Annotated in this window: 135 protein-coding genes and 1 tRNA gene (2 of these 136 only partly in view); 55 read left to right on the top strand and 81 right to left on the bottom strand. The window is 61.0% G+C overall.

Annotated features, from left to right (window positions below):
- Window positions 1–2232 carry the 5' portion of a hypothetical protein gene (locus FHW96_RS01490; RefSeq protein ID WP_172338781.1) on the bottom strand. The gene continues 732 nt to the left of window position 1, outside the view, so the window shows 2232 of its 2964 coding nt (coding positions 1–2232); its start codon is at window positions 2230–2232; its stop codon lies beyond the left edge, outside the window.
- A 511-nt stretch (window positions 2233–2743) separates the two neighbouring features.
- Here FHW96_RS01490 and FHW96_RS01485 point away from each other — a divergent pair.
- Window positions 2744–4666: an AAA family ATPase gene (locus FHW96_RS01485; RefSeq protein WP_172338780.1), complete on the top strand. Its 1923-nt coding sequence runs from the start codon at window positions 2744–2746 to the stop codon at window positions 4664–4666.
- Between the two features lie 176 nt (window positions 4667–4842).
- Here FHW96_RS01485 and FHW96_RS01480 read toward each other — a convergent pair whose 3' ends face one another.
- On the bottom strand, window positions 4843–11712 hold the full coding sequence (locus FHW96_RS01480; protein WP_172338779.1) for a hypothetical protein: 6870 nt from the start codon (window positions 11710–11712) through the stop codon (window positions 4843–4845).
- Window positions 11713–11835: 123 nt separating this feature from the next.
- Between FHW96_RS01480 and FHW96_RS01475 the strand changes: the two genes are divergently transcribed.
- Both FHW96_RS01475 and FHW96_RS01470 read left to right on the top strand, forming a co-directional pair.
- Window positions 11836–12372, top strand: coding sequence for an NADAR family protein (locus FHW96_RS01475; RefSeq protein ID WP_216650727.1), 537 nt, complete (start codon window positions 11836–11838; stop codon window positions 12370–12372).
- 112 nt (window positions 12373–12484) lie between these two features.
- The gene (locus FHW96_RS01470; protein WP_172338778.1) at window positions 12485–12811 is read left to right on the top strand and encodes an NTF2 fold immunity protein; all 327 of its coding nucleotides are present in this window, start codon (window positions 12485–12487) and stop codon (window positions 12809–12811) included.
- A 92-nt stretch (window positions 12812–12903) separates the two neighbouring features.
- On the opposite strand, the gene FHW96_RS01465 is transcribed toward FHW96_RS01470, so the two are convergent.
- From FHW96_RS01465 to FHW96_RS01405, 13 genes are all read right to left on the bottom strand, one after another.
- Complete coding sequence (locus tag FHW96_RS01465) at window positions 12904–13191, bottom strand: HigA family addiction module antitoxin (RefSeq protein WP_172338777.1); 288 nt, start codon at window positions 13189–13191, stop codon at window positions 12904–12906.
- A 12-nt stretch (window positions 13192–13203) separates the two neighbouring features.
- Entirely contained in the window at window positions 13204–13521 is a 318-nt protein-coding gene (locus FHW96_RS01460; protein ID WP_305849666.1) for a type II toxin-antitoxin system RelE/ParE family toxin, read from the bottom strand.
- A 31-nt stretch (window positions 13522–13552) separates the two neighbouring features.
- A complete protein-coding gene (locus FHW96_RS26630; protein WP_172338776.1) occupies window positions 13553–15679 on the bottom strand; it encodes a M23 family metallopeptidase in 2127 nt (708 codons plus the stop codon).
- 1 nt (window position 15680) lies between these two features.
- Window positions 15681–16253 carry a hypothetical protein gene (locus tag FHW96_RS01450; RefSeq protein ID WP_216650726.1) on the bottom strand — a complete coding sequence of 191 codons (573 nt, stop codon included), beginning with the start codon at window positions 16251–16253 and terminating at the stop codon, window positions 15681–15683.
- Window positions 16253–16714, bottom strand: coding sequence for a hypothetical protein (locus FHW96_RS01445; RefSeq protein WP_172338775.1), 462 nt, complete (start codon window positions 16712–16714; stop codon window positions 16253–16255). Before FHW96_RS01445 ends, FHW96_RS01450 begins: the two co-directional genes overlap by 1 nt.
- Window positions 16707–18794 (bottom strand): hypothetical protein, encoded by a 2088-nt coding sequence (locus FHW96_RS01440; RefSeq protein WP_253950672.1) that lies wholly within the window; start codon window positions 18792–18794, stop codon window positions 16707–16709. Before FHW96_RS01440 ends, FHW96_RS01445 begins: the two co-directional genes overlap by 8 nt.
- A 9-nt stretch (window positions 18795–18803) precedes the next feature.
- Window positions 18804–19439 (bottom strand): hypothetical protein, encoded by a 636-nt coding sequence (locus tag FHW96_RS01435; RefSeq protein WP_172338774.1) that lies wholly within the window; start codon window positions 19437–19439, stop codon window positions 18804–18806.
- 510 nt (window positions 19440–19949) lie between these two features.
- Window positions 19950–20168 carry a hypothetical protein gene (locus FHW96_RS01430; RefSeq protein WP_172338773.1) on the bottom strand — a complete coding sequence of 73 codons (219 nt, stop codon included), beginning with the start codon at window positions 20166–20168 and terminating at the stop codon, window positions 19950–19952.
- A 12-nt stretch (window positions 20169–20180) separates the two neighbouring features.
- Window positions 20181–20624 carry a Bbp16 family capsid cement protein gene (locus tag FHW96_RS01425; RefSeq protein WP_172338772.1) on the bottom strand — a complete coding sequence of 148 codons (444 nt, stop codon included), beginning with the start codon at window positions 20622–20624 and terminating at the stop codon, window positions 20181–20183.
- A 12-nt stretch (window positions 20625–20636) separates the two neighbouring features.
- On the bottom strand, window positions 20637–21653 hold the full coding sequence (locus FHW96_RS01420) for a major capsid protein (RefSeq protein WP_172338771.1): 1017 nt from the start codon (window positions 21651–21653) through the stop codon (window positions 20637–20639).
- A gap of 14 nt (window positions 21654–21667) precedes the next feature.
- Window positions 21668–22408, bottom strand: coding sequence for a hypothetical protein (locus FHW96_RS01415; RefSeq protein ID WP_172338770.1), 741 nt, complete (start codon window positions 22406–22408; stop codon window positions 21668–21670).
- A complete protein-coding gene (locus FHW96_RS01410) occupies window positions 22347–22703 on the bottom strand; it encodes a hypothetical protein (RefSeq protein ID WP_216650725.1) in 357 nt (118 codons plus the stop codon). The genes FHW96_RS01415 and FHW96_RS01410 overlap by 62 nt, the downstream gene beginning before the upstream one ends.
- Complete coding sequence (locus FHW96_RS01405; protein WP_253950671.1) at window positions 22700–24373, bottom strand: portal protein; 1674 nt, start codon at window positions 24371–24373, stop codon at window positions 22700–22702. Before FHW96_RS01405 ends, FHW96_RS01410 begins: the two co-directional genes overlap by 4 nt.
- Window positions 24374–24733: 360 nt before the next feature.
- Between FHW96_RS01405 and FHW96_RS01400 the strand changes: the two genes are divergently transcribed.
- The gene (locus tag FHW96_RS01400) at window positions 24734–25618 is read left to right on the top strand and encodes a hypothetical protein (RefSeq protein WP_172338769.1); all 885 of its coding nucleotides are present in this window, start codon (window positions 24734–24736) and stop codon (window positions 25616–25618) included.
- A gap of 314 nt (window positions 25619–25932) precedes the next feature.
- On the opposite strand, the gene FHW96_RS01395 is transcribed toward FHW96_RS01400, so the two are convergent.
- The 9 genes from FHW96_RS01395 to FHW96_RS01355 are packed head-to-tail and all read right to left on the bottom strand — an operon-like array spanning window position 25933 to window position 30768.
- Window positions 25933–27435, bottom strand: a complete 1503-nt coding sequence (locus FHW96_RS01395) for a terminase (RefSeq protein ID WP_172338768.1) — start codon at window positions 27433–27435, stop codon at window positions 25933–25935.
- Window positions 27435–27974 (bottom strand): terminase small subunit, encoded by a 540-nt coding sequence (locus FHW96_RS01390; protein ID WP_172338767.1) that lies wholly within the window; start codon window positions 27972–27974, stop codon window positions 27435–27437. The genes FHW96_RS01395 and FHW96_RS01390 overlap by 1 nt, the downstream gene beginning before the upstream one ends.
- A gap of 2 nt (window positions 27975–27976) precedes the next feature.
- Window positions 27977–28360 carry a hypothetical protein gene (locus FHW96_RS01385; protein ID WP_172338766.1) on the bottom strand — a complete coding sequence of 128 codons (384 nt, stop codon included), beginning with the start codon at window positions 28358–28360 and terminating at the stop codon, window positions 27977–27979.
- Window positions 28360–28599: a hypothetical protein gene (locus FHW96_RS01380; RefSeq protein ID WP_172338765.1), complete on the bottom strand. Its 240-nt coding sequence runs from the start codon at window positions 28597–28599 to the stop codon at window positions 28360–28362. The genes FHW96_RS01385 and FHW96_RS01380 overlap by 1 nt, the downstream gene beginning before the upstream one ends.
- On the bottom strand, window positions 28596–29123 hold the full coding sequence (locus FHW96_RS01375; RefSeq protein WP_172338764.1) for a hypothetical protein: 528 nt from the start codon (window positions 29121–29123) through the stop codon (window positions 28596–28598). Before FHW96_RS01375 ends, FHW96_RS01380 begins: the two co-directional genes overlap by 4 nt.
- Window positions 29113–29775 carry a hypothetical protein gene (locus FHW96_RS01370; RefSeq protein ID WP_172338763.1) on the bottom strand — a complete coding sequence of 221 codons (663 nt, stop codon included), beginning with the start codon at window positions 29773–29775 and terminating at the stop codon, window positions 29113–29115. Before FHW96_RS01370 ends, FHW96_RS01375 begins: the two co-directional genes overlap by 11 nt.
- Window positions 29772–30107 carry a hypothetical protein gene (locus tag FHW96_RS01365; RefSeq protein ID WP_172338762.1) on the bottom strand — a complete coding sequence of 112 codons (336 nt, stop codon included), beginning with the start codon at window positions 30105–30107 and terminating at the stop codon, window positions 29772–29774. Before FHW96_RS01365 ends, FHW96_RS01370 begins: the two co-directional genes overlap by 4 nt.
- Entirely contained in the window at window positions 30104–30319 is a 216-nt protein-coding gene (locus FHW96_RS01360; protein WP_172338761.1) for a hypothetical protein, read from the bottom strand. Before FHW96_RS01360 ends, FHW96_RS01365 begins: the two co-directional genes overlap by 4 nt.
- Window positions 30316–30768: a hypothetical protein gene (locus FHW96_RS01355; protein WP_172338760.1), complete on the bottom strand. Its 453-nt coding sequence runs from the start codon at window positions 30766–30768 to the stop codon at window positions 30316–30318. The genes FHW96_RS01360 and FHW96_RS01355 overlap by 4 nt, the downstream gene beginning before the upstream one ends.
- Window positions 30769–30974: 206 nt before the next feature.
- Between FHW96_RS01355 and FHW96_RS01350 the strand changes: the two genes are divergently transcribed.
- Window positions 30975–31745 (top strand): hypothetical protein, encoded by a 771-nt coding sequence (locus tag FHW96_RS01350; protein ID WP_172338759.1) that lies wholly within the window; start codon window positions 30975–30977, stop codon window positions 31743–31745.
- Window positions 31746–31753: 8 nt separating this feature from the next.
- Here FHW96_RS01350 and FHW96_RS26625 read toward each other — a convergent pair whose 3' ends face one another.
- Window positions 31754–31936, bottom strand: a complete 183-nt coding sequence (locus FHW96_RS26625) for a hypothetical protein (RefSeq protein ID WP_371815610.1) — start codon at window positions 31934–31936, stop codon at window positions 31754–31756.
- Between FHW96_RS26625 and FHW96_RS01345 the strand changes: the two genes are divergently transcribed.
- Window positions 31850–32527, top strand: a complete 678-nt coding sequence (locus FHW96_RS01345) for a helix-turn-helix transcriptional regulator (RefSeq protein WP_172338758.1) — start codon at window positions 31850–31852, stop codon at window positions 32525–32527. The genes FHW96_RS26625 and FHW96_RS01345 overlap by 87 nt on opposite strands.
- A 293-nt stretch (window positions 32528–32820) precedes the next feature.
- Here FHW96_RS01345 and FHW96_RS01340 read toward each other — a convergent pair whose 3' ends face one another.
- Window positions 32821–32991, bottom strand: a complete 171-nt coding sequence (locus FHW96_RS01340; protein WP_172338757.1) for a hypothetical protein — start codon at window positions 32989–32991, stop codon at window positions 32821–32823.
- A 51-nt stretch (window positions 32992–33042) separates the two neighbouring features.
- On the opposite strand from FHW96_RS01340, the gene FHW96_RS01335 reads away from it, so the two are divergent.
- The 4 genes from FHW96_RS01335 (at window position 33043) to FHW96_RS26620 (ending at window position 34582) form a co-directional block, all read left to right on the top strand.
- On the top strand, window positions 33043–33441 hold the full coding sequence (locus FHW96_RS01335; RefSeq protein WP_172338756.1) for a hypothetical protein: 399 nt from the start codon (window positions 33043–33045) through the stop codon (window positions 33439–33441).
- On the top strand, window positions 33416–33877 hold the full coding sequence (locus FHW96_RS01330; RefSeq protein ID WP_172338755.1) for a helix-turn-helix transcriptional regulator: 462 nt from the start codon (window positions 33416–33418) through the stop codon (window positions 33875–33877). The genes FHW96_RS01335 and FHW96_RS01330 overlap by 26 nt, the downstream gene beginning before the upstream one ends.
- On the top strand, window positions 33864–34286 hold the full coding sequence (locus tag FHW96_RS01325; protein ID WP_172338754.1) for a hypothetical protein: 423 nt from the start codon (window positions 33864–33866) through the stop codon (window positions 34284–34286). The genes FHW96_RS01330 and FHW96_RS01325 overlap by 14 nt, the downstream gene beginning before the upstream one ends.
- A gap of 101 nt (window positions 34287–34387) precedes the next feature.
- On the top strand, window positions 34388–34582 hold the full coding sequence (locus FHW96_RS26620) for a KTSC domain-containing protein (protein ID WP_172338753.1): 195 nt from the start codon (window positions 34388–34390) through the stop codon (window positions 34580–34582).
- On the opposite strand, the gene FHW96_RS01315 is transcribed toward FHW96_RS26620, so the two are convergent.
- The gene (locus FHW96_RS01315; RefSeq protein ID WP_172338752.1) at window positions 34579–34752 is read right to left on the bottom strand and encodes a hypothetical protein; all 174 of its coding nucleotides are present in this window, start codon (window positions 34750–34752) and stop codon (window positions 34579–34581) included. The genes FHW96_RS26620 and FHW96_RS01315 overlap by 4 nt on opposite strands.
- Window positions 34753–34930: 178 nt before the next feature.
- On the opposite strand from FHW96_RS01315, the gene FHW96_RS01310 reads away from it, so the two are divergent.
- From FHW96_RS01310 to FHW96_RS01265, 11 genes are all read left to right on the top strand, one after another.
- Entirely contained in the window at window positions 34931–35170 is a 240-nt protein-coding gene (locus FHW96_RS01310; protein ID WP_172338751.1) for a hypothetical protein, read from the top strand.
- Entirely contained in the window at window positions 35170–35352 is a 183-nt protein-coding gene (locus FHW96_RS01305; protein ID WP_172338750.1) for a hypothetical protein, read from the top strand. The genes FHW96_RS01310 and FHW96_RS01305 overlap by 1 nt, the downstream gene beginning before the upstream one ends.
- Window positions 35349–35633 (top strand): hypothetical protein, encoded by a 285-nt coding sequence (locus FHW96_RS01300; protein ID WP_172338749.1) that lies wholly within the window; start codon window positions 35349–35351, stop codon window positions 35631–35633. Before FHW96_RS01305 ends, FHW96_RS01300 begins: the two co-directional genes overlap by 4 nt.
- Window positions 35630–35854: a hypothetical protein gene (locus tag FHW96_RS01295; protein ID WP_172338748.1), complete on the top strand. Its 225-nt coding sequence runs from the start codon at window positions 35630–35632 to the stop codon at window positions 35852–35854. The genes FHW96_RS01300 and FHW96_RS01295 overlap by 4 nt, the downstream gene beginning before the upstream one ends.
- Window positions 35847–35978, top strand: coding sequence for a hypothetical protein (locus tag FHW96_RS26455; RefSeq protein WP_256432790.1), 132 nt, complete (start codon window positions 35847–35849; stop codon window positions 35976–35978). The genes FHW96_RS01295 and FHW96_RS26455 overlap by 8 nt, the downstream gene beginning before the upstream one ends.
- Before the next feature lie 81 nt (window positions 35979–36059).
- The gene (locus tag FHW96_RS01290) at window positions 36060–36989 is read left to right on the top strand and encodes a PD-(D/E)XK nuclease-like domain-containing protein (protein WP_172338747.1); all 930 of its coding nucleotides are present in this window, start codon (window positions 36060–36062) and stop codon (window positions 36987–36989) included.
- An 11-nt stretch (window positions 36990–37000) separates the two neighbouring features.
- Window positions 37001–37936 (top strand): hypothetical protein, encoded by a 936-nt coding sequence (locus FHW96_RS01285; RefSeq protein WP_172338746.1) that lies wholly within the window; start codon window positions 37001–37003, stop codon window positions 37934–37936.
- A gap of 78 nt (window positions 37937–38014) precedes the next feature.
- Window positions 38015–38341: a hypothetical protein gene (locus FHW96_RS01280; protein ID WP_172338745.1), complete on the top strand. Its 327-nt coding sequence runs from the start codon at window positions 38015–38017 to the stop codon at window positions 38339–38341.
- A complete protein-coding gene (locus tag FHW96_RS01275) occupies window positions 38338–38616 on the top strand; it encodes a helix-turn-helix domain-containing protein (protein WP_172338744.1) in 279 nt (92 codons plus the stop codon). Before FHW96_RS01280 ends, FHW96_RS01275 begins: the two co-directional genes overlap by 4 nt.
- Window positions 38617–38619: 3 nt before the next feature.
- Entirely contained in the window at window positions 38620–39801 is a 1182-nt protein-coding gene (locus FHW96_RS01270; RefSeq protein WP_172338743.1) for a site-specific integrase, read from the top strand.
- Between the two features lie 343 nt (window positions 39802–40144).
- Window positions 40145–40432 carry a hypothetical protein gene (locus tag FHW96_RS01265; RefSeq protein WP_172338742.1) on the top strand — a complete coding sequence of 96 codons (288 nt, stop codon included), beginning with the start codon at window positions 40145–40147 and terminating at the stop codon, window positions 40430–40432.
- On the opposite strand, the gene FHW96_RS01260 is transcribed toward FHW96_RS01265, so the two are convergent.
- The 6 genes from FHW96_RS01260 to FHW96_RS01235 all read right to left on the bottom strand — a co-directional run bounded on the left by FHW96_RS01260 (window position 40429) and on the right by FHW96_RS01235 (window position 44997).
- Window positions 40429–40977, bottom strand: a complete 549-nt coding sequence (locus FHW96_RS01260) for a hypothetical protein (protein ID WP_172338741.1) — start codon at window positions 40975–40977, stop codon at window positions 40429–40431. The genes FHW96_RS01265 and FHW96_RS01260 overlap by 4 nt on opposite strands.
- Window positions 40977–41234, bottom strand: a complete 258-nt coding sequence (locus tag FHW96_RS01255) for a hypothetical protein (RefSeq protein WP_172338740.1) — start codon at window positions 41232–41234, stop codon at window positions 40977–40979. Before FHW96_RS01255 ends, FHW96_RS01260 begins: the two co-directional genes overlap by 1 nt.
- Entirely contained in the window at window positions 41231–41875 is a 645-nt protein-coding gene (locus tag FHW96_RS01250) for a glycosyl hydrolase 108 family protein (protein ID WP_172338739.1), read from the bottom strand. The genes FHW96_RS01255 and FHW96_RS01250 overlap by 4 nt, the downstream gene beginning before the upstream one ends.
- 89 nt (window positions 41876–41964) lie before the next feature.
- A complete protein-coding gene (locus FHW96_RS01245) occupies window positions 41965–42156 on the bottom strand; it encodes a hypothetical protein (RefSeq protein WP_172338738.1) in 192 nt (63 codons plus the stop codon).
- A complete protein-coding gene (locus FHW96_RS01240; RefSeq protein WP_172338737.1) occupies window positions 42153–42461 on the bottom strand; it encodes a phage holin family protein in 309 nt (102 codons plus the stop codon). Before FHW96_RS01240 ends, FHW96_RS01245 begins: the two co-directional genes overlap by 4 nt.
- A 79-nt stretch (window positions 42462–42540) precedes the next feature.
- Entirely contained in the window at window positions 42541–44997 is a 2457-nt protein-coding gene (locus FHW96_RS01235; protein ID WP_172338736.1) for a hypothetical protein, read from the bottom strand.
- Here FHW96_RS01235 and FHW96_RS01230 point away from each other — a divergent pair.
- Complete coding sequence (locus FHW96_RS01230) at window positions 44978–45436, top strand: hypothetical protein (protein ID WP_172338735.1); 459 nt, start codon at window positions 44978–44980, stop codon at window positions 45434–45436. The genes FHW96_RS01235 and FHW96_RS01230 overlap by 20 nt on opposite strands.
- Before the next feature lie 28 nt (window positions 45437–45464).
- Here FHW96_RS01230 and FHW96_RS01225 read toward each other — a convergent pair whose 3' ends face one another.
- From FHW96_RS01225 to FHW96_RS01195, 7 genes are read right to left on the bottom strand one after another with little or no spacing between them, the layout of a single operon-like run.
- Window positions 45465–45893, bottom strand: a complete 429-nt coding sequence (locus FHW96_RS01225) for a hypothetical protein (RefSeq protein ID WP_172338734.1) — start codon at window positions 45891–45893, stop codon at window positions 45465–45467.
- Window positions 45894–45903: 10 nt separating this feature from the next.
- On the bottom strand, window positions 45904–46068 hold the full coding sequence (locus tag FHW96_RS01220) for a hypothetical protein (RefSeq protein ID WP_172338733.1): 165 nt from the start codon (window positions 46066–46068) through the stop codon (window positions 45904–45906).
- Window positions 46065–48386, bottom strand: a complete 2322-nt coding sequence (locus tag FHW96_RS01215) for a hypothetical protein (protein WP_172338732.1) — start codon at window positions 48384–48386, stop codon at window positions 46065–46067. The genes FHW96_RS01220 and FHW96_RS01215 overlap by 4 nt, the downstream gene beginning before the upstream one ends.
- Complete coding sequence (locus FHW96_RS01210) at window positions 48383–48850, bottom strand: hypothetical protein (RefSeq protein ID WP_172338731.1); 468 nt, start codon at window positions 48848–48850, stop codon at window positions 48383–48385. The genes FHW96_RS01215 and FHW96_RS01210 overlap by 4 nt, the downstream gene beginning before the upstream one ends.
- A complete protein-coding gene (locus FHW96_RS01205; RefSeq protein WP_172338730.1) occupies window positions 48847–49485 on the bottom strand; it encodes a hypothetical protein in 639 nt (212 codons plus the stop codon). Before FHW96_RS01205 ends, FHW96_RS01210 begins: the two co-directional genes overlap by 4 nt.
- Before the next feature lie 3 nt (window positions 49486–49488).
- Window positions 49489–50094 carry a hypothetical protein gene (locus FHW96_RS01200; protein WP_172338729.1) on the bottom strand — a complete coding sequence of 202 codons (606 nt, stop codon included), beginning with the start codon at window positions 50092–50094 and terminating at the stop codon, window positions 49489–49491.
- On the bottom strand, window positions 50094–52814 hold the full coding sequence (locus FHW96_RS01195; RefSeq protein ID WP_172338728.1) for a phage tail length tape measure family protein: 2721 nt from the start codon (window positions 52812–52814) through the stop codon (window positions 50094–50096). Before FHW96_RS01195 ends, FHW96_RS01200 begins: the two co-directional genes overlap by 1 nt.
- Between FHW96_RS01195 and FHW96_RS01190 the strand changes: the two genes are divergently transcribed.
- Window positions 52804–53487: a hypothetical protein gene (locus tag FHW96_RS01190; protein ID WP_172338727.1), complete on the top strand. Its 684-nt coding sequence runs from the start codon at window positions 52804–52806 to the stop codon at window positions 53485–53487. The genes FHW96_RS01195 and FHW96_RS01190 overlap by 11 nt on opposite strands.
- 5 nt (window positions 53488–53492) lie before the next feature.
- On the opposite strand, the gene FHW96_RS01185 is transcribed toward FHW96_RS01190, so the two are convergent.
- Both FHW96_RS01185 and FHW96_RS01180 read right to left on the bottom strand, forming a co-directional pair.
- A complete protein-coding gene (locus tag FHW96_RS01185) occupies window positions 53493–54266 on the bottom strand; it encodes a Rha family transcriptional regulator (RefSeq protein WP_172338726.1) in 774 nt (257 codons plus the stop codon).
- Window positions 54263–54706 carry a hypothetical protein gene (locus tag FHW96_RS01180; RefSeq protein ID WP_172338725.1) on the bottom strand — a complete coding sequence of 148 codons (444 nt, stop codon included), beginning with the start codon at window positions 54704–54706 and terminating at the stop codon, window positions 54263–54265. The genes FHW96_RS01185 and FHW96_RS01180 overlap by 4 nt, the downstream gene beginning before the upstream one ends.
- Before the next feature lie 319 nt (window positions 54707–55025).
- Here FHW96_RS01180 and FHW96_RS01175 point away from each other — a divergent pair, with 319 nt between their 5' ends.
- The gene (locus FHW96_RS01175) at window positions 55026–55379 is read left to right on the top strand and encodes a hypothetical protein (protein WP_172338724.1); all 354 of its coding nucleotides are present in this window, start codon (window positions 55026–55028) and stop codon (window positions 55377–55379) included.
- A 3-nt stretch (window positions 55380–55382) separates the two neighbouring features.
- Here the strand turns inward: FHW96_RS01175 and FHW96_RS01170 are convergent, their stop codons facing one another.
- The 24 genes from FHW96_RS01170 to FHW96_RS01055 all read right to left on the bottom strand — a co-directional run bounded on the left by FHW96_RS01170 (window position 55383) and on the right by FHW96_RS01055 (window position 71790).
- A complete protein-coding gene (locus FHW96_RS01170; RefSeq protein WP_172338723.1) occupies window positions 55383–55511 on the bottom strand; it encodes a phage tail assembly chaperone in 129 nt (42 codons plus the stop codon).
- Between the two features lie 20 nt (window positions 55512–55531).
- Window positions 55532–55948, bottom strand: coding sequence for a GTA-gp10 family protein (locus FHW96_RS01165; RefSeq protein WP_172338722.1), 417 nt, complete (start codon window positions 55946–55948; stop codon window positions 55532–55534).
- Entirely contained in the window at window positions 55948–56388 is a 441-nt protein-coding gene (locus tag FHW96_RS01160) for a phage tail tube protein (RefSeq protein WP_172338721.1), read from the bottom strand. The genes FHW96_RS01165 and FHW96_RS01160 overlap by 1 nt, the downstream gene beginning before the upstream one ends.
- Before the next feature lie 10 nt (window positions 56389–56398).
- Window positions 56399–56839, bottom strand: a complete 441-nt coding sequence (locus FHW96_RS01155; protein WP_172338720.1) for a hypothetical protein — start codon at window positions 56837–56839, stop codon at window positions 56399–56401.
- A 2-nt stretch (window positions 56840–56841) separates the two neighbouring features.
- A complete protein-coding gene (locus tag FHW96_RS01150; protein WP_172338719.1) occupies window positions 56842–57330 on the bottom strand; it encodes a hypothetical protein in 489 nt (162 codons plus the stop codon).
- Entirely contained in the window at window positions 57327–57680 is a 354-nt protein-coding gene (locus tag FHW96_RS01145; protein ID WP_172338718.1) for a phage head closure protein, read from the bottom strand. Before FHW96_RS01145 ends, FHW96_RS01150 begins: the two co-directional genes overlap by 4 nt.
- Window positions 57680–58231 carry a hypothetical protein gene (locus FHW96_RS01140; protein ID WP_172338717.1) on the bottom strand — a complete coding sequence of 184 codons (552 nt, stop codon included), beginning with the start codon at window positions 58229–58231 and terminating at the stop codon, window positions 57680–57682. Before FHW96_RS01140 ends, FHW96_RS01145 begins: the two co-directional genes overlap by 1 nt.
- A 70-nt stretch (window positions 58232–58301) precedes the next feature.
- Window positions 58302–58739 carry a hypothetical protein gene (locus FHW96_RS01135; RefSeq protein ID WP_172338716.1) on the bottom strand — a complete coding sequence of 146 codons (438 nt, stop codon included), beginning with the start codon at window positions 58737–58739 and terminating at the stop codon, window positions 58302–58304.
- An 89-nt stretch (window positions 58740–58828) separates the two neighbouring features.
- On the bottom strand, window positions 58829–60106 hold the full coding sequence (locus FHW96_RS01130) for a phage major capsid protein (RefSeq protein WP_172338715.1): 1278 nt from the start codon (window positions 60104–60106) through the stop codon (window positions 58829–58831).
- A gap of 12 nt (window positions 60107–60118) precedes the next feature.
- Window positions 60119–60979 (bottom strand): head maturation protease, ClpP-related, encoded by an 861-nt coding sequence (locus FHW96_RS01125; protein ID WP_172338714.1) that lies wholly within the window; start codon window positions 60977–60979, stop codon window positions 60119–60121.
- On the bottom strand, window positions 60966–62264 hold the full coding sequence (locus tag FHW96_RS01120; RefSeq protein ID WP_172338713.1) for a phage portal protein: 1299 nt from the start codon (window positions 62262–62264) through the stop codon (window positions 60966–60968). The genes FHW96_RS01125 and FHW96_RS01120 overlap by 14 nt, the downstream gene beginning before the upstream one ends.
- A 3-nt stretch (window positions 62265–62267) precedes the next feature.
- A complete protein-coding gene (locus FHW96_RS01115; RefSeq protein ID WP_253950670.1) occupies window positions 62268–64094 on the bottom strand; it encodes a terminase large subunit domain-containing protein in 1827 nt (608 codons plus the stop codon).
- Between the two features lie 2 nt (window positions 64095–64096).
- Window positions 64097–64603 carry a hypothetical protein gene (locus FHW96_RS01110; protein ID WP_172338712.1) on the bottom strand — a complete coding sequence of 169 codons (507 nt, stop codon included), beginning with the start codon at window positions 64601–64603 and terminating at the stop codon, window positions 64097–64099.
- A gap of 204 nt (window positions 64604–64807) precedes the next feature.
- Complete coding sequence (locus FHW96_RS01105; protein WP_172338711.1) at window positions 64808–65125, bottom strand: HNH endonuclease; 318 nt, start codon at window positions 65123–65125, stop codon at window positions 64808–64810.
- A 174-nt stretch (window positions 65126–65299) separates the two neighbouring features.
- The gene (locus FHW96_RS01100) at window positions 65300–65764 is read right to left on the bottom strand and encodes a hypothetical protein (protein WP_172338710.1); all 465 of its coding nucleotides are present in this window, start codon (window positions 65762–65764) and stop codon (window positions 65300–65302) included.
- Between the two features lie 279 nt (window positions 65765–66043).
- The gene (locus FHW96_RS01095; RefSeq protein ID WP_172338709.1) at window positions 66044–67702 is read right to left on the bottom strand and encodes a phage/plasmid primase, P4 family; all 1659 of its coding nucleotides are present in this window, start codon (window positions 67700–67702) and stop codon (window positions 66044–66046) included.
- Complete coding sequence (gene dnaG, locus FHW96_RS01090; RefSeq protein ID WP_172338708.1) at window positions 67699–69417, bottom strand: DNA primase; 1719 nt, start codon at window positions 69415–69417, stop codon at window positions 67699–67701. Before dnaG ends, FHW96_RS01095 begins: the two co-directional genes overlap by 4 nt.
- Window positions 69417–69617 (bottom strand): hypothetical protein, encoded by a 201-nt coding sequence (locus FHW96_RS01085; protein ID WP_172338707.1) that lies wholly within the window; start codon window positions 69615–69617, stop codon window positions 69417–69419. The genes dnaG and FHW96_RS01085 overlap by 1 nt, the downstream gene beginning before the upstream one ends.
- Window positions 69614–69796, bottom strand: a complete 183-nt coding sequence (locus FHW96_RS01080) for a hypothetical protein (RefSeq protein WP_172338706.1) — start codon at window positions 69794–69796, stop codon at window positions 69614–69616. Before FHW96_RS01080 ends, FHW96_RS01085 begins: the two co-directional genes overlap by 4 nt.
- 27 nt (window positions 69797–69823) lie before the next feature.
- Window positions 69824–70198, bottom strand: a complete 375-nt coding sequence (locus FHW96_RS01075; RefSeq protein ID WP_172338705.1) for a hypothetical protein — start codon at window positions 70196–70198, stop codon at window positions 69824–69826.
- Entirely contained in the window at window positions 70195–70698 is a 504-nt protein-coding gene (locus FHW96_RS01070) for a winged helix-turn-helix domain-containing protein (RefSeq protein ID WP_172338704.1), read from the bottom strand. The genes FHW96_RS01075 and FHW96_RS01070 overlap by 4 nt, the downstream gene beginning before the upstream one ends.
- The gene (locus FHW96_RS01065; RefSeq protein WP_172338703.1) at window positions 70695–71165 is read right to left on the bottom strand and encodes a phage regulatory CII family protein; all 471 of its coding nucleotides are present in this window, start codon (window positions 71163–71165) and stop codon (window positions 70695–70697) included. Before FHW96_RS01065 ends, FHW96_RS01070 begins: the two co-directional genes overlap by 4 nt.
- A complete protein-coding gene (locus tag FHW96_RS01060) occupies window positions 71162–71446 on the bottom strand; it encodes a hypothetical protein (protein ID WP_172338702.1) in 285 nt (94 codons plus the stop codon). Before FHW96_RS01060 ends, FHW96_RS01065 begins: the two co-directional genes overlap by 4 nt.
- Window positions 71443–71790, bottom strand: coding sequence for a hypothetical protein (locus FHW96_RS01055; RefSeq protein ID WP_172338529.1), 348 nt, complete (start codon window positions 71788–71790; stop codon window positions 71443–71445). The genes FHW96_RS01060 and FHW96_RS01055 overlap by 4 nt, the downstream gene beginning before the upstream one ends.
- Before the next feature lie 90 nt (window positions 71791–71880).
- Here FHW96_RS01055 and FHW96_RS01050 point away from each other — a divergent pair, with 90 nt between their 5' ends.
- The 13 genes from FHW96_RS01050 (at window position 71881) to FHW96_RS00995 (ending at window position 78540) form a co-directional block, all read left to right on the top strand.
- Window positions 71881–72249 (top strand): helix-turn-helix transcriptional regulator, encoded by a 369-nt coding sequence (locus FHW96_RS01050; RefSeq protein ID WP_172338701.1) that lies wholly within the window; start codon window positions 71881–71883, stop codon window positions 72247–72249.
- 214 nt (window positions 72250–72463) lie between these two features.
- Window positions 72464–72928: a hypothetical protein gene (locus tag FHW96_RS01045; RefSeq protein ID WP_172338700.1), complete on the top strand. Its 465-nt coding sequence runs from the start codon at window positions 72464–72466 to the stop codon at window positions 72926–72928.
- A complete protein-coding gene (locus FHW96_RS01040; protein ID WP_172338699.1) occupies window positions 72928–73902 on the top strand; it encodes a hypothetical protein in 975 nt (324 codons plus the stop codon). The genes FHW96_RS01045 and FHW96_RS01040 overlap by 1 nt, the downstream gene beginning before the upstream one ends.
- Window positions 73902–74093, top strand: coding sequence for a hypothetical protein (locus tag FHW96_RS01035; RefSeq protein ID WP_172338698.1), 192 nt, complete (start codon window positions 73902–73904; stop codon window positions 74091–74093). Before FHW96_RS01040 ends, FHW96_RS01035 begins: the two co-directional genes overlap by 1 nt.
- Window positions 74090–74347, top strand: coding sequence for a hypothetical protein (locus FHW96_RS01030; RefSeq protein WP_172338697.1), 258 nt, complete (start codon window positions 74090–74092; stop codon window positions 74345–74347). Before FHW96_RS01035 ends, FHW96_RS01030 begins: the two co-directional genes overlap by 4 nt.
- The gene (locus tag FHW96_RS26450; RefSeq protein WP_256432789.1) at window positions 74344–74478 is read left to right on the top strand and encodes a hypothetical protein; all 135 of its coding nucleotides are present in this window, start codon (window positions 74344–74346) and stop codon (window positions 74476–74478) included. Before FHW96_RS01030 ends, FHW96_RS26450 begins: the two co-directional genes overlap by 4 nt.
- On the top strand, window positions 74475–75176 hold the full coding sequence (locus FHW96_RS01025) for a hypothetical protein (protein WP_172338696.1): 702 nt from the start codon (window positions 74475–74477) through the stop codon (window positions 75174–75176). The genes FHW96_RS26450 and FHW96_RS01025 overlap by 4 nt, the downstream gene beginning before the upstream one ends.
- 1 nt (window position 75177) lies before the next feature.
- A complete protein-coding gene (locus tag FHW96_RS01020) occupies window positions 75178–75405 on the top strand; it encodes a hypothetical protein (RefSeq protein WP_172338695.1) in 228 nt (75 codons plus the stop codon).
- Window positions 75398–76435, top strand: coding sequence for a DUF6551 family protein (locus tag FHW96_RS01015; protein ID WP_172338694.1), 1038 nt, complete (start codon window positions 75398–75400; stop codon window positions 76433–76435). The genes FHW96_RS01020 and FHW96_RS01015 overlap by 8 nt, the downstream gene beginning before the upstream one ends.
- Window positions 76436–76453: 18 nt before the next feature.
- Entirely contained in the window at window positions 76454–77038 is a 585-nt protein-coding gene (locus tag FHW96_RS01010) for a hypothetical protein (RefSeq protein ID WP_172338693.1), read from the top strand.
- The gene (locus FHW96_RS01005) at window positions 77035–77340 is read left to right on the top strand and encodes a hypothetical protein (RefSeq protein WP_172338692.1); all 306 of its coding nucleotides are present in this window, start codon (window positions 77035–77037) and stop codon (window positions 77338–77340) included. Before FHW96_RS01010 ends, FHW96_RS01005 begins: the two co-directional genes overlap by 4 nt.
- Before the next feature lie 268 nt (window positions 77341–77608).
- A complete protein-coding gene (locus tag FHW96_RS01000; RefSeq protein WP_172338691.1) occupies window positions 77609–78130 on the top strand; it encodes an MmcB family DNA repair protein in 522 nt (173 codons plus the stop codon).
- Complete coding sequence (locus FHW96_RS00995) at window positions 78127–78540, top strand: hypothetical protein (RefSeq protein ID WP_172338690.1); 414 nt, start codon at window positions 78127–78129, stop codon at window positions 78538–78540. Before FHW96_RS01000 ends, FHW96_RS00995 begins: the two co-directional genes overlap by 4 nt.
- A gap of 28 nt (window positions 78541–78568) precedes the next feature.
- Here FHW96_RS00995 and FHW96_RS00990 read toward each other — a convergent pair whose 3' ends face one another.
- Window positions 78569–78943 carry a hypothetical protein gene (locus FHW96_RS00990; RefSeq protein ID WP_172338689.1) on the bottom strand — a complete coding sequence of 125 codons (375 nt, stop codon included), beginning with the start codon at window positions 78941–78943 and terminating at the stop codon, window positions 78569–78571.
- Window positions 78944–79134: 191 nt separating this feature from the next.
- Here FHW96_RS00990 and FHW96_RS00985 point away from each other — a divergent pair, with 191 nt between their 5' ends.
- The 4 genes from FHW96_RS00985 to FHW96_RS00970 are packed head-to-tail and all read left to right on the top strand — an operon-like array spanning window position 79135 to window position 81444.
- Window positions 79135–79869, top strand: coding sequence for a hypothetical protein (locus FHW96_RS00985; protein WP_172338688.1), 735 nt, complete (start codon window positions 79135–79137; stop codon window positions 79867–79869).
- Window positions 79866–80186, top strand: coding sequence for a hypothetical protein (locus FHW96_RS00980; RefSeq protein ID WP_172338687.1), 321 nt, complete (start codon window positions 79866–79868; stop codon window positions 80184–80186). The genes FHW96_RS00985 and FHW96_RS00980 overlap by 4 nt, the downstream gene beginning before the upstream one ends.
- Window positions 80183–80374: a hypothetical protein gene (locus FHW96_RS00975; protein WP_172338686.1), complete on the top strand. Its 192-nt coding sequence runs from the start codon at window positions 80183–80185 to the stop codon at window positions 80372–80374. The genes FHW96_RS00980 and FHW96_RS00975 overlap by 4 nt, the downstream gene beginning before the upstream one ends.
- Window positions 80371–81444 carry a tyrosine-type recombinase/integrase gene (locus FHW96_RS00970; RefSeq protein WP_172338685.1) on the top strand — a complete coding sequence of 358 codons (1074 nt, stop codon included), beginning with the start codon at window positions 80371–80373 and terminating at the stop codon, window positions 81442–81444. The genes FHW96_RS00975 and FHW96_RS00970 overlap by 4 nt, the downstream gene beginning before the upstream one ends.
- Before the next feature lie 64 nt (window positions 81445–81508).
- On the opposite strand, the gene FHW96_RS00965 is transcribed toward FHW96_RS00970, so the two are convergent.
- The 3 genes from FHW96_RS00965 to FHW96_RS00955 form a co-directional block, all read right to left on the bottom strand.
- Window positions 81509–81584 (bottom strand) — tRNA-Ile (locus FHW96_RS00965).
- A 91-nt stretch (window positions 81585–81675) separates the two neighbouring features.
- Window positions 81676–82680 (bottom strand): polysaccharide deacetylase family protein, encoded by a 1005-nt coding sequence (locus FHW96_RS00960; RefSeq protein WP_216650724.1) that lies wholly within the window; start codon window positions 82678–82680, stop codon window positions 81676–81678.
- A gap of 26 nt (window positions 82681–82706) precedes the next feature.
- Window positions 82707–84428, bottom strand: coding sequence for a HAMP domain-containing sensor histidine kinase (locus FHW96_RS00955; protein ID WP_172338684.1), 1722 nt, complete (start codon window positions 84426–84428; stop codon window positions 82707–82709).
- 309 nt (window positions 84429–84737) lie between these two features.
- Here FHW96_RS00955 and FHW96_RS00950 point away from each other — a divergent pair, with 309 nt between their 5' ends.
- Window positions 84738–85205: an Lrp/AsnC family transcriptional regulator gene (locus FHW96_RS00950; RefSeq protein ID WP_172338683.1), complete on the top strand. Its 468-nt coding sequence runs from the start codon at window positions 84738–84740 to the stop codon at window positions 85203–85205.
- 277 nt (window positions 85206–85482) lie between these two features.
- Here FHW96_RS00950 and FHW96_RS00945 read toward each other — a convergent pair whose 3' ends face one another.
- Together FHW96_RS00945 and FHW96_RS26060 are read right to left on the bottom strand one after the other, a co-directional pair.
- Entirely contained in the window at window positions 85483–86994 is a 1512-nt protein-coding gene (locus tag FHW96_RS00945) for an acetyl-CoA hydrolase/transferase family protein (protein ID WP_172338682.1), read from the bottom strand.
- A 302-nt stretch (window positions 86995–87296) separates the two neighbouring features.
- Window positions 87297–87476, bottom strand: coding sequence for a hypothetical protein (locus FHW96_RS26060; protein WP_253950669.1), 180 nt, complete (start codon window positions 87474–87476; stop codon window positions 87297–87299).
- A gap of 48 nt (window positions 87477–87524) precedes the next feature.
- Between FHW96_RS26060 and FHW96_RS00940 the strand changes: the two genes are divergently transcribed.
- The 3 genes from FHW96_RS00940 (at window position 87525) to FHW96_RS00930 (ending at window position 92260) form a co-directional block, all read left to right on the top strand.
- Complete coding sequence (locus tag FHW96_RS00940; protein ID WP_253950668.1) at window positions 87525–88373, top strand: GGDEF domain-containing protein; 849 nt, start codon at window positions 87525–87527, stop codon at window positions 88371–88373.
- A 178-nt stretch (window positions 88374–88551) separates the two neighbouring features.
- Complete coding sequence (locus FHW96_RS00935; RefSeq protein ID WP_172338680.1) at window positions 88552–90789, top strand: bifunctional diguanylate cyclase/phosphodiesterase; 2238 nt, start codon at window positions 88552–88554, stop codon at window positions 90787–90789.
- 346 nt (window positions 90790–91135) lie between these two features.
- Entirely contained in the window at window positions 91136–92260 is a 1125-nt protein-coding gene (locus tag FHW96_RS00930) for an acyltransferase (protein WP_172338679.1), read from the top strand.
- 420 nt (window positions 92261–92680) lie between these two features.
- Here the strand turns inward: FHW96_RS00930 and FHW96_RS00925 are convergent, their stop codons facing one another.
- Window positions 92681–93049, bottom strand: coding sequence for a hypothetical protein (locus FHW96_RS00925; protein WP_172338678.1), 369 nt, complete (start codon window positions 93047–93049; stop codon window positions 92681–92683).
- Between the two features lie 320 nt (window positions 93050–93369).
- Here FHW96_RS00925 and FHW96_RS00920 point away from each other — a divergent pair, with 320 nt between their 5' ends.
- Complete coding sequence (locus FHW96_RS00920; RefSeq protein WP_172338677.1) at window positions 93370–93555, top strand: hypothetical protein; 186 nt, start codon at window positions 93370–93372, stop codon at window positions 93553–93555.
- On the top strand, window positions 93552–93773 hold the full coding sequence (locus tag FHW96_RS00915; RefSeq protein ID WP_172338676.1) for a hypothetical protein: 222 nt from the start codon (window positions 93552–93554) through the stop codon (window positions 93771–93773). The genes FHW96_RS00920 and FHW96_RS00915 overlap by 4 nt, the downstream gene beginning before the upstream one ends.
- Before the next feature lie 63 nt (window positions 93774–93836).
- On the opposite strand, the gene FHW96_RS00910 is transcribed toward FHW96_RS00915, so the two are convergent.
- Complete coding sequence (locus FHW96_RS00910) at window positions 93837–94529, bottom strand: spermidine synthase (protein ID WP_172338969.1); 693 nt, start codon at window positions 94527–94529, stop codon at window positions 93837–93839.
- Window positions 94529–95029, bottom strand: a complete 501-nt coding sequence (locus tag FHW96_RS00905) for a YaiI/YqxD family protein (protein ID WP_172338675.1) — start codon at window positions 95027–95029, stop codon at window positions 94529–94531. Before FHW96_RS00905 ends, FHW96_RS00910 begins: the two co-directional genes overlap by 1 nt.
- A gap of 340 nt (window positions 95030–95369) precedes the next feature.
- Here FHW96_RS00905 and FHW96_RS00900 point away from each other — a divergent pair, with 340 nt between their 5' ends.
- Both FHW96_RS00900 and FHW96_RS00895 read left to right on the top strand, forming a co-directional pair.
- Entirely contained in the window at window positions 95370–95576 is a 207-nt protein-coding gene (locus tag FHW96_RS00900; protein ID WP_172338674.1) for a cold-shock protein, read from the top strand.
- Window positions 95577–95986: 410 nt separating this feature from the next.
- Window positions 95987–96205, top strand: a complete 219-nt coding sequence (locus FHW96_RS00895) for a hypothetical protein (RefSeq protein WP_172338673.1) — start codon at window positions 95987–95989, stop codon at window positions 96203–96205.
- 437 nt (window positions 96206–96642) lie between these two features.
- Here the strand turns inward: FHW96_RS00895 and FHW96_RS00890 are convergent, their stop codons facing one another.
- Window positions 96643–96795: a hypothetical protein gene (locus tag FHW96_RS00890; protein WP_172338672.1), complete on the bottom strand. Its 153-nt coding sequence runs from the start codon at window positions 96793–96795 to the stop codon at window positions 96643–96645.
- A gap of 353 nt (window positions 96796–97148) precedes the next feature.
- On the bottom strand, window positions 97149–97559 hold the full coding sequence (locus FHW96_RS00885) for a VOC family protein (RefSeq protein WP_172338671.1): 411 nt from the start codon (window positions 97557–97559) through the stop codon (window positions 97149–97151).
- A 212-nt stretch (window positions 97560–97771) separates the two neighbouring features.
- Here FHW96_RS00885 and FHW96_RS00880 point away from each other — a divergent pair, with 212 nt between their 5' ends.
- The 3 genes from FHW96_RS00880 (at window position 97772) to FHW96_RS00870 (ending at window position 99737) form a co-directional block, all read left to right on the top strand.
- Window positions 97772–98077, top strand: a complete 306-nt coding sequence (locus FHW96_RS00880) for a metalloregulator ArsR/SmtB family transcription factor (RefSeq protein WP_172338670.1) — start codon at window positions 97772–97774, stop codon at window positions 98075–98077.
- Complete coding sequence (locus FHW96_RS00875) at window positions 98074–98733, top strand: SdpI family protein (RefSeq protein ID WP_172338669.1); 660 nt, start codon at window positions 98074–98076, stop codon at window positions 98731–98733. The genes FHW96_RS00880 and FHW96_RS00875 overlap by 4 nt, the downstream gene beginning before the upstream one ends.
- A gap of 116 nt (window positions 98734–98849) precedes the next feature.
- Window positions 98850–99737 (top strand): GyrI-like domain-containing protein, encoded by an 888-nt coding sequence (locus FHW96_RS00870; protein ID WP_216650722.1) that lies wholly within the window; start codon window positions 98850–98852, stop codon window positions 99735–99737.
- A gap of 39 nt (window positions 99738–99776) precedes the next feature.
- On the opposite strand, the gene FHW96_RS00865 is transcribed toward FHW96_RS00870, so the two are convergent.
- Together FHW96_RS00865 and FHW96_RS00860 are read right to left on the bottom strand one after the other, a co-directional pair.
- The gene (locus FHW96_RS00865; RefSeq protein ID WP_172338668.1) at window positions 99777–100940 is read right to left on the bottom strand and encodes a winged helix-turn-helix domain-containing protein; all 1164 of its coding nucleotides are present in this window, start codon (window positions 100938–100940) and stop codon (window positions 99777–99779) included.
- Between the two features lie 92 nt (window positions 100941–101032).
- The gene (locus FHW96_RS00860) at window positions 101033–101311 is read right to left on the bottom strand and encodes a metal/formaldehyde-sensitive transcriptional repressor (RefSeq protein WP_168604782.1); all 279 of its coding nucleotides are present in this window, start codon (window positions 101309–101311) and stop codon (window positions 101033–101035) included.
- Window positions 101312–101586: 275 nt separating this feature from the next.
- Between FHW96_RS00860 and FHW96_RS00855 the strand changes: the two genes are divergently transcribed.
- The 3 genes from FHW96_RS00855 to FHW96_RS00845 are packed head-to-tail and all read left to right on the top strand — an operon-like array spanning window position 101587 to window position 106017.
- Entirely contained in the window at window positions 101587–102906 is a 1320-nt protein-coding gene (locus FHW96_RS00855) for a carbohydrate porin (protein ID WP_172338667.1), read from the top strand.
- Window positions 102907–102928: 22 nt separating this feature from the next.
- Window positions 102929–104674, top strand: coding sequence for an ABC transporter permease subunit (locus FHW96_RS00850; protein WP_172338666.1), 1746 nt, complete (start codon window positions 102929–102931; stop codon window positions 104672–104674).
- Window positions 104675–104694: 20 nt separating this feature from the next.
- The gene (locus tag FHW96_RS00845; protein WP_172338665.1) at window positions 104695–106017 is read left to right on the top strand and encodes an AAA-associated domain-containing protein; all 1323 of its coding nucleotides are present in this window, start codon (window positions 104695–104697) and stop codon (window positions 106015–106017) included.
- A gap of 7 nt (window positions 106018–106024) precedes the next feature.
- On the opposite strand, the gene FHW96_RS00840 is transcribed toward FHW96_RS00845, so the two are convergent.
- Both FHW96_RS00840 and FHW96_RS00835 read right to left on the bottom strand, forming a co-directional pair.
- Window positions 106025–106285, bottom strand: coding sequence for a DUF3325 domain-containing protein (locus FHW96_RS00840; RefSeq protein ID WP_172338664.1), 261 nt, complete (start codon window positions 106283–106285; stop codon window positions 106025–106027).
- Window positions 106282–107183, bottom strand: the 3' portion of a protein-coding gene (locus FHW96_RS00835) for a PepSY domain-containing protein (protein ID WP_172338663.1). The gene runs 667 nt beyond the window's last position; 902 of the gene's 1569 nt are visible here — the last part of the coding sequence; the start codon falls outside the window, past its right edge; its stop codon occupies window positions 106282–106284. The genes FHW96_RS00840 and FHW96_RS00835 overlap by 4 nt, the downstream gene beginning before the upstream one ends.

Here is a 107183-nt window from a genome sequence, read left to right as displayed (position 1 = left end):
CGGTGAGCCATTGGCCGGAAGCGGGAAGGTGCGCAGGAATGAATAGTAGCTGTTCGAGGTGTTCACGACATCGACCGTCACATAGGACAGCGTGTTGGCGGCGGCCTTGGAAAGGCTCACCTCCAGGAACATCGGCCCGCCCGCCCCGGCATAGGGATCGGTGAAAGCCAGCAAGGCCAGGCCGGTGACAGCCGCATATTCATTGGTGCCGTAAGGATCGGCCACGGCCACCGAGGTCGTTCCCGAAGCATAGGACAAATCATAGCCGGACAAGCCCACCGCCACCGGAACCACCAGCGGATCATCGCTGACAGGGAAGATCGGCACGGAATTGATATCGCCAAGCCAAGCCCCGCTTCGATCCTCAAGGCGGCCAACCGGAACATTGGACAGGGCCAGCGGGATATTCGATGCCGTGTCATCCAATTCAAAGCGGTTGTTATTGTTCGAATAGTTGACGCTTCGCCCGTTGGGGAACTCGATGAATTTGCTCAGCGTGCCGCCAACGAACGTGTTGCCGCGCCCATGGAAATAGCGAACATCGTTCACATACGAGCGGATGAACGGCGCATTGAACGGCGAGGGATTGCCTACATGGTTGTCGAAAATCTTGAAGCCGGAAATCGCACCGGCGCTGTTGGTGGTCGAGGGCGGATATTGCGAATTGCTCCCGCCGATGGAGGTGTCTTCATTGGCAATCAGGATGCGCGGCGTGGGATAGGCGCTGTTCATCAATTCGCCGCCAAAGCGGTTATTGAAGACGAACGAATTGTGGCCGCTGTTGGTTTCCACCCCGTTGGCATTCGGCTTGAGCCAAATGTCAGCGCGGGTGCGCGGAACAGAGCTGTCGTTGCCGCCCTGAAAATAGCAACGCTGGATCGTAACATGGCTGCCCATGTAAGGGCCGATGATGATGTGAAAGTGATTGCCGCCCATGTAGCAATCTTCGATAATCGTCTGGTCGGCCATGCCGCGCCAGCAGATGCCCACCGTTTGCAGTCCGGTCGGCATCCCGCCGCCAAAGCGGCAATTCTTGACGTGCAGCGCGGGGCTGTCCGATGCGGCATTCTGGATCGCGCATTCGGTATATTTGTGGAAATCGCACCGCGTAAACTCGACGCGCCAGGACACATTGGTGCCGGTATTGGTGTTTTTGTAGGCGCCGAGGCCGCCGACGAAAATGAGCCCGTCCATGCAAACAGTGGTCGGGTTGCCGGATTGCACCATAAAATACTGACCGGCAGGGATGCGGATCACAACCGTATGGGGGACGCGCGCCCGAATATTGATGGGCTTTCCGGCATAGACAAAGGCACCGGCATCATAAACGCCCGGCTCCAAGACGATGCCCACATCGTTGAACACCGTATCGCCTGCGCCCAGAGGCAGCGCGGCAGTCCCTTGCGCATAAGCCATGGCAGCGGCAAGGCCCGCCTGATCAGCCACCGCATGCGCGCCGTCACCATAGGCCCCGAAGTCGATGGTCGGGACAGCCGAGCGGTTTTTGAGCCGGTCAACATAGGGCTGGGTCGGGATGACGCCGAAGAGCGTCGAGGCCGTGCCTGAATTTTTGGTGTAAATCAGGATTTGCGTGCCCGACAGCACGGTATATTGCCGCGTTGACAAGAGGCCGCTGTCAGCCTGCGCCGCTGCCGTGCTGGCGTACAACGGATAGGGCAGCGTGGCAGCAACGGCCCTTGTGCTGGCCAACACGTCCTGCGCTGCATCAACATAGGGCTGAGCCAGCGGCTGGATCCACTCCTGAGGGTCTTGCGGATCGGCATCGCCGTCCTCCCCGAAAGTGAAAACTTTTCCGGCCCGGTCGCTGGAGGCGGGCAGGCTGATGCCATCTTCGCCCATCGGAACTCGGACCGACCGAGCAATATCGCGGGCCAAAGCCTGATCGCGGAGCGCACTTTCGTCATAGCCCCGGTTGACCGGATCGGCCAACCATGCGGCTCCATCGGCAAATTCGATGTCCTGCTTGAAGGACGGGGCAAGAACCGGCTGAATGACTGTGCCAGCGGGCGGGGCTGCAATGAACAGCACCGTGCCAATCGAAGGGGCGGCGCCAGCCATAGCAACCGAGAACGCCGAGCGATTCTGCTCAACCCCATCGACATAGACTGACACCTGGTCGCCGGTCAGGACCTGAAAATCGAACGGGAACGCCGTGACCACCCCATCGCCATAATAAGGGCCTGAAATGGCATTGGTCGTTCCGATTGGCATGTTCGCGCGCTCCTTGCCCGGTGGGCTTACGGGGGGAGCGGGCGGGCTTGAATCGCGCGGGGGTTAGGCGGCTTTGATCAGGTTCGGTGGGTGATGATCGTGGCCTTTTAGGCCTGATGGGGGAGGGCGGTCATTTGCTCTGGTCGTTTTGCTGTGATTTATGGGACATTGGTGCCGGTTGGCGCGGCAACTGGCAGTGTCTGCTTACGCCGAAAGCAGCCGTTCGGATCTCGTGAGGCTGTGCGGCGGAACCCGCCGACAAAGCCGACGCTGCCGACGCGAGTTTGCTCTCCCAATAGCTGCCGTTCAGCGATTAGCTCGTTAGCGATCCGACTGTGAGAATTGGATAGTCCAGACCACAGACCCCCATCAGGGCGGCGGCAAAAGTCGTAGCCGGCGTAAAAATCCGTGGGGCTTTGCCCGTGGGGGGCAAGTCCCCCCGCCCGCACAATTATTCCTTTTCTTCGCGCACCCACTGTATAGTCTCGGTGCAGCTATTGAAGGGACACAAATGCTTCTCCGCAGGATTGCCATTGAAAATGTGCGCAGCTTCCTTGAGCGCCAGGAAGTGCTGTTTGATGGGCCTATCACGATCATCATCGGGCCAAATGGTGGTGGCAAAACCAACCTGCTGGATACCGTTGTCATCATGCTTCGGCGCTACCTATTGGCGACCAGATACTTGATGCGGGTTGATCACGGCGATGGAATTGAACGCTACAACTTAGATTATAATCAGAATTTGAATCAACTCGCATTTCCCAAGCATACATCCGGCCTCGATAAGCAGCAGTATGTGGAGATCGAAGTGGAAGCTTCCGCCACAGATCTGGAAAACATGAAGCGAATCAAGGAACAGGCAACCGAGATCGTCACGAAAATAGGTAAGACTCTGATCCAAGACCCTTGGAAAATCTCTGGGCAATGGGACATTGCAGCTATCAATGCTGGCGAACGCTTCACTTACATCTGGCGCAATGGCAGTTTGGAACCTGCAGCAGACCAGCACTCGAAGCACTTTTTAGAGTATCTCCAGCTTTTCGAAATCGACAATATGACGCGGTCGGATCTGAAACTAGCCTCGCTTCAGATGCCGATGGTCTATCTTCCCGTCAACCGTGCGAGTGTCCAGTTCCAGTCTTCGATCCAGCTTGCAGGCTACAATGACCTCGAATTCAAGAAAGGAACCGATGCAACAAGCTCGCGCACTGGCACGAATATCATCCAGCTCGCGGTGGGCCGTCTTGCCGGAAAGTTCCGTCTTCTCCAGGAAGAAGATAACCAAAGCGCTAAGATGGCATTCTACAGCGATCCCAACATCAAGGCGCTAACGGCCGACCTTAAAAGCTTGGGATATGATTGGAAGCTCAAAACCATCAATGCCTTGGCCAATCATTACGATATTGAGCTGGAAAAGCAGGGCTCAAAATTCCTCGTCAGCGAAGCATCGTCCGGTGAGAAAGAGCTGCTAACCTACCTGTTTGCTGTTTATGCACTGAATGTCAGAGATGCAGTCATCGTCGTTGATGAGCCCGAGCTGCACCTGCATCCCCGTTGGCAGCGTTCCCTATATCGGCTCTTCGAGCGACTGTCGGTATCCACGGGCAACCAATTTGTTTTGGCGACGCATTCCCCGACATTCGTATCACCCAAGTCGATCCAATATGTTTCGAGGGTTTACAGCGACGCACAGCGTAGCCGGGTAATCAGACTCAACTCAGCGGGCCTTCCGAATGCCAGGCATTTGTTCAATGTCGTCAACAGCCAGAACAACGAGAGTATTTTCTTCGCCGATCGCGTACTATTGGTGGAAGGTCTGAGCGATCGAATTTTTTTTGAGAAGGTTATCGCTCACCTACGCCCCGATCGGGACAAGGGCGCGGAAACGCTGGAAATCGTGAGCGTAGGCGGAAAGGGCCTTTTTGCTGCCTATGCTCAATTGCTCGAAACCTGCAAAGTGCCCTCAGCAATGATCGCGGATCTCGATTACATCGAGCAAATCGGTGACCAATCGGTCAAGGGATTGTTTGTCGTCAATACCACTGAGATCAAAAAGGATGTAATTGACAATCCTAAAAGTACCGACGGCAAGACACTTGTCGATGCGATCGAGACAGCTCTCGCCACAGGCTCTTGGGAGAGCGCCAGCGGTCTCTGGACCTACATCAAGTCAAAGCGGGTCAAGCTTAATCCAGCTCTCACGGATGAGCAAAAGGCTTGTCTTGAGACTTTTCTCGCACGAAAGCGCACGGAAAACGTGTTCGTTTTAGGCCTCGGTGCGCTCGAGGATTATCTGCCCAAGACATTCAAATCCAAGGACGTGGAGAACGTCATCAAGCTTCTGGACCTCGATGATTTCTGGGAGCAATTGCCAGAAATCGCGCGAATGGAACTGACGGTGATCGTAGATACTCTGCTCCCTCTGCCTGTCTGAACGAAGGGCTATTTTCCCGCGTCTAAACCGTAAACTGGAAAGTATCTAACCTCCAACAGGCCGGACGTGCAAAAAGGGCTTAAGCGGATCAACGAATGACCGGTGTCGTCAGACTACGACGTTCGCGTCTTTGGAAGCGAATGTCGCAAATTGGTCGAAACTTGCTATTCCGCCCCCTAGCGTTCCCTCTCCGCCCTCCCTGTTGAGAGCCCCCGCCAAACCTCATACGCCGACTGCGGGTGCTGATCCCCCCGCGCCACATCGACAAGGAACTGGATCGAACTGGCCACCTGTCCCGGCACAAGCCCGGTCACATAGCCTGCCGTTTCCAGCAGATCCTTGGTCGCGTGCTTGGTGGGCTCGCCGCGCGCCAGATTGCCCAAGTCGCCCGCCGATTGCTCAAAGGATTCGGCGGCGCGCTGGATAGGCGTCATGCCTGAGCTATACGCCTTGCCCTTGATCGCCTTGTTCCATGCAGGCTCAAACACATCGCGCGCAAAGGGGATGGGGCCGATGGCATTGGCCAGCAGCTTGCGCATCGTCCATTGCAGCCACCATTCGTCATCATCCGGCCCGGCGTTCCCGCCCGCCACCATGCGCAAAACCTCGGTGAGCAGGGGCGGCACGATCAATAGCCAGAAAGCCCGCGCAACCAGCTTAGGCGTTGCGCGAGGTTGGCGCGCATCCTTGCCGCGCACATCGCGGGCCAGCGTCCTTTCGCGCTGATACATGGCCGAGAAATAGCTGTAGAAGGTGGTGAACAGCTTGAGCGCTTCGCCATGCTTCCCGGTCCCGCGCTGGACGGCGGCAAGATCCTTGGGAGACCCCGCACCTTGCGAAACGCGCACCGCCTTATCCCCGGCATAGGCGGCATCCTCCTCGGTCATGCCCTGCGCCAGCGCTTCGTTATAGGCCGCGATCCAAGTGGGAACCGCCACCGCGCGATCCATCATGCCGATGCCGTGGAAGAAGAGCCGCTTGCCATCCTGCAACGCCTGCGCGCTCTTAGTCAGCGCGTTGGTTGCCTCGATCTTGGCCAGTTCATTGCGCAGATCCCGGTCCAGCGTGTCCATGCGGTGACGCATTTCGGCCGAACGCTCAAAGACGAAGCGGGCAGTTTCGATAGGCGCCTTGTAGGTCTGGGCAATCGCCTTGGCCATGGCCGCCTCGCCCACCACCTCAATCGAGTTGGAATAACCCGCAAGCTGCGTCACCATAGTTGTGATGCGCAGGCCCATGCCGACAATCGTGGCATTCGTGCGGGCCAGCGCAAAGAACCGCCCCATGCCCTCATTGCCCGCGCGTTCCATCGCCCAGCTATTGGCGACAAACTTGACCCATGGGCGAAGCTGGCGCCGGATCTGCTGGCCCAGCGCATCGTCGATGGCGGATGACACGCGCCGGTTAGACAGGAATTTCCAAGCCTGCATGACCGCCTCGCGGTGCGTCAGATCGTGGATCACCTCGCCCAGGTGCCGCTGGATCACGCCCAGGTCGAGCAGGATCGGCTCGGACACCTTCTGCGCGCGGGCTTTGGTCGCGCCCGCGCGCGTGGTCGCCTTGGTGGCCATCGGCTCAAGCAGGACGCTTTCAGGCGAGGCGCTGCGATCCTCGGCCATGCTCGACAGGCTGCTGTCATAGATCGCCGGATAATAGCCCCCGCGCATTTCGCCATGCGGGGTGGTGAAGGCGCGCGGCTCCACCTTTTCCGGCTCAACCCCATTCACGCGGCGCTCCAGCGCGGCCATTTCCGGCCAGAGCGATTCAATCCTGTCCCACACGCCCTGCACGAATTGCCATTCCTCGGCGCTCAGCGTGTCGGTCAGGAAGGCCTCAATGGCCCCGGCATTCCAGCCATAGCCATCGGCAAGGCGCTGCATGTTGCCCTCGTTGCCGATGTTCAGCGCCATGGCGATCAGCTTGTGGCGCATGGGAGAATAGGGCTTGCCGCTGAACTTGTCGAAGAAGGGCGTTTGCACCTTGTCGGCCCAGCGCGAGACTTGCTCGGCCGGGATTGCGGCGAACAGATCGCGGATGCGCCCCATGTAATCCTTCTGCATGTCCTGCGCGCGGCCCTGCGCAGCCGAAATGGGGCGGAAAACGATCCGGTTGAACACGCCGTTGGGATCGCCGCCATCGAGCCAATCAAACACGGTTTCCATCTTGAGCAGCGATGCATCCGCGCTCAGCACCTTGCCCTTGAGCGCATCCCACCAGCCTTGCTCTTGCAGTCCCTTTGGCGCGGGCCCCTCGATGCTGCCCGCCGCCGCGATGGCCTCGGCCACCACCGCATCAAATTCCCGCTCTTCCTGATTGTCGAGCAAGGTCTGTTTCAGGCGGCCAAGGTGCATGACCTGCTTGACCGTTTCATCCAGCCCCAGCAGCCCCTCAACCGAAAGGCGCGTCCAGTGCTGCCCCTCCAGCGTGGCGGCATAGCTGTCCGGCACAACCACATCATGCCCCTCGGCGCGCCGGTCCTGCGCCCATGCCTCCCATTTCGCCTGCCGGTCGATGGAGCGCTGCGAACGCGGGCGCAGATCCACCGCTTCAAGCAGGTCTTGCGCGCGTTCGAGATAGTCCTGATCCACGCTCTTGGAGGTCTTGGCGGTCGCCACCTTGGCCATGCGTGCCTGCGCCGCCTGCACCTCGTCCATGGCCTCCTTGGCCTCGGCCAGAAGCGCCGAGGCAATCATCTGCTGCTGCTTGGCGCGGAAGGCTGCTTCCCGGTCGCCTCTCAGGAATGCTTCTTCCGCCGCGCGCCCGGCCTTCTGCACCGCGCGCGTGTGGCGCTGTACCGCTGCCGGGCTGGCCTCCTGTGCCACCGTGCCGCCGCGCACCTTCTGCCGCGCCCAATCGCGCGCCAATCGATAGGGCGTTGGCCGGTTGCCGGTCGAGCGCGCCAGCACACGGACCTCCGAAGCGATGACTTCTCCCTGCCGGTCGCTGTTGATCGCCTCCATGGCCTCGCGCTCGATAGAGCCGTCATTGAACGGATCTTCACCCCAGCGCCGCGCCATTTCTTCATCGGCCGCCGCGTCGATCATCCGCTGGCGCATGGTCCGCTTGTCGCCGCCCTCGCGCGCCTGGCGGTGGTCGGCTTCAAGGCCAAACAGGGCTTCGAGCATGGCCCGGCCGCTGTCAAAGCCCGCCATTTCGGCAATCATGTCGGGATGGGCGCCGCCCGGCTTGTAGAGCGGAGGCACGCGCTTGGGCATCAGATCGACCGCATCAAGGCCAAATTCCCCTTGCAGCCATTCCTTGCTGATCGGGTCGGCCTTCATCAGTTCCAGCGATTGCAGGATGGGCGACTGCATCAGTCGGTCAGTTTCCTCGGCCACAACTTCGCGGCGCTCGGCTGCATAGCGGGCTTCCTCTCGGCGGCGGATCGCCTTCATGGTCTTGGCCAGAAGATCGCCGCTGGCCTTGTCGCGCGCGGTCTGGACCTGCGCGGAATAGGCGGTAAACTCGGCCCCGGCCATGCCCGCCTGCGCCGCATCCTTGAACAGCGGGTTCAGCGCCAGCCTTTCACGCGCGGCGCCGATTTCCTCATCGGTCGCCAGCAGGCGGTCGAACACCTCGCGGATCTCCGGCGTGATGGGCGAACGCAGATCGGCCACCGTCTTGTAAATCGCCAGCAGCCAGGATCGGAAACGGTCAAACATGCCTTGCAGCGCAGAGGAGGGGGCCTTGCCCTCCATCAGGTATCGCTCACCACCGCGCGCGAACAGTTCATGGGCATCAACCGGGATCACGCCATCATCGCTGATCGCGTGGCCATTGGCGGCAAACCAGTCCTGCACCGCCTGCCAATCCGCCTTCAACTGATCGGGCGCATCGGCGTGCAGGGCATCGGCCCGCAATTCCTCAAGCCACTGGTGGCTGATTTCATGCAGCAGGGTGGAGAGATTGCGGCTCTGAAAAAGCTGGATGACCGGGCGCTGGCCGGGGGTGAAGATGATGCGCCCGCGCGGGCCGGTGTCCTTGGCTGCCTTCCCGCTTTCGATCTCCATATTGAACACGGGTGAGGATTCTGGTAATTGCTTCAGCGCGCTACCCGTTTCCTTAAGTCCGGATTTGTTGCCGGGGGCTGGGTCGATTCGGGTAGCGTTCTCCGGAATTACGTGATCGTAGAAGAAGGTGCCGTCCGTCGCCTCGCGGATGGTGACGCGGACATACCGGTCCTTTCCCGCGATGTTCAGGGCGCCGCCGATCTGGTGATAGGCCTTGATGGCGTTGCCCTCGGCCGTGTCATAAGATGGCCGCGACGAAAGCAGTTCTCCCTTGGCGATCAGATCGCGCAGGCCAGCCACCGCCAACAGTTTTTCACGATCAGCGGTGAAGCTGAGCATCTTCTTGGGCGATGCAAAGGTCACATCCTTGCCAAGGGCCTCGCTGCGAACCGATGTGCCGCGCAGATGGGCGGCGAACCAATCGCGTACCTTGGCGCGAAGATCCTTCGTCGGCGTGGCCTTGGGGGCGATTTCCTCGCCGGTTATTGAGGCGATGGGTTTGGTGGATTGGTCATAACCCGCGCCAACCGCCTCAGTCGAAAGCTGGTTGATCGCCGCGCGCAATTCCGCATCGCTCATGCCTTCGGGGTCAAGCCCGCGCTCGGCCAGAAGCTGCTGCAATTCCTCGGCTGCCGCGCGCATGGGGTCGGTCTTGGCCTCCTCGGTATAGCGCGCATTGCCGGCAAGTTCCTCGCCAATCGCATCGAGGAGCATCTGGCTGTCCAACTGATCGACACCGGCCTGATCGGCCATACCCTGCAATTCGGGGAAATAGCCCGCCTCAATGGCTGAGCGCAGGGTGGTGTCCAGCCCATAGTCGCCCGCGCCGGTCGGCCCGCCCATGCTGGCCTGCCGAGGATCGAAATCGCGCAAGATCTGCTTGCGCCCGCGAATGGGGGTGGGGCGGGCAGGGCGGCCCTTCTTGTCCTTCTTGCCCGGCGCAGGCGTCCGCAAATGCCAGCTATCGAGCCCCATGGATTTCAGATCGCCGCCGCTGTCATTCAGGCCGCCGCGCTTGGCGATCCATTCCAGCAGGCTGTCGCCCTGCTGCACCGTGGCGGGCTTGCCCTTGCGCATGGCGTTGATAACCATGTCGGTCGCATCGGCCTTGCGCGCAGCGGCAAGGGCAGGGGGAAGAACCTGCTCGATCCGCGTGTCAAACTCCAGCCCGGTCAGTTCCTGCCCCAAGCGCGCCGCCCGAACGGCCTCGCGCGTGGCAAAGAGTTCGGCATGAACATTTGCCAGATCCGGGGTATAGCCCGCATCCATCAGCATCTTGCGGACACGCTCGACAATCTGCTGACGCGCGCCGTCCTGCTGGGCGTTGCCCTCATCGACGCGGGCCAGAACATCATCCAGCTTCTGGCTGATCGTGTTCCGAAATTCGGCGGCCTCGCGCGCTGACATGCCGCCCGGCGCAAGGCGCATGTCATCCTTGAGCGCCCCCCAAGCCGAAGTGCCAGGCAGGGCGCCAAAAGCAAACTCCACCGGCAGCACCAGATCGCCCCCGGTCTGCACCGCCTCGGCCACATCGGCGGCAAACTGGCGCAGGGGGTCGGTGTATTGGTCGTAGCTTTCCGACTGCATGTAGGCCTGCGCGGCCTCGCCCGGCACGAACACATGCGACACGCCGCTGCTCTCGCCCACGGAGCGTATGAGGTCCTGATAGGCCTGCGGGTCGAGCTTGCGCATTGAGGATTGTTCCGCCGCCCGGCCAAAGGCGTCGATGGCGGCCGATGCGGAAAGCGCCTGATCCGCTGCCAGCAGATCGGGCGCCGCCGTCTTGGCGATCCGGCGCATCCCGGCATCGACTGCCTTTTCCAGCCCGCCAATCGTGATGTTGGACAGGCCCCCGGCAACAAGCGTTTGAACAGCCGTGGCGGCCATGTCGCCCGGCAGTTTCTCCAGAAATGCGGAGAAGGGCTTGTCGCGGTTTTCGGGCATATAGGCCCATTGCGTGAAGTCCTGCGCGATGGTCGAAAACTGTTCGCCCGCCTGCTCGCCAATCTGGCTGCGCAGGAACCGCGTCAGGATCGAGCCACCACCTTCCATGGCCCGCAGGAACGAAAGGTCGCCCACGTATTCGCCTGCGACTTCGGAGGCGCTATCGAGCAGCGCATAGGTTGCCGCCGTGCGATAGGGCAGGCCCGCATCGGTCGCCTGATTATAGGTCTGACCGCCCTGAACAATGCCCCCGATGCCAGCGCCCAGCGCCGCCGCTCCCTTCATGCCAAGGCCAAGGGCCCGGCCCGTCATGCTCGTCCCCAGAGCCAGCAGCGTTGAAGGGAAGTTGCTGATGCCGCCCAACACCTGATCGGCCACCCAATCCCCGGTCTTGGGCATAGCGCGCTTCTGATAGGCCTCTGCATTCTGCCGCTGGCTGTTGAGCAGATCGCTCGCGCTCTGCCAGCCAACGCCATCAGCCGCCATTCGGCCAAAACCGGCTGCGCCTGAATATAGCCCCGCAACGCCTGCGGCCAGTGCCGAGCCGGAATAGGGCGCAGCGCGGCGCAAGGCTTGCCGCGCCGTTGCATCGCCCATCAGCGCCGCCGTGCCCGCCATGAACGGCGCAGCTACGCCCGCCGTTTGGCTCCCGACGTCTGCCCGGTCGAAAGCATCGAGCCCGGCGCCAAAGGCCAGTACGGGATTATAGGTTTCCTTGAGAACACGCCATGCCTCGCCCATCACGCCCAGCGATGCATGATCGCCCTGCGCCACCGCCGCCGTTCGCGGGTTGTTGGCAAGATGTGCGCCAATGTCGGGGTGATCCCGCGCGACCTGCACCAGCGCCTTGGTCTTTTGCGCCTGAGCGGCTTCGGGCAAAAGGCCGTCGATCTGGGCGGGGGAAACGCCCATTTGCCGCGCCAGCGTGCTGGCCTGCGCTACCTGTTCCGGGCTTTGCGCCATCATCAGGTTGGATCGGATGCGCTCGTCCCGCTCTCGCTCCATCGCGGCAATCAGCGGGTCTTTATCCTGCTGCTGGACGGCGGGCTGGGGTTGTTTCCACGGCTGGAACGGGATGATCTGATCGGGCATGGGGCAGCGGTACGCCGCGATGACGCGGTATTGAATCGCGTCCTTCGGCACTATTCAGCAAAAAATGCCATTTCGGACACGGTGCTTTTGCGGACCTTGGTTTTGTCGGCTATGGATTTAGGCATGAACGCTGAAGAACCACAGTTGATGCCGTCACTGAGTAAAACCAGTTTGCCTGATCCCTTGGACTATTCCGAATTTGTGCCTTTCATCAAAGGGGTTTTCAGTCAGTGGCATCACACACCCTTTCAACTGGACGGGATGCGGTTTGTAACGGCCGAACAATGGATGATGCACGCGAAGGCGCTGTTGTTTCACGACCTTGACGTAGCAGAGCAAATTGCCGCCGAAGTTGATCCGGCTGCGCAAAAGCGACTGGGGCAGCAAGTTCGAGGCTTTGACCAAGACCTGTGGGATCAATGGAAAATCAACATTGTCTATCGCGGTAATCTTGCCAAATTTTCCCAGAATGAAGGCGCCAAAAGGCAACTTCGCACCACAGGAAACGCCTTGCTTGTCGAGGCCAATCCCCGTGACTGGATTTGGGGCAACGGGCGAGAGATCGATTACCCAGGCGGGCACTCGCCAACTGTTTGGCGAGGTGAAAACCTGCTCGGCCTAATATTGACCAAGGTGCGTATGGACCTGCTGGGGCATTGACGGAACGTCCGCTCCCCCACCACAATTTCGACGAAAAACGCCTTTCCGGACACGGTGCTGTTGCGGACGTTCTTTCCCCATGCCAAATAGCGCTTGAGAGCAGGGGAAGCGAGTGAAGAAAATACTCTGGGCATCAATGTTGCTGCTACCGCAAACAGCGCAAGCCGAGCCTGTTGAGTGCAAGAAAGCTGTTTCGCTCTATCAACCTGAGGGCGGCGTCATCCCTTCAGATGCTATCGCCAAAAATATCGCGAATACATATCTTAGCGAGGTTTATGGCGCACAGACAATTCGAGCGGAATTTCCCCTTACCGCAAAAATTCAAGATGGCGTTTGGACGGTGGAGGGTAATCTTCCGCGTGGAAAGCTTGGTGGCGTGGCAGTCATTCGCCTCTGCCGACGTAATGGAACAGTTTTGAGTATTATTCACGAAAAATAGCGTCCGCTCCCCCTAACTTCTCTGACAATCAGGCGGCCTTCCGCGCTTCCCGAAACCAGTCGCTCATTCAGCACCGAACTCGCCCACGCCGCTTAGGCAGCGATCAGCGGCTCAATTGCCTCAATGCCCTCAACCTTCGTCATCAGCAGGTCATAGTGGGTCTGGAGATTGAGCCAGAACTCCGGCGTCATGCTGAATACAGCGGCCAAGCGCTTGGCTGTATCAACGGTCATTGAGGTTTCGCCCGCGCAAAGACGCTCGATCCTCGTGCGAGGGACATTCAGGCGCTTCGCCAGCGCCCCGGCGCTGATCCCCAATTCCTCCAGAAATTCATGGCGCAGAATTTCACCGGGATGGACCGGCACTTGCAGCATGGTCATAGCGGTGTCCTCTTAGTGATAGTCAACCATTTCAACATTTTCAGGACCATTATCGGTCCAAACAAAGCAGATCCGCCACTGGTCGTTGATCCGGATTGAATGCTGCCCGTCTCGATCACCAGACAGCGCCTCAAGCCGATTGCCTGGCGGCGAACGCAGATCGCTCAATTTCACGGCAGCCTCCAGCATGGCCACCTTGCGAACCGCAACGCGGAACACGTCTGTCGGGAAGCCTTTGCCGGGTTTACCGGCAAGCACTTGCGGTATCAGATCCCCGATGACGCTTTGTATCATAAGGTGATACGTATCACCACGCGATACGATACACAAGCGGTTTATGGCAAGAGCGGCGGCCCCTTGCTCACTTCATTGGCGCGCCCGCCTGCTCCTTGCGATACCACGCCGCCAGTTCGTCGTCAGTCGGATCGCGCCGGAATGTCTGCCTGAACGCAGCGCTGACACGCTCTCGTCGGCCAGCATCAATATCGCCTGCCTTCACATCGTAAACTGGCTTTTCGCTGCGGCCAAAGAGGCCGGTCATCCCAACCGGGCGGGCTGCACGGCGGGCAATGTCAAACCATTCGGTATCGCTGGGCGGCGCGCCCTTCTTTTTCACCAATTCATCTGCCTGCGCCTTTATGGTTTGCAGAACGGTCGCCCGCTGCGCGTCCTCCAGCTTCAAACCGTTGAATGAGGTATACCAGCCAAGCGCCTTCGAAGAATCCGCATAAGGGTCCCAGCTTTGCGGTTTGCTGGCCTGCTGTCGCATACGGGCCTGATCCAGCTTGAGGCTGGCAAATTGCGCGCCCGAAACCTTGCCCATGTATTCCTTGCCAATATCGGCCTGCAGGAAGGCGGATGGCTCATCATACATGCGCAACTGCGCGTTGAGATAGGCTGTGTCCTGCGCCTTGCCCACGGCTGCATCCGACTCGGCCCTTTGCGACCGGGCCAGATCGCCGCGCAATGACGCCGCGCGCCCCGGCTCCATGCGAGAAAGCAAGGCAGACGGGACAGCATCGGGCGGTGGGTTCTTTCCGCCGTGGCTGGCCTGATAATTGCCGACCCATTCGGAAACCTTGTCCGTGGCATCGCGATACTGATCTTCCAGCGCCGCCCGGTCCACCGAGGCGATAGAGCGCGCCTGATCCTCTGCGGTCCGGATGCGCCCTTCGCTCCAGCCCTGCTTGGTGCCATTGGCACGGATGCCGGTAATCCAGGCATTCAGATCCCAATTGCGCGGCGCATCGGTCCCGCCGATCACCTTTTGCGCCCCGGCCTTGCCGCCCATCAGGCTTGCGGGATCTACGTCATTGCCTGCCCCATCTTTCACGCGCAGATGGACGTGCGGCCCGGTCGTATGGCCGGTCATGCCAATCGTGCCGATCACGGTTCCGGCTTCGACCTGCTCCCCCTTCTTGACCGATTGCGCCCCAAGATGGGCATAGGAGGAGATATGCCCATCATCATGCTTGATGCGGACATAGAGGCCGGATCGGTCATCCTGCGCCACATCGACCACCACGCCGCCCGCCATCGGATGCACGGCGCTGCCCGTGGGTGCGGCAATATCCATGCCTGAGTGCGTTTCAGCGCCGCGCTTGGCGCCAAAGGGCGAAGTCACTTTGCCATCAACTGGCATAGCAAAGCCGCTCCCGCCAGAGGCCGCCCCGGCGCCTCCTGATGCGGGAAGGGAGGCAAAAGCGTCCATTCGGCCCTGATGCTCCAGCAACGGCTTCTGTAGCGTCGAGAACGCGCGGTTGCGCTGGTCGAACGTCATTTCATCGTGATGCGCGTCGAAAATGGTCTTGGCCATTTCCACATCGCCAGACCCAAGCGCGCTGCCAATGGCGGTCGAATAGACGGAGCCGGTTGCCTCGCGCACCATCAGCCCAGCGCCATCGCCCGCACCGGTAAAATCAGCATAGGCCTGAGCCGCCGCACGGACCTTGCCCAAAGCGACGCCGAATTTTTCCGGGTTGCCGAAAAGAGGGCTGGCCTCGCTCTGAGCAAGGTCGAGTTCGCTTTTCAACGCCCCGGCCCGCTCGACCTGCGATTGCTTGAGCGCATGGCCAAAGATCGCCTGCTGCCCATCGGCAAACACCGGCGCGATGCGCTCCTGCAACAGCGCGGCCATGCGCGGGTTGGCGGCCTGCTTCACCAGGTCATCACGGTATTGCGTCAGGCCGTCCAGCGCCGCCTGCTGTCCGCTGCGCGCATTGCCGCCCATCAGCGCGCTAAAGTCGGTCTTGATCGCATTGGCCTTGGCGGCAAAATCCACCGCCATCTTGCGCGCCTGGGTGTCGTCGTTCTGCGCGTTGATGTGGTCCTGCATTTCGGCAAAGGAGCCCATCGCCTGACCAAACTGCTGCGCGCCCGCCGCAAGAGCCCCGCCGATGCCGCCCCGGCTGTCCGGCGCGCGGAACCGCGCCGTGGTGGGCTGAACAGGGCCGACTTGGCCGGGCTGATAGGTTGGGATGTGCGGCACGTTAGAACCCCCACCCAGACGCCGCACCATTCGTCACACGAATGCCGCTTGCCGCCGACCGGGCGTTGTTCGCCAAATTTATACCGGCCTTCAGCTTGGAATATTGCGATGCCCCGCCCAGCACGGTCCCGCTCATATCGAAGGCCCCCTTGAGCAGAGACGCGCCCGCCTCTGAGCGCTGTGAAGCTGCCTCGGCGCTATAGTTCGCCGCGTTGATGTCGTGATTACGCACCGCCTGAAAGCCCTGCCGATAGATCCGGTTGGCGTCCTCGGCGGCCAGCATGTTGGTGTCGCTCACCGTATCGGCCGCAGTCCCGAAATCGACCGACACGCCATTGCCCGCAGCGCCGACGATCTGTTGACCCTTGAGCTGGGCCACCTTGCGGTAATGGTCGAGCGCGGCCTGACGGGTGTTTTCCTGCTCGGTCTGCGCCGCCTGCATTTCCAGCGTGGCGTTGCGGTCGGCAATCTGCGCGCGATAGTTGGCCATGCTGGAGGCCTGCACGGCGCCGACGCCTGTGCCGATGGCCGCTGTTGCCGCAGCCGCGGCGGTAAGCGTGAGGGGATCGCACATCAGCCTGGCACCTTTTCAAACGGATAGAACTCAACCCCGGCGGACAAGATCACCTCCCTTCGCACTGAAAAGCCCCACCGCTCCAGCAAGCGGATGGCCTTGGTGTTGTGGACCGACACTAGATTGCGCAGGGTCAGCGTTGAATCGCACAGGCGCTCGATCAGGCCCGGCCCCCACGCCAGCAATTCCCGGCCATGGCGATAGACCTCATCCGTGCCGAGGAACCACGGCACCGCATCGCCGGTCAGCACCGAATTGACCACCACGCCGAACATCGCCGCAGGGCGCCCATCGACCAGCGCCGTCCACGCCTTTGCACTGTTGGCCAGTCCCACGCGCAGCGCGGTCTTGGGCTCCCGGCCAAAGGCGCGGCATTCCAGCGCATCGATGGCGCGCATGTGCCGCACAATGGCCCCGATATGGGCATGGCGGGCCGGAACGATGGTGACGGCCCTAGCCATTAATCACCGGATCGTAGGCCACGCCCAGCAGCGTGAAGGGCAGGGGGGCGGTCTGCTCGATCCTGACGGCCGCATTGTCCGAAACCTTATTGTCCATGTTGACGGTATATTCGCCGTTCATCAGCTCGTCGGGCTGGGCATAGGCTTCGGTCATGCGCGATTTGACCATGAACAGATGATCCGCATCGATGCCGGCAAGGATCTGGCGCGAATTGCGCAGGATCAGCACCGCCTCACCGACATTGTGCGACCGCCCCACATTCATGCCGATCCCTTGCAGATTGGCGCGATAGGGCAGGGTTTCGACGGCCACGCGATAGGGGATGCCAAAGCAAGCCTTGCGGCAGGCGGGCAGGGAGGTGGGCAGCGTCACCGCGCCATCGGTCACGGTCAGACCCGTCACCACAAAGCCATCGGCAACCCCGGCAATATCGGTTCGCCCGTTCAGATGGTCGAGGCCGGTAAAGGTGCGGCGAGGCTCATCGAAGGATGCCGAGACGGCGCAATCGACAAAGCAGGTATCGGCCACATCGCTCCACCAATGCGAGGCCATGCGCTCGACGAAGCGCCGCGTCACTCCAGCGATTACGCGCTCGACGATCAGATAAACCCGGTCCTCGCCATCCTCAAAGATCGAGCAGACCGACTTCACAAGCCCGTCCGTCTCGCACAGGGTCCAGCCCCACACGTTCTGCTCCTGCTCCCATGCAAAGCACAGCAGCGCACCATCCTCGCGGGCGGCCCAGATCAGAGAGCGCGGCTCTTGAGCATGGCACCATGACACGATGCGATGTTGTTCAAGGAAATGGGGCGAGAAGATTGAGACGTCATTGGTCTTGAGCCCATCAATCGAGAAGTCATAGCCAATCGTGCGGACGGCTGAACCGGCAGCAGGCGTGTAGAAAATCACGTTATCGACCAGCAGCGGTTTCAGGCGCGAGGCGCTGCGCCCGCTCTGGCGCCGCACAGAGGGCGCAGAGGCCGCCGAGATCGCGCCGCCTTGTCCATCCCCATCGACCGACCAGATCGCGTCTGAGGTCAGCGCCACAAGGCCCGAAGTGGCCACCACATGATTGATGGCGTTGACCTTGCCCCCGGCGATGGCCAGCGAAAAGCAGTCATCGGCCTGTAGCGGGCGCGACCGGTCCATATTTTCCATGCGCCCGGTGCGTGAGCCCCAGATGCCATGCGGGACATTGGCGGTTCGACCCCAGACGGAGCGCTGCTCAAACAGCGTGACCGAGGAGGGATAATCCCCCGCGCCGGGGAAGGGGTTATAGGCCTGAGGGGGCGCCTCATCGAGCGCGGGCCCGATGTTGTTATCCGTGAACCACAGCTTTTCGGTCGTACCGATATAGCCAAACCACTGGCTTTCATCAGCCTTATAGACTTTGTAACGGCTCGCCCCGTCCACCGCTGTCCATGTCAGATAGTTGTAATTGCGCTTGAGGCTCAGATCGTTCTGAACCTCGATCGATGCGCTGGCCCGGCTTTCCTCGCCGGTGTCGTCATTGACGGCGGTAACGACATAGGTCTGGCGAACAGGATAATAGGCCGCGCCGCTGTTTCCTTGGTCCTGATTGGGGATGTAGGCGGTAACGCCCAGGCCGGTCGGCGCTGAAATGGTTGGCGCAAAACTGACCCCCGACACCGCCCAATCGGTGTTGCCGCTGCGGGTCAGCTTGCTTGGCACATGGTCGATATGGGCCAGATAGACCGTATCGGTGGTTTGCTCATAATCCAGATCGGCCAGTTCAGAGGCGGCATAGGGCGAGGGGCATTGATAGGGCGTGGTGCCATCCAGAACGCGCCCGCCAAAGGCGCAGGGCGAAACATAGTGGTTGCCCCATTCCAGCGCATAGGCCTGCGTCAGCGAGAACTGGAACGGCATCAGGCGATTGTCGCCGCTGGCGTCGATGACCTCGGCCACAAGCTGGGTGCCGGGGCGTTTGCACACGCCGCCATATTTCAGAACGAACACATTGAGCACGGTTTTCAGGCCCGACTGCCATGCCTCCACATCAAAGCGGGCATAGAGGTGGGGGCGCGATTTCGCCGCGGCTGAAACTGACCTGGCCAACCCGGAAACTCACAGGCCGACCCCCATGCGCGCCCATTCGGCTTGCGAGACATATTCAGGATCGCGGCGTGGGTTCTTGTTTTCCTCGTCGGCAATGGCGCGATTGCGCGCGACCTCGGCTTGCTGGCTGATGGCCTGCGCCAGCTTCGCGTCCTTCTTGATGGGCAGCGCAAGGCGCGCGGCCAGTTCCAGCACAAAGGCGCGGCGCACCAGCGGGCGGATAAGGCCGGGGTCCATAGTGCTTGAGGTGTAAACGAGGATCGCGCCGACGATGTTCGCATAGATCTTGCCGCCCTCATAAATGAAGGGAATGGCCATGGCGTCCTGCGCGGGAAAGGTGCCGGGGCCATAGGGCGGCAACCATTCTGCATCCGCCTCAGGCTCTCGCAGGGCAACAGGATCGGCCATATCGGCAGGGGCTGCATAGGCGCAAAGCCATTCCGCGCCGCGATCATTGAGCGTGCGGGCCAGCGGCGCCCGCTTGATGGCGCTGGACCACGATGTCCAATCGGCCATTTCCGCCAACACGGTCGGCGCCCAGCGCTTGCATTCGCGGGCCTCGATGGATGGCTCGTCGATCATGGAGATCTGCCCGGCCGCGATGGTGGACAGCGCCTCATTGCAGAGGGTGATGAGAGAGGCCAAGGCGGCGGGCTCCTAAGCAGAGGTGGGGGTTGTTCCCCTGCTAGGCTCAGTTCAGCGGCGATTGAATCGCGGGCTCATTAAGTCGGAAAAATCGAGAGAACGATGGAAGGCAGGTAAATGGGCAAACTCAATGCCATATTGCAGAATGTTATATCCGAACGAATTCAACTGTCCTAGAATTGCGGTGTGCCGAAGCTCGGAAGCCTGCGCCTTGCCAGGATTTGCACTGCGAATGTCGAGTGGTGCGCACATCCTCGTTGGCCCACCATTCATCGTTTTTGTATGCAGTGGGCGGCAGGCCGCCGACCATTCTTCCTATTTGATCGAAGCTCAATGAAATTCGATCCGAACCGCAATTTTCAAGAAATTCCTGCAACGGATCATATTTCGGCATTGCTGTAGCCTTTGGTGCGCAACTTTCTTTGAGAATACATTTGGGAAAAGTATTTTCAAGGCGCGCAACGCACCATAGAAAACGGGGCCGGGATTGCTCCCAGCCCCTCCCCAAGTTCAGGAAGTCTTGCGGCCGGTTTTTGCCTCGTCAGCCGGAGCCTCGTCGGCGGTGTAATTTTCGGGGAACCGGGCTTTGCAGGCGGCCTGCGCCTCATCGTCCTGCGGTTCCCAGAACTTGCCGGGGATGGCCTTGGTGGTGAACAGATCACCATCGGCCACCATGCGGCCTTCGTCGCACAGATAGATCGGACTGCCATTGGCGCGATAGGTTGCCATCGTCATGCTTCCTTAGATTGCCACGCCCATGGCGCTGTTGGTCTGACGCGCAGCCACCACGCCCGCCGTGATCTTGCCGGTGGTCGGCGCGGTGCCGGTGATGTCGTAATACAGGCGCACATAGCGCGCGTTGACACCCAGATCGAGTTCAGCCGGGCACTTGAACTGATAGCCCGCGACAAGGTTAGCCAGCGGCACTTCGCCCGACTGATAGACGGTCGTCCACGTGGCATTGTCCGGCGAACGGTCCACCTTGACGTTCATCGAGGTCAGGTTGTTGAAGGTTTCCGTCACCAGAACCGAAATCGGCACCTCGTTGCCCACGCCCAAATCGCGCACAATGGCCGAGCCGCCAAAGGGCGCGCCCGTCTTGCCAAGGTCGAGAACATTGGTCGATGCAGCATCGGCAGTAACAGCCTGATTGGTGCTGAAAATGAGGGTGTTATCCCAGATCATGGCCTTTGCTCCTTATGCCACAAGCGTTTCGGTTTCGACCAGCGTGTCGTCGCGGCGGATCGGAATGCCGCGCCACGTCTGGACTTCTTCGCCCTGGATCTCCATCGGCGTCAGGCGAATGAAATTGTCCGTGGCGCGCGAATTGGTGCTTTCCGCATCCAGCGCCTCAAAGGCCGTGCGGTTCATGTAAATGACCGTGCGGCCCGGCGCTGCCACGCCCGGCTTGTCCATCTGATAGGCATGGGTGCCTTGCAGCTTGTGATAGGCCTTGCGCAGCAACGGGTTCAGGACGACCGTGCCAGCCACCACATCGGACACGTCGATATTGGCGATGCGCGTATTCCAGCGCCAATCCTTCACGCCAATGCCCGCGTGCTGGCAGAACATTTCTTCCTTAACGTAATAGGGGTTGCCATTGCCGTCGAGAACGCGCTGCTCGCCCTTGTCCTCACGGCGCAGACCGGCCGCAATGCTCTGCGGGGTCAGCATCGAGGTCTGCATGTCGCCATGGGTGACAAACCAGATCGACATATTGTCCGAACCGGAACCGCCGCCGTTGATGACGTTCTTGTTGGCCAGCGAGTTATAGCGCGGGGCCATGCCGTGGAACTGCGTGGGCGAGGTGCGAACGTCCGAATACCAGATCGCGCTACTCAAGGCCTGCGCAATGGCTTCGATAAAGCCTTGCGCCTCCATCAGGCGCAGCTTGCCGGTTTCGTTCGGATAGAGGCCAAGCAGGCGCGTATCGACGCTCGAGAGGCCTTCGACAAAGCCGGTCGTTTCCTCGACGGTCGTATAGTTGCCCTTGCTCTGGGCGATGCCCTGATAGAGCGCACCCCACGAAACCGAAGGCAGGCCGGAACGGATCGAAATCGCGTGCTTGGTCCCCTTGTTGCAGGACTGCACATTCGCGTCCTTGAGGAAGGGCGTGAACTGATGCAGCACCTCGGCTACGGCGGCCTCGGCGTTCAGGTCCTGCGCCTTCAACGCATCGATCAAATTCCAATAGGTGGAGCCGAGAATGGCCATGGATCACACTCCTTTCAGGTTTCGTTGGGGTAGAGGGCCTTGTGGGCGGGAATATTCTCGCGCGGCGCGGCGCCTTCGCGGGGGAACAGGCCATCCTCGCCCATCATTTCGCCAATGGCGCGAAAGGCGCGGATCATATCGGGGTGGTTGCCAAACCCGGTTTCGTTGAGCGCGGCGCGGAAGGGGTGGGGGTCTTTGCCGCCCTCGCCAAAGCCGGTGGCCTTGAAGCCGAGCCCATCCAGCCCCTTGGCGGCCAGATGGGCGCTTTCTTCCATCTTGGCCCCGCCAATGTCGGGATCAGCCTTGAAGGCGTCATGCCAGCCCTTGCGCTGGGACGCGCCCTGTTCGATCAGGTGCTGCACCACGGACGCCTGCGCCTTTTCCATGATCTGCGGGGCCAGCGGCAACAGGGCATTGGCCTGATCGTTGGTCAGGTTCAGTTCGCGGAAAATCGGTTCCGCCGCTGCGACCAGTTCCGTGTCGAGCGTCACGCCTTCCAGCGACAATTCATAGGCTTCCGGCGCACCAGCGGGCGGGGCCTCCTCGCCTTCGGGCTTGGCCTCACCTTCGCCCTCTACCTTGCCTTCGCCGCCTGCTTCGGGCGCCGCACCGCCCAGCACGGTTTCAAGGTCGCCTTCCTCACTGGCTGCGGGCGCGACAGGGGCAACCTCCGGCGCGGCGGCGGGCGGTGCATCAGTCGTCCCCGCCGAGGGCGGCGTATCGGTCGAGGCTGGGGTCGGGCTTTCGGTGGTCACGTTGCTTGTCCTTGGGTTTGGGCTTGGGGTTCAGGGCTTCGCGCAGGATCAGATCGAGCGTTGCCAGCGCTTCGGGCGAACGCAGCGGCTCAGGCTGTCCAGCATCGGCAAGCATGAGCAATTCAAACCCCAGGCTTCGGCGCCCCTCGAAATGGCCGAGATCGCGCCCCATTTGCCCATTGGCAGGAGCGTATTGGCCGAGGATGCCCGCGCCTTGAATCGCGGCGAACAGGAAGCGCAGAAACTCCGGGCGATTCAGGAGATATTCGGCATCATCGCCGTCAAAGCCGCTCATGGCTGGATAAGCCGATCAAGCATCGACTGGCCCCCGGCATCGGTTTCGGAGAGCAGACGCGCGGCCTGCGCGCCCTGCTGCGCCGCTGGCGCCATGGCCGCCATCTGGGCTTGCTGCTGCTGGGCGCGCTGCTGGCGGATCTTCTGCGCATCCTCGTCCGAACGCAGCATCTTGACCGGCGCGCCCACGCGATAGGCATATTCGTCAATCGTGGCGTCCGTATCGAGCTTGTCGAGCGCGGTCGGGTCGGCCCCTGCCAGATTGCCGATGAAGCCCACCACGCGCTCCATCTGGCCAATGCCGATCATGCGCTGCATCTGGTGGAGGATCGAGATAAACTCGACCTTGATCGGCATCCCCGCCATTTGGGCCAGAACAGACGGCACAGGCGGCAGCATCCCGCCGCGATCCATGATGCCAAAGGCGCGGTCGATGGCCGGTTGCAGCTTCTCATCCGAAACGCGCTCGATCACCGGGCCAAGCTGGGTCAGCTTTTCCTCATTGCGCGAGGCGATCTCCTCCATGTTGCGCGGCTGGATGCCCTGCATGTTGGTGATGGCGTTGAACAGGTCGGCATAGGAAAGCGCGTCGATCTGCACATAGAGCTTGTCGATCTCGCCGCCGATGGCCAGCACCGCCTGATGGGGTATCTGGTAGGGGATGATGATCTGATCGGCAGTAATACCGGTGCCGCGTACCGTGCGCCCCGGCTCTCCGGTCAGGCGCACCGAGGGCGGCGCGATCTTCTCCGGCTTGACCATGCCGTCGATGGCTTCGTTCCGGCGCTTGGTCTGCATCTGCAATTCGCGCAGCGCGGGCAGGGCGTCCATGCCCGGCGAGACGCCATAGGTATCGCCGCCCACCACATCCCAGCGCGGCGCCCAAAAGGGCTGCTCGTCATAGCCAGAAACCCGCGTCAGCCCATCGGCGCGGGTGTCGCCCTGATCCCAATAGACCGAGCGATAGGGCTTGGAGCCCAGCTTCTCCGGGTTATAGTCCGGGTTGGGCTGGATCGCCTGATAATATTCGACAAGCTGGGTATAGTTCGAGGCGTTGTAGGCTTGGCGCACCCATGGCGCCACGCGGGCGCCGAAGGTCTGCACCGCCTGGCGAACGTCCATCGGGCAATAGCGGAACAGCGTGTCAGGCTTGAGCGAGGCGCTGATGGCGATCCAGTATTCACCCGCCGTCATGGCATGGCAGACCGCGCCGAATTGGCGATCCTCGACCATCACGCAGGCCTCAGTCCCGAACAGGCCCAACTCGGCATAGCCCGCCTTGAGCGCGCCATAGAAGTTCGTGAAGGCGAGGAAGTCGTAGAGGCGCTTCTCGACCTCAGCCAGCCACGCCTTGACTTCGGGATGCTGGGCCAATTCCGGGTCGCCAATGGTCAACAGGAACCAAGGCCGCGAAATGCTCGACAGGCCGGAGGTCATGCCGTTGGTCAGCGTGCGGAACGCCTCGATGCCCTTGGGGTCAAGCAGGCGGTTGTTGCGGATGCGCCGCCGCCCGCCACGGTCCCGCGCATTGGTCAGGAAGCGGGAGCGCGCAGGCTGGGCAAAGCGCGCAATATCGTTCCATTCGCCCTCATAATCGGTCCGAATGGATTTCATGCCCTCAAGCTGCGTTTGCAGGCTCTGGCGCAGGGTCTGGGCTTTGGCCTGATCCATCAGCCAAGGGTCGGCTTGGCCACGGTGGGCGCGCTCAGCGTCCCGGCCGGGCTGGTCATCAGGCCCGCAAGCGCCGCGCGCCGCATCTTGGCGGTATCAACGCCAATGTTGGTCGCCCCGCCATCGGGAACCTTTGTGGCCTGCCGCTCCGCTGGCGTCGAAATATCAGGGGTGGAACAGATAGGAGCCTCCTGTGGTTAGGAGGCTGGCTATCGTTTATGGGGTGGGGCTTGAATCGCGGGGTGGGAGGGAAATGAGCTTGCCTCCCTATCTCGGATTTTCTAAGATTCGGCAGATGCTGATATTTTAGTAAAAATTAATATAAACTAATAAATTTAAAAATTTAGACAATTAGGATGAATGATGAATTCTACTATAATTAGTCTAGATAATTTCAAGCCTATTAAAATAACCAGTCCTGGTTGTTGTATTTATTGCAATAATCATTCGGAAAATCTTACTGATGAGCACGTCATTCCGTATGCCCTTGGTGCCCATGTTATCAGCATTAAGGACGCATGTTGTGTAAAGTGTCAGGCAATTATCCAGCGTTATGAGCAAGAAGTTCTAAAAAAGCAGCTTGGAACCTTTCGTGCGAAATTTGGAGCACCTTCAAGGACAAAACCAAAAGATCGCCCCAGTGAAATGAGGATTACCTTCACGGAAATTGACAAACATGGCCAACAACTCCGTGATCTGGGTTACAAGAAAATTCCGCTTGCCCAAGCCCCATGGTATATTGTGCTTTGGGAATCACCTCCGCCAGCGATTTTTGGGCTTCCAGTAGCGCCTGGTTTCGAAAAAGGGCGCTTGTGGGACACTGGAGATCGTGCTGCAATAGATTCTATTTGCCAAGAAGTAGGAAGAGATAAAGGCGCAAAATTTGTGAAGGCCCAAATAGGAAGTATTTCTCGAGACATGTATCTGCGATGGCTGGCGAAGACGGCGCATGCATTTGCCGTTGCACAACTTGGACTGGATAAATTTAAGCCGTTTCTGCAAGATATTATTCTAAATCGCACACAGGAAATTGAAAAATACGTGGGAGATACTTCTAGTCATAAAGATAGGAACATTGAATTCAAGTGCGACGACGAAGCCAAAGGATGGTTCAACATTAGACTCAAGTTAGATCCAGATGGGCGATATGCTAATTTGGTTCTGGTTTTTATCCAGTTGTTCCCTGAATTTAAGACCCCTGTACATTGCGTTGTAGTCGGTGATGTTGGTGTTAATGTCGGATAAATTTGAAAATTTTCAATGATGCTTGTAATTTATTCTGTTTTCATTGGTATAAATGTATTAAAGTTTTCGAAATTTCAGTTAGATGTCTAAAGTCTATCGAGCAAATTCTTGTCCAATGCCCAACCATGCGGCCAATACACGCTTACTCTCAAAGCCCCTCATACCGATCCCGCCCCCTCGGCTCCGGCTCAGGCAGCGGCGGAAACGGCATCCCATCCCGCGCAAACCTGCGCCGCAGCGCCGCCTCATTGCGCCGCAGCCAATGCCTATCATGCCCCAAGGCAATCATGCCATGGATGAAAGCCTCATAGCCATCAGTCGAGTTCCGCATACCGATCCCCTCCGCTTTCCCCGTAATTGTCAGGATTGAGATACCCCGGCACCGCGCGCGGCATCACCGGCTCGGCAAAGGTGCAGGCCAGCGCATCGCCCCAATCTGGCGAGGGAAGTCCGCGCTTCTTCATGTCCTTCTTGCGCTCCAGCAGGATCGAGGTGTCGTCACCACCAAATGAATAGGTCGGCCCGATCAGATCGTCCCGCAGGCGATCCTCTTGCGGGATGCTGGCGCCGCGCAGCCAATGGCGCATCTTGGTCCACATTTCGGCGCGCTTGTTGGCGGTGTGGACGCGCACCCCCGGCTCCAGTTCGGCATCGCGCCCCTCGGCGCCAAACCATACCTCGACCACCGGCACATCGGGGCGCAACTGGCGCAGGCGATCCACGATGGCCGCCCCGATGTTGCCCGCATCGACGAATATCATATCGGGGTGATATTTGTCCGCCTCCAGCGCAATGTCACCGGCCAGCGTCATGCTGTCCATCTTGGTCCAGCGCTTCCACGGCCGCGACACGGCATCGCGCCCGCAGCGGATCGCCAACACGCTCTCGTCATCGCCCATGCGCGCGCAGTCCACGCCGAAGATCACCGGCTCAGAGCCAAGCGCATCAAAGGGCTGGCGCTTCTGGGCGGCCTCTACCGCATCCAGCGCGATAAACTGCATCGAGGAGGCCGAGGGGAACAGCCCGCGCACACGCACCTTAGCAATATCGCTTTCCTCACCATAGGTCCGCACCAGTTCATCCAGATAGGCCTTGTTCGTGCCTTCCACCGTGCGGCTGTCGATCTGCTTGGTTTTCCAGAGATTGCGCGCCTTGCCAAAGCACTCGCGGAAAGCCCCGGTGTTCTGGGTCGGGTTGCCGAACGCCAGCCACAGGATTTCGGTGTCCTCGTCGGTCAGCGCGCCCAGCGCCACCTCCCAGACCTTCGCCGCGATGCCCGATGCCTCGTCGAAAATCAGGACGATGCGCTTGCCCTGATTGTGCAGGCCAGCGAAAGCCTCGGTGTTGTTCTCGCTCCAGGTCACAAGGTCCGTGCGCCATGCCTTGTCATGCCCGCGCATCAGCGAGGCGATGCTGGTGGCGCTGGGCTTGAACCAATCTGAGGTCAGCGCCAACTGGCACCACTTGGTCAGTTCCGGCCCGGTCTTGGTCAGAAGCTGGCCCTCGGTGTTGGCCGTCACCACCACGCGCGTATCGACACAGGTGTCGAGCGCCCACTTGTTCACCATCGAGATACCGGCCGACTTGCCGATACCATGGCCTGATGCAACCGCGATCCGGCAGGGCGTGTGCCGCGTGGCCGGGCTGCTCAAATGCTCCTCGATTTGCAGGAACATTTCATTCTGCCATGTGCGCGGCCCGGAGGACGGCAAGCGTTCGCTCTCCCACGGATAGGCGAACAGGGCATGGCTGCGCGGCGAATAGCGAAACTCGCCAATCCGCCGCGCCAATTCCATCTTGGGGCTGACCTCTGCCATCAGGCGCCCGCCACCCGCGCATTGCCCGCCATGATCGCGGCGGCAAGGTCATCGGTCAGGCCATGGTCGATCCGCTCCTTGAACGCCTGCACATCGACATGCTTGCCAATCAGTTCCACCACCTTGAGGCGGTCAGCGAGGCGGATCTTGCGAACCCGGCCAATCTGCGTGCGGTTCTCGCCTTGCCCTTCAAACAGTTCCTCAACCTCTACACCGGCGACCAGCCCCTTGCGAAACGCAACCGGCCATTCGTGGATAGGCTTGAGCCCGCCCGCATCATCATACAGGTCGGCCAGATCCGCCTCGGCATCACCGGCAAGGCGCATCAGTACCCATTGCGCATCAATGCCGGTCTTGACCGACCTGTCCGTTTTCCGCTCTGTAATGGCTCTGGCAACCTCAACATGCCTCAACAGGCGCTCCCCCTGCGAATAAGCCGTTTTCGCGCTGTAGCCCGCGCGGATCGCCGCTTGCGTGGCGTTGAGGTCCACAAGATATTCCTCGACAAAGCGAAGCTGCTTGTCGTTCAGTTCAGCCACGCTCAGAGCCTCCCCCGCTTATAGCCCTTGCGGTCGGTCGGACGCGGTGCGCGCGACCCGGCGCCAAAGCCACGCGCCACATGCGGGCGAACCACATGCATGTTCGATGCGCGCGCCGTGCGCTTACCCGTTGCAATCACTTCAACCTCCCTGAATTTCTGAAAACGCTCGACCTTGATCAGGCCCTTGGCCTCAAGCCGCGCGACCGTGACGGAACCCATGCTGCTGGAATTGAAACCCGCAGCGACTTCGAAATCGATGTTGACCGGGCAGGGCTGGCTGTTCTCGGCCGCCTCGTAGATCATCTGGTAAACCACCTGTTCGGCGGGGCTCAGTTCGGCCCGATGCGGAAACAGGTCCATTTGCCCGGCGCTCTGGATATTCATCACTTCCCCCTTGCTGCTTGGTGATAGCCCTTGAGATATTCGGGCCGAATGTTGCGATAGGCGCCTGCGGTCCTGCGCTCGGTTAGCTGCGCATCGCTCAGCCGCTTCACGAACAGGTCGCAGATGTATTCCGAGAGGGTGGCGGCAGGCGCGGACACCTGAGCGGGCGCAGGCTGGGGAGCCAAACGGCCACGCTGATCGAAGCCCAGACGCGCAAAGAGATCCTGCGCTTCGGTCATGCCGCTTCCCCATTGATCCGCCCAGCCACCGGGCGGGGCAGGGCGAACCGGCCCGCGCTCTCCACCAGCCAGCCCAGACGCGCCGCAGCCTGCGCCCAGGGCAGCGGGAGAGCATCAATCGCCCCCTGATCCATTTCGCCGCGGCTAAGTGCCGTCATGGCCCCGTCATACCGGGCTTGCCGATCATGGCGCAGCGCAGCCTCAGCGCGGGCCTGCGCGCGGGCGTGTTCATCATCCCGCCGCCATTCACCCGCGATCTCCAGCAATTCGGCAATCGTGGGAAACCACTTGAGGCGGACCAGCGCCGTATCGACCACCCACACAAGCTGCGCGCTGGGCAGGCCGCCAAGGGCGCGGCGATAGACCTCAAGCAGCACCGCGCCTTCGTCCGATCCGGATTTGCGGCGCGGCAGGATGCTCAGCGCGGCCATGCAGCGGTCAAAGCCCTCATCGGAGCAAGTGCGCAGCACCGGGAGTGGGGCGGCAGCAATGGCGCGCAGGTCGCGGCGCTGCTCAGCGGTCATAGCCAACGCAATCATAGACCCCTCGGCGCCGCAGGGCTTCGGTGAGCCCATCGCCGGGAGGCTGGGCAATTGCTGGCCGATGGTTTTGGTTTCGCTCGTGGTTGCCATGTTTCAGATACCTGCCTTCATCGTGAGCTTTGCGGAGCCAGTTGCGCCATGCCGCTTGCCAATCTTTCTTCACGGCGTTGGGGCCGCTGGTGGATGCTGCCCAATCCCGAAACCGGGCCAGTTCGCGCTCCAGCGCGCCGGGTGGCCATTGGGCGATGGCTTTGGCCGCATCGCCCGTCAGCGGTTCGGGAACCCAATCGACCGGAAGGCGCGTCCCTCGTGTGCGCGCGGTGTTTGTTTCCGGGTGGGTATGGGGGTGGGGGTTAGAATTAATTTCATTGGGGGAGGGGGAAAGGGCGGGGGAGGTAACGCCAGCTAACGCCGGTAACGCGTTATCTGCGTTACTTTGCGTTACCTCTTGCCGGTTGCGGGCCTTGAACTCGCGTTGGCGGCGGGCGGTGTCGGCGCGCTTCTTCTCCTTGCGGGCCGCTTCTTCGGCCTCCTGCCGCCGCACCACATCGGCGCGCGCAATCTCCATCGCCACTTCGGCAACAAGATCGGCAGGCGTACCGGCAGCAATGAGGCGGGCAAGGAGATCGCTCACGGCAAAATCTCAATCTCGATCCGGCCCGGCTTCTCAGGGGCCGCAAACTCGAAGCTGGGCAGAAACCGGCTATCGTTGACCTTCAACGCATCCGCGAGGCCATCGAAGATCGGCTTCATGCGGTTGGGAAAGTTCACCCGGTCGCCCCGGCGATCCGGGGGCGTGAACTTCACGCGCACCAGAATATCACCAGTGGCAGGTGCCTGAACCTTGGCCGCCAAAGCGGCTGCCTTGGCCCATGCGCGCCACTTGGCTGTGACAGCAGCCTTTCCGTGCCAATGCCCCTTGGCATGGCCCGACAGGCTAGAGGGTGGAAAGGGGAGAGAGATCACTCAAACATTTCCAACTGATCCTGAGGATTGGCCAGCAGCCAAGCCGCCTTGTCCTCGCGCGCCCGCACCAGCGCGGCAGCAGCGCCGCCAAGTTCTTCCTGCGCCCGCTCAAGGCGCAGGCCCGCGCGCTTCACCCGACGCTCGGCGCAGGCGATAATCTCCTCGATGCTTTCCAGCGTGGGCTCGGACGGAGTGAGGCCATCGGGGATCATGCAGCCGCCTCCGGGCGCAGCTTGCCGAGTTGGGCGTCGATGGCATCGCGGGCGCGCTCCAGCGCGGCACGGTTTTTGCGGATCGCCTCGATGGTGATTTCGTCGCCGGTTTGCAGGGCCTCGGACAGGGCGGTAGCGGCCTGCAAGACGCGCGTTGCGTCGATCCGATCCGATGCTGCGCCTGGGCGGCTGTCCTTGCAAAGCTGGAGCAGTTCGCCGGAAAGGCGGCCATTCCATTCGCGCATTCCTCGCGCAAAGGACACCAGCCCCATGTCGGCCTCACCGGCCGCATACTTTGCCGCCTGATCCTCGCTCTTGCCGAGGACCGCGCCAACATCGGCCCATGTCAGGCCATCGTCCTTTTTGATGCGCGAGAGGGCGTCACCGACGATGCAAAGCGCGGAATAAGCGGAAAACACAGGGCGTTTTGCCGTGGATTGCAGGGTCATGTTTCAGTTACCCACAGTGGTATGAGGAATGATGAAAATCGAATTGGGGTGGGCGGCGGTTGCGCTCTGCCCACCACGGCGACCCGAGACGGGCTTGGAACTGTTCGCGCGGGGGCAAATCATGCGGCGCGCCCTCCGCTGGCAGGGCTTGAAACCCCGCTAGCTTCGGCCATCCTATGTTCATCACTCTCCAAAGGAGAATCGGAATGACTCAAGAAGCGAGCATAATAATCGAGTACAAAAACAAGCGACCGCTTGAACTTCTCGACTTGACGAATTCTCTGTCGGCGCTCGGAAATCAATTTAAGCGCTTCGTCTCCGATGAAAACGGGATCGATAGCGAAACCCGTCTTTTCGTCCACGAGGTAAGAACGGGCAGCACGATTACCGAGTTGATCGCTCTTGGGCAGAAAGCAGCAGACCTTTACGATGCCTACGAAAAGGTCAAAGACTTTGCAGGCTCGTTTTATGCGGTCCTGCAGTCCATTTTGCACCTGACCCCAGAGGCCAAAGAGCTTGATCGACCCACGATCAAAAATGCCGCCAGCTTTGTCGCCCCACTTGCTATCGATGGAGACGGCGCTCGCATAAACATGATCGACAACAGGGGCGGAACGATCATCAATCACTACACCGTGACGCCAATGGAGGCGTCCGCGATCAGCCATAATGCCAATCACCTTCTGAACTCGCAATTTCCTGATGAAATACGGTTTGAAAATGAGCCAATGGCACTTTTCCAGATGCGCAATGCACCTTCTGGTAAAAGCGGTGATTTTGGGATCATCGACCGTTTTACGCCGAAAGAGAAAAAACTCACCTTCGCTGGTGACGCGGTAAAGGACGCCATCCTTCATCACGACGGGAACCCGTTCGAGCAAATCTTTTGGGTTGATGGTGTCGTCAAAACGGTTGGCGGGAAGCCCGTGAGCTATCACATCACCAACCTGGTCGACGCCCAGCCGAGGGATGAGTAGATGCCCGTTCATGCCGCCCTACCTGTGGTTTGGGGGGAGGGGCGCTTTCTGGGAACACGCGCCTCAACAGGCGGGAAATCCTTGATAGAAAGGGGACGCCCCTGATGCTTCGATACATCAATGATCGTCGGCCTGCGCCATTCCGGAATGAAATTGGCATCACGCCACCCAATAACAGTGGTGAGGGGAATTCGCCCCTCTCTGGCTACACGGGCTGCGCCACCAAGGGCCTCCAGAATGTCGGAAACTGTCTGCATGTCAAAAATGCTACGATAAACGTAGTGCCATCGCAAGGAAAAACTACGATAAACGAAGCGGACTTGCGCGACTATCGCTGGCATGGTCGGAAAATGTTGAGCCATGCTGAATTATTGGCGGAATTGCGCCTCAAGCTTGAGACGGGGGAAACCACTCAGGCGAAGATCTCACGCCTGATTGGCATTCCCACTTCGCGCGTTGCTGAAATTTTCACCACCGACCCCAGCAAAAAGCCTCGCATGATCAAACTTGATGAGGCCAAGAAGCTGGTCGAGGCTCTGGGTATCAATGAAGGGCATCCCGCCCAGACGAATATTCCCATTTCAGCGGATGTAGTTCTTCCGCTTCTGGAGGCGATTCTGCCGCCAATGGCCGCCCCATCTTTAAAAGCCGTGTCTGCAACGCTTGCACATGGCCTTGAGCTGATCGGATGTTCTCTAAGTTCTCCAGCCACTCCTGACGCGTTGCGTGTGGCTGTGCGCGGCGCAATTGCTCTATCTCGTGATAGAGGTTTGCAATCATGACTCGAGTGAGGTGACAGCCAATGTCACACACGGGGCATCCAATTTTGCATTCGATGCCCGAAACTGGGTCTAGCAATTTGGGCACAAAATTCCTCCTCGTTAGAATGTGCTAACCCGCTCCTCCGGGGCGGGGCTCATATGGCGAGGCGATTTTGTAGGAAAGAACGAAATGAGAACATTTGGGCGACGGCAAAAATCCGCAATCTGATCGTGTCCATCGCGCCAAATCGGGCCACAATTGCCCTCCTGTTCACTTCATCCCCGCCGCGCGGCCACCACGGATACCGCGTTCACTACGCCGGATCGCGGCGGCTTCGGTGGATCGGGTCATAGGGGAGGGCATTATGCCAACTGCCGGACTGGCGCGCGGTATGGGCGGCATAAGTGAGTTGTTTGATTGCCAGATGATGGATCTTTGAAGATTGGTCATTGCGGTTCAAACGAGACAAATCGGCAATTTCCATTGCCCATCCGTTAAGTTGGTGTATATCGAGTCTGGTATAAGGGTGGTGCGAGTGGCGGTCGACTATCAGTTCCTGATTACCCAAGGGGCGATTGCCGACTTTCACGCATGTCGAGAGGCGGATGCGAGAGCAGCTGCGACTCTGGCTTTGATGATACGCGAGCTAAAGGACGATGCTGCATTTTTGGAATGTATGATCGATGAGGATTATTCCGATGGCGTTGTTAAAGATGTCATGGCTCTGGTAAGTTTGCAGAGCAAGCGGATAGATGCTTATCGCGTAAAGCTTGTCCATCACTCTCAATGGCGCTTGATTTGGGTGCATGATCAAAGGACCGCTCGCATTGGTCTTTTTTCGATTATGCCGCGTTCTGCAGATTATGAGAATGACCCCGTCCTTTGGGCGAGAATTGAAAGAGAATTCAATGAACACATTTTCACGCATCGCTGATTCAAGCGGCTATCCGGTTACGGTTAGGGCTGGTCAGGCTCGGGGCGGGGATTATGTCAGATCTCCCGACAATCGAGTCATGTATGTTCTGAAGTGGAACGGTGTTGCATCGCTTGATAGTCGGCAGGATCTGGATTCGTTTCTAGATGAGGTCCTGAGCCTCCCAGACGTGGCTGAGCATCTTGAAGATGTCAGCTTGGAGTTGGCTGAAGCGTTTGCTCGGTCCGCCGGTGGAGAAACCCTTCGTTCACTCCGTATACGCAGCGGCCTGTCGCAGACGCAGCTCGGGGTTCTTTTGGGAACATCACAAGCTGCTGTTTCAGAGTATGAGCGGGGCACTCGCGAGTTGAGCTATGAGAAGCTCAAATTGCTGTCTTCGTCTTTGTCTGTCGAGCCAAATGAACTGTTCAGGGCAATCGAAAATGGAAAAGCCTGAAGTATTTATCTTTTTCTGTGATGACGTTCGCCATGAGCTGGGGGGGCGTTTGAGCTTAATGGGGTTGCACGGAACCCAAGCTATCATCGAAGGGGATTCCGGTTACGTAAAGTCGTTCACAGTTGGCGCCATAATTCGCTACATATCGGATGAGCCGGTTGAGGCGACTATCGAAATTACCGCAAAATCGAATAAGTCTGTTTCAGATTTGCCCGCGCTTCCTCCACTTTTGACTATACCTATGGACCCTGGCGAAAGAGGTATTATCCAGAACGGAAATATTTTGGCTGAATTTGGATCAATAAAGGTTCATGCGGGTCTGTCAATTGTTGCTACTGTGACTGTTCTTGGTGATACGTTTACGAGAGAAATATCATTTGTTAGTTCAAATGTTCCGGTTGTGGACTAATTTGAATCCAATGATCTGTGCCCCGCCCAGCCCTGCTCGGCGGGGTTTTTGTCCGTAAGTATGCTATGCTATTGGGGAATCGATCGGATGCCGGGGGGTAAATGCCGTACTTCAATTCATCAGCCATCAAGCGCGCCGAGTACGATGAGGCAACAGGTCGGCTCACGATCTGGTTTCCTCAGGGTCATAGCTATGATTATTGCGGGGTGCCGCTAGAAATTTGGCAAGGCCTCCTAGCCGCTGGATCGCCGGGGCGATACTTCAACGCGTTCATAGCTGACCGATACCACTGCTAATCCTCATTCACCGTCACCCAGCACACGCCCTCTACCCGCAGGTCCAGTGCCTCCCCCGGCAGCAAAAGCCGCGCGTTCACGCCTGCGCGCCCATTGAGCGCATATTGCAGCGCATAGGTCGGGGCCGCCCGCAGCAGCCACGCCCAGATCGGCTCCATGATCTTCCGCATCACCGTTTCTCCAAGGCCCCCGCGCGGGGCCCTTTTCGTATGGCGGGTGTAGCAGGAATTTTCTTCATGGCGCTACGAAAAACGTATTGACTTGAAACTACGAAAAACGTAGCATTTTTCCATCAGCAGCGAGTGAGCCACCAGCGCAGACCTCGCCGCCTCGATGGAGGTTTCACCTATGAACGCCCACACCCATTTTCCCGCACAGGTTCCGCTGATCGCAACCGGCCTGGTGTTCGATCACTACCTGCGCGCTGCCCGCCAAAACCTTGAAAACCTCGTTCGCCTCGCAGACGGCTTGAACGACACCGCCTTTGCCGACGAGGCGAGGGGCCTTTTGCAGGGCTTTGAGGACAGCGCCGAGGGCTGCTTTGACCTGATCGACCATGCCAACTGCATCGAAGCGGAGGCCGCGTGATGGAAAGCCAGATCGCCGTCATCCGCGCGGCCTCGCTGGCCGATTGGCTGAGCAACGACGAGTTCCGCGAGTTCACCCAGGAGATCGCCGCCGCCGTCGATGCGATGGAAATCCCGCTGATCCTGCGCCGCTGGAAGGTCGCCTTTCACCGCAACCGCTTCGTCAATCTGGAGGTGGCATGATGGGCAAGCACCATGCTTTCACGCTGCCTCACATCGAGGGCAGCGCCTATAACGCGCCGACCTATCGCGGCTGGGCGCTGGACGGCGCCGGTCTGGTGGGCTGGTCCGCTTTCAACGGCGATTATGAGGAGCAACTTTGGGCTTTGACCAAGCCCGCGCTGCTGGGCCTGATCGACGCCTATGAGGCCGAACTGGATGCCGCTATGGTCGATGCGCAGGCGCACCTTGCCGCCATGCCCGCCGCCCGCCGCGCCCAGCTTGAACGGGAGTGGGCTGCATGAGCATCCTCACCACCTTTGGGCTGATCGCTGGCGGGGCAACCTTTGGCTTTTTCATGGCCGCCATGATGGCCGGCAATAAGATCGCCGCAATGCAGCGCCAGCTTTCCGAGGCGACCGACCATTTGCGCCAGGTGTCCAGGCGCCTGCGCATTTTCGGCATCGACTACCTGCCCGGCGAGGCCTTCCTTGCCCGCCAAAGGCACGACCACATCGATGCGTGACGACCTGCGCGCCGCCTATGCGCTGTTCATGAGCCAGACGCCCGCCGAAATGGTCGCCGGTCTGCTCATTGTCGGCGTGCTGTTTGGCACGATTGCCGGGCTCTGGCTCGTCACCCCCAACTGATTTCGGGCACCTGATCCAAGCCCGAACGCCGGTGGCTCTGCCATCCACAGGCCACCGGCAAACCCTTTCGAGGATAGAGCTATGCCTCTCATCACCGCCCCCGGCGCTTATCCCGACATTCCCGCCGAGGATTACCACGGCAACCCCGATCTTCTGCCCGGCCCCTCGCTTTCATCGAGCGGCGCGAAGATGCTGCTCACCAAGTCGCCGTTTCACTTCTGGCACGCAAGCCCGATGAACCCGGCGCGCGTCGAGGTGCAGAAGGCGCACTTCAATTTCGGCAAGGCCGCGCATGATATGATCCTGCTGCCGGAGCGCTGGAACGAGTTTTACCATGTGACCCCAGAGGGCTTCACGCGCGCCGCCAGCAAGAAGTTTGCCTTGGAAATTGCCGAAGCCGATGCCGCGCAGGAAAGCGGCATGGTGGTGCTGTCTTTCGACCAGGCCGAAACGGTCAAGCAGGTTGCCGCCGCGATCCGCAAGAATGATCTGGCCGTGGCCACGCTGACCAACGGCGTGACCGAGGAAACGCTGGCTTGGCAAGATCCGCAGACCGGCGTGTGGCTTCGCGCGCGGCCCGATTTCCGCCCCCACAGTATCTTGACCAAGCGGGCGGTGATGGTCGTCTCCGACCTGAAATTCGTGGCTGAGAGCAACGCCAGCCCCAAGGGCTTTGAGCGCGCCATTGATAACTTCGGCTATCACCAGAGCGCAGCGTTCTACATGGACGGCATCAAGGCGGTTTACGGCCACTATCCGACCCATTGGGTGCATGTGGTAGTCGAGCGTGACGCGCCGCACTGTGTCGCTCTCTACGAGCTTCCCGGCGAGGATATCGAGCGCGGGCGTGTGCTGAACCGCCGCGCCATCAACCTGTTCGACCGCTGCCTGCAAACCGGGAAATGGCCCGGTTATGCCGACGATCCCAAGCAAGTCGGCCTGCCGATCTGGGCGCGGATGCGCATCGACGATCTGAACCCCGAAGAAATGGCCTTTGCGGCCGCAGCTTGAAGGAAACCCCAATGGCCACCCAGCTTGTCACCACCGAACAACCCAAGGCCCCGGCAAAGGTGGCTGTCTCCAGCGGCGGTAAACTCGCAGCCTTCGTGCCCCAGACCATGGAAGAAGCGTGGCGCCTGTCGGGCGCGCTGGCTGCTTCGGGTATGACGCCCAAAGCCTATGGCAATGACCAGAACAAGATCATGGTCGGCATCATGGCCGGTGCCGAAGTCGGCCTGACGCCATTTGCCGCCCTTCAATCCATTGCCGTGATTGGCAATAACCCATCGCTCTGGGGTGATGGTGCGCTGGCGCTGGTTCAGGCATCCGGCCTGCTGGAGGATATGGAAGAGTTTGACGATGGTAATGTGGCAACCTGCCGCCTTGTCCGCAAAGGTCGGACCACGCCGATTGTGCGAACTTTCAGCCAGGAGGATGCCAAGAAAGCTGGCCTGTCCGGCAAGTCTGGGCCGTGGTCGCAATACCCCCAGCGGATGCGCCAGATGCGCGCCCGCGCATGGGCAATGCGCGATGGCTTTTCCGATGTTCTGAAAGGGCTCCATATTGCGGAAGAGGCGCGCGATTATCAGTCCATGGCTGGGGCGGCATCGGTGGAAGTCCAATCTCCCCTGACCGGCGCCATGCTGATCGAGCAGGCCAAGGGGGAGACTATCGAAGCGCAGCCAGCCAATGACGGGGCGCTGGGCGAGGATAGTCCGGCCGCTGCTGATAGTCGAACCGACGAACCGCAAGGCGACCAGCATGACGACGCCGACGAAGCGCCCGCTTATGCCGGTTGGCTGGAAACCACTTTCGAGCGCATCGAGGCCGCCGCGAAGCCCGCCGATCTGCGCGCGGTTGAAGCCGATATGGACCGCAACAAGGAAGCGCTGCCCAATGATGTTTGGGGCGGTCTGACGGATGCTGTCGCCGCCAAGCGGGCGGCTTTGCTCAAGTGAGCGAGTTCAAGACGCCGCTTGCCTAACCCATCACCCCAAGGGAGCCGGGCGCGCCCAACAAGCCGCCCGGTTGAGATTATGACACCCTACAGCATCACCCCCACCGCCATCGCAGCCTGCAACAGCATCGCTCTCCTGCGCGAATGGCATGGGCTTTTCTATGCCGAGTTCGACCGCCTTGTGAGCGAGGTTGAGGCGGCCAAGATTGCCGGAACCCACAGCGACACCCGATTTCGGGGCCATGAAAAGAGCCTCACGGTTTGCCGGATGGGAATGAAGAACATCGAGCGCCGCGCGCTGGCGCTGGGCGAAGAACCGATCCTGACGCGTGACGGGCATGAGCGGCGGATCATCAAGCGCCTGCGCGCAGAGATCGAGGTTTTGCAAATGGGGAGGGCGGCTTGAACATTTTGCTTACCGAGGAAGAAGCAGCAAGCCGCCTGCGCATGTCGCCCAGGTCATTGCGCGATCTGCGCCAGCACGGTCGCATCCGCTATGTGGCCATTACCGCCCGCAAGATCGCCTATCGTGAGGACGATCTTGCGGAGTATGTTGAGGCCCGCGTTCGCGTCGAGACGCCGCCTGTCGAAGTGAAGCCGCAAGGCAAGACGCGCCGCCGCTCCATCAGCGCAACGCCCAGCGGGAAGGTTGTCCCGTTCACCCAGCGCAAGAAGGTCTGATCCATGTCGCTCTATCGGCCAAAGAACAGCCCCTATTACCATTACGACTTCCAGATGAAGGGCGTTCGCTATCATGGCTCAACCCATTGCGCGGCCAAGCGTGACGCGGAACGCTTCGAGCGCGACCTGCGCACCGAGATTGCCTCAGGCAAGCGCGAGAAGCCGTCGATCACTCTGGACGAGGGCGCGGGCCTCTATTGGGGCGACAAGGGGCAGTTCGACAAGGCGGCCAAGACCACCGAATACCAGCTTGGCAACCTGATCCGACTCATCGGCGGCCGGATGCCGATCCATGAAATCGACGACCTGACCCTTAGCCGGTTTGTTGCGGTGCGCCGGTCTGAGCGGGTGAAGAATCGCGGCGCCAAGAAGCCGCGCGGGAAGGGGGCTAAGTCTCTGCCGCCCCCGCCTCCGGTGTCGAGCGCGACCGTCAACCGCGAAGTCGAATTGCTCAAGCGAGTGATCCGCTTCCTGTCAGCCCGTTATCGGGTGGGCGAAATCGAGTGGACCAAGCACAAGCTGCGCGAGAGCGAAGAGCGGGTGCGCGAGGCCAGCGAGGAAGAAGAGGCCGCGCTGTTCAAGACGCTGCGCGAGAGCGACAACGACCTGGCCGATCTGGTCGAGTTCGCCCTGCTGTCCGGCGCGCGCAAGAATGCGTTGGTGACGCTGATCTGGTCCAAGGTGGATTTCAAGCGCGGCACGGCCTCGGTCTATACCAAGGGCGGCGTGTGGCACACCTTTCCCCTGACGCAGCGGATGCTCGAAATTCTGGCCAACCGCCCGCGCGCAGGGGCTCACGTATTCACCTATGTTTGCAAGCGCGCCTCGCCGCGCCGTGGTGACCGCGTGGGACGGCTCAAGGGCGAACGCTACCCTTACAGCGCGCAGGGCTGGGACAGGCAATGGCGGCGGGCGCTGGCAGATTCGGGCATCAAGGATTTCCGCTTCCACGATCTGCGCCACACGACCGCCACGCGCCTTGTACGCGACAGCGGAAACCTCAAGGCCGCCCAGAAACTGCTCGGCCACACGCGCATCGAAACGACCGCGCGTTATGCCCATGTGACGGACGCAGATTTGCTCGCAACCATGGAGAATGCTCAGCAGTCCCGGAATAGTCCCGAAGTGATTGACACCAGTGTTTCAGAAAATGGCGGAAAACCGCGCCTTAGGAGGGTCAAATGAAACCTGCTCCCAAAGCAGATGCGCTACCAGGCTGCGCTACTCCCCGACACCGCCACGCCCCTAGAATTGCTGGGCATTTAGCGCAAGGGGAAAACTGCAATTTATACAGCTTGCGCCAGTTATCATGGTGGGCCCGGCAGGAAAACAACAAGCGTTTTCAAACAATAGCTTCGTTTGCCTAACCCGAAAAAGCTTGCCTATGCGGCCCTGCGAGTCGCGCGGGGACATGTCTAACCTTTTTAGTGGTTTTTGGCGCCCTGCGATGCCGGGGCACCATTCAATTTGCGCGCCCCATTCTCACAAGAATCGTTGCCATATGTTCCACGTTCGTTCACGTTTGGGCATGACTAAAACCATACCGACATGGGCTCTGACCTTGGGCGCAATGATCGACGAAGAGGCGGTCATTCAGGTGTTTTGCATGGACTGCAAAGTGTTCCGCCCCTTTACCCGCGATGACATGACCACGCTGGCCGAGAAGGTCGGCCGGGATTATTCGCTGGTCAATCGCCGGTGCCGATGCCGCCTGACGCCCGGCTGCAATGGTTGGAACAGGTTCATGTTTTTGAACGGTGTCATGCGGCATCTTGCGGATAATGAACATTTTGATCGGTGGATTTCCAGCGACTAGGGCTGATTATCATCCCGTACCTTGGCCCAATCATGCGCGGCCTGCGCATAGGCCCAATCCGCATCGCAGGTCAGCCAGTCCGAGCGGGTGATCCAGACGCGGGAGATTTCCGCCATGATGGCGTCGGTGGTGGGGTTTTCAGGAATTGCGGGGTCGAGGTTTTGGGAACCGGCGGGGCGATGGGCGGGGGCGTTTTGTGGCACCCAGTGGCCAGCAGCATAATCGGTAAAGCGGCCAGCGCCGCCAGCGGAAAGCGCGGCGTGATTCGTGTCAGCATGGTCGGCATCCTTTCGGGATTTGGCCTCATAGGCCAGCTTGGCGGCAGTCGCGGCGGCGCGTTCGCGCCTGAGCTGGGCCACGACATTGATAGTGCGCTGGCGCCATGTCGCCGCGCTGCGATGCTCGGCATAGGCCACCGCCGCCATAGTAATCGCCAGAATGAGGCAGAGGCGCACCGGGCTGGCAAACAGCCATTTCAGCCCGGCGGCGATACGCTGCCAGATGCCGAATGCCTTGATGGCGGCCCAGATGGTGGTGATGGGCATCACTTCAGAAGCTCATTATGCGCGGCAAGAAATTCCCGCGCATCACGCACTGCCGAGGCGGAACTTGCGATACGATAGGCCGCGCGCTCACCGCCTAAGAGATCGTCAAGATCGTTGACCAATTCCGCAATGAGCCGCAGGGCCTCGACGAATTTATCATCGGCAGCAGATACATTAGGAAATGCATTATCCCTGATGTCGATCCCTTCTATCACACCCCTGTCAATACCCACTGTCCGCCTCAAAATGTTGATCATATCGCCTCCTTCCGGCATTCACGCCGGTCCACATTCCCGATCCTCAGGCTGATCCAGCCCTGGTAAAACACTTGCTGGCTGGGGTTATTCCGCACGATGGCGTCGTACCGCTGGCGCTGCCGCGCATCGAGGTAATCGAGCATGGCCACACAGGTCCAAAGCCCACCCTTGCGAGCGCGCAGCCCAGCCAGTGCGCGCACATCGGCCGAGCCAAGCCGCGCCGAAGTCACCGGCAAGCGAAAGCCGCCCAGCGCGTTCAGTCCCTCACGAAACCACGGCAATGGTCGCTGCGACCCCATGTTGACGCCGGTATCCACCAGCTCGGCCGTGATCGCGGGCGAAAGGTCGATGATGGCCAGCGCGCCCGGATCGGCCATATAGCTGCCCGCATAGATCTGATCGGCACACACCGGCTCGGCCGCGCTGCAATGCTTGGGAAAGCTGCGCATATCGCCCAGATAGCCCCACTGGCGCGCGACCTTTTCCGTCACGCCCCAGCGCGTTGCCCCGCCGCGATCCAGCTTGTTGTTCACATAGCCGCCCTCATGCGCGTAAACGCCCATCAGGATCGAGGCCATGGCCGCCGTGATGATAATCGGTTTACGCGGACCCTTGCGCGCGGTGGCTGGCTTACTGGCCATTGACGCGCCCTTTCACCCAGCGAATAGCATAACCACCCGCGACATTGAGGCCGACGTAAAGCACCAGCCATGCGCATTCAGTCAGAAGCTTACTGGCCATCGGTCTTGACCTTCTCACGGATCGCCACCAGCACCGCCCCGGCCGCGATCCCGGCATAGGCGATGCGCCGGTCAAACCCGGCATATTGCGGCGCCACCTCGGCCAGATAGCCCGCAACGGCGATGATGACCGTCCCGGCCTTGGTCGAAACCTCGGCCCACTTGCGCTTGATCCAGTTCATGCGGATTTTCCCCCAAGGTATCTGTCGGCAACCCGGCCGATCATGCGGTCGAGCGTGTAGGGCCCGAGGTAACTGGCGAGGATGGCGGCGGTGACCGAGGGCTGGATGGCCAGATGGGCCCAGACGCAGGCGCCATAGGCGCTCCACCCCATGCCCAGCGCGATCGGCACATCGTAGAGCAGGGCGCCCGACCATGGCTTGCGCCGCCCGCGCTGGACCTCGCGGGCATGAAACATCAGGCGCCCCAGCACGCCACCGGCGCCGGTCCAGACATATTCGGCAGGAATTTGCGGTATTTCAGCCATTGAGCGCGGTCCCCCTGGACACAAAAAAACCGCCCAAAGGCGGCGCAAAAATTGAAGGCTCGATTTTACGGGTGGTGGATTATGCCAGCCTCCGGATCATCGGCTGGTAGATCCGCAAGACAAAGGAAACCGCCGTGCTGTTCGGGAAGGTCATGCTCAAATATGGGCGGACCCAAGCGGTGGCACCATTGAAGCCGTTCCATTTGGCATGGCCGAAATTGGCAATCGTGCCGGTCGGGGTGAATGCGGTTTTCAATGTAGTCCCGACAACCGTATCGCTGGAATCATGCGTTTCCCATTGCATCAGCATCTGGCCGGTTGTGCTATCCGTGCCGCTCCCGCTGAAGGCGGTGCTGAGGCTCCCGGAAACCAGCTTGATCTTGTTGTACCATTGCCAATGCTGGCCGTTGACAACATTGAGGGCGCGGGTCGGCTCCAGATAGACAGCCCATCCACCCGATGCGCTTGTCGTGCCGGAAACCGCCACTTCGATATAATCGCCATCCGCATCCACACCCACGCTGTTGATGGTTGTGGTCAGACCCGCCAGCCCATTGAGGTTGGCCTGCGACCATCCGGTAGGCCATGTGGACTGCGCACCGCCAAGCATCGTCTGATTGCGCGGAGCCACCGGCCACCGCGTCAGAGCCTTGTCGCGCCCGATCCGGCCGCCGCCGCTGTTCACGATCATATCGCCGATGATGAACTGGTCCGTGGTGCCCGAAACCACATCGGCACTCACGGAATAGCATTTCAACTGCCAGCTCCCCGGATTGGCATTCGGGGGCACATAGATAGGCAGCAGGAAGCGGCCAAGATTAGCGGGCAACGGGATATAGCGCTGAAATGCCCAAACCGATGGCGACGAATAGTTCACCAGCTCGATCAGCACGCGCGAAACGCTATGGGTCGGGGCCTGCTGCAAAGCGATCTCGACAAAGATCATCCCGCCAGACGCAAGGTTGGTGCCGTCAAGGCTGATGTATTTGCCCGCGCCGCTGTTCGTGTTGGTTGCGGTGACAATCTCGAAATCCATACCGCCATAGGGATCGGCCACGGCGGTGGTCGTTCCGGTGCCGTAAATCGTTCGCAGCGACGGACCAAGCCCGTTGCCGATCACCTTCAGATTGGGATTGTCGCTGACGGGATAAACCGGAATGGCGCTGGGGTCGCCCGGCCAGAACGATGCGTGATCTTCCATCCGCCCAATAACATGCGTGGAAAATGCAGTCGGCACAGAGCCGTCACCTTCACGGAAGATGAAATGGCTGTTGCTGTTGGTGTAATTCGCAGTCCGCCCGTTCGGAAACTCAATGAAATATGTATTGGTGCCGCCGTTGAACTTGTTGTTCTCCATCAAGCCATATTGAAGGTTGGAAATATAGGAACGGATGAACGGACCATACCAAGGGCTGATCTGGTTGATATGGTTATGCATGATTGTGGGCAGGATCAGGAATCCGGCGTCAGATCCAGCGCCCGAGGTCAGCGGCGGATAGCTGCCACGCCATTTGGTGGAATCGGACGTGTCCTCATTGGCGATTAGAATGCGCGGGTACGGGCTTCCGCTGGTCTGAAGCTCATTTCCGTATTTAATTCGTTTGATGCCTGCACCCCATCCAGCCACCGAAGAAAGACCGGAGCCACCGTCAATGTTCGGCTTAAGCCAAATATCAGCCTTGCGATTGCCAATGAAGTCAATCGTATCGAGATTATAATTGGCCGACAGGCGCGGACCTATGGCGACGCCGTAGTCATTACCACCAATGGCGCAATCTTTGATGGCCAACTGATCAACATACCCACCCCATGCGATACCACAGATTGCACCACTGCCGCCAAGCTGGGTATTATCGACTTTTAGGAAGGGCATATCAGCACTGGAATTGCCGATCCCGCATTCGGTGTAATTGGCAAGATAGCAATTCGTGATCCGCATATTCTGGCAGGCGTTGGTACTGGTCCGGGTGAACTTGAGTGCTCCCTTACCGCCCATGAATACGATGCCGTCGACATACATGCCCATCACCTGCCCGGTGACAGTCAGGAAGTACTTGCCTGCCGGGATACGAATGAACACAGTGCCCGGAATACGTGCCTTCATCCACAGCTTGCAGTCAGCCATGGTGAAGTCGCCAGCATCATAAATGCCGGGATCCAGCTCCATACCGTTTTGGAACTGGAAAAGGTCATTGATGCCGGTCGGCAGATTGTTGCGCGAAGCTACAATCTCATTCACCGAGGCCAAGAAACCGGCTTGGTCCGCCGCCATAGACGTAGTCGTTCCCGCTCCACTGCCATCCGCACCGCGATCCTGCGTAGGAATCACGGTGCGCGGCTTCAGGCGGTCGGTATAACCCGGTGTGGAAACCGCCCCTCTATCGACAGACGCGGAGGAACTGGTCTTGCTGTACATTTTCAGCACGCCGGTTTCGTCCGAAACATACCAAGCGCCATTGGCCAGCGTGCTGTCCGCCTGCGCCGCCGCCCGTGTGGCGCGATAGGGGAAGGGCAGAGTGGACTGGATAGCCTGCACCGAGGTCAGCGCAGCCTGCGCCGTGGTCTTGCTGGCATCTGCCGCTGTCGCGCTGGCGGCGGCGGCATCACGCGCGGTTTCAGAACCCGTGCGCGCGGTCTGCGCGGCGGTCTTGCTGGTGTCGGCCGAGGTCGCGCTGGCAGAGGCGGCATCGCGCGCCGTTTCCGCGCCGGTGCGCGCGGTCTGCGCTGCGGTCTTGCTGCTGTCGGCCGCCGTCGCGCTGGCAGAGGCAGCATCGCGCGCCGTCTCTGCACCGGTGCGTGCGGTCTGCGCGGCGGTCTTGCTGCTGTCGGCCGCCGTCGCGCTGGCGGAGGCGGCATCGCGCGCCGTCTCTGCACCCGTTTGCGCCGTTTGCGCCGCCATGGCGCGGGCCATGGCCAGACCCGCCTGCCGGGTGGCTTCTGCGGTGTTCTCGCTGATCGCCAGCACGGTCGGCTGAGCGTTGGTTGCATCGACAAAGACGGCCATCAGATCGTAACCCCCGGATCAACAGTAAATTTGCCCTGACAAAAGACGGCTTTGGGCAATCCTGCCGCCGTCACATGCATGTCCCACCACAGATAAATCGGGCTGGCCGGGTCATCGGGATTGACCGGCAAGCCCTCCATCGTCGTTTCATCGATCTGCGGCCGGATGGTGGTGGCGCCCACCGTCGCCCCGGTGATCGGGTGGACATAGTCCGCATCATAGGCGGCGCTGATCCCCTGCGATCCGGCGGCGGCATTGGCCAGCGACACCAGCGGATCACCCGTATCGCCCGGCGCCGCGCGGATCTGCATGGCATAGGTGGCATCCGACCAGTCGAGGCCCAGCACCACGATATCGGCATCGCCGCTCGCGCCGCCAAAGGGCACACGCCGCCACGCGACAATGCCGCGTTCGAAAAAGATGCTCATGTTCGGTTCCTCAGTTTGCGGGCAGGGCGGCAGGCACCGGGCGCCCGTCCTCGCCCATCGCCACATCGTCGGACAGCACTTCATCGGGCAGCAGCTGGGCCTCAGCCTGTTCGCGCCGCCGCGCCTCGATCCAGCACCGCGGCATTTCGCCGGGTCGGCCTATGGCAAACATCATGCGCTCCTCCTTGTGGCTGTCATGTCGATAGATCGGATGACCACCGTGCTGTCGGTCCCTGCATGCTCCAGCGTGATCACGCGGGTTCCGGCCAGCAGATCGAGGCCGGTACGCAGGATGGTCAGGATTTCGGTCAGGGCGGTACGGCTGCCGCCAAAGGCATATTCCTTGACGATTGTGCCATCGACCTTGACGCGGAAACCCCAGTCGCGGCTGCCCGAGCTGAAGCCCTGTTCGGCGTTGGCCTGAATATCGACCTGCGCATCGGTATCGAGAACGACATTGAGCGTGGCCACCGTGACCCAGCCGCCGGTTCCGTAAAAGCTGGTGGCGGGCAGGACGCGCACGGAATCGGTGACCGATCCGATGGCAAGCTGGGGCGTGTCGATGGTGCCGGGCAACACCGTGCCGCCATTGACCGCCAGCGCGCCCGCTGTGACCGGGCCATAGATCGAGCGCGCGCCCAGCCGCCCGCGTGAGCGATAGCGGACGCTGACCTGATAGTCGGTGCCGCTGGTGACCTGGGTGATTTCCTTGCGGGTGATCGTGGGCGCGTCGATGCTGGCCGAAATCCAGTTGTCATCATCGCCCGCCGTCGAGACATAGAGCCGATATTCGACCACCACCGCCTCGGCCGTGGTGTTGCTGACATCGCCGGTCAGCACCAGCGCCGGGACGGTTGTGCCGTCCGTCGCCGTCAGCGTGGTTCCTGCCAGCGCCCAATCCGCACCGGGCGCGGCCAGAGGATCGTCATAGGTCAGGCTGGCAATCGGCGGCGCCACGCCCGTCTCTCCCAGGGCAAAGGCGTGCTTGCCATCGGTTTCGCCCTGCACGGTATAGGTGATCGAGCCGTTGGACGGGTCGATATGGCGCCCGGTGATCAGGCATTTGATCGACCATCCCGGCTCCGGCTGAAACGTTACGCAATCGCCGATGGCGTAATTCATCCATGCCGGTTTGAGCGGGATCGAGCCCGGCCCCGCCTCGCGCGCATCGCAGATGTCATAGGCGGCCAGCTGCGCCACCTGATGCACATCCTGCACCAGCGGATAGCTGATTTCCTTGGTCCGCTCGCCGCCATCGGCGGTGACATAGGCGGCCACCTGCACCAGCTTGGCGCTGACCATTTCCCAATCATGCGCTTCGGACCGGTATTGCGGGATGATGCCGTTGATCCGAGTTTTCCGCTTTTGCGTGCCCGAAAAGGTGCATTTGCCGATGATGTCGGCATGGGTGATCGTGGCCAGCGAGACACGGGGCGCGCGGTTGATCGCGGTGATGATGCCACCCGCCAGAGATGGCCGTGCACCGCCAGCCTGAAGCATCGCCTTCAGGCTGTTCCACTGCGTATCAGGCCGGGTGTAAACCTGTCCGCCCAACTTCCACCCGCGCGCATCATCAAGGTTCGCGCCCTCGACAAAGCTGGCCACGTTGATGCGGTTGATCGGCGCGCCAAGGCCCGCCACGCGCACCCCGTTTTGCCACCGACCTAGGCACCAGGTCAGCGCGTGAAGGTGGGGGTTCTCGCTGTAAACATAGGTCGATTCATCCAGCGCGCGGCAGGAACCCGAACCGCCCGGATAGGTGCTGTCCAAACGCGGATCATAGACCAGCACGCCATTGACCAGCCAACCGGGCGTGGGAACGCTGGTGAGCGTGTCGGACGCCTTGGAATTATAGCAGAAGATGTTGAAGACCGAGGCGAGGCCGGACAGCTTGTTGTCATTGTTCCACCCGGTGAAGCCATCGGACCAGCCGGGCGCATAGGTTTCAGGGCAGAGGCCCAGCGTCCGCTGTTCCCAGATATAGCCGCGAAACCCGTTCGATGCCTCGGCCATGCCCACGGAATTGAGCGGATCGCGCACCATCCACGTCATCGTGGTCTTGTTCATGAAGCTGGCTTCATAGCCATGGATCGGGCCCAGCGAGAGCACCGTGGCCATGCCCAGAAACTCATTGGCCGAGCCGCGCAGCAGCTTGGCCACGATATTGCCCGCCACCAGCGTCCGGCCCATCACATAGGGGATGCCCGCATAGGGGTCGGCCTTCCATTTGGTCTGGCTGCCCCCGGTACTGGGCTTTGGATAGAGGGCCTCCAAGGCGGTACTGGCCGCGATTGCCGCCGATGTCAGCGCGATCGACATGGCCAGACCGCTGGAAAGGCCCAGACCGCCAGCGCCCAGCGTCATGGCGACGCCTGCACTGAAGGCGGCGCTAAGCCCGCCACCGGCCACCATTGCCCCGGCCGCGATGCCCACGCCCGTGGCCACCAATACCGCCGCCGTGACCACGATAGCCGCGACCTTCAGCACTTTCACTTGGCCGCCCCTTTCGGTTCAACGCGCCATGCCATCACCATATCCAGCGGCTGCATCACCACGGCCCCGCCCGGCGCGTCGGGGTGCCAGCCCACCACGCGCCCATTGCCCAAGGCCACGGTCAACGCCGCCAGACGGTCCGATGCCGCCACGCCATCGGGATCGCCGGGCATCTGGATAATATCGCCCACCAGCGCGGCGGCGGGGGCGATGCGTTCAAAGCCCAGCGCATCGAGCGCGTCGGCCATGGTGGTCAGGCCCAGCTTGTCCAGCGCCGCCTCGGCCGATTTAACCGTGCGATAGGACCGCGCCGGGGGCAGCTTGATACGATGGCCAAGGCGGCGCAGATGCGAGGCGGTGAGGCGGGCGCAATCGGCCTCGCCAAGGCGGAAGGCGCGCACCTTCCATTCGTCCAGCGTGGCCTGAGCCGCGCGGGCGCGCAGGATCAACGAATGTTCGGTCATGTGCGGTTGAACGTCTCGGCATAGCCCGGCAGGTTCGACCGGGTGTAAACAACGGAATTATCGACGGCCTGCCCCCATGCGAGGGTGATTTCGACATCGGTGCAGTAATCGAGCCCTTTTTCGCCGGGCCATACGCTTTGATGAAAAGCGCTGGACAGGCGGCGGCCTTCCTCGATCTGAAAGAAGCGCTCGCCCACACTGTTGACGCGATATTCAAGGCGGCGGTCATTTTCGCCCCAGGTGATCGTGGGCACGTCCAGCTCACCCACAAACACCTGATAAGGCGTGGCCACAGGCTGGCCGGTGGACAGATCCACCACGCCCACCATGACCTGCACCTCGGACCCCTGCACCGCCGGATCAACCAGAGCGGCCAGCGCGGTATCGGTGGCCGGGATCAGGCCGATGGAGAGCGTGGGCGTTTCCTCGCTCAGGCTCTCCTCGATGCCCTCGATTGTATCCAGCACGCCATAGACATCATCGCGGCCCTGATAGAGTTCGCCACCGATCATCAGCGCGCCCGAACCATCGAGAAGGCGGATGGTGTAATCGGGCAGAGCGATCCGTGCCGCGCCGAACAGCAACACCCGATTGTCCGCCAGCGCAGCGGACATGGCGGGCGGTAATTGCGACATGGCTTATTCGTCCTCTGCGATGATGATCGTGCCGAAATCATGGAAAGGCGCGGCGAGGCGGGCCCAAGCCAATTCGTTGCCGCTGATGCTGCCCTGAATGATCGGCGCCGCGATTTCGCAGGCATCGCCGTCCAAGGGGCTGCGGCGCAGCATCGGATAGATCGGCACGGTGGCATTGCCATCACTGTCGGCCACGGTGGTTTGCGCGGCGAAGTAGAGATAGCGGCGATTCGCGGTGACAATGGGAACAGCCTGCCCTTCGCGGATGGCATAGGACGGGCGCAGGCCGCGCAGGGCGATGGCAAAGCCGGTCTGGCCCGCGCCATCGACCACCGGCGAACCGGGCAGGCCGATGGTCAGGCCGTCCTGACGAAAATGCATCGCCGCGCCAAAGATCTTGGCCTGCGTCAGGCGTGAGGCCCAGATGCGGCCATCGGGTTCGGCGCGCATCAGGGGAATGGTCACCTCCAACGCAAAGCGTGAGCCGAGGCGCAGAAGGGTCTGCACCGGGCCGCCCATGAAGGGTTTCAACTGGCCCCCAAAATCGACAAAGTGGACCTTGTCCACCTTCACCCCACGCTTGCGGGGCAACATGATGGGGTCGGTCATCAGGAGATCCTTTGTTCGGCGCGCTGCTGCATGCGCTGTTGCGTCAGGCCGGGCGCGGCGGCCAGCGCGGAGCTGGCATGCTGGGCGGAGATTTGCGTGAAGGTCTCCATCAGTTCATTAGCCAGAATGCCGTTTCTGGCGTCGATGTTGAAATACTGGTGGACCGTCTGGCCCATGGGCGCGAGCGACTTGGCGGTGGGGATGCGCGGATAGGACAGCGTTGCGGCCGAGAGCAGGCCGCCATCGGCAAAGCGCGGGAAGGTGCCCTTGTTCATCGCGTCGATCATCGGCCAGTAATTACGCACCGCCTGCGCGTTGACGATGCCCTCTTCATTTGAAACCGCGATGGGGCGCGATCCGTTGACCAACGCAAGGATGCTGTCGCTGGTGCCCGTGCCCGGCCCGGAAATCATCCCGCTCGATAGGCGCACCCCGCCCGCATAGCCCGGCAGACCGCCCAGCGCGAAGCCGAGAAGGCCGCCCGAGGCGCGGCCGGTAACCTTGCCCCCGGTGGACAGGCCAACGCCGATGACCGACAGGATCGTCCTTTGTATGGCAATCCGCGCCAGATCGGCGATGATGCTGGCCGCCATTCGCTTGAATGCGCCGGCGGCGGTTTCCGTGCCCGACACCAGCCCGACAAGGCCGTCTTCCAGCCCCTTCAGGCCATCGACCTTCACCCCTTCGAGCGAGGCGTTCATATCGGCGGTCGATGCGCGCAGCTGCTGCCGATAGGTGGCCATCGGCCCGGCGTTCTGCTGTTCGGTCCGCGTCCGGCGCAGGTCAAAGGTCTGGTTGATGTTGCCGATTTCAGCCATGCCCTGATCGCCGGTCAGTTGGCCATCGGTGACCTTCTTGTCGACGGCAAGGATCGCCTGCTTGCGCTCATTTTCGAGGATCTGAAGCGCCAGCGTGCGCCGCTCAGCCGTAGTCAGCGCCAAACCGGACTGGGCCTGCAAAAGCTGCGTTTCGAGGCCAAGGGCATTGCGCTGAACTTCGATCCAGCGGTCTGCAACATCGCGCTTGGCACGTTCATCGATCTGGGCTTTTTTGGCCTCGGCCACCTCGCCTTGCTTATACTGCAAGGCGTCGATATCGGCCCGGCTCCACTTTTCCCGGCGCCCTTGCTCCTCAGTTGCCCGGCGCTCACGCTCGCGCGCGAAATCGACGGCTGCCTTGTCCAGACGCCCCAGCTCTTCCAGATCGGTGACATTCTGGCGCGCAATTGTGGCAAGCTCGGTAAGGCTGCGCGCATAGGCATCATCATAAGCCGCATCAGACTTCTTTTCGGCCTCGGCATCGCGTGCGGCCGTTGTGTCTTTCTTGGGCTTCTGCTTGGCGGCATCCCGCGCTTTCTCAATGGCGTCCATCTGCGAGGAATATTCAGCCTCGCTGATCAAGCCCTTGCCAAAGCGATCGGTCAGCGAATCCGCGCGCTTATCGAGATCGGCCAATTTCTTGCCCTGCGGAGTGGCGGCATCCTTTGCAGCCTGCGCAATCTGCAAACCGCGAGCCTTGCGCACATCGGTTTCGGCATTCAATTCCGCTGTCTGGGCATCATACAAATTCTTTCGTGCATCGGCCACGCGCTTGTCAGCCGTTTGAATGGCCGAATCCCGTGATGCACGCGCGGCCTCACCATTGGCGGGCCGGGCGTTGGCCTTCTGCTGTTCCGCAAGTGCGACCTGCAACTCTTTGCGGGCGGCGGATACCTGATTGGCCAGTTCAGCTTGGCTTTGCTCATTGTTGGCAACCTGAAGCTGTAGGATCTGCCGACGCGTCTTGAGCTGACGGTCCAGTTCGTCGCCCAGCTTTTTCTCTCTGGCGATGGCACCGTCGAGCGTAGCGTCAAACACGGCCTGCGCCTGATCGGCAATCTTGGTGCTTTCGGCCTGATCCTTCAGCTTTTTGGCCGCATCTCCCACCTTGTCATTGAAGATGTCGAGATGACCCAGCAAGGGCACGATGGCGACGGCCGCCGTGGAAAGAGCCATGCCCCAAGGGCCGGACAGGAATTTAATGACCGCGCTGCCTTCGCCCTCCATCATCTGAAAGGCGCCGACAATCTGGCCAAACTGCTGGCTGAAAACCATCATGGGCGGCATCCCGCCTGACAGGCTGGTGGCCACATCGGACACCTGAAAACTCAGATCGCGCATGGCGTTGCGGGTGGCACCGCTGACCTGCGCAACCTGCCGCTGGGCATTGGTATGACGGCCAAGCGCCTGCTCCATGGAGGCCAGCACTCCAGCCTGCACGCGCAGGGATTCGGCTTCCCGGTCGGCCTCCATGGCAGCGATCCCGGCCGAAATGCCGACTTGGCGCAGCGCCTGCGCCTCGCGCGTGTTGGACCCTTCCGCCTTATCGGCGGCGGCGGCCTGTTCGCGCAGTGATGCGGCCAGACGATCCTGCGCGGCGGCGCGCTCCAGAACGGAGGCTGACGTCAGCCCGCCAAAGGGATCAACAGCACCGCCGGATGCCGTGGCGCTGGCCGCCGCGCGTTGCCATTCTTTGACCTGCCGGGCGATATTGCGCCCGATCTGCTCCCCGGCGTTATTGCCTGCATCGGCCAGCGAGTTGCGGACCTTTTCCTGAATGCCTTCCAGCACCTCGCCGATGCTCTTGCTGGTGTCGGCAACGTCCGTCTGGGCCGAACGCAGCGCCGCCTTCAGCTTATCGGTCTGGCCGCTAAGGACAAGGACGAGGGGTTTGACGGCCAAGGGCTTTGCTCCAATAAAAAACCCCGCCGGTTGGCGGGGCTGGGTACACTATGTAAAAATACCTTCCGATAAGGAGGGCTTTATGATTCTCGCACCTTTAATCTTAGCACTTGCCGCCCAATGCGACTTGAAGGGGCTGTCCAAAAAAGACCGCGAGTTGCTGTCAAAAACGCCAGAGGAAATAGCATCAGTTGTAGACATTCAAGACGATCCATTTCAGCCCGCCTTGAAATTGCAGTTCGGACCATTTACTTCAAAAGATGCATTTTCAAGTTATGCTATCATTCGAAGTTTTGTGTCACGTAAAAATAAAAGTATAGATTATCAAATTTATGTTCGTGCCATATATGATGGCGAGCATCGCGATTATTCGACGGCTGCCTATATGGATGGCGATAATCCAATCTCACTCCGTGTAAACAAATTGGACACATCCGTTTTGTCGTGCGGCGCCTATAGACGATGCACTATTTCCGAAGACCTGACATTTGAAATACCTGAGCGAGTTTTAAAGGTATCAGCAGATCAAGCAAAGGTTTGCTCCGAAGATGGCTGGCAGTTTCGCTTGTATGATAGATTTGGAGACTACCAGAGCATTACTATTACCGGAACAATTGTTGCGGCTGCAATTCTGCGAACGAACTACGCGAAGACACTAATAACCGATAAGTAGTCAATTTAAGCCAACATCCAACCAGCTAAATAGGACCCATCCGACCGATAGGTTCGCAGGCCCAACCCCTTTACCGCCTTACCAAAGGTCACGATGCTGACCGGCGCACCTCCGCCCCGGTGTGTTCTATGCCAATCATCATAATCGGCGTAGAATATACCAAGGCGGGCACGGTATCCCTCTGCCACTGCAAGCCGCTCTCTGGCCCAATCTGCGATCCCGGCATCTTCCGCCTTCTGCGAGATTAGCCGGTGCGTTTCCTTAAAGGTCTTAAGCAGCGCCTCAGGGACAAACACGTCTGGAAATTCCATCACCCGCCATGCCCGCCGCCCGGCCTCCTTTCCGCCCAGTAGGCGAGCTTCGGAGACAAAACGGAGGCGGTCGCGGAAATCGACGGGCAGCGACGCCATCGCTTCGACAGGCTCAATTTCACCTTCATCATTGCTGACTTCCAGTGCGCGCTGGAGCTGCTGCTCCATGCGGTCAAATGCATCGATCCAGCACGCTTGAATATCGAGCGCCTTTTTCCCGGAGAAGCCCATTACCAGAAGCATGAAGCCCTTGCGGTCCATATCGTAGCAACGGGCAGAGCGCCGGGCGCCTTTGCCCGCGTCGATCTGAAACATCTTGCATCCAAAATTGGATGCAAGATCCGGCTTGGTTTTGATCTTCGTATCAATGGCGCGCAAAACATGCGCATGCTGCTTGCCAAAGTCCGCCGCCACGTCGCGGCTATCGGCCACGACGCGATCCGCCTCGATCCGCACCAGCGCGTTCATGCGGCCACCTTTGCGGCCATACGGGCTTCATCGGCGGCGATCTGGGCAAGGGCAGCATCGGACAGCTTGCTGAAACGCAGTTGGCGCCTTTTCCAGCGTAGGGCCATAATGCCCGGCGCCGGAATGCAGCATTGCCGATCAATCGCGGCATTCCATGCACCCAGCACGGCAAAGCTGGCGCTGTCGCGCAGAATCTTCAACCGACGCAGCCTTTCGTCATCCACAATGCAATGCGCCCGCGCATGTTCCACTTCTTCCATGCCCATTTGCCACATGATGCGCGCATCGGTATCGAGCCGGCGCAGCCAGGTCTTGCTTGCCGCCGGTTCTTCGCCCTCGGGCAGGGGCGCCAGAAGGGCGGCGATGAAGGCGCTGGAATTTTCGTTGCATTTTCCGGTCGCACGGGGGTGCGATCCGCTGTTATAGGCGGCATCAGCCATGACGTTGCTCCTGTAAAGCACGTTGCGGTTAGGGCGGCGGAGAGGGCTCAATCTCTCTTGCCGCCCGCCTTATATGGCGCTAGAAAATGCCTATGTCAACATTACCCAGCGCTAGAAAACCGCGAGGACGACCGAAGGTCGATGCTACGCCAGTCAACACGCGGTTTCCGCCCGAGGAGTTGGCTGCCCTCGACGCCTATATCGCCGCCCAGAGCGAACCCCTGACCCGCCCCGAAGCCATCCGCCGCATCCTGCGCGCCTCTCTGGACTCATCCGAATAGGTAGACCACCGTAAGCCCTTCAACGATTCGGAGGGTTTATGAGCGACCTTGAAGTGATTGTGGGCTATGGTTCAGTTCAATATTTCAACAAGGTTGATGAAGTTCCGACCACTTCAACAACAGAAGGCAATACCACGGTCAATGTTATCGGGACGCCTGAAATACCAGAATATTTTGGCGTAACGTTTTATATCACCGGGCGAGTGAAGGACGGTGGGCCGCTGGACAGTAATTCGTTCTTCTGGACGGAGAAGGTTCACGGCCTCGCATCGAACACTCCATATGCCGAAGTTGAGACGAAAGCAGCGAAACAGCTAGCTGCAAGTCTTCGATCTGTCGCTGATGCCGTTGCAACATCAGCTGGTCTGGATGGTGAGCAAGATGCATCATGACGATCACTCCTGATTGATCCGCGCATTCGCCCTTTGCCGCGCCTCGATCATGGCCCAGATTTCATGGGGCGTGGATCGCCAGAACTGATCCGCGCTCCACCCAAAGGCGTCCATCATGACGCCCATCAGCATGCGGTAGCGGGCATGGCCCTCTACGGGGTCTCCGCCACCGCGCGCGGCTCCCCCTGCGGGGTGTATCCGCCGTTCACGACATTGGCCATCACGGCGGACAGGATGCCCAGAACCTTTACCTGACCCTCGGCATAGATCAGGTCGGCCAGCGCATCATCATTGATGTTGGCGGTCAGCTTGTCATCCGGCGCGGCGCCCGCGCGGATAAAGGCCCCCGCGATGGTCCCCAGCTCGCGATAGCTGAGCGCCACCGAGCCCGCGCGCTGGACCAGCAGCAACATGCTGCCGCCCAGTTCCTCCTCGATGGCAAAGGCGGCTTCCGATGTGGGGCGAAGGACATATTCGACCCCGGCAAGGGTGAGGGTGGCCTCGCCGCGAACGGGATTGGCCTTCGGCCGGGCAGAACGCCCGGCCCGAGGTTTACGATTGACTGCCATTAGTCGCTCCCAGTCGGCACGATATCGATGGTGGGCGCAGCGGCCAGCGTCAGATCGGGGCTCCAGGTCGCGCCGGTCTTCTGGTCGTAATCATCGGCGAAATTGCCGACGCCCATGACGGCCTGAAACACCACTTCATCGGTGATGGTGTTGACCAGCTGAACCTCGACCTCGGGCAGGGCCAGCTTCTGCACGGCATACAGACGGGTATAGCCCGGATCGGGGATCTTGGTGATGCCGTTGACCGACAGGGAGATGGTCTTTTGGCCATAGGTGCCGGTCTTATAGGCGCCGTCGTCCTTCGAGCTGGTGTCGATGGCGTCGCTGCTGGATTTGCGGCTGACCTTCTGTTCGCCTGCGATGGTCAGGAATGCGGGCGTACCGGCGCCGTCCGAAATCTTGACGCGATAGTCTTTACCAAGTTGGTGGATAGCAGTCATAATGCCCTCCTCAGGCAGGTTGAGCGGTGAAAGTGAAGGTGGACAGGCCGGTGTAGGTCACGCCGTCGGCAATGGCCTCGCTGGCGATTTCCTTCTCGATCTGCGGGCGGTTGAAGGCGGCGCCATCGGCGGCGATGCGCTGATAATTCAGGCGGCGGCGAACCTGCCACATCATCCAGAGCAGTTCGCGGCGGCGGTTGCCGCGCCAAACGGTGATGACCTCGGCCTTAATCGTGCTGGCCTGTTCATCGCGGCTTGCGAAATCATCGGCCTCGATGGTGCCGATCAGGATATAGGGTGGCTGGGTGTTTTCGGGCAGATGCTGAAACACCTGAAGCTGGGCCAGATCGGGGGACAGATCATCCGGCCGATCCGCCGCGCCCGCCAGCGGCGCCAGCGCGGCGAACAGCGCGTCCTGCGACGGGGTCAGAAGGTCAACATCTTCGGCCAAGGTCAGGCTCCGACATCATTGAGGGTTTCGGCCCAGAAGCGATCCTGGACAGCGATCAGCAGCTGATCGAAGCGGCTTTCCTGATGGACGAAATGGCGACCTTCGCGAGCGCGCCAGTGCATGATATAGGTGCTGCGCGGATAGACCTTGACGCGGCCCTTCTGGACCGTGCGGCCCTTGCGCTTGTTGAGCCGAGTGACGGTCTTTTCGCCCGCTTTGACCCCGCCCTCCTGCATGATCGCATAGAAGCGCGGATCGCGGCCGGATTTCAGGTCGGGATAGCCCACGCGGACGCGCAGGCCGCTGATCGCCTGGGCGACGGTCAGCGCATCGCGAAGGCGGCCGGTGCGGACCGGCGCGGCGGCCATCTGAACCGCCAGCGCCTGTTCGCCCAGATCACCCAGCTCCTGCGCCAGCCTGCGCCGCGCGGCGGGCTCGACCGAGGCCAGAAACGACAGTGTGGCGGACAGGTTTTCGACGGTCTGGGTCATTCGGCCCTCACTACGCTTTCGTTGCTGGCCATGATGACCAGCCAGCGGCGGCGATAATCCGGATCGGTGGGCGGCGCGGTGACCGTCACTTCGGAGCCATCGGGCAGGATCACCTGATCCTCTTCGGAAACGCCTTCCTGCCAGCGGATGGTGATGCGGACGGCCTTTATGCCCTGCAAGGCGTGGGCGATCACCGATTCGCGGCCGCCCAGATCCTCGATGCGGGCATAGGGCTGCGCATAAATGATCGGGGCCTTGGTCTGGCCGCCCTTGCCGTCGTCCACCAGCTGCATGCGGCGCAGCTGGATACGGTCGCGCAGGGCGCCGCTGTTTCGCCCATAGTCCGCCATCAGATCACCAGATCGCGATAGGATGACAGCAGGTCGCGGATGCCCTCCGGAATGGCGCCATCCTCGGGATGGTCGAACCGATAGGCCGCCAGCATGATCATCGCCTGTTTCATGTCGGCCGCCGCCATGTCGTCCAGCATCTTGGTCCTAAACCGGATGGTGATGACCGACAGGCGGTTTTGATAGGACGGCCAAGCCGCATTGGGCTCCAACAGGACGCGCTGGGGCGAACAGGTGAGGTCGAGGACATAGGTGCTGGCCATCACGTCGCGCGAGGTGCCGTTGCTGTCCAGATAGGTGAAGCTGTCGATGGCCGTGACCGGCCCACGCGGCAGATCGATCACGCTGCAAAACCCGTCGAGGGTCAGTTCCCAGACCTGTTCGCTGATGGTCTTGGCGGTGTATTTCTCGATCTGGCGCACGACGCCGGGGATGACCATATCGATGGCAGCATCGAAGGCGGTGTTGTCCGCGCTGATCCGCGCCCACACCTTCACCTCATCGCGCGTGATCGGCGCTTCGGTGGCCGGGGTGACCAGTGTCAGACCCAAGATCGCCTCCTGAAAATCGTGATTGGGAAAATGGCGGGCCGGAATGGCCCGGCCCGCCAGTTATCCGGCATCAGGCCTGATTGGCCACCGGCGCCAGCGCCGGATCGCCAAGAATGGCGCTGGCCGCAATCGGCGTGGCCGTACCATGCGTGCCGCTGAAATCGGCGACCAGCTTGAGGTAGCGCTTTCCGCCCTTGTAACCGAAGCGATAGACGGCCGCTGCGGCATGGGCGGCGACCAAAGCCTTGATGATGCCATTGGTGATGCCGGAAACACCCAGCATGTCCGCATCGGCGACAGCGGTATAGGTGCTGTCATCATCCGAATGGGTCAGAACAAATTCAATCTTGTTCGTTCCCGAAAAGGTGATGCCACCAACACCGATATTGAGCGCGATTTCCAGCGAATCATAGCCCAGACGGTCGATAGTGACGGCGGTGCTGTCCGCCGCATAAGCCGCAGCAGCGATCGCCACCGCCAGCGCGATGTTCGAATGCATGTCTTCCATGGGATTTCTCCGCAAATTTTGGTGAAACGCCGGATCATATCCAGCGCTGGAAGGAGGCGGGATGCAGTTACAACCCGCCTAGGCGCTGATCAGGTCGAGCACTTGAGCAGCTTGATCGCCTCGAAATTGGTGATCCCGCCGCCCACGCGCTTGGTGGTGTAGAACTTCACATAGGGCTTGGCGGTATAGGGATCGCGCAACACGCGGGTGCCCATGCGATCAACGATCGTATAGGCGCGCTGGAAATTGCCGAAGGCAACGGGGAACGCGCCGGCACCCAGCGCGGGCATGTTGTCATCCGTCATCACCGGCTTGCCCAGAATGGTGCCGGGCATATCGGCAGTGGGCGGCGCCCAGATATAGTTGCCCTGGCCATCCTTGAACTTGCGGATGGTGCCCAACACCGCATCGCTGGTGACGAAGCTGGCGCCATTGCGATAGCCTGCCTTGAGCGAATAATAGAGATCCATCAGAGCATCGGTCGGGCTGGATGCGGCAAAGGCGGCGGCGCCGCCGGTGACGACGAAACCGACTTTGCCCCAGGCATAGGAGGAATTGGCAACCGGCGTATAGGAGAGGATGCCGCGCGGCTTGTTGATGCCATTGCCGCTGATGAAGGCGGCGCCTTCCTGTTCGGCAAAGGTGATCGAGATTTCATCGGCCAGCCATTGAGCAATGTCGATGAACCCATCATCCAGAACGCGCTGGGTCGCGGCCGGATTGGCATAGATCTCGCCGGTTTCCAGCTCGATCTTGCTCAGCTGCGGCGTACCCGTATCCGGGCGGGCGCTTTCTTCGCCGACCCAACCGGCGCCCGCGCCGCCCTGCGACACCAGCGCGGAATATTCACCGGTAGCCGTGCTGATGACGCGCGACAGGCCGCGCATCGCCGAAACCACACTCAGAACACGCGTGATGGTGCGGTCCATCTCTTCCGGCATCAGCCAGCCACCATCGGGATCGCTCTGGGTGGTCAGGCCTGCACGCACCTGAAGATCGCCCAAAGCGGCTTCGGCCGCCTGATCGCCGCGACGAAACCAGCGGTTAAAGGTCTCGGCATGCTGGCGCGCTTCGGCGCTCAGCGTATTGCGGCCGTTGCCGCCCAGCGCGGCGGCGGCGGCAATCGCTTCCTGCTGCGCATTGAGCGTGTTGGTCAGTTCAGTGATGGCCGCATTGATGCGGTTCACCTCTTCGGTGCGGACGATATCCGACTGACCATTGCGAACAGCGGCCAGTTCTTCATCATACTTCGCGCGCATTTCGGTGACGGCGCGATTGATGGCATCGAGCGTGGCGGCAGGGGTGGGCGTTTCAGCACGCACAAGGGCAGGGCCGCGAAAGCGGCGAATAGGCGTCATCATGTTCATGGTGGAACCTCTTTAAACGGAGAGCGTTGCGAGCAGCCGTTGCGCGGCGGCATGGTCTGCTTGGTCGAAGGCGCCTGCATCGCGCGCGGCGTCGGGTGGGGTTTGCATCGCGCTGGACCCCATCATGGCGCTGATCATCTGTTGACGATCGGCGCGGGAGAAACCGGCCTGCGCCAGCGCACCCTCGGTGCGGCGGCGGGCCAGAATGGCGGCATGATCCCGCGCATCGGCCTTTGCGGCCGGTGCGGGATCGGCAACCGTCGCGTCGGCAAAGCCCTTGGCAATGGCGTCGGACGAATTGAGCCAGGTTTCGGCATCCAGCAGCGCCTTCACATCGGCCAGCTTCATGCCGGTGCGGGCATGATAGATATCGGCAAGCGCGCCGTCGAAGCCGTCGAAGGTATCGGCCGCTGCGCGCATGTCGTTCTTGTTGCCCACGATCACGCCCCAAGCGTTGTGGATCATCAGGAACGAACCCACGCCCATGTTGATCGTGTCGCCCGCCATAGCGATGATGCTGGCGGCGCTGGCGGCAAGGCCCAGCACATTTACCGTCACCTTGGCCGGATGCGCGGCCAGCAGGTTGTAGATGGCGATGCCCTCGAACATATCGCCGCCGGGCGAATTGATGTTCACCGCCACTGGATTGTTGCCGATGTTGCGCAGCGCGCCCGCGATGCGCTTGGCCGTGGTGCCTTCGCCCGTCCACCAATCCACGCCGATCTGGTCATAGATCGTGATCGTGTTGGCGTCATCGCTGGCGGCGGCCTGCGGCACATCGGCCCAGCGGGAGAGAACATCGCTGGGCGCGTCCCACTGGAAATTCTGCGGGCGCGTCGGCATGGCCGCCTGCGGCAGGTTACGGAGCGACATTGCTATTGTCCTTGTTCGAGGTGCCCGCCGTGTTCGGCGGATCGTAATAAACATCGCCGCCGGGGCGCGGGTTTTCGTCTTCTTTGGCCAGCACCTTGTTCGGGCTGAACACGCCCCATTGCATGGCCTTGACGTAGCCTTCCCAGCGGGTCTTGAAGTCCGCACGCACCAGCGCGTTGCGGTTGAACCGGGCGTACAGGGCCGTGAACACGTCCCATTTCAGCAGTTGCAGACCGATGGCCTCTTCCCATGCGATGAAGCTATCTTCGAGGCTGAAGGTCACGAAATTCTGGGTCTGGCCGTCAATGCTGCTGCCCAGCTGGGTGTTGCCCGCCGTGATGCCGATCATATGGGGCTGGACCCCAAAGAACATGCAGACATCGGTGCGGCCGAATTCGCGGCCCTGCAACCATTGCAGATCCTTCGATGTCAGGGCCATCTGTTCGTATTCAAGGCCGTCTTCCAGAACGATGGCCTTGCCCTCGCGCGCGCCGCCCGCCCGATATTCGTCCAACTGTGCGCGAAGGTAATCCTTCTGTTCGTTGGTCAGCGCCTTGCCCGCAGGCAATTTGAACGCGGCCGATACATTGGCGCCGTTGCGGAACACGGTGTTGCCATGGTTTTCCATGGCCAGCATGCCGCCAATCGTCTCGCGCGCGAAATGCAGCACCGAAAGGCCGTTCACTCCATCCAGCGACAGGCCGGTGAGGTAGAACATGTCTTCCTGAGGATAGACGAACTGGCGCCCATCCTTGCGGGTATAGGTGAAAGCCAGTTCGCCGCTGTCAAGCTGCGCGCGCTTCACCCGATCCGGATGCAGCGGGATCAGCGCAATGACCTTGCCGCCTACGCCGCGTACCTTCACCGCATGGGCATTGCCGCGCAGCAGGACATGCGCTTCCATCATCCGCTTGAACTGCTGCGGCGTCTGCCACTTGTTCGGGCGGCGGCACAGCAGCTTCCATGCCTCATGGTCGGATGCATCAACGCGGGTGCGTTCATCAACCTTGCGTTTGATACCCAACGGTGTGTTGGCAACGGCGCCGGTGCGGATGCGCAGGCAGGCAAAGACCGTTGCGACCTTCAGCGCCGTGCATTCATTCACCGGTACGCCCGAATTCGACATGTTGCCGAGGCGCAGGGCCTGTTCCAGCTCCTCGGGCGTATTGATGCTGATCATAGTGCCCGAAACACCGGCGCGCGGGCCGTTGAAATAATCAGGCTCAGACGCAGCGGCGGATGGCCCGGCCGAAGCCGAACCCAAAAGGCGGGAAAACCAGTTCATGGATCAGAGCACCAAAAGGCCGCGCGTGGCATAGACCGATTCGCTGGGCCCGGCGGCTACGGGCGAACGCTCCATCAGCTTGATGGCGTTGAAACCGGCAATCAGGGGGTCGATCTTCCCCCGCCCGGTTGCCTGCTTGCTGATATACACGCCGTTTCCCCTGTCTTCCGATTTGGCATTGCCCACGCACCAGGTCATGATCCCCTGGCCGGGATGGTGAAGTTTGCCGCCATGCAGTTTGGTTTCCGCCGTCCAGATCGCGGATGAGAGGTTTTTCGCATTCTGGGCGATAGGTTCGATCAGGCCGGAACGGCCGCTGACAGCATCGCCCGCGTCATATCCCCGCTTCACAAGTTCATCGACCAGCGCCCCGATCAGGGCCATATCAAGGCCGATGCCACCGGCTTCGGGAAGCTTGTTGCTGTTGCGGATGGTATCCAGCAAATCGGCCGCCTGCTGGATGATATCATCCAGAATGGGCACCAGTTTCAGATCGCCATCACGTTCGAAATCAAGCAGGTATGATGCAATGTCCTTACGCAGGTCCAGCACCGACCGCACCGCCCAAGCGCGCGTCCACATCAACCAGCGCCCCGTATCCTTTTCGCGGCCGACTACGGTCAGGGCAAAAAGGTCATCCAGGCCGCCGCCATCAATACCGACCGTTACCACTTCGCACCGCGCCAGCAGCGTGGCCAGTGTCAGCGTACAATCAATATTCGACAGATCGGCCCTGTCGGACGGCGGCATACCCGTATCCGGCTGCACCTCATCATCGCACGGCACACCGGTTTGCGGAGCCGCGCGCGACAGCCAGTAATCCGCACCGCGCCACCGCGCCGCATGAAGGCCAAGGCCCAGCTGAATATTCAGATGCTGCGAGGCCCAGCGGATAAGCTCCGCCTCGCCTTTAGCCTCTGCCTCGGCAAAATTCTCTTCCAACAGGTCGAGGTGGCATGACAGCCCAAGGTTGGGAAGCACCATCGGCCACATTGCCGGGTTCTTCCATGGCCGGTTGCGATCCGTCTGGATCTCTTCCGGATACTCATAGAGCAGGGGCAGGGTATTGGCTGCCTTGCCCGTCAATCGCCCGTCGCGGATTGCGCGGGCCAGATCCAACTCTTCCTTAAACAGCCCGGCGGGCGGTTCATCGGATTGCGTGGTGATCGCCAGCAGGAAAGCACCCGGACGGGCCACCATGCCGCCCCATAACTGGCCCCAGACGCGGCTTGCATAATGGACCTTGCCCAAAATATGCAGTTCATCGACCAGCGCGCCTTTGGGGATTTCGCCCGTGACGATCTTTTCGTCGAAGGTCTGAACCGAAAGGATCGAGTCGGTGACCTGATCCTTGATCGTCTTGTTGTAAGCCTGAATATGAAATCGGTCTTTTAGAACCGGATCGGCAAGGATCATGCCCTCCGCCTGGGCGAAGGCACGGTTGGAAATCTTCTGTGTTGCGCCCAACAGCGAATAGCTCTGGCGCGGTTCATCATCCATCAGCAGCGCGGTCAGCATGATAGCTGCGCTGCCGGTGGTTTTGTTGTTCTTCTTCGGGATCAGGTTCAGCAGCTTGCGGACATGCCGCCGACCGTTCCTATCCAGTGAACCAAAGATGACAGCCGGAATTTCCCGCTGCCAGTTGCCGCCATGCGTCCGCAATTCCGGCAGGCCCACCACATCGGGCAGGCGCAGTTTGTTGAAGATCTTGACCGCACGGTTGGCCAGTTCGCGATTAAGCGGCAAGGAAGGGATCAGGCTGCGCCCCTCGGCAAGCCGATCTTTCCAGTCAGGGCAGGAGAAATCCCACCCACCGCTCATATCACCCATGGTCAGTTGGGGGCGCCAGTTGGCACACTGCCATGAAGCAGGGTTCCCCATTCATCATCGCCTACACCAGCGGTATAGGCATTCTCACGCCGGGTTTCCTTGAGGCCCTTGGGCTTGGCAGCTGCCTTCTGAGCAGCGGCAGGCTTATCTGCAAAACCAGCGCTATCCACCCGCATCTTTTCGGCAGCCAGCATCTTGTCCAAATGCTTGATAGCCGAGACGCTGCCACCCTCGGCTTCGGCTACTAAGGTCGCCATCATACCCGACCGGATAATGAGCATCGCGATCTCGCGGTACTTCACCTCGCGGGAAAAAACCTTGCGGAAGGTCTTGGCATCGCAGCCTAAAACGGCAGCGGCATCTTTAACCGAATGGCTTGATGCAAATAAGCACATGACTTTATTAGATTTTTCTTTTGTCCATAGATAGGCCGGTCGCCCTTGCCCCTTTGCAGGGGCCGGAACCCAGCCAAACAGGCCCGGTTCAGCGTCCGAAATTTCATCGACCAAGGAAAAAATCTCCGAATGGGGGGAGGGGCGGTGATAGACGGCCCAGACCCCCCGATTTTGACCCACCCCCCCCCTTTGGTGTTGCATCAATGTCACAGGTGGATGGTCGAGGCACCCTCGCTGCACCCATTCGACCCCGCGAAAGTGGCTGAAATCAGCCATTTTTCAATGATTTGGAGGCCTTGCGCTGGTCGGCCTACCCAGTCACCCGACCAACCCAACCCGCGCCCTCTTGGCCTCCTCGGTCTTCACCCCATGGTGAACCCTGCAAAGCCATTGCGTGTTCTTCGGGTCGAACCTCGCGCCGCCATCCCTGATCTCGCGGATGTGGTCGAGGATCAGCCGATGCTTCGACCCGCACACCGCACACCGATAGTCGGCATCCTTCCGCCTCGCATCCCGCAAGGCCCGCCACTCTGCCGACTGATAGATAGGCTCTGCTACCTTGGGCTTAGCCACCAATCGAGGCTTCGCCGCCACCAGCCGACCGGGCGCGGCCATCAGCCTGCGCTTGCCCGCCATGCCACCAAACCTTTCGAAGAGAGAGCCGGGGCATCCAGCGATCAACACGCGATGCCCCGATGATGACCTACGTTACCCCCAAACAGGGGTTGAAACGAACACCCTTTATTTAGGGGGTTGAGGGTTGAAGACTCTTGACACGTCAACCCCCAGCAAATCCGCCAATCTCCTGACTCACCAAGCCGAGAGCGCCACCAATCCACCCGCCCGCGCCAACCGCTGCAATGCCCGCTCATAGCGCACCCGTAACCCGTCTGTGGTGCCCAGCTTGGCATTACCGGGCAGCCTGCGCCATGCACCCAGCACCGCAGGCCAGAACCCATCCTCACCCATCTTGCGGCTCTTGTGGGCCAGCACAATGCCCAACAGGCGGCGCTGATCATCCGTCAGCATCATCACCAACGCACCCGGCTGGATGAACACGCGATCCATCAGATCGACCTCACGGCGGCTCAACGGGCGCCGGGGCGCTTCATCCGCCTTATAGTCGGTGACCGCATCACGCACGATCTCCGGCCACCAACACCGCTCTCCCGCACGCAGCCAGCCCTTTTCCCGGTCAGGCACCCGCATCAGCGCATCCCACGCCTCGATCAGCGTGTTCTCAGCCGCTTCAAGCTCAACGTCCTTTCTAGCCATCTTCCGATACCCCTACAGTTAACTACAGATTTCATATTCTCGCGTGGGTGCGCACACAGGCCCGGTATCAATTGGGCGCAAAGGTGTTAGGACTGTCGGAAACCCCGCGAAATCAAGCGCTCAAACTGTCTGGCCAACTGTCTGGCGGGTGTTTGTTCAACTGTTCAGTTGCCCAAAATCGCCGCTCTTTTTCCTGCCAGCTTCTGGTCCGATCATTATCGCCTGATAGTCTTTCAGACAGTTGAGCAGACAGTTGGCCGAACAGTTGACACAACATCGCTACGCCGGGCCGCCGAACGGATCATCATCGACATCAGGCAGGTTATCCCAATCCTGAGAGCCGGTGCTATCGCTGGCGCGCGGGGCACCGTGTGTAGACGCATAACCGGCCAGGTCGCCAGCACCCTTCAGGCGGATACCCACACGTTCTTTCTTGCCAGTTGAATGATTTGGCACGGAATAGATCTGGGCTTCGTTCAGGCGCAGTCCAAAGCTGGTCTGCTTGAGGATGTGATCCTCCTTATCGCCGCGCTCGATACAGAACTGGCGGAAGTGCTGATACAGGGCCGTAGCCTCCGACCGGGCTTCCGGATCGGTAATATCGCAACACCGCTCGATCCATTCGCCCAAAGCGCTGCTGGCCGACCAGAACGAGGCCGTAGCCCGTTTCGCCATTTCCGGCTCCGGTATGTTTCCATCGGCAAGCCATTCCAGACAGCCTTCGATCATCCAGTTCAGAATACCAGAACTCTCCGCCATCAACCGGGCAGTGACCAGATGCACCGGCTCATCCGCCACGCCGGGCGTGACGCCGAACTGCACCACCCACGGATAGAGCTTGAAGCGCCGGCGAAACCCGCGATCATCGCTGGGCGGCTTGGGTAGCCCGTTGCATTCCGCGATCAGCTGCCAATGCGGCTTAAAGCTCAATTCCGTGGTGGCATGGGCCCCGCGCGCAATCATCTCGCTGCCCGTGGCCTGCTTGATGCGCTGTCCATCCCATGTACTGCCCTTTTTGGGCTCATCCATGACTACCAGCCGCACATCGCCCGAAAGGCGTACAATGTCGCTTTGATGCGAGGCGCTGGCCTGTGATGGTCCTTCCAGAAACGTTTTGGGATCGGCCCTGCGTGCATAGGCGCCGTGCAGCTGACAGATAATATCATTGGTGACGCTCTTGCCGTCCTGCCCCTTACCCTGAAAGATGTAGAACGCCTGATCGGATATCAGCGCCGTCAGCGTCATGCCGTAGATCCGGCGCAGGGCTTGTCGTTGCACCGGATCGTGGTGCATCACTTCCATACGCTTCATCCATTCGGTGGGCACCGCATCGGGATCATAGGCGACATTGCCTACCTGCATGAAGCGATCGGCAGGCCGATGCCCCGGCTCGAAACGGTGCATCCATTCCCCTCCCGGCAATTTCTCGAACAGCAACGTTCCATTGGCGCAATGATATGCCATCGGCCTGGCATCGAAATCCCGCGACCATGCTTGAGTGATAAAAGGTGCCTCAACCACATCACCGCCCGATGCCTCATAATCGCGAAGACCCTTAAACTGGGCCAGCATGCCGGTTGTCTTGGCCGAATCGCCGGACTTCATCGCCCAAGCCCAAAGCAGATTGACGCGCTCATCCGCCATTTCCTTGCTGAACCTGCCGCCATAGACGCGGGCCAGCTCATCCGGCTCCGCCTCGCGCAGGGCATGAACTTCATCAGTGATGGCCATCGCCGCGCGTTGGGCATAGGAGAGCGCATGCGCCGGACCCACATCGGCGGACCAACGCACGCCGTCAAAGGCAATCCAGCCGCCTTTCCCGCCTGCCGCATCGGCCAGCCACAGCAACCGACCTTCGGCGGCCTCATACACCCGTTTCGCATTGCCCAGATCGTTCAAGGGCAATTTCGACCGCTCCAATGCGGACATCGCCTTCATACCGAGGCACCACCCGCATCGATCAGGGCATGAACCGTAGCCCGCCGCTTGATTTGCGGACTGGCCCCGCGCGGGCGGCCTTCAATCAACTGGGGCATCATTGCCTCTGTCATGGGCCCACGAATGCCCAACACGCGCCGATACAAGACCCGCTGCATTTCATCCTCTTCCCGCTTGGCCGGGCCGTGCTCCAGATCACTTTCGATATCCTGCACCGCGGCGGTGATGGCCTTCTTTTGAAAGCCCGCCAATTCGGCCATTTTCATCAATTCCCTGATTTCCTCGGTGATGGCGCGCCGCTCCTCGCGCCGCTTCAACACGGCCCGCACAAGAGCGATCAACCGTCCGGCACTGTCGCTTTCACTTTCGGGAAAGGCGTAATCGCCATCATCGGCATAGGTGATCGAGTGCAACGCCTGTTCGGGCACGATCTGGGGCACCGCGGATATCTCGCGCTCAAACCGCGCACGCCACAAGCCCAGATATTGCGCCCGCGTTTCCGGCTCCGAGATCTGCCCGGCCATATCCGCCAGTTGGGCCCACACCTGGGCAATGGCCTCTGGCGCCGACTCGCGATCGACCCCATCGGCGGTTGCCTCAAACAGCAATTCATGTGGTGGCTTGGCCGCTTCAAGGGCGCCTACAATCACCCGCTTGCCCATGCCGCTGGCATCGAGAAGCAACAAATCATCCGGGTCTTTGCCTTCCGGCAATAAGGCAACGCGCAATTCGCGCCCCGGCCCAAGCGCGGGCAGGGCCAGCTTCGCCGCGCGCAAGGCCGCCGCGCGCCCTGCCTTATCCCCATCGAACAACAGGATCGGCCGATGATGCACCCGCCAAAGCCGCTCAAGCTGCGCTTCGGTCAAGGCTGTGCCCATGGGCGCAACACATTCGGGAAAACCCCCACGCGTCATGGCCACCACGTCGAAATAACCTTCGACCACGATCAGCCGGTTCGCGGCCAGCGGTCGGGCCGCTGGTGCTGCACGATGTAGATTGAACAGTGTCCGGCCCTTGTCGAAAATCGGACTGTCGGGCGAATTGACGAATTTGGGCTGATCGCCCCGCCGCCCCGGCCAAACCCGGCCGCCAAAACCCACCAGCCTCCCGCGCGCATCATGAATGGGAATGGTGATGCGATCATAAAAGACCTCGCGCAGGCTCTCATCCTCGCGCCGCACCAACAGCCCGGCCATCACGCCCAACCGCTCACCAATGCCCGAACCGCGCAGCGACCCATCCTGTCCGCGCGCATAACCGATGCCGAATACCTCGATTTCCTCCGGCCCGATGCGCCGCTGGCTTAGATATTCCAGCACCGCACCAGCCGGTTCAAGCTGCCGGCGATAAATGGCCTGTGCCTTGTCCAGCGCGGCGCGAGCGGTGTCGATCCGTTCCTCGCGTTGGCGCTGTTCCGGGCTGGCCTCCGGCATATCGACACCCACACGCGCGGCCAGCTCTTTCACCGCATCAATGAAGCCCAGCCCTTGGCCATCCATCATCCACCGGATCACATCGCCATGGGCGCCGCACCCGAAACAGTGATAGAAACCTTTGGCATCATTGATGGTGAAGCTGGGCGTTTTCTCACCGTGAAACGGACAGCAGGCCTTAAACTCCCGCCCGGCTTTCACGACCTTGACAGTCTGACCGATCAGTTCGGACAGTTTCACCCGATCGCGCAGCGCGTCGAGGAATGAAGCGGGCAGGGCCATTATTCGCCACCATCCGCCAACAGCTGTTCGATTTTTTCGAGCGCCTTTCTGGCTGCCATAAGGCTGTTCACATCACCACTCCGGGCATGATCAACAGCGGCACTGGCCAAACCCTTGACCTGTTCTGCCAACTGCAAAACACGCCAGTTCGGCAACTTCCGCAACCGGCCAACCGGCCCGATATCATCCTGCGCGCTCATTCCGCCTCGCTCCCTTGATCAGGCAGGATCTGCACCCCGCTCACCGGATCGTGCCGCACCATCGCGGCCAGCTGCTGCGCCACATCGCGCCGTTCGGCCCGCCTGGAGCGGGCACGCACTTCCCTGTTCCGCGCCCGGCGTTTGCCGATGGCGCGGATGGCCTTGTTCAACTTGCTCATGGGTCACCTCAAACGGTGGAAATCACGTCACTTTTGCGCGTTGGTCGGCTCTGGAAGGTCATAACCGATTTCCTTCAACTGCTCGATCAAACCGGAAAAGATGCGCTGCATCGCGTGGACCTGCTGCGCCGGAAATGGCTCTCCACACACCAGCAGCACCTCGGCCGAGCCATCGTCACCGGCCAGAGCCCGCTCGATATCATCGGCCATGTGGTGCAGCCGCTCGCGCCCGACAAAGGCATAGCGCTCACCATTGCGGCGCAGACCTTCAGGCCAGATGCTCAGCCGAACGCGGATTTCGCCGCCGCCCACCACTTCCAGCCGCCCAACAAGGTTTTCGCCCTGATGCGTCTCGGGCGCAAAGCCCCACACGGCGGGCAATTCATGAATGGATTGCTTCATGGTGCGGCCACTCCGCTTGCGGTGCTGGCGCCCGTCTCGACAATCGTGACCACCCGCCTGCCGCCAATATCCCGGACACTGATCAGCCCGGCGCTGACCAGCTTGCGAAACCGATGCGCCGCCGCCTGCTTGTCGCGCAGGCCCAGCGCATCGGCCAAATCTGTGTAGCTGGGGCAGGGCATCCCCTTTTGCGCCGCGCGATCAATGGCCGCGAACATGCGCCCCTCGACCGTTTCGGCCATATCGGGCGCGATGGTCGCGGCCCGGCCCTTATCGCGCCTTGACCTCTCGACCAGATAATGCAGGCGACCGTTAACGCGCTGCTGCACCGTGACAACATCGCCCGCGCGGCGCCAAGCATTGACCTGCCGCACAACCTCATGCTCCGGATCAGGCCCGGCGCCCACGGCATAGATCACGCGCCCGCCGCCCGGTCCGGTATTGCGGAACCATGCCCTCAACTGGCGCAGGTCTGCATAAAGGGCCTGATCCTGCGTCATTCCCCCTCCTTCAGGATCTTCTCAAGCTGCTGCTGCAACTGGGCGGCGATGCGATTATGCGCGTGCAGTTTGTCGCTGCACCTTGCCGCCTCGCGGTGATCAATCCGGTTGTCATCGGCCAAAGACCGCGCAATTTCGCCCGATACCTCACCCAGCGTCTGGGCCAGCTGCATCGCCAGAAACGCGGGCGAACCTTCATCCGCCCCCACATCGATCGCGGGCACGAACACGCCGCCCAGCTCGCGCGCCATCGCGCAGATCACCGGCGGCAACTGCCCCTCGGCCACCGCAATTTCATCCATGGCGAAGGCACAATCGAGCGGCGGAAAAGTGTCCGTGTTCAGATTGTTCCAATCCCCCACGGTGGACCGGCTTCGCTCGACCGTGGCGGCAGCCCCGTCGATCCCGCCGCTATGACCAATCGCCTTGCGCACCGCGCGCTTGATCCGGGCGAGGGCGGGGCTCACTGCACACCGCCCTTCGGAGCATCGCCCTGCCAAGCGGCAACGAATGTCGGCAGTCCCGCGATAAACCTCGCCAGCACTTCCCCGCGATGCGGTTCCGGCAACGTGCCAATCACCATGCCCAGCGCATTGCCCACGGCATTGGAGATGACTTCTGCCACATCTATCGGATTTCGCTTCTGGTCGCGCGCTTCGCGGATCACTGGGTGCAGCTCGCCCAGGATCGCCGCAAACAGCGCCCGCGTCCGCTCCATCTGGTCGGACATGTCATAGGGCGCGCTCATGCCGCATATCCTTCGCATCCACCGGAGAGGCTTGCCGCCCCTCCGGCTTCCGCATGCGCAACCGTGGCATCACCCGGACCGGCTGCGACTCCGTTTGTTCCGGCGGACAAATCCTTGATATTTCCAGTCGAACCGCTGTTCGCAGTTGCGGTAGAAGTCACCTCATGAGCCCCCCGATACCTCTCCATGAAGTCCCTGATGCGCTTCTCAGTGCGAGAAAATACCTCGCGACCTTGGCGCATTTGACGGACCAGATGCCGGTCCCCAGTCGCGCCGACGCCAAGTGCGGTCGGGGCGATCCCAGTTTCGACGATGAACGTCTCGATGTCATGAAGCAGGCTCATGGCGCCTGCATAAGGTGTGATATGTCACACCGTCAAGAGGTGAAACGTCTCAACTGTTCATGCCCTATGCCCACGTGGGATACTGCACCCATGGGTAAAGCATTCGATATTGAGCGGTTTCGCACACGCCTGACATACCTGATGGAAATGCATGGCCTCGCGCCTAAGTCATTGTCTATCCGGGCAGGTCTGGGTGAAACGGCGGTGCGGGACATCTTCGCTCCAAAGCGCAAGGATGTGCATATCGGCACTGCGGTCAAGCTGGCGGATTACTTCGGGGTTACGCTTGAGGAAATGCTTGGCCGCGAAGATGACGAAAAAGTAGAAACATTTGAAATCTATAGGAACCTTGACCCGCAAATGCAGCAGCAGGCCAAGATATTCATCAACACCCTTCGCGAAACCTCTGCAAAATTCAAGCACAAGGGTGACGAAGATGACCAGCCCGAACCGGCCTGACTAGCCAGGATTGAACATGCGGCGGCTTAAAGCGGCGGGCTATGGCAGCATGGCCCGCCTTTTTTGTTGCCCGGTCGCTTCCGCAGGATATTTCCCCCTTTTTGATCAGTGTGATGGATTGGATTAGATTGCGGACAGTGTGATGCATCACACTTTTTGAGTTGACAAGGTGTGATGCGTCACACGATACAGGCGCCACCGAAAGGAGGCGCCCATGTCCCTTACATCGCCCGTTTCATCCGAACCCTCGCTGGCCGATATGGCGGCCGGTCTCTATCTTTCCCGCAAGGCCAACGCGCAGGCAGCGGTCAACGCTGGCCGCATCACCGCCCCCGAGGCCGACCGGGCGCTCCATCCGTGGCTGGCCATAGCCTGCCTATGCGGCGCCGATCTGCCCGAGCTGGGCGGCCTGATTGCCGAGGAGCGGGAAGGGCAGGCCATCTTTGGCGCCACCGTCCCCGTTTCCGATGGCCGCGCCCGCCGCACCATCGCGGATAACATCTTCCCCCGCGACCGCTGGGCGGGTCTGCTGACCCGCACCCGCGACAAGGCCGTCGCCACGGGCACCCCCGAAGCCCTCGCGCTCTACCGCATCGGCCTCGCACTGGCCTTTGACCCCAACGGCCACCCGATCCCGCCCTACGGCGCCAGCCACACCCCGATTGCGGAGGCGGCGTGATGGTCGATACCACCCAAACCGCACCCGCCGATCTGGTCGAGGCCGTTCGCGAAGTTCTGAACCATGCATATTACCTGCTGGACGACACTGCGAACGACAATCCGCCGGAGGTGTCGCAGGAATCATGGGACAATCTTTCCAAGGCTGTCGAAACGCTTGAAGGCCTAATTCCTCAGGAAGAGCAGCCATGCATCATCGGTGTCGCTGCCCGCTTGATTGCCGGGTCTGCACCTTATCCCGCCCACGCCGATCTGGTCGAACGTATCGCCCGCGATCAGGCCAAGGCAGATCAGCTTAACTGGGATGAGCCCTGCCTGCAGGATGCCGACAACGACATCTATTGCGAGAGCAGCACCTGCATGGCCGCCTTTTACGAGGACCATGACGCCGATGCCGTTCGCCAGCATTATCTGAGCCGCGCCAAAACCGCGTTCGCGACCGTACAGGCCTATATGGCCAGCGATGGGGTGACGCAGATGGATCGGGATTTGTTCGCGCACATCCTTCTGTCCATGAACGGAAATGAGTGGGTCTCAGAAGGCGAACTGCGGGACGCTCCTGACAGCCATCCTGCATTCCCTCACATCATCGCCCACCGTCAGGCCACTGCGATCACCGCACTCCCCAACATCGAAGGCCCTGCGCCTTTGCCCGTGTCGTTTTCGGAAATGGCAGAGCATTTTCAGGAAACGGGCGCGCTTGAGGCCGTGGGCGTGATCGACCCGCGCGATGCCCAAAAATACCTCGTCTGGTCGAACGAACACGCGGCTTGGTGGGGCAAGGACCGCCGCGGCTACACGCGCATCATTGCCAATGCTGGCCGCTATAGCCGTGACGAGGCCCTCAAGATTGCGGGCACACGCGATGGCGGATGGCACGTTCGCAAGGACAACCCCGATGAGATCGCAATCCCTGAACAGGATGCCATCGACCAGTATGCGGAGATTACGCGGGCGCAGGAGGGCCAAGCCTGATGCGCTCCATCCTCTCCCTCGCGCCCCGCGCCGATGAAGACAGCGCCACCGCCCTCGATGCCTATCGCGCCACGCTGCGCCGCGACGAACGCTGCCCGGTCTGCCCGGTCCGCTCGGCCATGTGGGATTACGGCCTGATCGTTCTGGCCGTGGTCTGCACGCTGATCAGCATCACGGTGCAATACGCATGACCGGCGCCCCAACCTGCGGGGAATGCCGCTGGCTATCCTCGGCGATGGGCATGGCCCCGCAGCGCTGCACCCGCCCGATCGGCAAAACCTTCACCCACGCGTGGGGCGAAGTGACCATCCGGGCCAGCAAAAACCCCACCTGCGAACGCGCCCGCGATCACTCGCTGATCATGCGGGTGGAGCAATGCGGCCCATCCGCCCGCTTCTTCGAACAGCGCCCCGCGCTGCCGCCGCCGCCCCAAAGGGGGAAATGATGCGCGGTGCCCTGATCTATTCCGCCCTGCTGGTGCTGGGCACTCTCACCGGCTGCGCCATCGCCCGGCTTCCCGCCTGGACCGACGCGCTGGCCCGCCTGATCCTCCTGCTTGCGAGGTCGATGCCATGAAATTTCTTCGTCAACCCGATGGCGACCGTCAGCCGTTCGAAGGATGGGTTGTTGTGCCCCATCTGAATATCACTTGGGGATTTACCAAGGTTTTGACGGCCCAAGCCATTGCGGCACCCAAGTATCTTTTTTCATGGAAGTATCGCGCCGGTTATTTCGGCTTCTGGCGCCTCAGCCGCCGCCGCGCCCTTGTCGAAGCGCTGAACCATCACCTTTGGCCGCGCTGCACTCTGTCCCGCGCCAAAGACAGCCCGTGGATCTGCGTCCAGTTCAGCCTGCGCGGCGACAATCTGCCCATGCTGGCCGATCTGGTGATGGACGGCGATCAACGCGCCCTGATCGACGTGCTGGACCGCATGGATGACTTCTCCCACTGCCCCAGCGGCCACTGGCTGTCTTTCCGCTTCCCCGCGCATTGGGCCCCGTCCGCGCTGGGCGATGCCCGCCCCGTCTGCTCCCATTGCCGCAACACCGGCGCGCTGGATTACGCCCATTTCGCGATGGACCCATGCCCCTGCGCCAATGCCGTCGCAGTCATGATCGGCGGCGACTGGCCCGCACCCGACTGGCCCGACGCGCCGCACCCCCTTTCACCGCCCGCCACCGCGCAGGCAGATAGCCCAGAGGGTCGCACCCAGGGCAACCCCACCCCGGCACCGGACAAATCCGGGCCGGGGCAACCGGGAAAGGGCGCCTGATATGGCAACCCGCCGCAAATCCGCTCCGCCGCCTTGGACACAGCCCCGCCGCCGCCCCGGCCCGGCGCCGCGCCACGGCGTGGCCGAACGCCTTGCCGATCTGGGCGCCCTACGCCTCGCCCGGCCTCTCACCGACGCCGAACAGGCCGAAGAAAACCGCCTGCACGGCACCCTCTACCACCGCATCCGCCGCGAGGCACAACGACAGGAGGCCCAGCGCCATGGCTAAACCCGCCGCTTCACCATCCGCAAAGCCTGCGGTGCCCACCGGCCCCGTCACCGGCTCCCCGCCGTCCATCGAATGGGTGGCGCTGGATCAGCTCAACATCGACCACGAATATCAGCGCGCAGCCGACAATGGCACCTCGCGCCGCCTGATCGTGGCGATGATTCGCGAATGGAAATGGCCCTTGTGCCAGCCCTTGGCCGTGTCGCGCCGCGATGATCGCACGCTGTGGGTGCTGGATGGTCAACACCGGCTGAACGGCGCGCGCGAACGCGGCGATATTCCGCATCTGCCCTGCTTCATCGTCACCGGCATCGCCCAGGGCGAGGAGGCGCGCACCTTCGTCGACCTCAACACCCAGCGCCAGAAGCTGAGCGAGAACGACAAGTTTCTGGGCATGCTGGCAGCCGGCGATCATTACGCGCAGCATCTGGCCCAGATCTTGCGCGACACCGACTGGCGCATCACGCGCGATAATAACCCCGAACGCTGGGGTGCGGGCGAACTGCAATGCGCCCCCGCGCTGGTCAAGCTGCTGCGCCAGCGGGGCGAACATCCGATCCGCTTTGCGCTGGCCACAGCCCGCGCCGCCTACATCGACACGTCCATGCGTCAGACTTCGACCATCCTGCGCGCACTGATCGACCTGTTCCCTGACACGCAGCGGCACAACATCAATTCCGCCCGCGTGGCGCAGGTGCTGGGCGCCACCCCGGCCACCGGATGGATCGCCCGCGCCACGCTGGAGCGCGACCGGCTGAACGTGTCGCGCGAGGCTGCCCTGCGCATGGCGATCCTCTATGAATGCGCGCCCAACCTGCGCCCATCGGCCCCAAAGCGAGAAGTCGCAGAAGCTTTGCCGAAGGCGACAATCATACAGGTGCAGAGCGTTTCCATGACGCCACGCCCGGCGCCCAAATCCCCCTTTAACGCCGAAGGCAAAGGCTGGTGCGACCAATGCGACAGCCTCGTCTCACGCGGCAAGGCCGGAGCCTGCCCCGACCGCCACTGCTCGTTGCGCCAATTCACCTGATTGGGAAGGAAAACGACAATGGCTGATCCCGCCATCCCCCTGCTTTCCGACCTCCGCACCCCACCGGTCATTCGCCGCACCTACATGGTGCCCGTGGTCCATTTCATCTATCTGAACCGCGAAGATGACTGGCCGGTACTTGGCCCGATGCATACCGATGCCAAGCACTTCAACTTTCCTGAGCCGCATTACCATATCGACGCACGCTTTTTGACCGCCGATCAGGCGCGCCTAGTGCGCAACTACATGCGCGGATCACGCTTGGCCGATGGGTTTGATCCATTGGCCGTCACGGTTAGCGGACTACCACTGGCAAAGCGGCGCGTAGCAAATCCGGTCGAAGTGCCCAAAGGGCGCCCGGAATTGAAGGCGCTGCGTTGCAGCCGCAAAACTCCCATTTATCCGTTTGGCGATAGGCCGCCCATGCAGGCCCTGCGCGCCGAATATTCCGATCCGGCCATCCCCATCCAAAAGCCCGATGGCCGCCTGCTATGCCCCCATCGCAAGGTGGACCTGTCGAGCTTCGCCCCCGATGCTGATGGCGTTGTGGTCTGCCCACTGCACGGCCTGCGCGTCCATTGCGCCCAAAGGGCAGCGGCATGAACCTCCTCGACCTCATGGGCGCCCCGGCGCAACCATCGGCCCGCGCCTATACCCCGCGCGCCATCCGCCCGATGTGGCGGGGTGGCGCCCCGGTGCCCGGCAGCGACAAGGGCTATGTCCCGCATCAGCCGGGCGACCTGCGCTGGCTGATCCACGCCTATCAGGACGGCACCCCGCTGGGCCGCTGGTATCGCTGGGGCCACGCCAAAGACTGCCCGATGTGGATCTGCATCGACCCGGCCGACGCCACCGGCATCAACGCCCACCCCGACACCCCGCCGACCGGGAGGGCAGGGGCATGACCTACCAATTCCAATCGTCCGACCTAAAATGCTCCAACCAATCCCATAGATGGGACAGAAGATGGACGGCTGGGACTAGGTCGGACAAAGACAAACGCTTGCGGATGTGTCGCTTCATTGCTTCTTTCCTTTCAAAAGAAGCCACACCAACTAATCCCATCGCGGCAAAGTTGGAGACGCGTTTGTCATCGGTTGGCGTGCTTCGCCTTCCGTTTTCGAGCCAATCGAATGGCCTGTCCTCTTGTGGCATTTCCAAAGTGGGGGCGCCATGACCGCCGAGGAAATCCTTGCCGCACTGGTCAAGCGCGCTGGTGACGGCATCTATGCCTCCGAACTGGCCTTTTCCCAAGGCGCGCGCCGCGTCGACTTCTGGACGATCAGCGCCAATTCATCCTCCGGTTTCAAGGCCGACGCCTATGAAATCAAGGTGTCCCGCGCCGACTTCAAGCGCGATTCCGCGATCAAACAGCGCGAAGCCCGCCTGTTCTCCGACCGCTTCTATTACGTGACGCCGGTCGATCTGATCCGCCCGGAGGAATGCCCCGATTGGGCCGGGCTGATCGAGTTTGACGGCGAGAAGCTGAAAACCCGCATCAACGCGCCCCTGCGCGACAAGGACGCGCCCTCTTGGGAATTCGTCGTCTCGCTGATCCGGCAAAGCGGCAACATCAACCGCGATGCGGACCTGCTGCGCAAACGCGCCCTCTACGCCGAACGCACCTTGGCCGAAGTCGAACGCAAGCTGCGCGATGCAGGCCACCAACCTTGGCAATTTGGGATCAACAAATGACCTACCCACCCAAAGACGAATGGGGCATGTCGGCCGAGGATCGCCGCTTCTGGCATTGGGATCTGGATCAGGAAGAGCGCCACCAGCGCTTCAAGGCGCTCAAAGCGCTCTGGGGCTATCGCGGGCCGCAGGTCGGGTATCTCGGCTGCATGGGCCACAGTGCCGGGAAGGGCGATGATTGGACCTTCTGGCGCGCCGTCCGCATGTCGTTGGCGCTGATCCTTGGCCGTCATTGGACCCAAACGCAGGAGGATGCCTACGAGCGCCGCACCGGCCGTCACTATTGCCGTTCGCTCGACATGTGCTTCTGGGACAATGGCCCCACCTATGGCGGCTATACCGTCATGGTCGGACAGCTCTGCGACGGCCTGCGCTGCGAAGTGTTCCACGATGGGGAATGCTTCCTGTGACCCGCGACATCTTCACCGCCGCGCCCGACTATTTCCAAACGCCACCTTGGGCCACACGCGCGTTCTGCGAATGGCTGGCCGGGCCAAGCGAGACGCTATGACCTCTGCCACATGCCCATCCTTGCTCCCGCGGGGTCAGCGTTTGCGACCTTCCAGATGCGATCTCGTCCAACGCGAGCTGCTTAAAATCTCCTATTCTGAGATTAACGCCATGCCGCACATCAGCGAGACTATCGATGCAGATGTCGAACCGGATGCGAAGATATTGGCCGTTAATAAAAATATTTACCCAATCATCTTTGCAGCCATTAAAAGCGGAAATGGTTATCATGTATTCAAAATCGCGATGAAACCCGGTGGTTTCAACGAGATCAATACTGCTTTGGTATTGCGTATCTGTCATTTTTGTATCCATATCTTGGGATTCTGTTTATCTTTAATATCAGAAAACCAGATTTCCGATAAAGGATGCCAGTTACGTAGAAATCAAAATTATCCACAGAATGGTAATGCTCGGCAGGCAAAGTATCAGAATGCAATAGAGCGTGACCGTTCGCTCCAATGTTGTGCCGCCATCCGGACTGTTCAAGCCGCATGACTGCCAACCGCTCCCCCGCCGTCATGGCCCAGCGCGCCCCGGCGCCCGATGCGCTCGACTATTTCCCGACGCCTCCATGGGCCACGCGCGCTTTCTGCGAATGGCTGGCCGCGCGCGGCGAACCGCTGTCATCCTTCCACGCATGGGAACCGGCCTGCGGCGAAATGCACATGGCCCATGCGCTGGGCGAATATTTCGAGGAAGTCCGCGCCACCGATGTCCATCAATACGGCAACAACGGCCTGTGCGATTTCCTCGCGCTCGACACCTATGCGCCTTGGCCGCCGGTCGAATGGATCATCACCAACCCGCCCTTTCTGGTGGCCGAACAATTCATCGCCACCGCCCGCCGCCACGCGCGCCGGGGCGTGGCCATGCTGGTGCGCACATCCTTCCTCGAAGGTCAGGACCGCCACCACGATCTGTTCGCGAGCGAGCACCGGCCTAGCCATGTCCTACAATTCTCCGAAAGGGTGGGCATGTTTCGTGGCCGCCTGATCGAGACAGGCAAGCCCGATCCGTTCAACCTGGACGAGAAGGGCAAGCCCCGCAAGGCCAGCACCGCCACCAGCTATTGCTGGCTGCTCTGGCTCCCCGGCCACGGCGACCGCCCCACCGAACTCCACTGGATCGCCCCCTGCCGCACCAAACTGGAGCGGGCAGGGGACTACCCCGCCTATCCCGACCAATGGGCCAAAATCGCGCCCGCAACAGGAGGTTTGTTCGCATGAAAACCGTCATCATTTATGGGCCGCCCGCATGCGGTAAGACACTTCACGCCGCCTCGATTGCTGCCCTATTCAACATGCCTACGGACCGGGTGTTTGATTGCGGAAAGTTTGATTACGGCCGCCTGCCGCCGAATATGCTGCCCGGCTATATCTATCTGGTGACGGACCACTTTCCGCCTAAAGACGTCGGCTGCGCTGACATTATCAAGCGCTATTCTGAACTTGGCTTGCCCAACATGGCCCGGCCCGGCCAACAGCCGCAAACCGAAGAACAGACCTTGGCCTATATCCGGGGACAAGGAGGCGTAACGGGATGAGCGCCCCCGCCCGCTTCACCCAGACCGACATTGCCCGCGCGATGAAGGGCGCGCGCAAGGCTGGCTTTTCGGCGATTCGCGTGGTTATTGAGCCCGGCGGCAATATCGTGATGGAGGCCAGCGAGGCCCCAAGCGAAACCGTCACGCGCCGCAACCCGCTCGACCGGCTGTTGAAAGGCCCCAGATGAAGACACGTTATCCCGGCGTTACGGTCAATCCCGATCGGCATGGAAAGCTGCGCGCGCGTTTCCGCAAGGCCGGGCGCAAGCCGGTTTACATGAAGACGCTGCCAGATCAGCCGGGCTTCAAAGCCGAATATCAGGCCTTGATCGAGGCCGCCCCGCAGATCGAGAGCCGGGCCATCCCCGGTTCAATCAGCGATCTGCTGGAGCGCTATTACCGCGCCGCCGATTTCGCGGGCAAAGGCAGCGACAATACAAGGGCCCGCCGCCGATGGCTGCTGGAAAGCTTCCGACGCGATTATGGCGACGATCAGGTCAGCAATTTTACGTTCGAACACATCGAACAGATCCTGCTGGCACGCACCGAAAAGAAGAAGGACGAACGCGGCCGCACCTTTGGCGGTCAGGTCGCGGCCGTCAAACTGCGCAAGGAAATCCGGCGCGTTTTCGCCTATGCCAAAAAGCTGAAATGGATTGGCGACAACCCGGTCGACGAAGCCGAGAAGGTGGGCAAGACGAAGCTCAAAGGCTTCCACACCTGGACCGAAGAAGAGATTGCCCAGTATCAGGCAAAGCATGCCATCGGCACACGGGCCCGCCTCGCGCTGGAAATCATCCTATGGACCGGCCAGAGGCGAGGGGATGCGCGCCTGTTCGGGCCCAAGCACATCGTCAACGGCAAGGTCAATTACACCACCGGCAAGACAGGCACCGATCTGTGGCTGCCCATCGCCCGCGATATGCGCCGCGCGATTGATGCCATGCCATCGGTCGGCATCACCAGCTATCTGGTGACGGGTACGGGCCTGCCGTTCAGCAAGGTAGGATTCGGCAACAAGATGCGCGAATGGTGCAACGAAGCGGGCCTGCCTCATTGCGCGGCCCACGGCCTGCGCAAAGCCATCGCGCGCCGCATGGCCGAAACCAAGCTGAGCGATGAACAGATGAAGGCGGTGGGCGGCTGGAAGGATACCCAGATGCTGCGCGTCTATACCGAAGCAGCCGGACAGGAAGACCTTGCCGATGGCGCCATCCGCGCGATTGATGACCGCTATTCGACGGAAAAGGACCTCTGATTTGTCTAACCACCCCCATGGGTTAGACAAATCCAGATAGATTATCGTTATATTTCAATAGGCATGGTGGGCCCGGCAGGATTTGAACCCGCGACCTAGCCGTTATGAGCGGCCAGCTCTAACCGCTGAGCTACAGGCCCCAACCATGTTTTGCGCGAGATGCGCGGCCCCGCGTTAGCCGCGACATGCGCAACAGGCAAGGGCTTCCATCGAACACATTAATCGAACCCCTCAATCGAACAGGGTGGTTTCCATCACTTCACGCACGCTGGTCGGTTTGACCCCGCGCGCGATCAGCAATTCAAACACTTGGCGCCACCATTCGTACATTTCGTCCAGATCGGCCTCGGTGCGCACATAGGGCGTGTGGCCGGGGCAGAGCGAGGGGCTGTGAAAGGACAGGACTATGACGGGCAGATTTTCGTCCACCGCGATGTTGATCGCGCGAAGAGCCTCGCCCACCGTCACGCCTTCGGGTGTCAGAGGGATGCGTTCGAGCAAGCCGACCCGCGCCATCGCCCCGCGCAGCCGATCAAAACGCGACAATTTGGGATAGAGCCATTGCCCATAACGCCGCAAAAGCCCCGAAAATACCGTGGTCAGCGGCATTTCCATCAAGCGCCCCGGCTCGCCCACCCAATAGGGCCGTAGCGGCAGATCACGGAAATTGGGCCCGCCCCAACCGCTGTAATCAAAGCGCGAGCGCACCGACGTGTCGATCGCCACTCCGGCCTCATGCAGCACATCGGCGGTGTTGGGCCCGATGCCATAACGCCCGGCGCGATAAATCATCGGCGCGGCACCGAAATTTTCTGCGATGGTTGCGTGCAGTTTCAGGAACTTGGCCCGTTCCAGCGCAAAGGGCAGGTTGCCCGAAAAACTGTTATACTGGTTAACCTCCTCCTCATAAGGAGGGTTAACCCAGGGGTGAAGCTGAACCCCGACTTCGGCCCGCCCGGCAATCACCGCGTCGCGCAGCAACTCAGCCGCCAGCGCCGATGTCGCCACCGGATAGTCGATCAGATAGATCGGGACGATGCCGAAGCCTTCGCAAAACTGCTGAAACTTGCGCAGGCGCGAAACCGTATCGACCCGGTGCCGCGTGCGGGTCAGCGGCTTGGTCCAGTCAAATTCCTCTTCGGTATCAATGGTAACCACGAAGCGCTGACCCACGCCTTCGCGGAAACGCACAAAGGCGTCCTGCGCGGGCTGGTCGGTAATCTGGTGAAATGACAAATCGGGCTCCCTGCCGCGCTGTGAAATCAAGCCACCGGTGTTTTGCACGCCTCAGGCCTGTTTTCAGGCACTTGGCTAAGGTTAACCATTGGCAGGGTCAAGCCCGGTAATGTAAGCAAAAGTTGCTGTCCCTCGCGGATCAATCCGCCCCCTGCGGCCCGCGCCTCGGCGGCGGCAAGGCGTAGGGCAAAGCCGGTGCCGAACATGCCCGCGCCAGGTTGATGGGTGGCAGGCGCGGCGCCATGGAACAGCGCCTCGTCGCTCAGCGCCGCAAGCGTCTGCGGCAGGGTAAACATGGCCAGCACCGCGCCCCCGCGATGGCTCAGCCGGATCGGCAGGGCTTCCCCCGCCGCGCCATTGCCCGCCAGCGTGGCCAGCAGGCGCCAGCACAGTCGCTCCGCCTCGGTTCCATCCAGCGCTACAGGGCAGGGGTGTTCATGCCCCTCCAGCCGCAAGGCGGGCCCGCGATCATCCCCCGCCAGCCGCGAGACCAGTGCATCGAGCGCGGTGGCCAGATCGCATTCGCCCCCGGCCAGCGCAAGGCTGCCGCTTTCCAGCCTCGCATAGCGGTCGAGCTCTTCAAATCCGGCCAGCATCAACGCGCTGTCGGCCGCGACAACAGCGGCCAGCGCGCGATATTCATGCGGGGTAGGGCCGAACAATTGCTGCTGGATCACCTCGGCAAAGCCCTGAATGGCATTCACCGGCGTGCGCAATTCATGGAGCAATTGCCGCAGGCGGTCCGTCTCGCTGTCCTGCGCCGGAGCAGCAGGGGCAGGGGGCGCAGCAACCGCCGCAGGCCGCCGAAAACGCCCCAGATGGCCAATATAGCGCCCGCCCAGTGGATCAAAGCGCGGCACGGCATCCACTTGCCATTCGCCCGCAATTGCCGGAGCCCCGGCCAGCGTGATCATCACTGCGCGGAAAGGTTGATGCAGCCGCACCGCATTGGCTCCCGGCCCATTGCCGCCCAGCCCATAGCCCACCACCATCGGTGCAACCCGCGCCTCGGCCCAGACGATGCGGCCTTCGCCATCGCTGGCGAAATCGAAGGACTGGATCGGTTGGCCCGGCTTGGCCTTTTTGGATTGGGCGGGGCGCGCGGCCTCGGCGGCGATGTTGTTTTCGCGGGCCTGCCGAAAGGCCTCGATTCGTCGCACCAGCGCGCCGATCGTATCCTCGGCCAGAGGCGGGGAGGCCTGATAGGACGATGCGCGCGGGGGTTTGGCTGTCGGTTCGGGCGGCGTTTCGGTTTGGATCGGCGCCGCAGGGGCCATAGCAACAGGCGCCGGTTCTTTGGGGGCAGGCGTGCCGGGCAATGCCGGATCGCCGATGCCCAATCGCGCCAGCAGCGCCCGCGCGCCCGGCCCCAGATCGCGCCGCATCCCCAGCGTCCCGCGCGAGGCCAGCGGCAGCGCCGGGATCAGGTCAATCCATTGCTCATCGCTCAATTGCGCGGAGTGGAGCGCGGACAAAGATACCACCGGTTCGGCGCCCGCCAGCGCCGCCACCAGCCGGGGCGCGCGCAGCCGCAGGCCGGGCTGGCGCAGAATCGCCGCGCGATCCGCCGCCGGAATCCGTCCGCCCAATTCGCCCAGCCGCAGATAGGCCAGATCGACCATCTCGCCCTGCTCATCAACCGGCAGCGTGCCCAGCAGGTCCAGCAATTGCCGGAACTGAATGCGCGCAACGCCTTGCCCGACTGGCGTCAGGCGAAGGGCGGTGGCAAGGCGGTCGTCATAGCGCATGGGTTTGTGTATCAGCAGTTATGGTGTTGCAGATGGCCTTTCCAAGCCAATACGATGTTAATTCCTAGCGAGTGGTTAGGATCGCCAACGGAACCTGTGTACAACTTTATTCTGCATCCTATCACACCTGCGCGCAGGCGAAAGCTCGTAGCGCGGTGGCGTTGCAATGTGGGACGATTGCGGCCATAGATAATAATATTAGCACGGCCCGCAACAGATGGGCTGATTCTTTCATCTTTGGCGACCCTGCCGACAGGAAGGGTCTTTCTGCCGCAACCGGCGGGCCGCAATTGGGGAATTTCCGGGCTTATGGCCAATCTTGATCAGATCGACCGGCGTTTGCTGGCCGAATTGCAGGACGAGGGCCGCGTTACCAATGTCGAATTGGCCCAACGCGTCGGGCTGACCGCGCCGCCCTGCCTGCGCCGCGTGCGCGCGCTCGAAGAAGAAGGCGTCATCCGGGGCTATCACGCCGAACTGGACGGGGCCAAGCTGGGCTTTTCGATCACCGTCTTTGCCATGGTTTCGCTAAAAAGCCAGGCCGAAGAGGCGCTGCGCGGATTCGAGGACCATGTGCGCGGCCTTCCTGAAGTGCGCGAATGTCATATGCTCAACGGCGAAATCGACTTCATCCTGAAAATCGTGTCGCGCGATCTGCAAAGCTTTCAGGAATTCCTGACCAGCAAGCTGACGCCCGCGCCCAATGTTGCCAGCGTGAAAACGTCGCTGACGATTCGCACTTCGAAGCATTTGCCGGGGGTGCCGTTGGACGATTGAGGCGGGGGCTGTGTTTGAGATGCCTCCGGCGGGCCAAGGGACTGGTCCCTTGGCAATCCCATTATGGGGTAGCGTAAAATGGCCGCCTTGTGCCTGATCTCAAATTATAAAAGCCTGCGGCGCTGTTAAGGCGCCGCAGGCTTTTAATTTTCAACGCTGCGTTCAAAAGCCGGGGTCGAGTTCCTAACGCAACAAAGACAGTAACGGGATTGCCAAGGGACGAGTCCCTTGGCCCGCCGGAGGCATGGGGCGCCCGCCGGAGGCAAACCCCTTATTATTAAACCTTCATCGACCCCGTCTCGATAAACCGCTGATGCCAGCTCAACGCCTCACCGGGCAGTGAAGGCGCATGCAGCCCATACGACCCCTTGAGTGCGCGATCATAATAATCGGCCAGCATCGGGCGGAAATCGGGGTGGGCGCAATTCTGGATGATGGCCAGTGCGCGCTGCTTGGGGCTAAGGCCGCGCAGGTCGGCCAGGCCCTGTTCGGTCACGACCACCTGCACGTCCTGCGCGATATGGTCCACATGGGCCACCTGCGGCACGATGGCGCTGATCTTGCCGCCCTTGGCGGTGCTGGGCGTCATAAAGATCGAGACATAGGCGTTGCGGGCAAAGTCGCCGCTGCCGCCGATGCCGTTCTGAATGCGGCTGCCCATCACATGCGTCGAGTTGACGTTGCCATAGATGTCGGCCTCGATCAGACCATTCATCGCGATACAGCCAAGGCGGCGGATCAGCTCGGGGTGGTTGCTGATTTCCTGCGGGCGCAGGATCATCTTTTCCCGATAGGCCGACATATTGTTGTTCATCCGCTCGGCCGCTTCGGGCGACAGCGAGAAGGATGTGGCCGAGGCCATGCGCAGCTTGCCCGCGTCGAGCAGGTCGATCATGCCGTCCTGAATGACCTCGGTATAGGAGGTCAGGTTTTCGAACGGGCTGTTGACGAGGCCCGAGAGCACCGCATTGGCGATATTGCCCACGCCCGATTGCAGCGGCAGCAGGTTTTCCGGCATCCGCCCCTGCTTGACCTCATTGGCGAGAAAATCGAGCATATGGCCCGCAATGCGCAGCGCCGTTTCGCCCGGCGCGTCAAACGGCAGGTTGCGGTCGGGCTTGTCGGTTTCGACAATGGCCACGATCTTGTCGGGGTCGCATTGCAGCGTGGGCTGGCCGATGCGATCGTCCGGGCGGGTCAAGGGGATGGGCACGCGATGCGGGGGCAGGCGGGTGCCGTAATAGATGTCGTGCATCCCTTCCAGCTCAGCGGCCTGCCAGTGGTTGACCTCAAGGATGATGCGGTCGGCGCGGTCGAGCCAGGTCTTGTTGTTGCCCACCGAGGAGGAGGGCACGAGGCTGCCGTCGGCATTAATCGCGGTGACTTCGACCAGCGCAACGTCGAGCGGGCCTAGGAAGCCCTGCCATGCCATCGGCGCCACCTGCGAGAGGTGCATGTCGAAATAGTCCATCTGGCCGCTGTTGATCTTTTCGCGGGCGATGGGGTCGGAATTATAAGGCAGGCGAAATTCGATGCCATTGGCCTTGGCCAGCGCCGCGTCCAGTTCCGGCCCGGTCGAGGCGCCGGTCCACACGCGCACCTGAAACGGATCGCCCGCGCGATGGGCATCCTCGATCCTTTCGGCCAGCGCCAGAGGCACCGCCTTGGGATAACCGGAACCGGTAAACCCGCTCATGCCTACCGTATCGCCCGGATTGATAAGGGCGGCGGCCTGTTCGGCGCTGGTGATGCGGGATTTGAGCGTCTGATGGGCAATGCGCGCAGACATGGCGAGGGCTTCTCCTGCGTTTGTGTTGGCCTGACAATGGGATAGCTTTCCGGGGCCGTTGGGCCGGGGATTGTCGGGGCGGCTCCGCGCATGCGCCCCGATTGGTTACTTTGCAAGCGAGTCGGGGGCCAATACGACCAATGTCTTGGGTCTTTGGTACAAGCGCTAAACCCCTAGGCCGGGCGGCGTATAGTTAAGGAAAGCTTCGGGCGAATAGGGGAATCTTGTGGCGGGCAGCATGGCGCATTTGAAGGAAGCTTGGTTCTAATCCGGCATCAGTGCAAACGTTACTCATAAAGGATTCAGCCTTGCGCTTGTTCAAGTTGGCTTTGGCCTCCTCCGCTGAATTTGATAATATGTCGCAAAACCCTGACGCCACGCCCTTGAACGACGTGCGCAGGGAGCAATTGATTGATCGTATTAAAGAATTCTTCGTCGATAATAAATTGGAAGTAACCGCCGAGAACCTGCTTGCCGTTCATGCGGCCTATTCTGGGTCATCGCCGCGCCTTGCCCGCAAATTTGGCGTCATGCGTGAGGAAAACCGCGTCATCACTCAGGCCTGGATGGACCAGGTTACCGAAAAGGATGAGGATGGGGCCCTGCGCGAGAATGCGCAGCAGATGCTCAACAAGTTAAGTAACCGTCTGGAGGTGTTCACCAGCACCGCAGCGCGGGCGTGCAGTGATTCAGGATCCTATCACGCCGCCCTCGAACAGGTGGTCAGCGTGCTGCCCGGCGCGGATGGGGGCGAATTTGTCTCCAGCCTTGCCGAACTGACCCGCGCGATGATCGAGCGCACGCATCTGCTGGAAGAAAGCATGCGTCGCAGCGAGCAGGAAGCGACCGCGCTGCGCAAAAGCCTCGACCGCGCCCAGCGTGATGCCCATGTCGACCACCTGACCGGCCTGCCCAATCGTCGCGCTTTCGAAGCGGTGCTGGAAAGCGAATATCGCGAGGCGCAGGTTCGAATCGAACCGCTCTGTCTGGCTTTTTGCGACATCGACCATTTCAAACGTATCAACGACACCCATGGCCACGAGGCGGGCGACCGCGTCATTCAGGCCATCGCCCAGACGCTGCAGCATCTTTCGGATGACAAATGCCATGTGGCGCGCCACGGCGGCGAGGAATTCGTCATGCTGTTCCGCGACAAAACCCCCACGCAGGTTCATCAGTTACTGGACGAAGCGCGTGAAAAGCTGTCCCGACGCAATTTCGTCAACCGCAGGAGCGACGAACCCATCGGTCATATCACCATATCGGGTGGGGTCGCCAATGTCTTTGCCTTTCCCAACGCCCGCGCCGCGCTGGAGGCCGCCGATGCGGCGCTTTATCGCGCTAAACGCGCCGGGCGAAACCAGATCTGCATGGCCTGAAATGCGGCGCGCGCCATCGGTGCGCGCCGCCTCTGAAACGGCCCGCGATGCCCCCTAGGCGCAATTGCGGAGGAGGGTCTGAGCTAAATCTGCAAGTACATTTATTTATTTGCGATCAACACAACCGAACACTGGCATGCTTTTGTAAAGCAACAGCAAGGGAAGGCTGACGCTGATCATGATCAACCCCAAGACCCCTCGCGCCGAGAGGGCTGGCGCCGGTGTCTATGGCCCCGTCATTGCACTTGCCGCCGGGGTTCTGGCGGTTTTGACGCTGGTGGTGACTGTCATGGTCAACCAGTTCGACGATGTTGCGCTCTCGATGCAGATCCAGACCGCAGAACGTGGTTACCGCAATCGCCTGGCCAGCTTTGCCGCGATGGTGCAGCCGAGGCTGGAATCGGGGGATGCGCTGAGCCATCTGACCGGAACATTCGATCCGGCATGGGCGGAACAGAATCTGGCGCGCTATTTCCTTGATCGCAACAATATCACTCGGTTGATCGTGGTGGATGGGCGCGACCGCCCGCTGTTCTTTGCCGTAGACGGGCGCCGGGTGGATCCGGGCATGATCAGCGCAACCTATGCCGGCGCGATGGCCGACCTTTTGCGCCGGGTTCGGACGGCGGAGGCGTCAATTCCGTCGGGCAGGGCCGATACGCTGCCCCAGCCGATCCAGTTCACCAATATCCTGTTCGCCGAAAACCAGCTCTACATCATGACCTCGACGCTGGTGCGCGCGCGGACCGATACAGGACGGGCGCCCGTGGTGGTGACGATGGCGCCGGTGGATCACTCGGTGCTCTCGATGTTCGGCGTGGGCAAACTGGTCAATAATTTCCGCGTGACCACTGATCTGCGCACCAACGATGATACCGCGACCCTCCCGCTTCAGGATCTGAGCGGCAGGGTGGTGGCGGGGCTGTCGTGGGACAGGCGCAATCCGGGCAGCGATCTTCTGGTGCGGCTGGTGTGGCCGATGGTGGCGATGCTGGGGCTGTTGCTGTTGCTGGGGGCCAGCCTGGCGCGGCAAACGCATCGCTATGCCCGCGGGCTGATCCTGTCCGAGGCGCGGGCGCGCCATTTGGCCTTTCACGATACGCTGACCCAATTGCCCAACCGCGCATTGATGTTCGAGCGGCTCAATCAACTGCGCTCGCTGGCTCGGCGGTCGGGGATGGATGTTGCGGTGCTGTGCCTCGATCTGGACCGGTTCAAGGAGGTTAATGACACACTGGGCCATCCGGCGGGCGATACGCTGATCCGCGCGGCGGCGCGCAGGCTGGCCAATCTGCTGCGTGATACTGATACGGTGGCCCGGCTGGGGGGCGATGAATTCGTCGTCCTGCAACCGCATTCGGGTGCGCCGGGGGCGGCTCATCTGGCCGAGCGGATCATCAATGCCTTTGCCCGGCCCTTTGATATTGAAGGGCAAATGGTGGAAATCGGTTGCTCGATCGGTATTACCATCATCAACGATCCCGATATTTCGGCCAGCGAGGTGCTGCGTCAGGCCGATCTGGCGCTTTATTGCTCCAAGGAAAAGGGCCGCAACCGGGCGACCTTTTTCGAGCCGGAAATGGATGCGGCGCTGCGCATCCGGCGCCAACTGGAAATGGACCTGCGCGAGGCTCTGAACGAAGAAATGCTGCATATGGTCTATCAGCCGCAGGTGGATGCCCATGGCCGCATGCGCGGGGTCGAGGCGCTGGTACGCTGGAACCACCCGGAAAAGGGCCTGATTCCGCCCAATGCCTTTGTGCTGCTGGCTGAGGAGAGCGGGCTGATCGCACAATTGGGCGCTTTTATCGTCGGCCGGGTTTTTGCCGAAACGCGCAATTGGCATGGGGTGCCCGTGGCCATCAACGTCTCGGCGCTGCAACTGCGCCAGCCTGCCTTTATGGTCACGATCAGCCGCCTTGTGGCCGAACATGCCATCGACCCGCGCCAGTATGAATTTGAGATCACTGAAACGGTGCTGCTGGGCGATGATGCGGCCACCCGCGACAATATCGCCACCCTCAAGCAGGAGGGCTTTGCCATCGCGCTCGATGATTTCGGCACCGGCTATTCCAGCCTGTCCTCGTTGCAACGTTTCGCGGTGGACCGGATCAAGATCGACCGTGCCTTTGTACGCAATCTGGACGATGACGACCCCGATGCGCTTCGCCTCATTCAGGCGATCATTCAACTGGCGCAGGCGCTCGATCTGGATGTGATTGCCGAGGGCGTGGAAACCGAAGGCCAGCGCGCAAGGTTGCTGGAATGCGGCTGCGACCATTTTCAGGGCTTTCTCTTTTCCCGCCCGGTCAGCGCGGAGGCTCTGGGCCAGATGATCGAAGCGCGCAGGCCGTTGGGGCCTGGGCATCAGCCGGTGGCGCTGGCTGCCTCAAGGGGAGGCCAGACGCGGGCCTGATTGTTCCGTGGCGTTTGGCGTCGGCGCTTGAATTCAAAAATAGTATTTTAGAACAGAACTATAATTGGAACTTCGCCTGCCGGTTCAAGCCTCGGTGGTATGGCGAAATTTGCACCAGAACGTTGGATCGGCATTCCAATTTTTGTACTGATAATGATTAAATGTTCGAAATACCTATGCAGAGCCACGTGGACCATATACCCCTTGGGTCCGTCGATGCCGATCTGCTTCCGCTGCCATCAATGCGATGGCCAACTCGCTGACATTTCAAGCCCGCGGAGAGGAGTAGCTCGACAGAAGCGGCAATGGCACTTGATCCATCGCCGTCATGCACTGGACGGGGTCTATGACCAATCAGGCAGGCGAAAGCATTATTCACTGGGGCTATAAACCCTACTTACTTGATAGCGGTCTTTCGGTTTGGCTCGATCATTTTCGCTGGATTGCGGCATTTGCCGTGGTTTGCGATCATGTTCGCTGGATTATTTTTCCTAATTTCGAATCTCGCGGGCTGCATCCGCATTTCACCTTGGCCGAAAAGGCATTCTTCTTTTTAACAAGGTTTGGATTGCAGGCGGTTGTTCTGTTCTTTGTGATATCCGGCCTGCTGGTTGGCGGTTCCTTGCTGCGCAAGATTCAGGAGGGGCGCTTCCATACCCGTAATTATGCTCTGGATCGGGTCTCACGCCTCGGTGTGGTTCTGGTCCCGGCGGTTGTCTGGGCAGCCGCGCTTCAATATGCCGGATATGGTCTGGCCTGTCAGACGCCCGACAATGGGCCAACATTGCTTGGCAATCTGGTCTTTTTACAAAACCTTGGCTTCGTAGCGCCGCTATGCAACAACCATCCTCTGTGGAGCCTGTCGAGCGAGGCCTGGTTCTATGTGATCGCCCCGGCATTCATGCTGTTATGGGTCGGGCAATTTCGCATCAGCGTCGTGATAACGTTGATCGCCGCTTTGGGGTTGGGCGTGCTGGGATTGCGGCTGGACCACGAAACACCGTTTTTTGGTTTGCTGCTGTGGTCGGCAGGTTTGTTGCCCTGGTTTGTCACTTTGCGGATGCGTCCGCTGTTTCCGGCGATTGCGCTGATTTTCGTATTGGCATTAACGCGCACATCGCTGTTTGAAACACATGCCATGAAGGACGTGCTTATAACGCTGTGCTTTACCGCATTGCTATGTACGGACCCGGCGCAATGGAGCAAACCGGCTCCACGCTTCGCCCATTATTTTGCGGGTTTTTCCTATTCGCTCTACCTTGTTCATATGCCTGCGGCTCAGGCGGTAGGGAGCGTTCTGGGCACTGATCATCCCGCCGATCAGACAATTTCCTATGTGCTTTACGTGGGCACTGTAGGTCTGATGGTGCTTGTCGGCTGGATCTTTGGGCAATTGTTTGAAAAGCAGACCCCTGTGATACGCAATTTCCTGTATCGCTTGACCGGGGCGATGCGATGGAAATCGGCATGAAATTGAACGAACAGCTCTTTTAAAAAGCGCAGGGTGCTTCGTCGCCCCTATCCCGGTCGGTTTCAGGCCCGTCTGGGCCTCAGCCTCATTGCCAAGGAGCGTGTCATGCATGGCCGTCATGGCTCAAACCAATGCCGGCCGGGAACTTGAGCAGCTTATGGCCCGCGAGGCGCTTGAAGGGCGCGTACACGGCTGTGGAATGCGATCCGTCAGGCGCAATGGAACTTGTGCTGAACGGAGCGGGTGCCGGGCTGATGAACATCGAACGTGCAGCTCGCAATCGCGCACTCCCCGAGGTTGAACGTCCTTCCCGCGAGGGCAATCGGGGGCGGGCGATCATGTCAGAATCGCGCGCGATCAGATAAACCGATTTTCAGTTAATACGGTCAACTGGGACAGTGGATGGCGGGTATGGGGCGATCACTCCGTTTGCAGGTGCCTGATCCTGGCTGTACCGGCTGATTGACGCAGGGCCTTCACGGCGTCCACGCATTCCTCAGCCTTATCATAAGGCCCGCCCGATGCGCGAACATGGCCGCCTGGCTCGCACAGGCGCCACTGCCATTGCTCGCCTCCGACAGTTGCGGAAACTCCGGGCGAGGGGACACCCTGATAAATTTCAAAATAGGCTTCTGCGCGATCATTGGAAACCCACAGGGGAATGGAGCGCCATGGCGGCGTACCGCGCAGATCGGCATGGCCGTCGCTGAGATCCATATAGATGTGGGCTTCCTGAACACCAAAACGGCATCGCAAACCGGAAAGGGCATGATCGGAGAGGTTGGACATCGTGGTCCTCCTGCATGGCAAGCGGGAGCACATATGTCTCTCTGTCACAGGGGAGCTTGCGGCCGGAAATCGCGTGATGGATCAATATACCATGGCGTGAACCGGATGACATTTTTAATTTTAGGCGGATGATCGTAAATTTTTCTCCTCTGATCGCAAAGGATATTGGTAATAAACTGCATCATTTCCAATCATTCCTTTGAGATTTTATCTTACATTTTTCTGGATAACAGCTATATAACAGGCATTGCGGAACTTCTCTCGTAGGCATCCGCGACTGAGAGACAAATGTGCTCCCGCTTACGCAAGGGAGTCTTATCATGGATCTTAACCGGCTTTATTTTCGACATCAGCTCTTGCTGATGCGGGCGAATTGCGCCGCTGACGAGGCAATCGGCCTGAAATATGAAGCAAAGGCGGCAGGTGTCGCCCGCAGCATCATGGCCTTTCAGGAGTATCTGGGGGCTTGGGCTGCGCGGTCCTGGCGGGCGGAGTGCGGCCAATGAGCCGCGCGATGAACATCGCCCTGCCCGAAGCGCAGGTCGCAGCCATGTGCGAGCAGGCGGGCGTTCGGATCAGCGATATCGAAACCCTGCCTGCGGGCGGCACCCATCTGGTCTGTGTGACCAGCGAAGGGGCCGATGAGATGCGTCGCCGATCGAAAGGGCATCTGATCGAGGGGCTGGTGAAGCGCTTTCCCTTCTATCACGCCCGTCGATACTGACGCGGCAAAGCGTTCGGAACATGGCCTGGTCGGCGGATGGACCTACCGACCAGGCCATGGATATCAGCGCTTGCGGGCAAACCAGATATGGTGGTTCACGCATGGCTCATCGCTGGCCTGATCGGCATCGGCGGGAAAGGCGTTGACCTTGACCTCGCTGACATCGAACCCGGCCTGCTCCAGCCGCTGGGTGAAATCCCCGTCGCCGTCGGCTGACCATACCGCCAGCACACCGCCGGAACGCAGCGCCTTTCGGCTCGCCTGCAATCCGGCGGGGGAATAGAGAATGTCGTTGCGGCGGCGGGTCAGGCCTTCCGGCCCGTTGTCCACGTCCAGGAGGATGGCGTCATAACCGCTCGCCGCCGAATGGATCAGCAGGCCGACATCATCGATCACCAGCGTCACCCGCGCATCGTCCAGGCAGCCATCGGTCAGGCGATGCATCGGCCCGCGAGCCCAAACCAGAATTTGCGGCACCAGTTCGGCCACGATCACGCTGGCATCCTTGCCCAGCGCCGCCAGAGCCGCGCGCAGCGTGAAGCCCATGCCATAGCCGCCGATCAACACCTGGGGTGCCTTCTGCGCGGCGATTCTTTCGCAGGTCAGAGTGGCCAGCGCCTGTTCCGAGGCGAACATATCGCTGCTCATCAATTCGTTCCGGCCAAATACGATGGCGAAATCCTCGCCGCTGCGCAGCAATTGCAACTCGACGCCGCCGGGCACCTGCGCGCGGTCAACAAGATCATATTCTCTCATCATCGCGGCGTCTCGCGTTCGAGGCGGGTCAGCACCTCATCCAATGCGGAAAGGAAGCGCGACCGGTCAGCCTTTGAAAAGGGCGGCGGCCCGCCGATGGCCTCGCCCATGGCCCCGGCGCGCAGATCGGCCATGATCGCGCGCGTGGCAATCGCTCCGCCGATCGAGCTGGCGGTAAAGGGTTTGCCCGTTGGCGCCAGAACCATGGCGCCCGCCTTGATCGCGCGGTCGGCCAGCAGGATGTCGGCGGTGATCACCACGCAGCCCGGCGCGCCGGCCTGCGCTATCCAGTCATCGGCGGCATCGAAGGAATCGCTGACTACCACGCGGCGCACCAGCGGGTGATCCGGCACGCGGATGGGGCGATTGCTGACGACGGTGACCGGCACCTGATGGCGCAAGGCGACCTTATAGATCTCCTCCTTTACCGGGCAGGCATCGGCATCGACAAGCACATGGCGTTTGGAAGATGATACGGCGGCGAAGTTGGGATCAGGCACGGAAATGGGACGAAAACTCCGGCAAAGACGCGGGTCGATCCACGATGCGTCGCGAAACTTGCCGGGTTGGGGCCTTGTGGTGTGCAATTCGAATGCCCACCGAGTGGGCGTACGGGGCTGCTAGGCGAAATGGAGCGAAGTTGCCACGATAATCGACCCGTCCGATTTTGGGTGGCCTAAATTGACTTTCATACGGGCCTGCCCTATAGGAATACTCGCTAACGTCGCCTGCGACGGAATTTGACTCCGATTCGTTCGGTTATTCTTCCTTTCACATGCTGCCAGCTCCATCCGCGCTTTTGCGGATGGATTCTCTTGTTTTCGTGAAAAGGAAACACCCATGCCCATCGGCACCGTTAAATTCTTCAATACTGACAAAGGCTATGGCTTCATTGCGCCCGAAGAAGGCGGCAATGACAGCTTTGTCCACATCAGCGCGGTTCAGCAGGCCGGAATGACCACGCTGAACAAGGACCAGCGTCTCAGCTATGAGGTCGAAACCGACCGTCGCGGCAAGCAGTCTGCGGTCAATCTGGTTTCTGCCTGATTCAAGCGTTCGCCGGTGTCCGCAGGGGCACCGGGAACTGTCCGTCGCGATGAAGGGTTTCCTTTCAACGCGGCGGCCCGTGTCTGGCCTGCTTGATCCGCTTTGCGTGATCGCGGCCGGGCACGGGAAATGCAGCCTATTATGCCCCCTTGCGCGCCTCTGGCCGGGGGCTGCTGCCTATTCCAATTCAACCCATCCTCACGCGGCCATGAGGCCGCAGTTTTACCTGAGTTTTTGACAATCCATATGCTTATTATTCTGAAACTTATCGCTTCTCTGAAATCCTCTTCGGTTCACCCCGCTTTTTCCCATCCGCTGCCATCGGGTGTTCTCACTGTCGCCGAAATGCAGCGATTGGTGGCCGATATGGTGGATTGATCAACAGTTCATCCCACCAGGAAGGGATCGCCATGGCCAACACAAGCGAATATTACCGGCATTGCGCCGAAGAAAGTCTGCGCCATGCCGAGGCAAGCATTCTGGCCAATGTCCGCGAACGCCATTTGCATTCGGCGGCGGCATGGCAGGCAATGGCGGAGCGTGTGGCCAAGATTGAGGCCAATCGTCGCGAAAGTCAGGAGCGCGAGCTATCCGCGCGCTTGGCCGATCATAGCAGATCCTTTCCATAAACGGTTTTGCGGCCCGCTCTGTGGGGCTGGTTCCAGCGGCGCCGACGATGAATGTCCGGCAGCTTTCGCAGAGCGGCGTTAAGACCGTGAACGTCCGTTCTTGAGGCGGACTTATCCAGCAAAGGTGGAGCGGTTCATTGGAACCCGCAGCATTCTTGCAATGGCCCAATGATGTGTCGCAACCAGACAGCCAGGTCGTTACTCGGTTTGCGAATACTCGCGCCGGACCGGCCATTCGCGCTACCTTGCCCGCAAAACTGCAACACCTGCGCAGATGATCGCCAGCCCTCCCAGCCAGGCAAAAGCTCCGCCGATGGTGGCCCCGCTCAGTTGCACCAGCGAGACCGCCAGCGGACTGTGAACTGGCCGAGGAAGAAGCAGGCGCTCCAGATGCCCATGGCCCGCCCGCGATGTTGGGGCGAGACACCCTGCATCGCCTACAGCACAAGCACCGGGATCAGGATGCCGGCCTCGAATTGTTCGATCATGGCAAAGGCCGTCATCGTGGCAACGTCGGCGGCAAGGCCGATGCCCAGCATACCCGCGCCCATGAAGCCGAGGAACGCGGCGATCTGCCCCGCCGACCTCACCCTGCCGAATGCCGGACACGCTGGGAGAATTACCATTAACCCCATGCTGCGCCAAAAGATCAGGCAGAGTGTTTCTCAGATCAATATCGCCCCAAATCCTGCGCAAACCGGACCTGACCTGCAAAATGCGCTGCAATCTCGCGCCGTATCCCGGTCATGGCGCACCGGTCGCAGGGTGTCGCCCCGAACGAACATCGGCATGTTCGAGGCACCTTGCTGTCGGGGGGCTGGCCATGATGGTCGCGGCCCTGCTGCGGCCGCATGGGCTAGCGCCGCTGCCGGTCTTCTGTTGACCGGGGGCATTACCGGCGGACGCAGCCTTCATAATCAGGTCGCGCTCCGCTCTTTCCGCCTCACTCCCCGGCGGGCATGGCGCTCATATCCATCCAGAAGGCCTCCCAGACATGCCCGTCGGGATCGGCAAGATTGCGGTTATACATGAAGCCGAGATCCTGCACCGGATTGATGTCCGCCTGACCGCCATGGGCATCGGCGGCCTCGTTCATTCGGTCCACCGCCTCGCGGCTTTCGCAGGAGATGGCCAGCATCACTTCACTCGATGTTGCGGGCGGGATCGGGCGGCTGGTGAAAACGCGCCATTTGTCATGGGTGAGCAGCATCACGCTGATCGTTTCGCTCCACACCATGCAGGCAGAGTTGTCGTCGCTGAACTGCGGGTTGTTGGTGAAGCCCAGCGCATCGTAAAAACGCATGGCGCGGGGCAGATCGGTCACCGGCAAATTCACGAAGATCATTTTTGTCATGCTGCCTCTCCCTGGGTGTGCGGATTCCTGCTGGGCAAACCCATGCCCTCCGGGTCGGTTCCGTGTCCACGGACGAATTGCTCTCCTCATGCGACGAGAATGCATGTGCGACGAAAGGAAACAGCGCCGCCAAGGGTCAATGGTTGGCCAACCCCGCATGCCGCCTCACAAACTGATTGCGATTTGTTGTTTAGCGTATTAGCTAAATAGCTATGAACGCTATCTTCGACGCTCTCTCTCATCCGATTCGCCGCGAGGTGCTGGAATTGCTCAAGCGCGGCGGAATGACCGCGGGCGAGCTGGCCGACCATTTCCCGGTCTCCAAACCGACCATGTCCGGCCATTTCGCCAAGCTGAAATCCGCAGGCCTGATTTTGGGCGAAAACCGTGGCGGGACCATCATCTACACACTGAACCTCTCGGTGCTCGAAGAGGCGGTGATGGGGTTCATGAATCGGGTGCGCGCGGGCCAAAGCGCTTCGACCCGAACCTGTCCGCCAAAGGGAGAAACAGCATGAAAGTGAAGGGCCTTTTGATGGCGAGCCTGCTGCTTGCCGCGCTGATGGCTGCGATGGCGGCGCTGGCGCTGATGCGCCTGCCCGAAGGCGCGCGGCTGATCACGCACTGGGCGGCGGACGGCACGCCCAACGGCTCCATGCCTGCGGCGCGCGCGCTGTTCATCGCACCGCTGATGGTTGCGCTGTTGGGCGCGCTGTTCGCCGTTCTGCCGCGCATCGAACCCTTGCAGGACCGGATGGCGCAATCGGCACAAGTGCTCCGGGTCGGCTGGATTTCGCTGCTGGTGCTGATGACGCTGGTGTTCGCGCAGATTGCGGGTCCGGCCTTCGGCATCGTGCTCCCTGTCTCGTTGATAAGCTTTGGCGCGGGCGCCATGCTGGTTGCGCTGGGCAATGTGCTGCCCAAGTCGCGGCCGGGCTTTTTCGTCGGCATCCGCACGCCATGGACGCTGACCGACACCGAAAACTGGATTGCAACCCACCGGCTTGCCGCGCGCCTATTCATCCTTGCGGGCCTTGCTGTCATGCTGGCTTCGGTCTTGCCCGTGCCGATGGCTGTGCGCGGCGGATTACTGGTGGGCGCGGCGCTCTTTGCCGCACTGGTCCCGACGATCTATTCCTGGTGGTTCTGGCAGAGCCGTAAGGGACGCTCATAAGCGGGGCGCGAAAAAGCACGCGAAGTGGTGATGCGGGGCGGCATTGCGCAAGAACGGTCGAGCGGGGATCCTGCCTCCGTGGCTAAGTGGCGGGGCCATCACCAAGGAAGTTCCCGATGATCGCCGCCGACACGACCGAAACCCGCTATCTGCTGCGTATGCAGCGGGTGATAGATCATATCCACCGCCATCTCGACGGCGATCTGGGGCTTGATGTGCTGAGCGGGGTTGCGGCCTTTTCGCCCTATCATTTCCACCGGCAGTTCAGCGCCATGTTCGGCATGTCGCTCCACCGCTATGTGCAGATGGCGCGGATGAAACGGGCCGCATCGCGATTGGCCTATCGCGCCGACACCGTGACCCACATCGCGTTCGAGGCGGGCTATGAAGCGCCCGACAGTTTCGCACGCGCCTTTCGGCAGCGCATCGGGCAGGCGCCTCTGGCCTTTCGGGAACAACCGGACTGGGCGGCATGGGAGGCGGCAATGGTGCCGCTCTCCAAGGTTAGGAGCCGTATCATGACCCAGCAATTTTCCAGCGACGATGTATCTTTGCGCGAGGTGTCCGATATCCCCATCGCGCTGATGAGCCATCACGGCGATCCGCAACGCCTTGGCGAAACGATCAGGCGCTTTATCGCGTGGCGCAAGGGCAATGGCGTGCGTGCCGCCGATCATGCCACCTACACGATCTTTCACACCGACCCGGAGATCAGCGGCCCGGACGCCTATCATCTTGATCTCGCCACCGAAATCCGCCGCCCGTTGACATCGGCCGATGCCGGGGTCGAGGCGGGCGTCATTCCGGGCGGGCATTGCGCGGTGCTGCGCGTGATGGGCAACAGCGATGATCTGCGCCCGGCGGCGGAATTTCTCTACGGCACATGGCTGCCCCTCAGCGGCGAGGAATTGCGCGACTTTCCGCTCTACGCCCAACGCATCCGCTTCTTTCCCGATGTGCCCGAGCAGGAGGCGATCACGGATCTGTTCCTGCCGCTGCGATAGGGAGGCGGACCGCGCGGGTCGGCCCTGATCGCTCCCGCGCTATTGCGCCACACGCACCCCTGCGAGGCCAAGCCATGACGCCATGCGTTCAAGTTCGGCCCGAAGTCGCGCCATGGTCTCGGCCTGAGCATTGGGTTCAAGCGTTATGCGATGGGCGAGGAGGAGGCCCGCCGCGCGGTCCGCTTTCAGATCGACGCGCGCGACCAGAGCCTCGTCCATCAGGAACGGCAGGACATAATAGCCATGCGCGCGCTTTTCCTGCGGCACATAGATCTCGATGCGGTAGCGGAAACCGAACAGCCTTTCGGCGCGGCCACGCTCCCATATCAGCGGATCGAAAGGCGCAAGCAGTGCGGCGCCGGTGATCTTGCGAGGTGCGCGGGCGTCGCGGTGCATCCAGGCCTTTTGCGTCCAGCCTTCGACACGCACCGGCACGAGAAGGCCCGCATCGACCTGCGCCGCAATGGCATGATCGGCCTCGTCCGGTTTGAGGCGATAATAGTCGCGCAAATCGGCCAAGGTCGCCACGCCCAAAGCCAAAGCGCTGCGGGCGATAAGCTCTTGCTGCGCGGTTGCGGCGTCCGGCGTGGGCAGGGCCAAAATCTTTTGCGGCAAAACCCGCTCCGGCAGATCATAGACCCGCGCGAAACTACCCCGCCGCGTGGAGGTGGTGATCTGCCCGGACCAGAACAGCCATTCAAGGGCGTGCTTGGTCTGGCTCCATTCCCACCATCCGCTTTTGCTTGCCCCATTCTCGAAATCGGCGGCGGTCAGCGGTCCTTCCGCCGCGATCCTGTCGAGTACGCATTGCGCTTCCTGACGGCGCTCGGTCGCAAAGCGCCGCAAGGCGGGGTATCCGATCTCGCCGCGCTCCGCCCGCGCCATGCGCCAGCGCAACAGGGGATGAAGATCGAGCGGCAGCAGCGAGGCCTCATGGGCCCAATATTCGAACATGCGGCGATGCCGCCTGGCGCCCCACGCCGCCTGCTCCAGATCTGCGCGATCATATGGGCCGAGGCGGGAAAAGGCCGGGAGATAATGGGCCCGCGTCAACACGTTCACGCTGTCGATCTGAAACAGGCCGAGCCGGTCCAGCACGCGGCGCATTTGCCCCGCCGCCGGACGCTCGTACTGTCGCCCCCCGAAACCCTGCGCTGCGAGCGCAATACGTTTGGCGTCACGAAGGGAGAGTTCAATGGTCATGAGCGCAAGTCTGGCGGTGCAAAGTCGCGCATGCAAGCCATGCGATACGCCGGCCGGGAAGTCCTGTGTGCGAGGGCAGGGCGGGCAGCGCTTTACCGCAGATAGGCCCTGACGATCGCCACCAGTTCCTCGGCGGCCTGCACCTTGGGGTCGCTGACGGGCAGGTCCGGCTCGATCATATGTTCGCGGATGTGATCCTCGATCACTTCGGCGATGAAGCCTTCGAGCGCGCCGCGACAGGCGGTGGCCTGTTGCAGCACGCGGGCGCATTCGACATCCCCGCTGACGGCGCGTTCCAGCGCATCAACCTGTCCCTTCAACCGTTTCAGCCGATTGAGGAGCTTTTGCTTTTCTGCCGCAACATGGCTCATGACCTGGCCTTTTTACCTTGATACTATACTCCCCTAGGGTATATGTCCGTCCAAGTCGAGTCGGACTGCAACCGGCAGCCACGACCGACGTTCCGAGGGAATCAATCGATGCCGCGAAGTTGCAACCATTCCGCCGACGAGGGCGACAGTAGGCTTAACGCCTTGCTGACGCTTGCGTGGCGGTCGGCATCTTTCCCAACCGGGAAACCATGCGCGTAATCTGATGCGCGATGGGTCGGGGCGGAAAGCGTGCCTTTCCGTTCAAGGATCCGATAATGATCATTCTGACTGCTTTGCGCGCCCTGTGCGCCGCTCCTCTGGCGCTGGGTATGCTGGCCGCGCCCGCCTTTGCCGATGAGGCCACTCCGCAGGATCAGCGCTTTGCCATCCACGGCCAATATACCGGCGTGGTGCAGGGCGTTGGCGGTTTCGCCTCGCCCTATGCCGCCGACAACAGCCTTGATCCCCATCAGGTCAAGGCCACCAATGATGCCACGCTGTACCTTGGCCTGCGCCTCTGGAAGGGCGGCGAGATCTGGATCAATCCCGAGGTGGATCAGGGCTTTGGCCTGTCAAACACGCTGGGCGCGGGCGGTTTTCCCAGCGCCGAGGCCTATAAGGTCGGCAAAATGGCGCCCTATTTCAAACTGCAACGCGCCTTTGCCCGCCAGACCATCGCGCTGGGCGGCGATGAGGTCAGGCTGGAGGCGGGGATCAACCAGTTGCGTTCGACCACCACGGCGAACCGCATAGTGATTACGGCGGGCAAGATGGGCGTGGGCGATATTTTCGACACCAACAAATTCGCCCATGATCCGCGCGGCGATTTCCTCAACTGGTCGCTGGTCGACACGGGCAGCTTTGATTATGCGGCCAATGCCTGGGGCTATACCTATGGCATTGCGGCGGAATGGTATCAGGGGCCATGGACCCTGCGTGCTGGTCTGTACAACCTGTCCAAGGTTCCCAACGGCATCGAACTGGAGGCCGATTTTTCCCAGAACGCCCTGATGATCGAGGGCGAGCGGCGTTTTCGCATCGCCGGGCGCGAGGGCGCGCTGCGGGTGACGGGCTTTCGCAATCGCGGCCTGTTCGCGCGGTTCGATGAGGCGCTGGCCAAGGGCGCGCCGCTCGACCTTGCCCCCGCGCGGCGCAAGCAGGATCGCTTCGGCATTGCGCTCAACGCCGAGCAGGATGTGACCGATGCCTTGGGCCTCTTTCTGCGGGCGGGGACCAGTGACGGTGCCATCGAGACGTATGATTTTACCGATATCGACCGCAGCCTTGCATTCGGCGGGGCGCTTAAAGGCAAGGCATGGGGGCGGCTGCAGGATACGCTGGCCGTCGCGGGCGTCGTCAACGGCATTTCCGATGCGCACAAGCGCTGGCTGGCGGCTGGCGGGATGGGCGTGCTGGTGGGCGATGGCGTGCTGCCCCATCCGGGGGATGAGAGGATCATCGAGGCCTATTACGCCTTCCGGCCGATGGGCTGGGGTGCACTGACGCTCGATTATCAGCATATCGCCAATCCGGGCTACAACCGCGATCGCGGTCCGGCCGATATCATCGCGTTTCGCGTTCATGCAGGCTTCTGATGCCTTGTGAGAGGGTCGTTCCATGAGCCCCGACAAAAAACCGCTCCCCATCCTGCCCAGCTTCTCGCGGATGCTGCGCCTGACACGCCCCAGCCGCGAGGATGCGATGGGTTTCGTCATCCTTGCGGGTCTGGCGCTGCTGGTGTTCCGCGCGGGCGAGGGGATGGTCGAGCCGCTCTCCAGCCTGCATCTGGAGCCGGTGACGCTCGATCCGGCGCATCTGCCCTATTATGCGCTGCGTACGGTGCTGCGCATGTTTGCCGCGTTGCTGGCCTCCACGCTGTTCACGCTGATCTTCTCAACGCTGGCCGCGCGCAGCCGCCGTGCCGGACAGATCATCGTACCCGCGCTGGACATTCTGCAATCGGTGCCGATCTTGGGTTTCCTGACCTTCACCGTCACCTTTTTCATGAATCTGTTTCCCGGCAATGTGCTGGGGGTGGAACTGGCCAGCATCTTTGCCATCTTCACCTCGCAGGCGTGGAACATGGCCTTCAGCTTCTACCAGTCGCTGCGTAATCTGCCCGGCGATCTGGAGGAAGTGTGTGAGGGGTTCGAACTTTCACCGCTGCGCCGTTTCCTGCGGCTTGATCTGCCCTATGCCACGCCCGCGCTGGTGTGGAATGCGATGATGTCCATGTCGGGCGGGTGGTTCTTTGTGGTGGCCTCCGAAGCGATCACGCTGGGCAACACCACAGTCACTCTGCCGGGGATCGGTTCCTATCTGGCATTGGCCATCGCGCATCAGGATTTCGGCGCGGTGGGCTGGGCGGTGGGCATGATGGCGCTGGTGATCCTCGCCTATGACCAGTTGTTTTTCCGTCCGATCGTGGCCTGGGCCGACCGGTTTCGTTTCGAACAGACGGCCGGTGCCGAGGCGCCGCAAAGCTGGGTCTATAATTTGCTTCGTCGCACTCGCGTCCTGCCGCTGTTGTTCGCGCCTCTTGGGGCCATGCTCCGGCTGCTGCTGACGCTTGAGCCGCGCCGCGCCGGGCACCGTTTGGCCGAACCTCGCCCTGCCAATGCCGTGGTCGAACGGATATGGCAGGTGTCGATCTGGGCGGGGGTGGTCGCGGCCATGGGCTGGACCGGTCATTATGTGCTGACCTCGCTTGGCCTGCATGACATCCTGCTGGCCTTTGGCTATGCGGCGATCACGCTGGTCCGGGTCGCGGTGCTGATCGTGCTGGCCAGCGCGGTCTGGGTGCCGCTCGGGGTGATGATCGGTCTGCGCCCGCGCCTTGCCGAGAGGGTTCAGCCCGTCGCGCAATTCCTGGCTGCCTTTCCGGCCAATGTGCTGTTTCCCTTTGCGGTGATGGGCATCTTGCGGTTCGGCCTGTCGTTCGACATCTGGCTCTCGCCGTTGATGATCTTTGGCACGCAATGGTACATCCTGTTCAACGTGATCGCGGGGGCCAGTTCGATCCCCAACGACCTGCGCGAGGTGGCGGGGATGTTTGGCGTGCGGGGCTGGCAATGGTGGCGTCAGGTCGCGCTGCCCAGTGTCTTTCCCTATTACATCACGGGCGCTCTGACCGCCTCAGGCGGCTCGTGGAACGCCTCCATCGTGGCCGAAGTGGCGACATGGGGCAGCCATCGCCTCGAAGCGCATGGCCTTGGCGCCTATATCGCCGATGCCACTGCGGCGGGTCATTATCCGCAGGTCGCACTGGGCATCGCCGTGATGAGCATGTTCGTGCTTGGCTTCAACCGCATGGTCTGGCGCCCGCTCTATGCCTTTGGCGAGCGCCGCCTGCGGCTTTCCTGATCTGATTTGGAGTCTCCATCATGGCAACCATCGCTCCTGCCGCCTCGCTGCCTGTCATCCCGCTGATCAAGGTCAAGGGTCTCAACCATTATTACGGCCCGCCGCCGGGCGGCCATCTGGTGCTCGAAAATGTCGATCTGACGCTTTATCAGAACGAGGTCGTCGGCCTGTTGGGGCGTTCCGGTTCGGGCAAATCCACCTTGCTGCGCTCGATTGCGGGGCTGATTCATCCGCGTCACGGCACGGTCGAGCGCATCGTCGGCAAGGATTGCCCCGACCCCAGCGTGGCCATGGTGTTTCAGACCTTCGCGCTATTCCCATGGCTGACGGTGCAGGAAAATGTCGAACTGGGGCTGGAGGCGCAGAAAGTGCCGCCGGAGGAACGCCGCGCCCGTGCGCTGGCCGCCATCGACCTGATCGGGCTGGACGGGTTTGAAAACGCCTATCCCAAAGAACTGTCGGGCGGGATGCGGCAGAGGGTCGGTCTGGCGCGGGCGCTGGTGGTCAATCCGTCTCTGCTGCTGATGGATGAGCCGTTTTCCGCGCTCGATGTGCTGACGGCTGAAACCTTGCGCACCGATCTGCTCGATCTGTGGTCGGAAGGGCGGATGCCGATCCGTTCGATCCTGATCGTGACGCACAATATCGAGGAGGCGGTGCAGATGTGCGACCGCATTCTGGTGTTCTCTTCCAATCCGGGGCGGGTGGTGGCCGAGATCAAGGTGGATATCCCCCGCCCGCGTGACCGGCTGGATCCGCCGTTCCGCGCGCTGGTGGATGATATTTATGCCCGCATGACCGCGCGCCCGGATCAGGTTCAGCCCACCCGCGATGGCGTGTTTCCCGGCACAGGCATCGCCATGGTCCTGCCGCGCGTTTCCACCAACACGCTTGCGGGCCTGATTGAGGAGGTGGACGGCACGCCCTTCAACGGCAAGGCCGGTATGGCGGAACTGGCTGCAACGCTCAATTTCGAGGTGGATGATCTGTTTCCGATGGCCGAAACGCTGCAACTGCTGCGCTTTGCCGAATTGCGCGGGGCCGATCTGTTGCTCACCCCATCGGCGCGGCGCTATGCACAGGCAGGCGTTGACCAGCGCAAGGCGATGTTTGGCGAGGCGCTGCTGGCCCATGTGCCGCTGGCGGGCCATATCCGCCGCATCCTTGACGAGCGCGCCAGCCACAAGGCCCCCGCGCGCCGTTTCCGCGACGAGTTGGAAGACCACATGAGCGAGGATTTCGCCCGCGAAACGCTGCGGACCGTTACCAACTGGGGGCGCTATGCCGAGATCTTCACCTATCATGAGGATGCCGATCAGTTCAGTCTGGATGATCCGCAATAATCAGCTTTCATGGGCGCCTTATCGAAATGAGAGTGCATGAGGCCGCCACGATGAGGGCCGCAATGCTCAATTCGCCGATCCAGCACAGGATCGCGAGCGGCCCATCGGATAAGGCCAGGCCCAGGGACAGGCAGAGCGCGGCCCAGCCGCCGCATCGCAGGGCTTGCGACGATCGCTTTGACAACGAGCGCGCCAACAGGTCACGCTGATGCCGCGTCATCGAAAGACACAGGCAGAGCAAACCGCCAAGTATAAGCAGCAGCGTCATGCCTTTGCCCTCCGCCTTGCGCTCGCCTTGCTGGCTGCCGCCAAGGCGGTGAGGCCGGTTATGAACAGGGCCAGATCGACGCAGACCCGCGCCATGTCGCCGGTTCGGACCCATGCGAACAGCCCGCTGTCAGGCACGAACATTTGCGGGATCGGGGCAGCGAGGCACAGCAGGCCAAGGCAGCGCACCTGTCCTGTCCATGCGCGTTTGGGCGGCATCATCCATGCATTCATCAGCGCGGCGATCCATGAGAGGAAAAAGGCCGAAGCCTCCCATGCCATGCGCCCGGACATTCCCGCAGGCAGCAGCCGGTTCGCCAGCAGCAGAGCCGCGATGGCGATCGGCAGGCCCGCGATCATGGCAACATTGGCGCGCTCCGCCGCCATGGGGCGCGGGGACGCCGGGTTTTGCGTGCGCCGTTTGACCACCCAGAGGATCAGCCCCGTTGCAATCATCGCGGTGCCAAGCAATCCCGACAGAAAAAACAGGAAACGCAATGTCCCGCCCGAAAAACGGGCCAGATGCAGACCATAGAGCCAACCATGCGTTGTCACGGCCGGTCCGCCGCCGTCATGGCGTGCGATCAGCCGCCCGTCGGCGCTGAACCGCAACCAGACGAGATCATAGGATATGCTGTCCGCGTCCCGCCGCTCCACCGTCACCGTCGCATGCTTTGACCCGGGATTGTCCACCAGAATGCGACCGGCGCGGCCCTTGGGCCAAATCTGTTCGGCGCGGCCGACAATATGGTCCACCATAGGTCCGGAAAGCGCCGGCGCATCGGCGGAGGATACCGCCGCCGCGACCATCCCTTGTCCTTTCAGATCGCGGGCATAGGCGGCAGTATCGCTCGAATAGGCGCGCTGGATGGCCCATGGCATGAACATGGTGGCCAGTG

Source organism: Novosphingobium sp. SG751A, assembly GCF_013149295.1.
Classification (GTDB): domain Bacteria; phylum Pseudomonadota; class Alphaproteobacteria; order Sphingomonadales; family Sphingomonadaceae; genus Novosphingobium.
This window is presented reverse-complemented; position numbering and strand designations above follow the sequence as displayed.

Excerpts from the sequence above, each read along its gene's own strand:
- FHW96_RS01485 (WP_172338780.1), top strand. The coding sequence starts at position 2,744 with ATGCTTCTCCGCAGGATTGCCATTGAAAATGTGCGCAGCTTCCTTGAG.
- FHW96_RS01480 (WP_172338779.1), bottom strand. The coding sequence starts at position 11,712 with ATGCCCGATCAGATCATCCCGTTCCAGCCGTGGAAACAACCCCAGCCC.
- FHW96_RS01475 (WP_216650727.1), top strand. The coding sequence starts at position 11,836 with ATGAACGCTGAAGAACCACAGTTGATGCCGTCACTGAGTAAAACCAGT.
- FHW96_RS01465 (WP_172338777.1), bottom strand. The coding sequence starts at position 13,191 with ATGACCATGCTGCAAGTGCCGGTCCATCCCGGTGAAATTCTGCGCCAT.
- FHW96_RS01450 (WP_216650726.1), bottom strand. The coding sequence starts at position 16,253 with ATGTGCGATCCCCTCACGCTTACCGCCGCGGCTGCGGCAACAGCGGCC.
- FHW96_RS01445 (WP_172338775.1), bottom strand. The coding sequence starts at position 16,714 with ATGGCTAGGGCCGTCACCATCGTTCCGGCCCGCCATGCCCATATCGGG.
- FHW96_RS01430 (WP_172338773.1), bottom strand. The coding sequence starts at position 20,168 with ATGGCAACCTATCGCGCCAATGGCAGTCCGATCTATCTGTGCGACGAA.
- FHW96_RS01425 (WP_172338772.1), bottom strand. The coding sequence starts at position 20,624 with ATGATCTGGGATAACACCCTCATTTTCAGCACCAATCAGGCTGTTACT.
- FHW96_RS01420 (WP_172338771.1), bottom strand. The coding sequence starts at position 21,653 with ATGGCCATTCTCGGCTCCACCTATTGGAATTTGATCGATGCGTTGAAG.
- FHW96_RS01410 (WP_216650725.1), bottom strand. The coding sequence starts at position 22,703 with ATGAGCGGCTTTGACGGCGATGATGCCGAATATCTCCTGAATCGCCCG.
- FHW96_RS01405 (WP_253950671.1), bottom strand. The coding sequence starts at position 24,373 with ATGGATCAGGCCAAAGCCCAGACCCTGCGCCAGAGCCTGCAAACGCAG.
- FHW96_RS01400 (WP_172338769.1), top strand. The coding sequence starts at position 24,734 with ATGATGAATTCTACTATAATTAGTCTAGATAATTTCAAGCCTATTAAA.
- FHW96_RS01395 (WP_172338768.1), bottom strand. The coding sequence starts at position 27,435 with ATGGCAGAGGTCAGCCCCAAGATGGAATTGGCGCGGCGGATTGGCGAG.
- FHW96_RS01385 (WP_172338766.1), bottom strand. The coding sequence starts at position 28,360 with ATGAATATCCAGAGCGCCGGGCAAATGGACCTGTTTCCGCATCGGGCC.
- FHW96_RS01380 (WP_172338765.1), bottom strand. The coding sequence starts at position 28,599 with ATGACCGAAGCGCAGGATCTCTTTGCGCGTCTGGGCTTCGATCAGCGT.
- FHW96_RS01375 (WP_172338764.1), bottom strand. The coding sequence starts at position 29,123 with ATGACCGCTGAGCAGCGCCGCGACCTGCGCGCCATTGCTGCCGCCCCA.
- FHW96_RS01360 (WP_172338761.1), bottom strand. The coding sequence starts at position 30,319 with ATGATCCCCGATGGCCTCACTCCGTCCGAGCCCACGCTGGAAAGCATC.
- FHW96_RS01355 (WP_172338760.1), bottom strand. The coding sequence starts at position 30,768 with ATGACCCTGCAATCCACGGCAAAACGCCCTGTGTTTTCCGCTTATTCC.
- FHW96_RS01350 (WP_172338759.1), top strand. The coding sequence starts at position 30,975 with ATGACTCAAGAAGCGAGCATAATAATCGAGTACAAAAACAAGCGACCG.
- FHW96_RS01345 (WP_172338758.1), top strand. The coding sequence starts at position 31,850 with ATGCTTCGATACATCAATGATCGTCGGCCTGCGCCATTCCGGAATGAA.
- FHW96_RS01340 (WP_172338757.1), bottom strand. The coding sequence starts at position 32,991 with ATGGAAATTGCCGATTTGTCTCGTTTGAACCGCAATGACCAATCTTCA.
- FHW96_RS01330 (WP_172338755.1), top strand. The coding sequence starts at position 33,416 with ATGAACACATTTTCACGCATCGCTGATTCAAGCGGCTATCCGGTTACG.
- FHW96_RS01325 (WP_172338754.1), top strand. The coding sequence starts at position 33,864 with ATGGAAAAGCCTGAAGTATTTATCTTTTTCTGTGATGACGTTCGCCAT.
- FHW96_RS26620 (WP_172338753.1), top strand. The coding sequence starts at position 34,388 with ATGCCGTACTTCAATTCATCAGCCATCAAGCGCGCCGAGTACGATGAG.
- FHW96_RS01315 (WP_172338752.1), bottom strand. The coding sequence starts at position 34,752 with ATGCGGAAGATCATGGAGCCGATCTGGGCGTGGCTGCTGCGGGCGGCC.
- FHW96_RS01310 (WP_172338751.1), top strand. The coding sequence starts at position 34,931 with ATGAACGCCCACACCCATTTTCCCGCACAGGTTCCGCTGATCGCAACC.
- FHW96_RS01305 (WP_172338750.1), top strand. The coding sequence starts at position 35,170 with ATGGAAAGCCAGATCGCCGTCATCCGCGCGGCCTCGCTGGCCGATTGG.
- FHW96_RS01300 (WP_172338749.1), top strand. The coding sequence starts at position 35,349 with ATGATGGGCAAGCACCATGCTTTCACGCTGCCTCACATCGAGGGCAGC.
- FHW96_RS01295 (WP_172338748.1), top strand. The coding sequence starts at position 35,630 with ATGAGCATCCTCACCACCTTTGGGCTGATCGCTGGCGGGGCAACCTTT.
- FHW96_RS26455 (WP_256432790.1), top strand. The coding sequence starts at position 35,847 with ATGCGTGACGACCTGCGCGCCGCCTATGCGCTGTTCATGAGCCAGACG.
- FHW96_RS01290 (WP_172338747.1), top strand. The coding sequence starts at position 36,060 with ATGCCTCTCATCACCGCCCCCGGCGCTTATCCCGACATTCCCGCCGAG.
- FHW96_RS01285 (WP_172338746.1), top strand. The coding sequence starts at position 37,001 with ATGGCCACCCAGCTTGTCACCACCGAACAACCCAAGGCCCCGGCAAAG.
- FHW96_RS01280 (WP_172338745.1), top strand. The coding sequence starts at position 38,015 with ATGACACCCTACAGCATCACCCCCACCGCCATCGCAGCCTGCAACAGC.
- FHW96_RS01270 (WP_172338743.1), top strand. The coding sequence starts at position 38,620 with ATGTCGCTCTATCGGCCAAAGAACAGCCCCTATTACCATTACGACTTC.
- FHW96_RS01265 (WP_172338742.1), top strand. The coding sequence starts at position 40,145 with ATGACTAAAACCATACCGACATGGGCTCTGACCTTGGGCGCAATGATC.
- FHW96_RS01260 (WP_172338741.1), bottom strand. The coding sequence starts at position 40,977 with ATGCCCATCACCACCATCTGGGCCGCCATCAAGGCATTCGGCATCTGG.
- FHW96_RS01255 (WP_172338740.1), bottom strand. The coding sequence starts at position 41,234 with ATGATCAACATTTTGAGGCGGACAGTGGGTATTGACAGGGGTGTGATA.
- FHW96_RS01250 (WP_172338739.1), bottom strand. The coding sequence starts at position 41,875 with ATGGCCAGTAAGCCAGCCACCGCGCGCAAGGGTCCGCGTAAACCGATT.
- FHW96_RS01245 (WP_172338738.1), bottom strand. The coding sequence starts at position 42,156 with ATGAACTGGATCAAGCGCAAGTGGGCCGAGGTTTCGACCAAGGCCGGG.
- FHW96_RS01240 (WP_172338737.1), bottom strand. The coding sequence starts at position 42,461 with ATGGCTGAAATACCGCAAATTCCTGCCGAATATGTCTGGACCGGCGCC.
- FHW96_RS01225 (WP_172338734.1), bottom strand. The coding sequence starts at position 45,893 with ATGAGCATCTTTTTCGAACGCGGCATTGTCGCGTGGCGGCGTGTGCCC.
- FHW96_RS01220 (WP_172338733.1), bottom strand. The coding sequence starts at position 46,068 with ATGATGTTTGCCATAGGCCGACCCGGCGAAATGCCGCGGTGCTGGATC.
- FHW96_RS01210 (WP_172338731.1), bottom strand. The coding sequence starts at position 48,850 with ATGACCGAACATTCGTTGATCCTGCGCGCCCGCGCGGCTCAGGCCACG.
- FHW96_RS01205 (WP_172338730.1), bottom strand. The coding sequence starts at position 49,485 with ATGTCGCAATTACCGCCCGCCATGTCCGCTGCGCTGGCGGACAATCGG.
- FHW96_RS01200 (WP_172338729.1), bottom strand. The coding sequence starts at position 50,094 with ATGACCGACCCCATCATGTTGCCCCGCAAGCGTGGGGTGAAGGTGGAC.
- FHW96_RS01185 (WP_172338726.1), bottom strand. The coding sequence starts at position 54,266 with ATGAACGCGCTGGTGCGGATCGAGGCGGATCGCGTCGTGGCCGATAGC.
- FHW96_RS01180 (WP_172338725.1), bottom strand. The coding sequence starts at position 54,706 with ATGGCTGATGCCGCCTATAACAGCGGATCGCACCCCCGTGCGACCGGA.
- FHW96_RS01175 (WP_172338724.1), top strand. The coding sequence starts at position 55,026 with ATGAGCGACCTTGAAGTGATTGTGGGCTATGGTTCAGTTCAATATTTC.
- FHW96_RS01170 (WP_172338723.1), bottom strand. The coding sequence starts at position 55,511 with ATGCTGATGGGCGTCATGATGGACGCCTTTGGGTGGAGCGCGGATCAG.
- FHW96_RS01165 (WP_172338722.1), bottom strand. The coding sequence starts at position 55,948 with ATGGCAGTCAATCGTAAACCTCGGGCCGGGCGTTCTGCCCGGCCGAAG.
- FHW96_RS01160 (WP_172338721.1), bottom strand. The coding sequence starts at position 56,388 with ATGACTGCTATCCACCAACTTGGTAAAGACTATCGCGTCAAGATTTCG.
- FHW96_RS01150 (WP_172338719.1), bottom strand. The coding sequence starts at position 57,330 with ATGACCCAGACCGTCGAAAACCTGTCCGCCACACTGTCGTTTCTGGCC.
- FHW96_RS01145 (WP_172338718.1), bottom strand. The coding sequence starts at position 57,680 with ATGGCGGACTATGGGCGAAACAGCGGCGCCCTGCGCGACCGTATCCAG.
- FHW96_RS01135 (WP_172338716.1), bottom strand. The coding sequence starts at position 58,739 with ATGGAAGACATGCATTCGAACATCGCGCTGGCGGTGGCGATCGCTGCT.
- FHW96_RS01130 (WP_172338715.1), bottom strand. The coding sequence starts at position 60,106 with ATGAACATGATGACGCCTATTCGCCGCTTTCGCGGCCCTGCCCTTGTG.
- FHW96_RS01125 (WP_172338714.1), bottom strand. The coding sequence starts at position 60,979 with ATGTCGCTCCGTAACCTGCCGCAGGCGGCCATGCCGACGCGCCCGCAG.
- FHW96_RS01120 (WP_172338713.1), bottom strand. The coding sequence starts at position 62,264 with ATGAACTGGTTTTCCCGCCTTTTGGGTTCGGCTTCGGCCGGGCCATCC.
- FHW96_RS01115 (WP_253950670.1), bottom strand. The coding sequence starts at position 64,094 with ATGGGTGATATGAGCGGTGGGTGGGATTTCTCCTGCCCTGACTGGAAA.
- FHW96_RS01105 (WP_172338711.1), bottom strand. The coding sequence starts at position 65,125 with ATGGCGGGCAAGCGCAGGCTGATGGCCGCGCCCGGTCGGCTGGTGGCG.
- FHW96_RS01100 (WP_172338710.1), bottom strand. The coding sequence starts at position 65,764 with ATGGCTAGAAAGGACGTTGAGCTTGAAGCGGCTGAGAACACGCTGATC.
- FHW96_RS01095 (WP_172338709.1), bottom strand. The coding sequence starts at position 67,702 with ATGAAGGCGATGTCCGCATTGGAGCGGTCGAAATTGCCCTTGAACGAT.
- dnaG (WP_172338708.1), bottom strand. The coding sequence starts at position 69,417 with ATGGCCCTGCCCGCTTCATTCCTCGACGCGCTGCGCGATCGGGTGAAA.
- FHW96_RS01085 (WP_172338707.1), bottom strand. The coding sequence starts at position 69,617 with ATGAGCGCGCAGGATGATATCGGGCCGGTTGGCCGGTTGCGGAAGTTG.
- FHW96_RS01080 (WP_172338706.1), bottom strand. The coding sequence starts at position 69,796 with ATGAGCAAGTTGAACAAGGCCATCCGCGCCATCGGCAAACGCCGGGCG.
- FHW96_RS01075 (WP_172338705.1), bottom strand. The coding sequence starts at position 70,198 with ATGAAGCAATCCATTCATGAATTGCCCGCCGTGTGGGGCTTTGCGCCC.
- FHW96_RS01070 (WP_172338704.1), bottom strand. The coding sequence starts at position 70,698 with ATGACGCAGGATCAGGCCCTTTATGCAGACCTGCGCCAGTTGAGGGCA.
- FHW96_RS01060 (WP_172338702.1), bottom strand. The coding sequence starts at position 71,446 with ATGAGCGCGCCCTATGACATGTCCGACCAGATGGAGCGGACGCGGGCG.
- FHW96_RS01055 (WP_172338529.1), bottom strand. The coding sequence starts at position 71,790 with ATGAGCCTGCTTCATGACATCGAGACGTTCATCGTCGAAACTGGGATC.
- FHW96_RS01050 (WP_172338701.1), top strand. The coding sequence starts at position 71,881 with ATGGGTAAAGCATTCGATATTGAGCGGTTTCGCACACGCCTGACATAC.
- FHW96_RS01045 (WP_172338700.1), top strand. The coding sequence starts at position 72,464 with ATGTCCCTTACATCGCCCGTTTCATCCGAACCCTCGCTGGCCGATATG.
- FHW96_RS01040 (WP_172338699.1), top strand. The coding sequence starts at position 72,928 with ATGGTCGATACCACCCAAACCGCACCCGCCGATCTGGTCGAGGCCGTT.
- FHW96_RS01035 (WP_172338698.1), top strand. The coding sequence starts at position 73,902 with ATGCGCTCCATCCTCTCCCTCGCGCCCCGCGCCGATGAAGACAGCGCC.
- FHW96_RS01030 (WP_172338697.1), top strand. The coding sequence starts at position 74,090 with ATGACCGGCGCCCCAACCTGCGGGGAATGCCGCTGGCTATCCTCGGCG.
- FHW96_RS26450 (WP_256432789.1), top strand. The coding sequence starts at position 74,344 with ATGATGCGCGGTGCCCTGATCTATTCCGCCCTGCTGGTGCTGGGCACT.
- FHW96_RS01025 (WP_172338696.1), top strand. The coding sequence starts at position 74,475 with ATGAAATTTCTTCGTCAACCCGATGGCGACCGTCAGCCGTTCGAAGGA.
- FHW96_RS01020 (WP_172338695.1), top strand. The coding sequence starts at position 75,178 with ATGGCAACCCGCCGCAAATCCGCTCCGCCGCCTTGGACACAGCCCCGC.
- FHW96_RS01015 (WP_172338694.1), top strand. The coding sequence starts at position 75,398 with ATGGCTAAACCCGCCGCTTCACCATCCGCAAAGCCTGCGGTGCCCACC.
- FHW96_RS01010 (WP_172338693.1), top strand. The coding sequence starts at position 76,454 with ATGGCTGATCCCGCCATCCCCCTGCTTTCCGACCTCCGCACCCCACCG.
- FHW96_RS01005 (WP_172338692.1), top strand. The coding sequence starts at position 77,035 with ATGAACCTCCTCGACCTCATGGGCGCCCCGGCGCAACCATCGGCCCGC.
- FHW96_RS01000 (WP_172338691.1), top strand. The coding sequence starts at position 77,609 with ATGACCGCCGAGGAAATCCTTGCCGCACTGGTCAAGCGCGCTGGTGAC.
- FHW96_RS00995 (WP_172338690.1), top strand. The coding sequence starts at position 78,127 with ATGACCTACCCACCCAAAGACGAATGGGGCATGTCGGCCGAGGATCGC.
- FHW96_RS00990 (WP_172338689.1), bottom strand. The coding sequence starts at position 78,943 with ATGACAGATACGCAATACCAAAGCAGTATTGATCTCGTTGAAACCACC.
- FHW96_RS00985 (WP_172338688.1), top strand. The coding sequence starts at position 79,135 with ATGACTGCCAACCGCTCCCCCGCCGTCATGGCCCAGCGCGCCCCGGCG.
- FHW96_RS00980 (WP_172338687.1), top strand. The coding sequence starts at position 79,866 with ATGAAAACCGTCATCATTTATGGGCCGCCCGCATGCGGTAAGACACTT.
- FHW96_RS00975 (WP_172338686.1), top strand. The coding sequence starts at position 80,183 with ATGAGCGCCCCCGCCCGCTTCACCCAGACCGACATTGCCCGCGCGATG.
- FHW96_RS00970 (WP_172338685.1), top strand. The coding sequence starts at position 80,371 with ATGAAGACACGTTATCCCGGCGTTACGGTCAATCCCGATCGGCATGGA.
- FHW96_RS00955 (WP_172338684.1), bottom strand. The coding sequence starts at position 84,428 with ATGCGCTATGACGACCGCCTTGCCACCGCCCTTCGCCTGACGCCAGTC.
- FHW96_RS00950 (WP_172338683.1), top strand. The coding sequence starts at position 84,738 with ATGGCCAATCTTGATCAGATCGACCGGCGTTTGCTGGCCGAATTGCAG.
- FHW96_RS00945 (WP_172338682.1), bottom strand. The coding sequence starts at position 86,994 with ATGTCTGCGCGCATTGCCCATCAGACGCTCAAATCCCGCATCACCAGC.
- FHW96_RS26060 (WP_253950669.1), bottom strand. The coding sequence starts at position 87,476 with ATGAACGGCAAGCAGGTTCTCGGCGGTTACTTCCAATTTATTATCGAC.
- FHW96_RS00940 (WP_253950668.1), top strand. The coding sequence starts at position 87,525 with ATGCGTGAGGAAAACCGCGTCATCACTCAGGCCTGGATGGACCAGGTT.
- FHW96_RS00935 (WP_172338680.1), top strand. The coding sequence starts at position 88,552 with ATGATCAACCCCAAGACCCCTCGCGCCGAGAGGGCTGGCGCCGGTGTC.
- FHW96_RS00930 (WP_172338679.1), top strand. The coding sequence starts at position 91,136 with ATGACCAATCAGGCAGGCGAAAGCATTATTCACTGGGGCTATAAACCC.
- FHW96_RS00925 (WP_172338678.1), bottom strand. The coding sequence starts at position 93,049 with ATGTCCAACCTCTCCGATCATGCCCTTTCCGGTTTGCGATGCCGTTTT.
- FHW96_RS00920 (WP_172338677.1), top strand. The coding sequence starts at position 93,370 with ATGGATCTTAACCGGCTTTATTTTCGACATCAGCTCTTGCTGATGCGG.
- FHW96_RS00915 (WP_172338676.1), top strand. The coding sequence starts at position 93,552 with ATGAGCCGCGCGATGAACATCGCCCTGCCCGAAGCGCAGGTCGCAGCC.
- FHW96_RS00910 (WP_172338969.1), bottom strand. The coding sequence starts at position 94,529 with ATGAGAGAATATGATCTTGTTGACCGCGCGCAGGTGCCCGGCGGCGTC.
- FHW96_RS00900 (WP_172338674.1), top strand. The coding sequence starts at position 95,370 with ATGCCCATCGGCACCGTTAAATTCTTCAATACTGACAAAGGCTATGGC.
- FHW96_RS00895 (WP_172338673.1), top strand. The coding sequence starts at position 95,987 with ATGGCCAACACAAGCGAATATTACCGGCATTGCGCCGAAGAAAGTCTG.
- FHW96_RS00885 (WP_172338671.1), bottom strand. The coding sequence starts at position 97,559 with ATGACAAAAATGATCTTCGTGAATTTGCCGGTGACCGATCTGCCCCGC.
- FHW96_RS00880 (WP_172338670.1), top strand. The coding sequence starts at position 97,772 with ATGAACGCTATCTTCGACGCTCTCTCTCATCCGATTCGCCGCGAGGTG.
- FHW96_RS00875 (WP_172338669.1), top strand. The coding sequence starts at position 98,074 with ATGAAAGTGAAGGGCCTTTTGATGGCGAGCCTGCTGCTTGCCGCGCTG.
- FHW96_RS00870 (WP_216650722.1), top strand. The coding sequence starts at position 98,850 with ATGATCGCCGCCGACACGACCGAAACCCGCTATCTGCTGCGTATGCAG.
- FHW96_RS00865 (WP_172338668.1), bottom strand. The coding sequence starts at position 100,940 with ATGACCATTGAACTCTCCCTTCGTGACGCCAAACGTATTGCGCTCGCA.
- FHW96_RS00860 (WP_168604782.1), bottom strand. The coding sequence starts at position 101,311 with ATGAGCCATGTTGCGGCAGAAAAGCAAAAGCTCCTCAATCGGCTGAAA.
- FHW96_RS00855 (WP_172338667.1), top strand. The coding sequence starts at position 101,587 with ATGATCATTCTGACTGCTTTGCGCGCCCTGTGCGCCGCTCCTCTGGCG.
- FHW96_RS00850 (WP_172338666.1), top strand. The coding sequence starts at position 102,929 with ATGAGCCCCGACAAAAAACCGCTCCCCATCCTGCCCAGCTTCTCGCGG.
- FHW96_RS00845 (WP_172338665.1), top strand. The coding sequence starts at position 104,695 with ATGGCAACCATCGCTCCTGCCGCCTCGCTGCCTGTCATCCCGCTGATC.
- FHW96_RS00840 (WP_172338664.1), bottom strand. The coding sequence starts at position 106,285 with ATGACGCTGCTGCTTATACTTGGCGGTTTGCTCTGCCTGTGTCTTTCG.